Source organism: uncultured Clostridium sp., assembly GCF_963515715.1.
Lineage (GTDB): Bacteria > Bacillota > Clostridia > Clostridiales > Clostridiaceae > Clostridium_AW.
On the sequence record NZ_CAUPZS010000001.1, the window covers coordinates 288013 to 373558 of the forward strand.

The following is an 85546-nucleotide window of genomic DNA, read 5'->3' on the forward strand; positions in this document are numbered from 1 at the left end:
TTAATACTTCAAGAGTATTCTTCTTTTCTTCATCATTTCCAAATATACTAACGTATATTTTGGCATATCTTAAATCCTTGGTTACATTGACCTTTGTTATACTAACCATAGCATTCATCCTAGGGTCTTTTATATCATATTGAATTATATTAGACACTTCTTTTCTTACTTCTTCGTTAATTCTTCCAGATCTATGTTTAACCATAAAATATCCCTCCTACTATAGGGTCTGCTTTTTTACTTCTTCCATAGTATAAGCTTCTATGATGTCGCCTTCTTTAAGATCATTGAATTTTTCAACCATCATACCACATTCATATCCTGCGGCAACTTCTTTAGCGTCATCCTTGAATCTCTTCAATGAAGAAAGTCCTGCTTCGAAGATTACTATACTTTCTCTCAATACTCTTACACTTGCATTTCTTAGTATTTTACCATTTAATACATAACAACCTGCAACTGTTCCAACATTTGAGACCTTGTAAGTCTGCCTAACTTCAGCTCTTCCAAGGATTACTTCTTTATAATCAGGCTCTAACATGCCGATCATAGCGGCTTTAATATCTTCTATAGCAGTATAAATAACCCTATAAGTTTTAATTTCAACGTTCTCTTTATCCGCTATAGCAATTGCATTATTATCTGGTCTTACATTAAATCCAATAATTATAGCATTAGAAGCATTAGCCAATGTTACATCAGTTTCTGTAATTGCTCCTACACCACCGTGTATAACCCTAACTTTTACTTCATCAGTTGATAGTTTTTCAAAGGATTGCTTAACAGCTTCTATAGAACCTTGTACGTCTGCTTTAACAATTATATTTAATTCTTTTATTTTACCCTCTTTAATCTGGCTATATAAGTCTTCTAATGAAACTTTATGAGTAGATTGTAAATATTCACTTCTTATTTTTTCTTTTCTCTTTTCAGCCATTTCCCTTGCAGTTTTTTCATCTTTTACTTCATTAAATCTATCACCAGCAGAAGGAACTTCTGACAACCCTAATATTTCCACAGGTATTGATGGTCCGGCTGATTTTATTTTTTTGCCCTTATCGTCGAACATTGCTCTTATTCTACCATATGTTGTACCTACAATAATTGAGTCGCCAACACTTAAGGTTCCGTTTTGAACTAAAAGTGAGGCTACTGGTCCTCTACCTTTATCGAGTTTAGCTTCAATGACAGTTCCTTTAGCATTTCTATGGGAATTTGCTTTCAATTCTTCCATTTCAGAAGTTAAAAGCACCATTTCCAATAAATTATCTATACCTTCTCTAGTATGTGCTGAAACTGGTACTGTTATAGTATCTCCACCCCAATCTTCAGCTAATAGATTTTCGTCAGCTAATTGTTGTTTTACTCTATCTGGATTAGCTGATGGTTTATCCATCTTGTTTATTGCAATAATCATTGGAACATTTGCAGCTTTACAGTGGTTTATAGCTTCTTTTGTTTGAGGCATTAAACCATCATCAGCAGCGACAACTAATATAACTATATCAGTAATTTGAGCACCTCTTGCTCTCATTGCTGTAAAAGCTTCGTGTCCAGGTGTATCTAAGAAAGTTATTTTTTGATCTTCTATTTCCACTGTATATGCACCGATGTGTTGTGTTATGCCACCTGCTTCTGATGAAGCCACCTTTTCTTTTCTGATAGCATCTAACAATGAAGTTTTACCATGGTCAACATGGCCCATAACTGTAACTACAGGAGGTCTCTTTTCTTTATCATCCTCCTCATCTTCTTCTCCAACAACCTCTTCGATTGAATAATCTTCTTCCTTTTTAGTTATAAGAACGTCAAGCTTTTCTCCAAGTTTCTCTGCTGTTTCGAAATCTATTTCTTGGTTTAGTGCAGCCATTACTCCCATAAACATAAGTTCTTTTATTACTTCTGAATAAGGTTTAGCAAGTTTATCTGCAAATTCTTTTACAGTGATAGTATCTCCTAGTTCTAATACTATTTTATCATCATCATCGTCGTTATCACTATCATTATTTTGTGTATTATCTTGTAATTTATTTTTTATTTTCTTAACTTTTGTATTAACTTTTATTTCTGCTTCTTGAAGTTCACCGTACTTCTCTTCTATATTATCAGAATCATTTAAATCACCACTATCTTTGTCGGACTCAGCATATAATTCTTTTATAAGTTGAGCATCTTCATCTTCAATAACACTCATATGGTTTTTTACTTTTATGCTGAACTCATCTTGTAGTAATTGTATAAGATCTTTACTAGACACATCTAGTTCTTTTGCTAATTCGTATACTCTAATTTTTGACAAAGCATTCACCCCCGAAACTAATTTATGTTCATGTCATTCCATAAATCCATTAACCTTTTGGCAATAGATAAATCACTTATTCCAACGATATTTAATCCTTCTTTACCTAATATATTTGATAGATCATCTTTGCTATAGTAAATTATCATAGGTGTATTTTTAATATCACAAAGAGTTTTAAACTTATTTTTTGTATTTTCAGATGATTCCTTTGATACTATTAATAAATGACAGGTTCCTCTTTTAATGGAATCTTCACATTTATTATAACCCTCTAGACATTTACCAGCTTTTTTAGCTATTCCTAGAAAGGAAATAAACTTATCTTTCATTATTTATCTCTTCCCTTAATTTATTGTATATTTCTTCACTTATGGTGGTTTCGAGATTTCTGTCTAATTTTTTGCTTTTAAAAGATTTTTGAAGACACTCTACATTTTTACATATATAGGCGCCTCTACCAGGCTTTTTACCAGTTAAATCTACTGAAACTTCACCATCTTTATTTCGTACAATCCTTATGAGCTCTTTTTTAGGCTTCATTTCCATGCAACCGGTACACATTCGTTCAGGTATTTTCTTTACTCTCATATAAACACCACCTTCTTTTTAAAGTCCTAGTTATCCATTGACTTGTGAAGAGCTTTTAATATCTATCTTCCAACCTGTAAGTTTTGCAGCTAGCCTTACGTTTTGACCTTCTTTTCCTATGGCAAGGGATAATTGATTATCATCCACCACTACTTTAGCTGACTTATTTTCTTCATCAATTGTAACATCTAGTACTTTAGCTGGACTTAATGCATTTGCAATATACTCATCTGGAAGTTTACTCCATTTTATTATGTCAATTTTTTCATTTTTTAATTCATTTACGATATTTTGAACTCTTATACCCTTAGGCCCTACACAAGCACCCATTGGATCTACATCTTCATCGTTAGAATGAACAGCAATTTTTGTTCTTGAACCTGCTTCTCTAGCTATACTTTTTATTTCTACAACTCCATTATATATTTCAGGCACTTCTAATTCAAATAGCCTTTTAACTAAACCAGGATGAGTTCTAGAAACTATTACTTGTGCACCCTTAGTAGTATTTTTTACTTCAACTATATATAGCTTTAATCGCTCGTTGAAATTGTAAGCCTCACCTAACATCTGCTCATTAGGTCCAAGTACTGCTTCTATTTTCCCTAAGTCAACAAAAACGTTAGTTTTATCTTTTCTTATTACTGTTCCAGTTATAATGTCACATTCTTTTTCTATAAATTCATTATAAACTATTCTTCTTTCTTCTTCTTTAATTCTCTGAATTACTACCTGTTTTGCCGCCTGAGCAGCAACTCTTCCAAATTTCTTAGGAGTTACTTCTATATTTACCACTTCATCTAATTCGTATCTTGGATCTATTTCTCTAGCTTCTTCTAAGGAAATTTCATTAAATTCATCTTCCACATTTTCAACTACTGTTTTCTTGGAATGTACTTGAATTTCTCCAGTTCCTCTATTCATAATAACCGCTACATTTTGAGTTGTAGCACCTTGTTTGGCGTAATTCTTCTTATAGGCAGCGACTAAAGCATCTTCAATAGTATTAAAAATTAAATCTTCACTGATACCCTTTTCTTTAACTATCTCTTTAAGTGCTTCCACAAATTCTTCATTCATTATTAAATTAACCTCCCTTAAAACTCCACTTTTAAATTAATAGTTTTTATCTTTTCTCTAGGTATAGCTAATAAGTTATCCTCTAGTTGAATATTTAAAATATCTTTATCGAATCCCTTTAAAACACCGTCAATTTTTTTGCTGCCATTAAATAAAGATTTAAGCTTTACAGAAACTGCATAGTCAATATACTTATTTAAGTGGTTATCGTTATGTAACTCTCTTTCAATACCTGGAGATGAAATTTCTAAATAATAGCCCTCTGATATTGGATCCTCAACATCCATCATTTCACTAACTTCCCTGCTAACCTTTTCACAGTCTTCTAAGGCTATTCCTTCATCTTTATCTATATATACTCTTAAATAATTTTCTCTATTTTCTTTTACATATTCTAAATAATAAAGCTCATACCCTAATCTATCAACTATAGGATGGATTAAACTTGTTAATTCATCTACAAATAAATTTTTTTCCATATAACGATCCCTCCTTACATAATATTGTGTAGTAAAACAGCGATTTAAATACAATTTTCATATATTAATTTAAAAACGCAACTATGGTTGCGTTTCATACAAATAGAAAGAGCGGGTTAATACCCACTCTTACAAGTCAAAATATATCTGCAAACTTACTAATTTCCATTGTATCACAACAAATTCCTTATTTCAAGGGCTAGTTATTTCTATAAGTTAAATAGGCTCAACTGATTGGTGTCAGGCATACCTTTAAGACAACCATGATTTTCTAAAGCTTCTATGACAGTTCTTGTAGCTTTTCCCCTAATTTTCAAATCTTCTTTTGAGATGAATTCTCCAAGCCCTCTACCTTCAACTATATTTTTAGCAGCATTTACTCCCACTCCAGTAAGAGCACTTAATGGAATTCTGATTCCATCATTTTCGATTAAAAATCTCTCAGCATGGGATTTATATAAGTCAGCTTCTAGAAATTTGATTCCTCTAAGATACATTTCATGACAAATCTCTAAGGTGGTTAAAAGTCCTTTATCCTTAGGAGTAACGTTATTTCCCATGGCATTAATCTCTTCTATCTTTCGTAGCATAGAATCAATACCCTTCAATATTATATCTGCATCAAAATCATCAGCCCTAACAGAGAAGTAAGTAGCATAGTAGTCCCTTGGATAATATACTTTAAAATAAGCTATTCTAACAGCCATCATAACATAGGCAACGGCGTGACCCTTAGGGAACATGTACTTTATTTTTTTACAGGATTCTATATACCAATCTGGAACCTGATTTTCTCTCATAACTTGCTCATGTTCTTCGGACAACCCTTTCCCTTTTCTTACCTTTTCCATAATGTTAAAAGCTGTTTTAGGCGGCAATCCTTTATATATTAGATATACCATTATGTCATCTCTTGTAGCTATACAATCTTTTAGAGTAGTATATCCTTCTTTTATATAATATTGAGCATTATTAAGCCAAACATCAGTACCATGTGAAAGTCCAGATATTCTTACTAAATCTGAGAAGGTTTTTGGTTGAGTGTCAATCAACATCTGCCTAACAAATTTAGTACCAAACTCAGGAAGACCATACGTGCCCACTTCACATCCTAGTTCTTCTTTAGTAATTCCTAAAGCATCCGGAGATGTAAAAAGACTCATTACTTTAGTATCCGCTAAAGGTATTGTTTTAGGATCTAATCCAGTTAAATCTTGAAGCATTCTAAGCACAGTAGGATCATCGTGACCTAAAATATCTAATTTCAGTAGTCTACCGCTTATAGAGTGGTAATCAAAGTGGGTAGTTATTATTTCAGTATTGTTATCGTCTGCTGGACGTTGTATTGGAGAGAAATTAAATATTTCGTTATCTTGAGGAACAACCATAACTCCACCAGGATGCTGTCCAGTAGTTCTCTTTATGCCAGTACATCCTAAAGTTAACCTTTCAATTTCAGCTCCGTTAGAAGTGATGTTTTTCTCAGTTAGATATTTTCTAACAAAGCCATAGGCGGTTTTCTCTGCAATTGTACCTATTGTCCCAGCCCTAAAAACATGACCCTTACCAAATAATTCTTCTGTATATTTATGTACTACAGATTGATATTCACCTGAGAAATTTAAATCTATGTCCGGTTCTTTATCTCCTTCAAAACCTAGAAAAGTTTCAAAAGGTATATCATGACCGTCTTTTGTTAGTACGTTTCCACATTCAGGACAATCTTTGTCTAGCAAATCTGCACCAGAACTTATGGAACCATCTGTTATAAATTCACTGTATTTACAATTAGAACATACATAATGAGGTGGTAAGCCATTAACCTCAGTTATATCTGACATTGTAGCAACAAAGGAAGAACCTACAGATCCTCTTGACCCAACTAAATATCCATCTTGATAAGACTTATCAACTAATTTATGTGCTATTAAATACAATACTGCATAACCATTATTTATTATGGAATTTAGTTCTTTATCAAGTCTCTTTTGAACTACTTCTGGCAAATTATCTCCATAAATACTATGAGTTTTATGTAAAGTCATTTGTTTAATTTCTTCTTCGGCACCTTCTATTTTAGGAGGAAATGTTTCATCAGGAATTGGCTTTATTTCTTCAATTAATTCAGCAATCTTGTTAGTGTTTTTTACAACTACTTCAAAGCTCTTTGCATTTCCTAAATAATCAAATTCCTTTAGCATTTCTTCAGTTGTTCTAAAGTATAATGGAGGTTGGTTGTCTGCATCGCTATATCCCTGACCATTCATTATAATTCTTCTATAAATTTCATCTTCAGGATTTAAAAAGTGAACATCGCAGGTAGCAACCACTGGTTTATTATATCTTTCCCCTAATGTACATATCCTTCTATTTATATTTTTTAATTCATCAACATCTTTAACCGTGCCATTTCTTATCATAAAATAGTTGTTTTCTAGAGGCTGAATTTCAAGATAATCATAGAAATCAATTGTGTTTTTTAATTCGTCATCACTTTTACCTTTAAGAATCTCTTTATAAATTTCCCCTGCCTCACAAGCAGAGCCGATAATAAGGCCATCTTTATATTTTTGTATTAAGCTTTTTGGCATTCTAGGTCTCTTATAAAAATAATCTAGATGAGAATGGGATATCAATTTATAAAGGTTCTTTAATCCCTTCATGTTTTGAGCTAATACTATTAAATGATATGTAGGTAATGTTTTCACATCAATATTTTTAAAATATTCTTCATTTATGTTTTCTAAGGTAAAGATTTCTCTTTCCCTTAAAGCCTCAAAACTTTTAACTAATATTTCTCCTGTAGCCTTTGCATCATCCACAGCTCTATGATGATTTTCTGAATTTATCCCTAAATGTTTTGCAACTATATTTAATTTATACCTCTTTAGTTCTGGATATAAAAATTTAGCAAGAGGGATTGTATCCATTATAGGATTATTAAACGTTAAGCCTAAGTCTTTACAGTTCTTTTTTATAAAAGAAACATCAAAGCTTGCGTTATGTGCCACTACAACAGTATCCCCTACAAATTCTAAAAATTTAGGCAAAACTTCGTTAATATCTTCTGCATCTTTAACCATTTCATCAGTTATACTTGTAAGTTCTATGATTTTTAATGGAATAATTACTTTAGGATTGACAAAACTACTAAAGCTATCTATTATTTTTCCATTTTTTATTTTTACGGCACCAATTTCAATTATTTTATCATTTATGCTGGAAAATCCTGTGGTTTCTATATCGAAAACAACAAATTCATCATCTATAGATCTTCCTTCTCCATCTATAACAATAGGTACTCCATCATCTACTAGGTAAGCTTCTACGCCATATAAAATTTTAATCTTATGTTTTTTACCAGCATCCATAGCTTCAGGATATGCTTGAACTACGCCATGATCAGTTATAGCAATGGCACTATGACCCCATGTGGCTGCTCTTTTTACTAAGGCTTCTGCAGATGTCATAGCATCCATGGCACTCATTCTAGTATGAAGATGTAGTTCAACTCGTTTTTCTTCTGCAGTATCCATTTTCATAATCTTATTAAGCTTTATAATATCCCTTGCCATAATAACTACTTCTCTTGCATAGTTATCATAAATAGCTTCCCCTCGAATTTTGCAGTAAAGCCCTTCCTTTATTTCTTCTAACACTTTTTCCTCATCCTTTGGACGAGTAAATATTTTTACTGTAATGGAACTAGTATAATCCGTAACATAAATAGATACAATTTTTCTACCAGTTTTAGTTTCAATTACGGTCCTTTTAAATATATCTCCACAAATTGTTACCATACCCATTGGTTCATCAATACAATCAATAGTAATCCAATCTTCATTAATATTTTTTCCTAGGAGAATACTGCTATCTTTATCTCCTTTTGAATTCTTATCATCATTCTTTTGTCTATCTAAAGCTATAACTTTATTTTTTTCTATCTTAGGTTTACTATTTTTTATAATTTCTTTAATTAAGGACATCTCTTCTTCTACTAATTCATTGCATTCTTGGTCAGCACATGAAATCTCATAAATTAGCTTTACCTTACACTCTATCCCAAAAACATCTCTTATTACACCATAAGTCAGTTCTTCAAAATTTTTATTCTTTAACATATTATAAATAAATTCATTTCCATATTTTATTATCAGAGTATTATCCTCTACATATTTGTGACCATTTAGCATGCATTCTTTTGCTAGAGGTACATGAGTAATTAGTGCATTTGTAAGTTCGCACCAATAATTATTACATAAATCTTCAAGGGTTACATCAGAAATATCCTTATAAGAAACCAATTCTATATCATTAAAAAAGTTAAATTTTTTATAAAGTATTTCTTTAAAGCAATTCTCCATGTCTTTGTTAAATTCATTAAAAGATTTAAGTATTACTTTCAATTTATTACTTTTTTTCAAATACTGTATTTTTAGAATTTTAATATCTTTTAATAAATCTTGTGAAGATGGATTTTCATCATGAAGTATTTTAGCCAAATCTATATTCATCTTCTTCACCTTACATTTTTTCTATTTCTTTAATAAGTTCATAAATCAGTTGTTCTTCTTTTACTTTTTTAATTATCTGTCCTTTTTTAAATATTAATCCTTCACCATTGCCGCCAGCTATACCTATATCAGCATCTCTAGCTTCCCCAGGACCATTTACTACACATCCCATTACTGCAATTTTAATATTTTTATTTAAGTTTTCAACTTTTTTCTCTACTTCGTTTGCAATTTTTATGAGATCAATTTCTGTCCTACCGCAGGTTGGGCAGGATATGAATTCTATACCTCCCTTTAGCAAGCTTAAAGATTTTAATATTTCTTTTGCTACTTTTATTTCCTCCGTAGGATCTCCAGTTAGGGAAACTCTTATTGTATCACCTATTCCTTCAGCGAGAAGAGTACCTATACCAACACTAGATTTAATAGTCCCTCTCCAAAGAGTTCCGGCTTCTGTAACACCGAGGTGCAAAGGGTAATTAGTCTTTTGAGATATTAATCTATAACTTTCTATCATTTCCATAACATTTGAAGATTTAATAGATAATACTATATTATCAAAATCAAGTTCTTCTAAGATTTTTGCATGTTCTAGTGCACTTTCTACCAATGCTTCTGGGCAAACCTTGCCATATTTAGTTAACAGTCTTTTTTCTAGAGAACCTGAATTCACTCCTATTCTAATAGGTATATTCCTTTCTTTTGCCTTTTTCACTACCATTTCTACTCTTTGCTTATCACCAATGTTACCAGGGTTTATTCGAAGTTTACTTATTCCATTATCAATAGATTTTAAAGCTAATCTATAGTCAAAATGTATATCTGCTACTAGAGGTATATTTATACCTTTTATTATATCCTTTAGAGCTTCACAAGCTTCCATATCAGGTACAGCGCATCGGATTATTTCACATCCCGCTTCTTCTAATTCTTTTATTTGTCTTATAGTATTTTTTATGTCCCTAGTATCAGTATTTGTCATAGATTGAATAGATATAGGGGCATCGCCCCCAATATAAACATTTCCTATTTGAATTTTTTTAGTACTTTTTCGTTCCATTTTATCACTCCTAGAATGTTACAGGATATAAAATATCCTTTATTGTAACTAATATCATTAATGTCATAAGAATGGCAAAACCTATATAATTAATTACACCGACCTTATTATTATCGACTTTTTTTCCTGTAATTATTTCTATCAAAAATAATGTAATCCATCCACCGTCTAAGGCTGGAAATGGTATTATATTAAAAATACCTAATTGTACGCTTAAGTAAGCCGCAAAAAATAGTAGATTTAAAAAACCTGCCTTAGCGGCCTGACCTGATACTTTAATAATTGTAACAGGACCACCAAAATCATTTAAAGAAGCTTTTCCTTTAAATATAGTACCTAAAAATCCAAATGTTTGATTAATTAGTGAATTTGTTTCCACAAAACCATAAGAAATAGATTCTTTAATCGTTGGACTTTTAACTTCAGTAGGATATACACCCACAATGTAATTACCTTCTTTTTCATCTTTCACAGGAGTAACTTTAGTTGTTGTAATTTCGTTTCCCCTTTTAACAGTAATATCCATTGTTTCACCTTTATTCATATAAACTTGAGTATAAAAGTCTTCCCAAGTGAGTATTTTTTTATTGTTAATTTTAAGTATTTTATCGCCCTCTTGTATACCAGCTACTTGTGCGGGTAGATTAGGTACAACTTTACTAATTATAGGGGCAAAATATCCTTTGCTCCCAGCAATTATACTAAATATGACAATTGCTAAAATTAAATTCATTATAGGTCCTGCAGCAACTATACTCAGCTTTTGTAAAGAACTTTTATTTGAAAAGGCTCTTTCATCAAAAGTTTCTTCCCCATCTTCACCAAGCATCTTAACATATCCACCTATTGGTAAGAGTTTAATATTATAAGCGGTTTCACCACTCTTAAATCCAACTAGCTTAGGTCCCATTCCTATTGCAAATTCTTCAACTTTTACTCCATTAAGTTTAGCCATAATGAAATGCCCTAACTCATGGATCATAACCAACAATCCAAAGGCCAATAAAGCTCCTAATATATTAATAAAATTCACAGTCACTCCTCCTTAATTTAAAGCTTAAAACTATCAAATACATAATTTTTTACTCTCTTATCCATTTCAATTATGCTCTCAATAGACAAATCCTCACAATTATAAAATTTATCCATTGCTTCTTCTAATATATTCCCTATTTGAAGAAATTTTATTTTTCTATTTAGGAAAAGATCAACAGCAGCTTCATTTGCTGCATTTAAAATTGTAGGCATAATACCTCCTTTTTCCCCTGCTATATATGCTAATTTTAAAGGTTTGAATGTATCCAAATCTGGTTTTTCAAAGGTCAATTTTTCTAGATTGTAAAAATCAATTTTCCCTCCTACCGCTTCTTTTCTCTTTGGATAATTTAAGGCGTATTGTATAGGCAATCTCATATCAGTAGTGCCCATTTGAGCAATAACATTTCCATCTGTATATTGAACCATAGAATGTATTATGCTTTGAGGGTGGACTACTACTTGAATATCTTTATAGTCTATTCCAAAAAGATGATGTGCCTCTATTACTTCAAGGCCCTTATTCATAAGTGTAGCTGAATCTATAGAAATTTTTTTACCCATATTCCATCTTGGGTGTTTTAAAGCCTGTTCTAAAGTAACATCTTTAAGGTCCTCTATTTTTCTACCTCTAAAAGGGCCTCCGGAAGCTGTTAATATTATTTTATCTACTTCCTCCTTTGAATTTCCTTCTAAACATTGAAAGATTGCGCTATGCTCTGAATCTACTGGAAGGATTTTAACATTATTCTTTTTAACCTCATCTATTATTATATCCCCTCCCACAACCAGGGTTTCTTTGTTAGCTAAGGCTATATCCTTTCCTGCTTTTATTGCATTTAGTGTAGGCTGAAGGCCAATCATACCAACTACCGAGGTTAGAACAATATCTATTTCTGGGAGAGATGATATTATATTTAAACCCTCCATACCAAAAAGTATCTCTATTTTCTTATTATTTTCTTTGCAGTAACTCATTATTTTATCAAAAGCATTTTTTTCTGTTATGGCTACATATTTAGGATTAAATTCTTCGATTATTTTTATTGTACCTTCCCAATTGCTATGAGAAGAAATGCCAACTAGCGAAAGATTTCCTTTTGTTTTTCTTATAACATCCAATGCTTGAGTTCCAACAGAACCAGTAGCACCTAATATGGTTAACTTCTTCAAATCAACATCTCCTTTTGTATATAAATAACTCATTTATATTTCTAGTATACTTTTACAAATAATTAAATATAGGGGCATAACTATTATACCCAGAGCCCCAATAATTCTAAAACCTATGTAGAAGGCTAAAAAAGTATACAGAGGGTGAATCTTAAGCTTATTGCTCATAAGCTTTGCCTCTATTATTTGTCTATTTATCAATAGTAATATGTATAGAAATATTAAGCCAAAGGCCACAAAAAAATTTTTAATAGATATGTTATATAATATTAGTGGTATAAAAACTAATATTGTACCCACATAAGGCATTAAATCTAAAATACCACAAAGAAGCCCTAATAAAAAGTAATTGTCAATATCCAATATCATAAACCCTATTATTGTTTCCAAGGTTATGGCTATTATTATTAAAAACTCAATTCTAATAATATTTTTAACATCTTTAAAGGTGTTCTTTAAAAAAATTAATTTTGATTCACTTATAAATTTTTTTGTCCAATTAAATATAACATATTTATCTACCAAAATAAAGTAAACCACTATATTGGCAACAAAATAATTTATAATACTATCAGTAGTATAAGCTGCACTTTTTTTTATAAGATTAGAATTTAATATTTTTAAGTAATATTCTTCTAACTCTCCATTTAATAGATTAGAATTAATATTTAAATTTTCAAGAAGCTCCTTAATATTTAATAGCAATTTTAAAACACCATTAATAATAACGTCTTTAGTAGTAAATAACCAATTACCTAAATACAAAATAAAAGAGAAAATCATGATATTAACTAATACTATACTAAGCAAACCTCTTATTGTATCATTAATTATTTTATATCTTCCTAAATAAGAGTTAATTGGATTTGATAAAACTAATAAAAATATAATGATAAAAAAAGGTTTGAAGTAAATTTTTATAACTTTTATAAAAATAATAAAAGCTACAAATAATATGGCACAGTAAATTAATTTTTTAATATTTTCTTGTATTTCCTGCAATTATATATCCCCTTATAATTTCTATACTAATAGTATATTCTCTATAAACTCATATATTAGTAAAAAAATAACACTTAGAGCGTAGCTTCTAAGTGTTATTTTTTATATTAAAACTATTAGTGTAAAATAATAATACACAACTATTGCAGCAAATAATATACTATCAAACCTATCTAGTATACCTCCATGTCCTGGTATTAAATCACTATAATCCTTTACACCTAAAAATCTTTTTATCGAAGAGGCAACTAAATCTCCAAATTGAACTAATATACCAGAAATTCCTCCTAATAAAAAGAAGTGTATTATTGGTATAGTTACTCCCTTTCCTTGTAAGAACATACCAAATAGTCCACAGGCAATGCTACTCCCTAATAATCCACCGATTGAACCTTCTATGGTTTTTTTAGGGCTTATTTCTGGACATAATTTAGTTTTACCAAAATACTTACCAGTGTAATAAGCTGAAGTATCGCATATCCAAGAGGATATAAATATAGTCCATACTAAATAATTACCGTAGACTTTTCTGCTTACTAAAACTATAAAGCTAAAGAATACAGCTATGTATAAAAAACCTAATAAGGTTATTGACGCATCTATAAAATTATATTTTCTATTTAATATAGGAATAATTAATAATACCATTACTGATATAGTTATTACATTAAACAATTGATTAACATTTAAATTTAAAAATACATAATAGATTAAACACATAGCGTATCCAATATAGCTTAATGGATGAATATTTTTTTCTTTTAATACTTTATAGAATTCACTCATTCCTAATAAAGAAAGAATAAGGGCTAAATATTTTAAAGCAGTCCCTCCAATAAATAACACAATTAATAAAGGTGACAATATTAGCGCACCTAAATATCTACTATTCACTTTGTACTCCTCCAAATCTTCTATCTCTATTTTGGTAGTCGTATATAGCTTTATGAAGATGCTTTATTTTAAAATCAGGCCATTTTATATTTGAGTACCAAAATTCTGAATAAGCACATTGCCATATTAAAAAATTACTCAATCTTTGCTCACCGCTAGGTCTTATTATTAAATCCGGGTCAGGTATACCCTTTGTATATAAATATTTAGAAAATATATTTTCATCAATAGTTTCAATTTTAACCTTACCCCTTTGAACATCTTTGAATAATAATTGCATGCCTTTTAATATCTCATCTCTTCCACCATAATTAAGAGCTAAATTAAGAGTTAATCCATTATTGTTTTTAGTTTTGGTATATGCAGCATTTAATTGATTTATACATACTTGGGGTAATTTATTTATATCGCCTATAGAATTTACTATAACATTATTTCTATGTAATTCATCTACTTCTTTATTTAAATATTCCACTAGCAATCGCATAAGAGCATTTACTTCTTCGGTAGGTCTTTTCCAATTCTCTGTAGAAAAAGCATATAAGGTTAAATATTTAACACCGATTTTGTTACATTCTTTCACTATTTCTCTTATAGTTTCTACACCGGCTTTATGTCCCATGCTCCTTGGAAGTTTTTTTTCTTTAGCCCATCGTCCATTACCATCCATAATTATACCTATATGTTTTGGAATATTATTCATATCGATTAATAGATTATTGCTTTTTACATCATTTTTTTTAGTGAAAAAGTTCCACATATATTTCTCCACTCCAACTTTCTTTAGTAACAAAACCTGCGGAAAACGCAGGTTTTAAAAGTTATTATTAAATAGACATTATTTCTTTTTCTTTTACTTCTAGAATTTTATCTATTTCTTTAACAAAATTATCAGTTTTCTTTTGAATCTCTTCTTCTGCTTTTTTAATATCATCTTCGGAAATATCTGCTTCTTTTTTTAGAGCTTTTAATTTATCGTTACAATCTCTTCTTATAGCTCTTATAGCAATTTTAGCTTCTTCGCCAGTTTTTCTAACGGTTTTAACAATATTCTTTCTTGTCTCTTCTGTTAGTTCTGGTATTATTAATCTAATAACTATACCATCACTTGAAGGGTTTAATCCTAGATCTGACTTTAAAATAGATTTTTCAATAGCCTTTATAGCTGCTTTATCCCAAGGTTGAATTTGCAAAATTCTTGGTTCAGGAACTGATACACTACCCAATTGATTTAAAGGCGTCATAGTACCATAATATTCAGCTTCAAGTTTATCAAGCATAGCAGGGTTAGCTCTTCCGGCTTTCATTGATGCTAAATCTTTTTTTAGTACAGTTATGGTCTTTTCCATTTTTTCATCTGCATTCTTAATTATGTCTTTTAACATACTATTAACCTCCTTATTCTCTACACACTAGAGTCCCCATTTTTTCGCCAATTACGGCTTTTTTAATATTTTCAGGAGAATCAAGTCCAAATACTAAAATAGGAATATTATTATCCATGCATAAAGATGTAGCAGTGGAGTCCATTACCTGAAGACCCTTTTCTAATACATCAATATAAGTTAATTTTTCAAACTTTTTAGCATCGGTATGTTTATGAGGATCTTTATCATATACACCATCTACTTTTTTAGCTAATAGTATAACTTCTGCTTCTATTTCTGCTGCTCTTAATGCTGCAGTAGTATCTGTTGAAAAATATGGATTACCAGTTCCAGCTGCAAAAATAACCACTCGTCCTTTTTCTAAATGTCTCATAGCACGTCTTCTTATAAAAGGTTCTGCCACTTCTTTCATTTCTATGGCAGTTTGCACTCTTGTATTAACACCTAATTGCTCAAGTGAATCTTGAAGGGCCATTGCATTTATACAAGTAGCTAACATTCCCATATAGTCAGCAGTGGTTCTATCCATGCCATCGCCATTTCGTCCTCTCCAGATGTTTCCGCCACCTACTACTGCACCTATTTCCACTCCCATGTCTACTAATTCTTTAATTTGTGTAGCTATTTCTGTAACAATTTCAAAATCAATTCCGTATCCTTTTTCACCAGCTAAAGCCTCTCCTGAAAGCTTTAACATTATTCTTTTAAATTTAATATTTTCCATATATATTATACCTCCAAAATGTTAAAAATTACATAGTAACTTTTAAATTGAGTGGATTTGTATTTTAAAAAAAGAGAACACTTGGTGTCCTCTTTTAAATTATCAGTACTATTGTTGCATCTGTTTTCTTACTTCTTCAGCAAAGTCTTCTTCTATCTTTTCTATGCCTTCGCCTCTTTCGAATCTTACATAACCAGTTACTGTTATTTCTGCTCCAACTTCTTTGGATTTTTCCTTTAAGTATTTTGTTATTGTTAAGTCAGGATTTTTAACCCAAATTTGTTCTATTAAGCAGTTTTCTTTATAGTATTTTTCAATTCTTCCGTCAACCATTTTGTCAACGATTTTTTCTGGTTTTCCTTCATTTAATGCTTGAACTCTATATATTTCTCTTTCTTTATTTAAAACATCCTGGTCAACTGCATCTCTATTTAAGAATGATGGATTAGCAGCTGCTACTTGCATAGCAACATCTTTAGCTACTTCAGCTAATATTTCGCTATCTTTTTCACATTCTAATTTAACAAGAACGCCTATTCTTCCAGCACCATGAATGTAGCTTTCTACTATACCATTGTCAACAACGAAGTTACTAAATCTTCTTATTGACATATTTTCTCCTAATTTTGCTATTAAAGCTGTAAGAGCATCTTTAATAGTAATGTTTTCATCAGCTATGTATTTTTCTTCTACTAATTCTTCAACAGTAGTTGCTTTAGTTAAAAGAGCCTGTTTAGCAATGTTTGAAGCTAATAATTTAAAGTCATCATTAGCAGCAACAAAGTCTGTTTCACAGTTTACTTCAACTATAGCCCCACTTCTCTTATCTTCTGATATGTAAGTTTCAACTATACCTTCAGCAGCAATTCTTCCAGCTTTTTTAGCTGCTGCTGCTAGCCCTTTTTCTCTTAATATTTCTACAGCTTTTTCCATATCTCCATTACATTCGGATAAAGCCTTTTTACAGTCCATCATGCCTGCTCCGGTAGTTTCTCTTAATTCCTTAACCATCTGTGCAGTAATCATAATCAGTTCCTCCTGTTCTATTTATTTGTTAAAAGGTAAATGGATGTGCAATCCATCTACCTTTTTTATTACTCAGCTAATTGTTCACCTTGTCTTCCTTCTAAAACAGCATCAGCCATTTTTGCAGTTATTAATTTAACAGCTCTTATAGCATCGTCATTTCCTGGAATTACATAGTCAACTTCATCTGGATCACAGTTAGTATCTACAATAGCTACTACTGGTATACCTAAAATTTTAGCTTCAGAAATAGCATTTTTTTCTTTTCTTGGATCTACTACAAATAGAGCTCCAACATTTTTAGAATCCATGCTCTTGATTCCGCCTAAATTCTTTTCAAGTTTTTCTTCTTCTAATTTAAGCTTAGTAACTTCTTTCTTTGGAAGAACGTCAAATGTTCCATCTTGTTCCATTTCTTCTAGTTCTTCTAAAGTTTTTATTCTTCCTTTTATTGTTGAGAAGTTAGTTAACATACCACCTAACCATCTGTTATTAACAAAGTGCATGTTAGATCTTATAGCTTCTTCTTTGATTGCTTCTTGAGCTTGTTTTTTAGTTCCAACAAATAGAACATCTTTTCCTTCAGCAGAAACCTCTTTTATAAAGTTGTAAGCTTCTTCTACTTTCTTTACAGTTTTCTGTAAATCTATAATATAGATTCCGTTTCTTTCTGTAAAGATGTATGGAGCCATTTTAGGGTTCCATCTTCTTGTTTGGTGTCCAAAATGTACACCAGCTTCTAATAATTGTTTCATTGATATTACTGACATAAAATTTACCTCCTTGGTTTTAACCTCCATTACCATCATATCTATAAACTACCTTATGGCACCATTTATAGATTAGGCAATGTGTGTATTTTTCTTACCTAGTGTAGTATATCACATGAATTTATTCTATTCAATAAAAATATTTTAAAAAACGTAATAAATGGATTGTTTTTTAGAAATATATAAGCAGGATGTAAATATATTGCATCCTGCTTATAAAATCATTTGATCTTTTTCAATTCTTCTAAAAGTTTTTCATTAAGAATTTTAATATGTGTTCCTTTCATACCTAAGGATCTGGATTCTATAACACCAGCACTTTCAAATTTTCTTAATGCATTTACTATAACTGATCGAGTTATACCTACTTTATCAGCTATTTTAGAAGCAACAAGTAATCCTTCAGTTCCGTCTAATTCGTTGAATATATGTTCTACAGCTTCTAATTCAGAATATGATAATGTTCCTATAGCCAGTTGAACCACTGCTTTCTTTCTCGCTTCTTCTTCTATTTGATCTTGTTTTGCTCTCAAAATTTCCATTCCAATTATAGTTGCGCTATATTCAGCTAAAATTAAATCATCATCTGTAAATAGATCATCAAATCTAGCTAGTAGTAATGTACCTAATCTTTCTCTATTACCATTTATAGGTACTATAGTAGTATTTTTATTTTCTATAGCACATTCTCCATGTTCTTCAAACACACATTTACCGTTATTTGTTAAATTTGATAAGGTTTCATGAACGTTTAATAATTTATTGTTATAGAAGTCTGGGAATCTCATTTCCTCAACAACTCTATCTTTAACTACATTACATTCAAAACCTGTAGATAGATCATATCCTAATATTTTTCCTTTTTTACTTAATATATATATATTGCAGTTTAATACATCACTTAAAAGCTTACATATATCGTCAAATACTACTGGTTCAGTACCAGATTTCTGTAGTATTTTATTTAGTTTTCTTGTTTTATTTAGTAGCGATGACATGTTTAAAATTCCTCCTCTAAAATTTAAATATAAACTGATATCTATGATTGAACAAAATAAATCTTCATCCATATATTATCAATATTGTAAGATTTTTTTTAATATTTAGAATTGTTTGTCTTACATTAAATAATGATATCATAATGATTGTTAAATTTCAACCATATTAGTGTAAATTTTAATATAGTTTTAATATTATTCGACAAAATATCAGTTAATTCTTTTCTTCAATATAAACTTTGTTTTTACACTCCTCATTAGTACATTCGAGATAATTTCCCTTAGCTTTACTATATTTTTTTACCATGTTGCCGCTACATACAGAACACTTTTCATCAACGGGCTCAAACCAGCTTACAAATTTACATTCTGGATACTTACTACATCCATAAAATTTTCTGCCTTTTTTACTCTTTTTAACTACTATATTTCCGCCGCATTCAGGGCATTTAGCATCCACCTCTTCAACTATTGCCTTTGTATTTTTACATTCAGGATATCCAGGGCATGCTAAAAATTGTCCAAATCTTCCTTGCTTAATCACCATATATTTACCACATTTTTCGCATTGAATGTCAGTTACTTTATCTTCAATGGTTACCTTAGCAACTTCTTTTTCAGCTATGGCTATAAGCTCTCTTAAAGGATTAAAGAATTCACCAACTACTTCAGTCCAATCTTCTAATCCTTCTTCTACGCTATCCAACTTATTTTCCATTTCAGCTGTAAACTCCACATCTACTATAGGTTTAAAGTATTCAGCCATAATATCATTTACTATGAAACCTAATTCTGTAGATTTAAGGGTTTTCTTTTCCCTTTCAATATACCTTCTGTCTAATAAAGTTGAAATTATAGGAGCATAGGTACTTGGTCTTCCTATTCCGTTCTCTTCTAAAGTTTTAACTAGAGTAGCTTCTGAGAACCTGCCAGGAGGTTGAGTAAAATGCTGCTTTCCTTCAATGGATTTTTTTATAAGTTTTTCACCTATGGATAGTTCCGGCAATTTAATATTTTCTTTTTCCTCATCAGTAGAGTATTCATATACCTTCATAAATCCGTCAAAAACTACTGTGGAACCTGATGCTCTAAATGAATAAGGTCCATTTTCTATTTCAATAGTAATTGTATCTAATTTACATGAAGCCATTTGACAAGCTATAAATCTATTCCAAATCAAACTATATATTTTAAATTGTTCATCCGTTAAGCTATTCTTCGCTATAATAGGAGTAATTTCAGCATTTGTAGGTCTTATAGCTTCGTGGGCGTCCTGTATGTTTTTTTTGCTTTTATATTCTCTTGGCGCTTCAGGAATATATTCTTTTCCAAAGTTATTTGTTATATAATTTTGAGCTGCTTCCTGAGCTTCTTTTGATATTCTCAAAGAATCAGTTCTCATGTAAGTGATTAAACCTATAGTGCCATGCCCTTTTATATCAATTCCTTCATATAATTGTTGAGCAATAGACATGGTTCTTTTTGTTGTAAAGTTTAATTTTCTATAAGCTTCCTGTTGTAATGTACTAGTGGTAAAAGGAGGTAATGGATTCTTAGTTCTGGTAGATTTTTTAACATTCTTAACCTTAAAATCATTATCGTTTAAATCATTTATAATTTTATCATTTTCTTCTTTGGTGTTAATTTCTATTTTTTTATTATCTTTTGACCAAAGTTTAACTAAGAAAGTTCCCTTATCTTTTTCCTTTTTTAAATTACACTCTATACTCCAATATTCTTTAGGGATAAAGTTCTCTATTTCTCTTTCCCTATCACATAATAATTTCAATGCAACAGATTGAACTCTACCTGCACTTAAGCCCCACTTTACTTTCTTCCATAATATAGGGCTAATTTCATATCCAACTAACCTATCTAACACTCTTCTCCCTTGTTGAGCGTTGACTAAGTTTAAATTTATTTCTCTTGGCTCCTTTATGGCATTTTTTATAGCATTTTTAGTGATTTCATGAAATACTATTCTACATTTTTTCCCTTCATCCATCTTTAAAGCTTTTAATAAATGCCAAGATATGGCTTCTCCTTCTCTATCTGGGTCCGTAGCTAAATATATTTCATCACATTTTTTAGCTTCTTTTTTTAGTTTTTCTAATAACTCTCCTTTACCTCTTATAGTTATATATTTAGGAGAATAATTATTATCTATATCAACACCCAATTGACTTTTGGGTAAGTCTCTTACGTGACCCATAGAGGCTTCTACTATAAAATTTTTACCTAAATATTTTCCAATAGTTTTAGCTTTAGCTGGTGATTCTACTATAACAAGTTTTTGTCCCATCTTAACTTCTGATAAATAATATCAGAATACACCCCCTATTCAACTAATTTATGATAAGATTATTTATATCCTTAATTTAAATTTATATAACATACAATTTGAAAATTAATATATTAAATACTATTTGCAATTCTAACATAATAATTGCCAGAAAGGCAAGTTATTTGATTTTTAAGTTGCAATTCAAATAATACCTCATATAGTTCCTTTATGTCAATATTCGTTATTTTATACAAATCATCTATATGTATGGGGTCACTACATAATATATTGTATATTCTTTTCTCAACTATATTTAAAGCAGTACTTTCATTTTCCCTTTTAGTATTATAATCCATATTAATTAGGTGAAAAATATCTTCAATGGATGTTAATGGATAAGCCCCATCTTTTATTAGTTTGTTGGTTCCTTTACTGGTTTCGCAAAATATGGAACCTGGTACAGCTAATACGTCCTTTCCTTGGTCTAATGCACAATTAGCAGTAATTAAAGTTCCACTTTTTTCAGAAGCTTCTATAACGATTAAAACATCTCCTAATCCACTAATTATTCTATTTCTTAATGGGAAATTATAAGCATATGGTTCAGTTCCAGGTGGATATTCAGATATGATACATCCATTTTCTAATATTTTATAATATAGATCTCTATTGACTTTTGGATATATTACATCAATACCGGAACCTAGTATAGCACAAGTATAGGTATTGTTTTTCAATGCTCCCCAATGAGCGAAGGCGTCTATACCCATAGCCATTCCGCTTATAATATTAATTTCTTTTTTACTTAATTCTCTACATATTATATCAGTTGCTTTTCGTCCATAATAAGAAGCTTTTCTTGTGCCCACAATGCTCACTGAAGGAGTGTTTAGTTTAGAAATATTTCCTTTATAATAAAGAATTGAAGGTGCATCTTCTAAGTTTTTCAATTTACTAGGATACAATTGATGAAAATAATCGATCACTTCAATATGGTTATTTTCTGCAAAATCAACTAAGGTCTTTATTTTTAGTATATCCCAACTTTTTAATAATTTTATTTTTAAAATATTTTCATCTATTTCACCGTTAAATACTTTCCAATCTGAATTACAGTAAGTATATATTTCTTCAGTAGTTCTTAGTTTTTTTAATATATAAAGTTTTAGCTTATTAGACATTTTAATAGTGGAATACCAAATATCATAAATATTCACATAAAAACCTCCTTAAATGATCTCTTCTATGAATCTTCTATATTGTAGTGCTTCAATCAAGTCACTATCAATAATCTTATCCCTTTCATCTAAATCAGCTATAGTTCTTGATACCTTTAAAATTTTTGTATAAGCTCTAGTACTTAATGAATATTTATTATATATTTTCTTAAGCATTTTTTCAGCGCTATTTTCCAAGGCGCAATATTTTTTAACTAAAGTCATATTCATTTCACTATTGGTAGTTATATTATGTTTTTTTAGTCTTTCATATTGAATTTTTCTTGCCCTATCTATGCTTTCTTTTATATCTTTAGATTTTTTTTCTTTATTTATAGCTATAATATGGCTATGCTCTACATAATCTACGGACAAAAACACATCAATTCTATCTAACATAGGGCCAGATAATTTTTTTAGATATCTATTTTTCTCATATTCATAGCAGGTACAGTTAATTTTGGAGCAGGGGCAGGTATTAAAAGCTCCAACTAACATAAAGTTGCTTGGATATTTTATAGAACCTGAAAATCTTGATATGGTTACGCTTCTATTTTCTAAAGGTTGCCTTAATGCTTCTAATACATCTTTTTTAAATTCTAACATTTCATCTAAAAATAACACTCCATTATGAGCCAATGAAATCTCCCCAGGCATTAAATTAGCACCTCCGCCTATTAGTGCAATTTTAGTAGCTGTATGATGAGGAGTTCTAAAGGGTCTTTTATATATTAATCCTTCCTTTAAATCGCCATAAACACTATAAATTTTTGTGCACTCTAAAGATTCTTCATATGTTATATCTGGCAAAATAGTTGGTATCCTGTAAGCAATCATGGATTTACCAGTTCCTGGCGGACCATATAATGCTAAATTATGATTTCCTGCCGCTGCTACTTCTACCCCTCTTTTTGCACTATGCTGTCCTACTATTTCTGAAAAATCTATTTTATATTGTGAAGTATAATTTTTAATTTTATCCATTTTGTAGGGTTTAATATTTTCATCGGCAATTGTATTTATCACATCATTTAAACTATTACAAGGATAAATTTCTGCTTCCTTTACCAAAGAACATTCATCTTTATTATCTTTAGGAACTATATATTTCTTTATATCATTCTCCATGCCCTCCATAACAATTGGGAGAGCTCCCTTTACATCTCTTAACTCACCTAATAGTGATAACTCACCTATGAATAGATAATTATCTAAATTGTTCATATAAATTTGTTTACTTACACATAATATTCCTATAGCGATAGGCAAATCTAGCAATGTACCTTCTTTTTTTATATCCGCAGGTGCTAAATTTACCGTTATTCTACCTAAAGGAAATTCAAAGCCGGAATTTAAGATAGCTGCTCTTACTCTTTCTTTAGATTCCTTTACAGCTATTCCACCAATACCTACTATATTAAAAGAAGGTAGTCCTCTGCTTATATGAATTTCAACACTAACGGGGTATCCGTGTATTCCATTTAATGTAGCGCCATTAATTTTAATAACCATAGACATCACCTCATTTCAATTGTTGACAATTAAGTTAGTTTTTATAATGATGTTTATGAGATTAAAATTGTTTTAAACTTTTATAATTGATTTTATGGGTTATACTATAGTATATAAAAGCCTTCTTGTAAGAGGAAAGGAGAGTATTTATGAATTTCTATAAAAAGAACATAGGAAATTTTGGAGAGGACTTAGCTGAAAGTTATTTAATAGAAAGTGGGTACATTATATTAGAAAAAAATTTCAGATGTAAAACTGGTGAGATCGACCTTATCGGAAGGGATGGAAATTTTATCAGCTTTATTGAAGTGAAGACAAGATGCGGGAACTCTTATGGTAGCCCTGGAGAAGCAGTAAATTACGTTAAACAATGGAAAATATATAAAACCGCTCAAATGTATATATTAAAGAAAAAGCTCCATAGATTCAATTTTAGATTCGATGTAGTGGAAATAATATTGAATCATAAGAGCCATGATTTTTCTATAAGTGTAATAAAAGATGCTTTCCAAGTTTAAATAATATTTTTAATAAAAGAAAATCTATGTATAGAAGAAGGGCCATATTTCTTTAACCCTTGTGTATGCTCAGAAGTGCCATATCCTACATTGTTTTCAAATCCGTAATGTGGATATATCTTAGCATAGTCTTTCATTATTTTATCTCTATATACTTTAGCTATTATTGATGCACAAGCAATAGATATGCTTTTGTTATCTCCTTTTATTATGAATTCATTTCTTATATTTATATTCTTTATTGGATATCCATCTGAAAGTACAATATCAGGTTTAACATCTAAAGTAGTAGCAGATTTCCTTAATACCTCATTGTTGCACCAAGATATCCCTTTAGAATCTATTGTTTCATTATCTAAATCCACAATTTTATAATATAATGCCTTTTCCTTTATTATTTTAGAAAGTTCCTCTCTTTTACGAGAACTTAATTTTTTTGAATCTTTAATACCAAGGATTAAATTGTCGTCATTTATATTTTTTAAGTCTAATATTACTGCTGCAGCTACTATTGGACCAGCTAATGGCCCTCTACCAACTTCATCTACTCCAGCTATATATTGAAAATCGCCAAATGATAAATCGAAGTCATACATTTTCTTTATTCTAGCTAATTCTTTTTCATCTTCATCTATGGTCTTAATTATCTTTTTATATAATCCTTGCACATTTTTTCGTTCATCATTTTTAATAAAATCGCATATATAAAGTAAATCTTGTTTATCTTTTCTATGGTAATTGTCAATATAGTCAGCAGTAACTTCCTTAAGTTTTGAGTAACTATAGGAAGAGGAATTTTCTAAATCAAACACATACATATAATACACATCCTATTTTAAGGTTTTTCTAGAGAGATTTTACCAATTTTTCCTCCCCTAAATTCGTCTAATAACATAGTAGCTACCCTGTTATAGTCAATTTCGCCACCTGAAATCATAGCTCCTCTTTTTTTACCTATTTGATCCATATTTTCTATAGCTTCAGGGAATAAGTCTTTAAGCTTATATCGTTCTTTTAAGTTTTCAGGGTATTCCCTTTGTAATATTTCAATTAACTTTAAAGCTAAAGTTTCTATATCCATTATTTCATCCTTTATGGCCCCTGTAAAAGCTAAATTAAGCCCTACTATATCATCTTCAAATTTAGGCCATAGTATTCCTGGAGTATCCATTAGCTCCATGTTCTGATTTGTTTTTATCCATTGTTTGCTTTTAGTTACTCCCGGTTTATCACCAGTTCTAGCTATGTTGTTTTTAGCCATTTTGTTTATAAAAGAAGATTTTCCTACATTAGGTATGCCTACTACCATTACTCTATCAACAATTTTTACTAAACCTTTATTTTTAAGTCTCTCATGTTTTTCTTTCAAAAGCTCATTTAAGGCTCCTCTAATATTTTTTATACCTTCACCGGTAATGCAATTTACTTCTAAAACTTTTATATTATCTTTAGTTAATTCTTTTATCCAAGAATTAGTTACTTTTTTCTCACTTAAATCACTTTTATTTAAAAGTATTATCCTTGGTTTTCCTTCGCATATTTCATCTACATCAGGATTAGCACTGGATTTTACAATTCTAGCATCTCTTATTTCTATTACTGCATCAACAAGTTTTAAACTTTCCTTTATTTCTCTTCTTGTTTTGGCCATATGACCTGGAAACCAATTAATTGCCATAATTATCGTTCCTTTCTTAATTGGATACTTATTTAAGTGTTCCAAATTTATTAAATGGATACAATCTTAAAGCAGCTTTACCAACTACCATGTTATATTTCACAAAACCAACTTTCTGATTTCTGCTATCTAAACTATTATTTCGATTGTCACCCATAACAAAAATTGTGTTCTCGGGTATGGTAACCTCATAGAAATTCTCCATTGTTTCTTCATTAATATAATTCTCTTCTAAAGGCTTATCATTTACATAAACCTTATTATCTTCAATTCTTATCTTATCTCCACCTGTAGCTATTACTCTTTTAATGAATTTCTCTTTTGGATTAGCTGGATATTTTATTACCACAATATCACCTGGTTTAGGCTTTCTAAAATAGTATGTAACTTTCTCTACTATAAGCCTATCTTTATTATTAAGAGTTGGATACATAGATAATCCATCTACACTTACAGTTTCAAAAACAAAGGTAATTATAAGAAAAGCTGCAATAATTGCCATAAGTATAGATTTTCCTAATTCTACTAATTCTTTTACCATTTAACTGTCACCACCTAAATATACAAAAAAGGGACTATACTAGCCCCGTTTTTATTTTAGTAATTCTTTTACTTTTGCAGCCTTACCTACTCTATCTCTTAAATAGAATAATTTAGCTCTTCTTACCTTACCTCTTCTTACAACTTCTAATTTTTCAACTGTTGGAGCGTTTACTGGGAATGTTCTTTCAACACCTACTCCAGAAGCAACTCTTCTTACAGTAAATGTTTCTCTTAATCCACCATTTTGTCTCTTTAAAACTACACCTTCGAAAATCTGAACTCTTTCTCTTGTTCCTTCTTTAATTCTTACGTGTACTTTTACAGTATCTCCTACATTGAATTTTGGTAAGTCAGTTCTAATTTGTTCTGCTTCAATTGCTTTTATTACTTCTAACATTTGTGCATTCCCTCCTTATATGTAATTTGACGTTCATGATGCGTAAAACAGCAGAGGACCGCCCGTACTAGCACGAAGATAATTCTATCATATATAAATAAGTTTTTCAATATTATATATCTAAATTTTTTCAATATTTAACAGAAGTTTTTTATCTTCATCACTTAGAGTTATTTCTTTAAAAAGATCTGGCCTTTTTTCTTTTGTAATTACTAATGATTCAGCTCTTCTCCATTTTCTTATGTTATCATGGTGTCCTGAAAGAAGAACATCAGGAACTTTTGCCCCTCTAAAATTTTCTGGTCTAGTATAATGAGGATATTCTAGCAATCCATCATAAAAAGATTCATCCATAAAACTCTCATTTTTCCCAAGAACTCCTGGAATAAGTCTACATATACTATCAACTACAGGTATGCAAGCCATTTCTCCACCTGTAAGTATAAAATCTCCTAGAGATATTTCCATGTCTATGTATTTATAAGCTCTTTCATCTATACCTTCATAATGACCACATAAGAAAACTAATTCATCTTCTTTTGATAATTCATAGGCTAATTCATGATTAAGTTTTTTCCCTCTAGGTCCTAAAAAAATAACTTTGCCTTTATTTTGTTTTTTTACATGGTTTATACTGTCTATAATTGGCTGGGCAGACATCACCATACCCGCTCCGCCACCATAAGGGTAGTCATCTACCTTTCTGTGTTTATCTAGTGTATAATCTCTAATATTATGCAAATCAATATTTATTATTCCCTTTTCAATAGCTCTTCCTAAAATACTGTGGTTAAATATTGAAAACATCTCTGGAAAAAGTGTTAAAATATCTATTCTGATAGCCATTCGTCCACTGGTTTTATTATTATTATTTTTTCTTCAATATTTATATTAACCACAATAGTTTTTAGAGCAGGGATTAACAATTCCTTTTTACTCTTTACCCAATACACATCATTATTTTTTGTCTGTATTACATCATATACTTCTCCTAGATCATTATTATCCTCATCATAAACAGTACATCCTATTAAGTCAGCGATAAAGTAACTTCCTTCAGAAAGTTCCACTGCATTTTCTCTTTTTATATCTAAGTATTGATTTTTTAACTTAATTGCTTCTTCGATAGAATCTACTCCTTTAATTTTAAGGATTACTCTATCGACTTGAAGCTTACACCATTCTATTGAAATTTCCTCATTACCTATATATACATTTTGCAATAATTTAAATCTATTTATGTCATCAGTTAAAGGATATACTTTTACCTCTCCTTTTAAACCATGGGTATTAATTATTTGTCCTATACTTAAGAATTCCTTCATCTGTATTATTCCCCTTTTTCAAAAAAAGAGTTAGGTATTCCTAACTCTTTTTTTATATTATCTCTACAACTACCCTTTTGTTTTCTTTGATAGCTGCTGCTTTTACAACAGTTCTTATAGCTTTAGCTATTCTTCCCTGTTTACCAATTACTTTTCCCATATCTTCAGGTGCAACTTTTAATTCAAGTATAATTGACTGTTCACCAGCAATTTCATTTACTTGAACCATTGCAGGGTTATCAACTAATGATTTAGCAATAATCTCCACTAATTCTTTCATGAATTACACCCCCGTATTACTTAACAAGCTTTTCATTGATTCCAGTTCTAGTAAAAAGCTTCTTAACGATATCTGTAGGCTGAGCACCATTATTTACCCATTTAACAGCTTTTTCTTCATCTATTTTGATTGTAGCTGGCTCAGTTGTTGGGTTATAGTATCCAATTTCATCAATGAATCTTCCATCTCTTGGGGATCTTGAATCTGCTACGATTACTCTATAGAAAGGAGCTTTTTTAGCACCCATTCTCTTTAATCTTATCTTAACTGCCATGTATTTCACCTCCTTTAAAGTGTGTAAAATATATTAGAATGGTAATTTACCAAACAATCCTTTTTTCTTCATGAAGCTTTTTTCCATACCTTTCATTTGCTTCATAACTTTCTTCATACCTTCAAAGTCCTTTAACAACTTATTTACTTGTTGAATGTTAGTTCCAGAACCATTTGCTATTCTCTTCTTTCTTGAAGGAGAACTACTTATTAAAGAAGGAGTTTTTCTTTCTTTTGCCGTCATGGAATTTATTATAGATTCTATCCTTTTCAATTCCTTTTCTCCTTGGCTAAAGTCAACACCTTTAAGTTCTTTTGAATTTACACCTGGAACCATTTCCATAAGTTTATTTAAAGGTCCTAATTTTTTCATCTGTTGCATTGCCGCTAAAAAATCCTCAAGATTAAATTCTTGATTCATCATACGAGCACCAAGTTTTTCGGCTTCTTTCTCATCTATGGACTGTTGTGCTTTTTCTATTAAAGTAAGCACATCCCCCATACCCAATATTCTTGATGCCATTCTATTAGGGTGAAACACTTCAAAATCATTCATTTTTTCACCCACACCAACAAACTTAATTGGCTTACCAGTCATTGCTTTTATAGATAAGGCAGCTCCTCCTCTAGTATCGCCATCAAGTTTTGTTAAAACAACACCTGTTATATCTACTTGAGAATTAAAGCTTTCTGCTACATTTATAGCATCTTGACCTGTCATTGAATCTACAACTAATAGTATCTCATTAGGAACAACATTTTCCTTTATGCCCTTTAATTCGTCCATAAGCTGTTCATCAATGTGAAGTCTACCAGCCGTATCTATAATAACTACATTATTACCATTATCTTTGGCATGTTTTATAGCTGCTTTTGAAATGTCTATAGGATTAACTTTATCACCTAATGTAAATACAGGTATTTCTATTTGTTTACCAACTACCTGTAATTGCTTTATAGCCGCTGGTCTGTAAATATCGCAGGCTACAAGTAAAGGTTTCTTGTTTTTTTTCTTCAAGTCCAAAGCAAGTTTACCTGCCATGGTGGTCTTTCCAGCACCTTGAAGTCCTACTAACATAATCACAGTTAGGCCGCTTTGAGAAAAACTAATTCCACTTTCTGTACTTCCCATAAGAGCTACTAACTCATCATTTACTATTTTTATTACTTGTTGTCCTGGAGTAAGACTTTCCATGACTTCATTTCCAAGACATTTTTCACTTACATTTTTAACGAAATCTTTAACTATTTTGTAGTTAACATCTGCTTCTAAGAGAGCTAATTTAACTTCTCTCATAGCATCTTTAATATCTTTTTCAGAAAGCTTACCTTTTCCTTTTAATTTTTTTAAAGTTTCCTGAAGCTTAGAGGCTAAACCTTCAAATGCCATGGCCATCCTCCTATAAATTATTTATTTCATTTACAATTTCATTTATGTTTTGTGATACATTTATGTCACTACAAGATTTTTCTATTTCTCTTAATCTGTCTAAAATAATTTCTTTACTCAATTTAATTTTATTAAATTTTTCCATTAATTTGAGTTTGTTTTCGTATTGATTTAATATTTTATTGCATCTTTTTATTAAATCATATATAGCTTGCCTGCTGGTATTTGTATGCTCCGATATTTCAGCAAGAGAAAAATCTTCATTGTAATAAAGATTCATAATATCTCTTTGCTTTTCTGTGAGCATAGAACCATAAAAATCCAATAACATTGAAATTTCAATTCTTTCATCCATGGGAACTGCAGTTATATCTGCATGCTCACTCCTTTTCAATGTACTAACGAATTATATAATAACAAATAAAAAAAAGACTGTCAAGTACTTTTACTTAACAGCCATAAAATATTTTTTAAAATAATGCTTCTACAAAATCCTGTGGGTTGAATTCCTGTAAATCTTCAAGGCCTTCGCCCACTCCGATGAGTTTTACCGGAATATCTAAAGCATGTTTAATTGAAATTACTATTCCACCTTTGGCTGTTCCATCTAATTTAGTCAATATTATTCCATCTATCTTACACACTTCCATGAATTGCTTTGCTTGTTGTACGGCATTTTGCCCTGTAGTTGCATCTAAAACTAAATAAGTATGTTTAGTTGCATTAGAGTACTCTCTTTCAATTATTCTGTTTATCTTTCCTAATTCATCCATTAAGTTCTTTTTATTATGTAGTCTTCCTGCAGTATCACAAACCAAAACATCAGTTCCACGGGCTTTAGCTGCCTGAATTCCATCATATACTACGGCTGCTGGATCTGATCCTTCTTGATGTTTAACTATATCTACACCAGCCCTTCTACTCCATACTTCAAGCTGATCAATAGCTGCAGCTCTAAAAGTATCCCCTGCAACCATTAAAACCTTATATCCTTCATTTTTAAGCTTATTGGATATTTTGCCAATTGATGTAGTTTTTCCAACACCATTGACTCCAACAACAAGCATTATCTCAGGAGTTTTTTCAGGTATTATAGTACCATTTTCTTCGCCTAACATCTCCACTAGAACTTCTTTTAAACATGGTTTTACTTCGCTTACTTCTTTTATTTTGTTTTCTTTAATTTTTTCTTTTAATCTATCAATTATTTCTAAGGATGTCTCTACTCCTATATCTGAAGTAATTAATATTTCTTCTAATTCTTCAAATAGCTCTTCATCAATTGTCACATATAAATTTAGCATTTCGCTTATTTTATCTGTAAAATTATCTTTAGTCTTTGACAATCCTTCTTTTAGTTTATTAAAAAATCCTCCGAACATTATACAGCACTCTCCTTTAAATCTATTGAAATAACCTTTGAAACACCTTTTTCCTCCATAGTAACACCATATAATACATCACTAGCTTCCATAGTTCCTTTTCTATGAGTAATGACGATAAATTGAATATTATTAGAAAATTCCCTTAAAAAGTCTGCATATCTTTTAACGTTAGCATCATCTAATGCCGCCTCAATTTCATCTAATATACAAAAGGGTGTAGGTTTCATTTTAAGTATTGCAAATAATAGAGCAATAGCAGATAAAACTTTTTCACCACCAGACATTAAGTTTATATTTTGAAGTTTTTTACCCGGTGGCTGGACATTTATCTCAATATTTCCTTTTAATAAGTCCTGTGAAGATAGGATTAAATCTGCACTGCCTCCTTTAAATAATTCTTTAAAGGTTTCATCGAATAACTTTCTTAAAATATTGAAATTATCATTAAAAACTTTTTCCATATTGTTTGTCAATTCTTCAATTAGAACCAATAACTCTTCCTTTGCTTTAATCAAATCTTCCTTTTGGCCATCTAGAAAAGTAAACTTTTCCTTTATTTCTTTATATTCTTCTATGGCACCTACGTTCACCGTTCCTAAGGAAGATATTTTATTTTTTAGTTCAGTTATATTTTTTTTATAACTGGATATATCATGGATATTTTCTTTAAAATCTAATGCTTCATCTAAAGTTAAACCTATTTCTTCATTTAACTTTAACAATAGATTGTTGTTTTCGCTCTCTAACTTAGCTAAATTAACTTGTAACCTATTGTATTCAGATTCTTTTTTGTTTTTTAAGATATAATTTTCCTCTAATCTACTATGTATTTCATTTAGCTTTTCTTTAGCTTTTATTATTTCTATTTCTTTATCTTTATAAGTCTCTTCAAGCTCTTTTAACAGTTTATCAATAGTATTACACATTAATTTATTGTCGTCTATTTTAGCTATGTATTCATTAATATTATTAGTTCCTTTAGTTATATTCTCTTGTAATTGAAAATATTTATGGTTTAATTCTTCTATTTCTTTATCTAATCTCACTAATTCCTTTAGTTTCCCAGTTATTATTTCATCTAGTTGAGCTTTTCTTATTTTTTCCTCTGTAAGTTTATCTTTAAAATTATTTACTTTTTCTTCGCAAATTTTTAATTCACTTTCCATAGTCACTATACTATTTGAATTTTCTTCTTCTTTTGACTTTAGTTCTGTTAAGTAAGCATTTTTTTCACTTATAGATTTTTCATTTTTTTCTACATCTTCTTTTACTTTTTCTACCTCTGTATTCCACACATTAAGTCTATTTTTTAATTTTATATTTTCATTTTGTATATTAGATAATTTTTCTTTTAATTTCGCCTCTTCAATATTCTCGCCATATATTAAATCTTTTAAATTCATGCATTCTTCATCAAGTTTTTTTAGATTTTCCTTATGAATTGTAATTAAATCCTGGGTTTCCTTTATAGATGAAATTAAAGTATTTATATTCTCCTTCATTTCTTCTATTTCTCTTTTTCTTCCTATAACACTGGTGTTTTTAGATTTTGAAGCACTTCCACCTGTTAAAGATCCGCCTACATTTATTACTTCTCCAGATAAAGTTACAATTTTATAGCTATAATCAGTAACTTTTGCTATATTTAAAGCGCTATCCATGTCATTACATATGATAGTTCTTCCTAAAGCAAATTCTATAGCGTTTTTAAATTTACTATCATATTTTAATAACTGACTTCCTATACCTAAGTACCCTTCTATATTAGTGACGTTGTTTTTTAAATTAACACTTCTACCTTTAATAATATTTAAGGGTAAAAAAGTTGCTCTACCTAGATTGTTTTTCTTTAAATGTTCTATCAATATTCTACTTATTTTTTCATCTGGAGTTATTATATGAGAAATAGAAGCTCCTAGTGCTATTTCTATAGCAGTTTCGTATTTTTTTTCTACCTCAATTATCTCACCTAAGACAAAAGTATTTCCATAAGCTTCCTTAATTATTCCTTTACTAATATGGTTCATAATGCTTTTAACAGATCTATTATATCCTTCATAGGAATTTTGAAGATTAGATAGTAAAGTATAATTTGCTTCTAGACCATTATACTTATTATTATAAAGTCGTAGCTTATTTTCATCCTCCGATAATAAAGCTTTCAAATTATCCATTTCTCTTTTATATTTTTTAATTAAAGTCTCATACTCCGAGATTTTATTTCCGATTTTTACTAGTTCTTCATCGATAATTTTTGCAGTATTATTATTTATTTTTAATGAATTTATACTACTCTCATAAGAAGCTTTTAAATTATCCTTTTTAGTATTTAAAATCTCAATATTATTTTCAATTATTGAGATTTGATTATTAACATTAGAAATGGAACTTAATATCTCAATCTGCTCATTTTTATATTTTTTTATTTTGGTCAATCCATCTTCAATAGATGAATTTAGATTAATTATTTGAGTTTCATACTCTACAATAGTCCCGTTTAAATTTCTTTGCTCTTGCTGAAGAGCACTCGCTTTAGTTTCTTCTTCATTTTTATTTTTTTTAATGGTTTGTATTTTTGTTTCCATTGTACCTATTTCTTTTGTTGAACTTTCAATAAGTATTTTTGTATTACTTATCCTCTCTTGTAGAATATTTATTTCATTTGTCAAAGAATTTTCTTCTTCTTTTTTAAAATAGTATTGGTTTTTTTCTTTAGAAATTAAATTATCTAATTCTTCTAGTTTTTTATTCCAGTTATTTATATCATTTTTATAATTAAGTTCCTTTGATTCTAATAAATTTAGTTCTTCTTTAAATTTATTTGTATTAGACAATAGACTGTCAATTTCCTTAGTGACAGTATCTAAGCTGTGCATTATTATATTTATCTCTTTAGATTTTAATTCATTACTTAAAGTTAAAAAAGTTTTAGCTTTTTCACTTTCTATTTTCAATGGATCTAATCTTTCTTCATAGGTAGATAATATATCTTTTATTCTAGTTAAATTTACTTCTGTACTCTCTAGTTTTTTTTCTCCTTCTTCTTTCCTTTTTTTAAATTTTACTATGCCAGCTGCTTCTTCTAATAAAGATCTTCTTTCTTCTGGTTTTCCACTTAATATAGCATCTATTTTACCTTGTCCTATAATTGAATATCCTTCTTTACCTATACCTGTATCCATAAAAAGTTCTTGTATATCTTTTAATCTACATTGAGTATTATTTATATAGTATTCGCTGTCACCAGAACGATATATTCTTCTAGATACCGTTACATCATTATACTCTAAAGGCAATTCACCGCTAGAATTATCTAAAGTTAGGGAGACTTGCGCTAAACCTAAAGGTTTTCTAAATTGCGTTCCAGCAAAGATTACATCTTCCATTTTTCCTCCCCTTAAAGTTTTAACGCTTTGTTCTCCTAAAACCCACCTTATAGCATCAGATATATTACTTTTTCCACTGCCATTAGGTCCAACTATGGCAGTTATACCCTCTTTAAAGTTTAGTTCCGTTTTATTAATAAAGGATTTAAAGCCTCTAATTTCAATTGATTTTAATTGCATACTGTCACTCTCTCCCTATCTTATCAACATAGTAGGAACTAGGCTTAAAATAAATGAAGCTAAAAGTATATAAACCATTATCTTTTGAATTTTTTCTCTTTTATGTTTTTTCATTTAACTCACCTCAGATGTATTTCATTTAACATTATATAAGTTTATAATATACTCACAAAAATATCAATCCAAAAATAAAAACCATGCTGTAGCACGGTTTTTACTTTATATACATATATAAATTATCTTGGTTCTACTATAAATTTAATAGCTGTTCTCTCTTCCCCTTCGATACTAACTTCTGAAAATGCCGGTACAACTACTAAATCGATTCCATTTGGTGCTACAAATCCCCTTGTTATTGCAATTGCTTTTACTGCTTGGTTTACAGCACCTGCGCCTACAGCTTGAATTTCAGCAAAACTCTTTTCTTTAATAGCTGCAGCCAATGCACCTGCTACTGATTTTGGTTCTGATTGAGCTGATACCTTTAATATTTCCATAGATAACTCCTCCCCATAAATACATTAAAAATTAAGTACAATGTTATTTTATATAATTTATATATTCTATAGTATTTATTCTATAAATTTCTAAAATTTCCTTCTTTATATTTTTGCCAAATATATGTACTAATCGACAGGCTATGTTCTTCGCCGTTCAACCATATTTTTAGCATATCTTTGTTTAAGTTTTCATCTGCTATTACTTTTATTACAGGGAGGTTTAATTTATTTAGCATGTTTTTATAATATTGCTTTTTATTACTATATAATTTAGATAAAACTTTATTGTTTATAGCTATCTTTATTGAAAGGGCTTTTTTATTTAATAAAAATTCATATATCATATCGTTAAGTATACTGCTTTCTACTAATTCTCTAAAGGCAGGATGGAAAGGTCCTTCTACTATCTCTTTTCCAACATTTATTTCTTCTGTAGGCTGTAATCCAACTCTTATAACATTAATTCCATTAGCTACTAGCATTATATATATAATCTTAGATATTTCTACCCCTTCTCCTAGGGTATATGGTACGTAGGTTTTATTCCTGTACATAACTTCCATAGGAGTGTCTTTAACTACAAGTGAAGGATAAATTCTACATAAATCTGGTTTCAAATTTATTATTTTTTCCGTAGTTTCTATGTCTTTTTTAAAGTTATCCATTGGAAGCCCTAGCATAATTTGATGCCCTAATGTAAATCCATACTCTTTTATAAGTTGAGAGGCTCTTATTACATCTTTTTCTGTATGTCCTCGTCCTGAATGTTTTAACACTTCATCATCCATAGACTGAACACCTAATTCAATAATATCTACACCATAGCTTTTTAAGTTGTCCAATATAGTATTATCTATATAATCTGGTCTAGTTGATAGTCTTATGTATCGTATACGTCCAGCATCTTTATATCTTTTAGCTACACTTAACAACTTCCTCTGCTTATTAATATCTATAGCTGTAAAAGTACCTCCAAAGAAAGAAACCTCGATAATTGAATTGTTATTATCTATAGTATTTAGATATGTATTTATAGTATCTTCAGCATATTTTTCGTCTACCTTAATTACATTACCAGTTATAGCATCTTGGTTGCAAAACACACAATTATGTGGACAGCCTTCGTGAGGCACGAAAATAGGAATTATATAATGTTTTTTATTCATTTTTCTCCTCCATGTTCTTTACTGCTTCTTTAGCTGCGTTTTGTTCAGCTTCTTTTTTGCTATAACCAGTACCTGCTCCTAATATTTTATCTTCAATCATTACTTCTGTATAAAACTTTCGTCTATGTGGAGGTCCCTCATATTTTACTAAATTATAATTTATATTAATCTCACCATTTTCCTGTAATTTTTCTTGAAGCTTAGTTTTATAATCTAATACTATTTCATCACTCATCGCTCTATCAATTATGACTCTAAAATTAGATAGTATAAAAGGTTTTATAAAATCTATGCCTCTATCCAAATAAATAGCAGCTATTATAGCTTCAACACAATCAGCTAAAATTGATACTCTCTCTCTCCCACCTGTTAACTCTTCGCCTCTACTCATGTTTATGTATCTACCTAATTGCCATTTTTGAGCAATATCAAACAGTGAATTTTCACAAACTATCAAAGCTCTTTTTCTAGATAGTTCTCCCTCAGATTTATCTAGATAATTGATATATAGATATTCTGTAATTACCAACTGTAATACAGAGTCTCCAAGAAACTCTAATCGTTCATTAAACTCAATGTTTTTCTTTTGATTTGCATAGGAGCTATGAGTTATAGCGGTAAAAAGTAAATCTTCATTTTTAAATATAACTCCTAATTTATATTCTATTTCTTTAACTTGTCTTCTTTTGTCCATATTTAACTTAACTCCTTTTCCAGAGTTTATTATTCAATTTGACATATTATTAATAATTTATGGCTAATTCAATAATAAACTAATAACCAAATATAAATTTAAAGCCCCGTTTAATACGGGGACTTTAATTACTCTTCAACATTAGCCTTTATGTAATCTACCACATCGCCAACTGTGGAAATTTTTTCAGCCTCTTCATCTGGTATTTCTAAATCAAATTCAGTTTCTAATGCCATTATTAATTCAACAACATCTAGTGAATCTGCTCCTAAATCATCTATAAATGAAGATTCCATTGTAATTTCTTCTGAGTCTATTCCTAATTGTTCAGAAATTATATTTTTAACTTTTTTAAATATCATTAATTTCACCTCCCCGAAAAATCATATATTTAGATAATATTACATAATATCCATAGCGTCAATATTTTGGATATCATTTGACTTTATAATTTCTTCTTTAATATTACTTATGATGTTATTATTATGGAAAATTATACATTGTTTTATTGCGTTTTTAAAAGCTAAACTATCAGAAGAGCCATGAGCTTTAATACATATTCCATCTACGCCTAAAAAAGCTGCTCCTCCATATTCTTTGTAATTAAATTTTTTCTTTATGTTTTTAAAGGCTGGTTTTAATAATAGTCCGCCAACTTTACCCAAAGTTGAACTTGTTATTTCATTTTTTATAACATCGAATAAAGTAGCAGCAGTGCCCTCAAACATTTTTAGAACAGTATTGCCAGTAAATCCATCACAAACTAAAACATTTACATCTCCTTTAGGAATCTCTCTAGGTTCTATATTGCCCACAAAATTCAATCTTGATTCCTTAAGTAATGGATAAGTAGCTTTTGTGAGTTCATTTCCTTTTTCTTCTTCTGTTCCTATGTTTATTAAACCAACTGATGGATTTTCAACTTTTAAAATCTTTTCAAAGTATATTTTGCCCATTAATGCAAACTGAAGTAAGTTCTTAGGTTTACACTCTGCGTTAGCCCCTACATCTATAACCATGAAAGGAGCATTTTTACCAGGCATAACAGGCGCTAATGCAGGCCTATCGATTCCTTTTATTCTTCCTACTATAAAAAGTGATCCTGCCATAAAAGCTCCTGTGCTTCCAGCAGAAATAATGCCGTCTGCCTTCTTTTCTTTAACTAAATTTAATGCTTTAACTAAGCTTGAATCTTTTTTTCTCCTAATAGCCATAACGGGAGATTCATTTGGATCTATAACTTCTTTAGCATCTATGACTGATATTTTATTTGTGTCGTATTTATATTTATGTAACTCTTTAAGAATTAATTCTTCATTTCCTGTAATTATTATTTTTATGTCTTCAAATTCCGTTATAGCTTCAACGCAACCTGCAACAACTTCCTTCGGTGCAAAATCTCCTCCCATGCCATCCACTGCAATTATCATAAAGGTTCACATCCTTTCAAAAGAAATCATGCTTCTCTAGGTCAAAATTATATATCAAAAATTTAGTAATTACAATACAAAATAATTTAAAAAAATAAAAGAAAGTCCAAAGACTTTCTTTATTTTTCAGTTGAAACAACTTCTTTACCTTTATAATATCCACAGCTTTTACATATTCTATGTGCAAGCTTCATTTCGTGACACTGAGGACATTCTACTATTCCTGGTGCACTTAATTTGAAAGTTTGAGCTCTTCTTGAATCTCTTTTAGATTTTGAAGTTTTTCTCGCTGGATTTCCCACAGTAAACACCTCCTTAATTAGATGAAAAGAAATTTTTAAGCTTTGCTAATCGCGGGTCAATGTCATTTTCTCCGCAATTACATGCAGAATTATTAAGGTTTACTCCACAATTTGGGCATAAACCCTTGCATTCCTCATTACAAAGTCTTCTAATTGGTAATGATACAATAATATTATTCTCTATTATTTCAGTAATGTCAATGACATCACCTTCAATAAAGATGTAATCATCATCTTTATTTTCCTCTTTAGATAATTTTTCCTCAATAGGAATTTCCACTTCCTTAGCAAACTTAGCTAAGCATCTCGAACATGTAAGTTCAAGTGTGGTTGTGACAGTACCATTAAGGCTTATTGTATCTTCTATTAAATTAAATTCACCTTCAAATTTAATAGGCTTTAGAAATGCTATGTATTCAATACCATCATAGAATCCCTTTTCCTCCATGGTAATATCTATATCCTTTTTAGTAATTGTCTTTTTTAATAAATCGGATAAATCAACTATCATATATTACTCACCTCAATGTTATAGCCACAATTTATTATATAAAGATGATGATTAAAAGTCAAGATTTATTTATTTTTCCACAATTTCTTTAGTATCTCTAGCAATCATTAACTCTTCATCTGTTGGTATTACATAAACTTTTACCTTTGAATCTTCAGTGCTAATTACTTTAGAGAATCCTCTTCCTTCATTGTTCTTCTTTTCGTCTATTTTGAATCCTAAGAATTCTAGACCTTTACATATTTCGCTTCTGCTTGCAGCTGAATTTTCTCCTAAGCCTGCAGTAAATACAATGCAGTCAACTCCGCCCATTAAAGCTGCATATGATCCAATAAATCTCTTAACTCCGTTATGGAATATATCTAATGCTAATTGAGATCTATGTTCTCCTTTTTCAGCAGCTTCTTCTATATCTCTAAAGTCACTGCTTACTCCTGAAACTCCATAAACACCTGATTTTTTGTTAAGCATGTCATTAATTTCATCAATGGACATATTTAATTCTTTCATTAAGAAAGGTATAATTGCTGGGTCGATATTACCAGATCTTGTTCCCATAGCTATTCCTTCAAGAGGAGTGAATCCCATACTAGTATCTATAGATTTGCCGCCGTCAACAGCACAAATACTTGCACCATTTCCTAAGTGACAAGTTATTGTTTTTAAATCTTTTATATCCTTTTCCATAAGTTCTGCTGCCATCATTGATACAAATCTATGAGATGTACCGTGGAAACCATATCTTCTTACTCCATATTTCTTATATAGTTCATATGGTATAGGGTATATATAAGCATGCTCTGGAATAGTCTGATGGAAAGCTGTATCAAATACTGCAACCATAGGAGTATTTGGCATTAAGCCTTTGCATGCGTTTATTCCTATTATATTTGGTGGATTATGCAGTGGAGCTAATTTTACACAATCTTCTAATGATTTCATAACTTCATCATCAATTAAAACAGAGTTTGCATATTTTTCTCCACCATGAACAACTCTATGTCCTACTGCTGAAATTTCAGACATATCTTTTATAACTCCATGTTTTTCGTCAATTAAAGCACCTAAAACTAATTTTATAGCATCTTTATGATCTTTCATTGGTTGTTCTATTATATATTTTTCGTCATTTGCCTTTTGAGTAAGTATTGAGCCTTCTATACCTATTCTTTCTACTAATCCTTTAGCAAGTGCATTTTCACTTGTCATATCTATTAACTGATATTTTAATGATGAACTTCCACAATTTATTATTAATATTTTCAATTGATATTCTCCTTCCTGATTTCAAAAATGTTTATTTTAATTACTGAGCTTGAACAGCTGTAACAGCTACAACGTTTACTATATCTTCTGCGCTACATCCTCTAGATAAGTCATTTATAGGTTTAGCAAAACCTTGTGTTATTGGTCCTATAGCTTCTGCATTTGCAAATCTTTGCACTAATTTATATCCAATATTTCCTGCCTGTAGATCAGGGAATACAAGTACGTTAGCTTTTCCAGCTACTGGGCTATTTGGTGCCTTTAAGCTAGCTACTGATTGTACAATTGATGCATCTAACTGAAGTTCTCCATCAATATCTAAATCAGGTCTTTGTTCTTTTGCTAATGCTGTTGCAGTTCTCACCTTATCAACTAATTCGTGTTGCGCGCTTCCCATTGTAGAGAATGAGAGCATTGAAACTTTTGGTTCCATTCCACATAATTTTTTAGCAGTTTCTGCAGTTGATATCGCAATTGAAGCTAATTCTTCTGCGTTTGGGTTTGGATTAACAGCGCAGTCTGCAAAAAGAAGTAAACCTTCTTTTCCATAATTAGATCCAGGAACATACATTATAAATGTACTTGAAACAACGGATGTTCCTGGAGCTGTTTTAACTATTTGAAGTCCTGGTCTTAATAAGTCTCCGGTTGTATGTATTGCACCAGAAACCATTCCATCCGCATCTTCTAGTTTAACCATCATAGTTCCAAAATATAATGGATCTTGAATTATTTTTTCTGCTTTTTCTAAGGTAATCCCTTTATTTTTTCTAAGTTCATAAAGAACTTTTGCATATTCAGCTGTTTTTTCAGAAGTAGCAGGATCAATTATCTCAGCTCCTTCAACACTAACGCCTAATTCACTTGCCATTTTATTTATGTTAGATTCATTTCCTACTAACACTACATCAGCAAGGCCATTTTTTGTAATCATTTCACAAGCTTTAATATTTCTTTCTTCCTCACCTTCTGGAAGTACAATTCTTTTTCTGTTAGATTTGGCCTTCTGCCAAATTTCATCCATTAACTTCATTAAAAATTCTCCTCTCGGTTATAATATTACTACACACATATATAATATAAGACTTTTTATGTACTCTTTTCAAGTATATTATTAAATTTTTTTATACACAAATGCTTTTTATGTACGTATTATTTACACAATATTCTTTCAAAAGTATAGTTTATATCCATAAAAGTGTTAATAATATATCAAACCTTTGAATGCCTGTTACAAATCACTTATAATATTATTAGCAGAAATTAGTTTAAATATTATGAATGGAGGAATAAATTTGAATATAACTGGAATTATAGTGGAATATAATCCATTACATAATGGACATTTATATCATATAGAAAAATCTAAAGAGACAACTTCTTCTGATGGCATAATTGCTGTTATGAGTGGTAACTTTGTTCAGCGAGGTACTCCTTCGCTCGTAGACAAGTGGACCAGAGCAAAGATGGCATTATTAAATGGTGTAGATTTGGTAATTGAATTACCTGTGCTATATAGTCTTTCCTCAGCAGAATTTTTTGCTTTTGGAGGGGTAACCTTACTTGATTCAATAGGCGTTGTTAACAATCTATGCTTTGGAAGTGAAAGCGGAGATATATCGTCAATTTTTAATATAGCAAAAGTTTTGTTAGAAGAACCTAGAGTTTTCAAAGAGAATTTAAAAGAAAATTTAGATAATGGGGTCACATTTCCTGTAGCGAGAGCTAATGCTTTGCATTCATATTTCGCAAAAGAAGAGAAACATTGTCTTCAATTTAACAATTTATTAGATACTGCTAATAACATTTTGGCAGTAGAATACTGCAAAAGTTTATTAAAAATAAATAGCAATATTACTCCTTATACTATTAAAAGAGAAGGCGGAACTTATAATTCTATGGATTTGCAGGATAAATTTTCCAGTGCATCTGCCATAAGAAATCATATCAAAAATTCTGGGAACTTAAAAGAACTTGAAAATCATATGCCGAAAAGCGTTTTAAACATATTAATGGAGCTTAAAGATTTAAACCACTCCTTTCCTTTTGAAGAAGAGATGTTACCTTTTATCAAGCATAAATATTTTAGCGTAGGAGATGGATTAGAGAATCTACCTGATGTATCTGAGGGGCTACATAATAGGATTTATCGGTCGTTAAATGAAAGTGCTTCACTGGATGATACTATGCTTAATATTAAAACAAAAAGATATACCTACACTAGAATAAGTAGAATATTATGTCAATACTTTATAGGCTTTGATACTATAGATACTTACTCTCTAAGGAAAGAGCCTTGCCCTTACGCTCGAATACTGGGATTTAATAAAAAAGGTAGTGAGATTTTAAAAACAATGAAAAAGAAATCATCCATACCTCTATATACTAAAATGCCTAAAGAAATAAGTCCTACTCTTCACTTAGACATAAAAGCCACTAAATGCTATAGTCTTATTAATAAATATTGCAATCCATTAAGTGACTTTAAAAACATGCCTATAATTTTAGATTAATATTAGTACAATATAATGTAATAAATAAAGCTCCTTTAAATATATATAATATAAATCATTTATTAAAGGAGTTTTATTTTGATATTATTAATATACCTTGGCTTAATACTAGGTTTTGCCCTACTATACTTCTTGCTTAAAGATAAGTCTATATTAATTATTTTATTATGTTCATTTATAATTATAAATTTTATAACTAATCCTGATTTATGTATAAAAGGCTCCTTATTAGGAAGCCAACTATTTTTTTATAAGGTTTTTCCTTCTATATTTCCATTTTTGATAATAACTAATATTATTATGAGTTTTAATGGCATCGATTTGTATTCAAAGATTTTTGGTAAAGTATTATGCTATCCATTAAGGCTCCCAAAAGAGAGTAGTTTTGTATTATTAGTAAGTTTGTTATGTGGGTATCCTCTAGGTGCAAAATATTCTTGTGAGCTATATGAACGAAAAATAATTGATTATAAAACATGCAGTAGGTTGATTAATATTGCTTCTAATGCTAGTCCGCTATTTATAGTTGGATCAGTAGGTGTAGCTATGTTAAATGATAAAAACTTAGGATATATACTATTATTAGGAAATTATCTTTCATGTTTTCTTATCTCTTTTATTATTAGAGGAGAACCTCTTAATTACATAAATAAGAAAAAACATGTCTCTACTACTCATAAGATAAAAAATTTTGGGGACATACTTAAAAATTCCATAGAGAACTCAATAAATACTTCTCTTTCTATCGGTGGTTTCATAATTATCTTTACCATAATATCGAACATATTAAAAAATAGTATTGCAATCAATACTATTTTAAAAAATTTAAGTTCTCTATTTAAAATTGACCCTGCAATATTAGAGGGTTTAACTTTTGGAATGGTTGAAATGACAAATGGATGTAATATTATAGCTTCTACTAGCTTAGATAACGGAGTAAAAGTACTCTTTATTGGTTTTCTATTAGGTTTTAGTGGAATTTGTATTATTTGGCAATGTGGTTCTTTTATGAGCAAGCACGGCTTTTCTCTATGGAACTATAGTAAATATAAAATATTTCAAGGAATTTTTAGCTCAATATGCTCTTATGTACTATATAAACTAATATTAGCTCCTAAAAGCCTTCCAACGTTTAGCTCTGCTTCTCCAAATAATATAAATTCAATGATATTTTTAGCAATAATATTTATATTAATATTACCTAATATTATTTATAGATTTAAGAAACAATTTTAATACTTACTACTTGTTCATATTTTTCAATTCTTTAATATTTTCTCTAATTACTTCAGTAGTAGTATTAATATCAGAAGTTATAGCTTTATAATAGTTTCCCATTTCCATTTGGAGATTATTTAACATTTTATCACTATTTTCAGTAAGCTCTTTTTCTAATTGGCATAGAATTTCATGAGCATAATCCCTTGCTCCTAGTCTCATTACCTTTGCATCTCTTTGGGCTGAAGATATTATCTCTTCAGCTCTCATTTTAGCTTCTCTAGTAATATCATGATTTTCTATTTGTCTTTTTAATAACTCTATATTTTCTTTTTTTAAAGTTTCAGCCTCTCTAACAGCCTCGCTTAAAATTTTTTCTTTTTCCTCATACACCCATTTAGCTTTTTTAAATTCTTCGGGTAAGTGAGTCATTATTTTATCTATAACATCCAAAACCTCTTTTTTGTCTATCATAACCTTCCCCGTCATAGGAACCTTTGAGGAAGTTTCAACAATATCTGCAAGATAATCTAATAATTTAATTACATCCATTTATAATACCTCCTACTTGCCACGAAATTTTAGCATAATGTCTTCAATTATTTCATCAGGTACTAAATCTTTAATGCATCCTCTAAAGGCAGCAACTTGCTTTACTGAGGATGAACTCAAATATGAATATTCAGAGGAAGTCATCATAAATAATGTTTCTATGTGTGGATTTAACTTTTTATTAATTAAACTCATTTGAAATTCATATTCAAAATCTGATATTGCTCTTAGACCTTTAATTATTACTTTTATATTACTTTTATTCATATAATCTACTAACAAACCACTAAAGCTTTCGACTTTAACGTTAGGGATATGCTTGGTAACTCGTTTTATTAGTTCAACTCTTTCATCTATGGAGAACAATCCTTTTTTATCTGGATTAACTAGAACAATAACGATAACTTCATCAAATATTGTGGCAGCTCTTTCTATTATATTTAAATGTCCATTAGTTATTGGGTCAAAGCTACCTGGGTAAACTGCAATATTCATTTTTAATCCTCCTTGTATCTATAAAAACAAATTGTTGTATTACCATATTTTCTATGATTAGTTAGTTTTATGTTATCTGTTCCTAAAAATATTTCCTCGCTTGAATCTATTTTTGTAACTATTAAGCCATCTTTATTTAATAGGTTATTTTGATCAATATCTTCAATTGCAGGTGGTATCATATCTTTTAAATAAGGAGGATCTATAAATATTAAATCAAATACAATTCCTTTTTTATAAAACAATTTTAATGCATCATAGGCACTCATATTTAAACATTCACATTTATCTTCAAAGTTTAAATTCTTAACGTTTTCTTTCAAATATTTAAAAGTCACGTCACCTTTATCAATTAAATAGCATTTTTTAGCTCCTCTACTTACTGCTTCTAATCCTAAGCTTCCTGTTCCTGAAAATAAATCTACGGCTATAGTATTATCGTGTACATCGTTTTGAATTATATTAAATATATTTTCCTTTACTCTATCTAATGTTGGCCTTGTTCCCATTCCTTCTGGTGATAATATTTTTCTTCCTTTAGCAAGACCTGAAATTATTCTCATATTTTTTTCCTCCTTGTGTAAAATCCTGAAGTCTTTAATTTATTGTTTATAATATTTTAGCATATTTGAATAGTTAATACAAAGATATTTTATATAAGACAAATTTAGATATTTAATACAAAGATATTTAATACAAGACAAAAGGGAGGAATAAATCCTCCCCTTTATCTTTATTACTTTACCATGTGATTAAATACAGAACTAATATTGGTAAACTAATCTGTTTATACCTTAATTAATTTAGATGCTTCTCACAAAACATAGTGAGAAGCGAACCTACGCTCCTGGTATATCCTCTTCAATTTCCCATTTCGCTCCGTCTCCCATGGTGAACACCTCCGATTTTTTTGTTTGTGTTAAACCTTTGGTGTAATATTATATTAACCAAAATCATAAAACAATAAACATGTAATTATTAAGAGTAAAAACAATATTAATTAAAGCATATATATCTTGCATTACTTTCCAATCTTTTCATTATATATTTGATGATATTTTTATCTAAGGAATTGTCACTTCTCCATATTAATTTTGCATCTTCATGAGCCAGCTTAAAAGCTTCAATATCATCTATTATGTTGCATAATAGAAATTCTTCAGTACCGTGCTGTTTGAAACCAAAAATTTCTCCACTGCCTCTTAATTTAAAATCCTGGTCTGCAATAAAAAAGCCATCATTGCTCTTTATCATAGTTTCCATTCTTTTCTTAGTTATATCGCTTTTAATTTCTCCTACCAATATGCAATAGGATTTTTTACTTCCTCTACCAACCCTACCTCTTAGCTGATGAAGCTGGGCTAATCCAAATCTTTCTGCGTTTTCTATTATCATTAAAGTAGCATTAGGGACATTAACTCCAACTTCTATTACTGTTGTAGCTATTAAAGCCTTTATTTTCCCTTCTTTAAACTCATTCATTATATTATTTTTTTCTTTAGAAGGCATTTTACCATGCAATATAGCCATAGGTATATCTTTAAAATATTTATTATTTAATTCCTCATATAAATATTCTACAGAAGTTAGTTCTAAATTTTCATTTTCTTCTACTAAAGGACATACAATATAAACTTGCCTACCCTCTTTTATTTCTTTTAAAGCAAAAGAATAAGCTCTATTTTTTTCATTAGCCTTTATAAAATATGTATCAATTTTTTGTCTTCCTGGTGGTAATTGATCTATAATTGAGACTTCTAAGTCACCATATAAATATAAAGCCAATGTTCTAGGAATTGGTGTAGCTGTCATAACTAAAGTATCTGGATTTTCACCTTTATTAATAAGTTTGCTTCTCTGCGTCACACCAAATCTATGTTGCTCATCAGTAATTATAAATCCCAAATTATTAAACTCAACATCATCTTCTAAAAGAGCATGAGTACCTATTACCATATGTACTCTCCCATCTTTTAAGTCCTTTTTTATCTCCGCTTTTTCTTTTGCACTTATATTACCACATAATAACTTTATATTAAGATTAAAATCTTTTAAAATTTTATTCGTTTCCTCAAAATGTTGCTGAGCTAATATTTCTGTAGGTGCCATAAAAGCTACTTGATATCCATTCATTATTATATTGAATGCGGAAATTATTCCCACGATGGTTTTTCCACTTCCTACATCTCCTTGTACTAATCTGTTCATAACTACAGCTTTCTTTTGATCAATTAAAATCTCTCTTATAGCTTTGTTTTGTGCTTCTGTTAATTGAAAAGGTAAATTCTCTTTTAAGTTTTTTAAGCTATCCGATATGTTAAAAGATATACCTTTAGAATTATTTCTCATATTTTTCAACATAGCTATTTTTAAAGAGTAAGTAAAAAGCTCTTGATATTTTAAGCGTCTTTTACTTTCAAATAATTCTGTTTTATTTTTAGGATAATGTATATTACTGATTGCTTCGTTTAAATTTATAAAGTCATGCTTATCTATTATCCATTTAGGTAGATTTTCTTCTATTTCTACTTTCTTTAATACTTCATTAATTAATTTCATGAATGTAGAATTAGTTATTCCGTTTTTTAAAGAGTAAACAGGTTCTATGCTTTCTTCATTTTCTAAAAGTTGTTCTTTTAAAACTTTAGGATTAGTTAGTATTTTTTCATTTTTGTATACATTTATTTTTCCTTTTAAAGTATATTCATTATTCAATATAAAGCTGTTTTTAATATAAGGCTGATTAAACCATTTGCATTTTATATTATTATTTCCATCTGTAAATATAATAGTGGTGATTGTTTTTCCTCCAGGTATTCGTATGTCTTTTTTTATATCTATGACTTTACATATAACTATAACTTCTTCTTTATCCTTTCCATCATTAAAATTATTACATTTATTGTATTCTTTATAATCTCTTGGAAAATAGAGAAGTAGATCCATTACAGTATAAATACCACAATCTTCTAAGACTTTTTTTGTCTTAGGTCCTACACCTTTTACATAACTAACATTGCTATATACATCCATAATATCACTCCACTTACACTTCTCTTAAATAAAAAAAGCCTTGTGGCTTTTTTTATAATAGATGATAATTTATTATATATAAGTTCATTATTTATTCTACAGAAAAAATGAAATAATATAAAGGTTGTTTTCCGTTATAACATTGAATGTCTAAATCTTCGTATTCATTTTCTAACTCATCAACAAATTTAAGAACTTCTTCTTCATTACAATCTTCACCGTAGAAAATTGTAATAAGCTCAGCATCTTCATTAACCATTGATTTAATTAAATCTCTGCAAACCTCAAAGATATCATTACCAGTTTCTTTTATTTTACCCTCAACTAATCCTATTATATCCCCTTCTTTAATAACCTTTCCATCCATTTCTGTATCTCTAACGGCATAAGTGATGGATCCAGTTCCTACATTTGAAATGGCCTCTTCCATGCTTTTAACATTTTCTTCTGCTTCAACCTCTCCATTAAAAGCAGTAATCGCAGTAATTCCTTGTGGTATTGTTTTTGTAGGTATTACAAATACTTTCTTATCAGATAATTCTGCTGCTTGAGTTGCTGCCATTATTATATTTTTATTGTTTGGTAAAACAAATATATTTTCAGCATTTATCTTATTTACAGCATTTAAAATATCCTCTGTACTAGGATTCATAGTCTGACCACCTTCTATAACGAAGTCAACACCTAAATCCGTGAAGATATTCTTAATTCCCTCTCCTAATGCCACAGAAATAAAGGCAAATTCTTTCTTTTCCTCATTTGTTTCTTCTATAATATTTTCGGATTCCTCCATAATATGTTTATGCTGTTCTCTCATATTATCTATTTTAATTTTTGATAGAGAACCTAGTTTTATTGCTTTAGATAAAACTAATCCTGGATCATTGGTATGAATATGTACTTTAACTAATCCTTCTCCTCCTACAACTAGCATTGAGTCACCATGCTGTGCTATATCATTTTTAAATTCATCTATATCAATATTATGTGATACTACAAAGAATTCTGTACAGTATCCAAACTCTATATTTTGTTCTCCAAAATCCTTAATTTTAGATTCACTAGTTGACTCATTAGTGGACTCAATTATAGATAAAGATTTTAAATCCTTATCTAATACTTCGTACATTCCTTTTAAAATAATAAGTAATCCTGCCCCGCCAGCATCTACAACTTTAGCTTGTTTGAGGACAGGTAGCATTTCAGGTGTCTTATCTAAAGTTATCTTACTATAAGAGCACACCTCTTCCATAAGGCTTTTAATATCCTTATGTTTACTTTTAATAGCTGCTTCTCCAGCTGCCTTTACAATAGTTAAAATGGTTCCTTCTGTTGGCCTCATAACAGCCTTATAAGCAGACTTTGAACCTTCTAAAAATGCATTAGCTAATTCTTCTGAATTAACTTCAGTCTTATCTTCTAATCCTTTTGCTATTCCTCTAAGTATTTGAGATAATATTACTCCTGAGTTTCCTCTTGCTCCCATTAAAGCACCTTTAGCAAGGCTCTTCGCAATAACTCCTATTGGTTCATTGTCCATACCTTTTATTTCAGAAACTGCTGATTTAAATGTCATTGACATATTAGTTCCAGTGTCACCATCTGGCACTGGAAAAACATTTAAAGAATTAACATAGTCTTTACTTTCTTCAAGCTTATTACTTCCGTTTATCATCATATTGTAAAAATGATGTCCATTAATCATTAAGTATTCCATTCTTAGCTACCTCCTTAGACCCTAACACCTTGCACATTTACTGTTATATTTGAAACCTTTAATCCTGTGTAGTTTTCTACAGTATATTTTACCTTTTGAATTATGTTGCTTGCTATAACAGATATTTTTGTGCCATATTCAACTATTATATATAATTCAATAAATAATTTATTATCTTTTGAATTTATTTTAACACCTTTACTTAGACTTTCACCTTTTAGCAATTCCCATAATCCGTCAGTAGCATTTTTAGATGCCATACCAACTACACCATAGCACTCCATTGTAGACACTCCAATTATATTTCCTAATACCTCTTCAGAGAAATTAATATATCCATAATTATTAGAAATGTTTCCTATCATAGTTAACCCTCCTTATGCTTAAAGCCTTAAACCTATTTTATATTAAATATGGAATTTATTCAAGGAAATATATGATAATTGTATTATATTCTTGAATTAAATGATAGATTGCTATTGCAAAAATTATGTTAGTTATGATAGAATAATATACGTCCGAATTGAGAAGATTTTACTCTTGTCAATTTGTAAAGGAGGTGTTTTTAATGTCAAGGAAATGTGAAGTTTGTGGAAAAGGCGTAGTAGCTGGAGTTCAATACAGCCACTCACACCGTCAGTCAAAAAGAACTTGGGCTCCAAACCTAAAAAGAATAAAGGCAATAGTTAAGGGAACACCTAAAACTATACATGTTTGTACAAGATGCCTACGTTCTGGCAAGGTTCAACGTGCTATATAAGTAAAAAATGCAATTGATTTCAATTGCATTTTTTTTAAGTATTATTTTATTTTCTTAGTATAAATTTTATTATTGAAGATAAGAATTTAGGAAGTTTTATAGCCACAATCTTCATAAGACACACCTCGCCACTATTTGTATTGCTGAATTAAACACCAGCCAAGATATATTAGTCCTACACCTACAGCGATTATCCATCCCCAAATAGGGATAATAAATGTTACTACTATTCCCATCCCTATGGAACCAATAATTAGTCCCAACTTTGATTTAACTTTCTTTTTCATTCTTTACATTATTATCCCTTCCAAAATTACTTATGCTATTATTATATGCCTACTATTAAAAAAGTTGCTAAACTTATTCCTTGCTTTGTATTAAAAGTAATAGTCCTTCCTCTAACTGTACTTCAACTTGTGGCTCATTAAATTCATTAGATATTCCTAAAGACTCTCCTAGCTTTAAAGTGTACTTATTTAAAGGATATTTAGCTCCTGTAAGGGTTATTCCAGTGACAGAGGCTCCATAACTAATTAATGAAAAATAATTATATCCATTAGGTTTAATTATGCAAGATTTATTTATTAACTTAATTAGGTTGTGACTATCTTTAATATAAGAATCTACTTTATTATCTAAACAACGATATAGCAGTCCTAGGTTGCCTAACATATGGTCTAATCTGCTTCCTGTACAGCCTAAAAATGCGATTTTACTACTGCCTATAGCTAAGGCTTTTTCTAAGGCAGCATAAGAGTCAGTAAAATCCTTTTCTGCTGGAAAGGAATCTACTATAATGTGTTTTTCTTTATAATAATTTAAAGTATTTTTATCTATAGAATCAAAATCTCCTACTATAATATCAGGTTCTATTCCATATTTATATAATACTTCTCCACCTTTATCTGCACAAATTATATAATCCGTGTCTAATAACTCTTCATTTAATAACTGAAGTGATGGAGGTTGTCCTCCAGAAACAATTAATGTTTTCATTTTATTGCCTCTTTTAATTTACTTATATTTTCTTCTATATTGCCGCCTTTAAATACTGCTGAGCCTGCAACAAGCCATTGAGCTCCACTCTCTACTACTTCTTTAATGTTTGAGGCATCAATACCACCATCTACTTCTATAACTAAATCTTTATTAAATTCATTTCTTAATTTATTTAGCTCTTTTACTTTTTCTAATGCATAAGGTATAAATTTTTGTCCTCCAAACCCTGGATTAACAGACATGATTAAAACCATATCTAAAGAAGGAATTAAGTCTTTGATTACACTGACTGGTGTACCAGGATTTAATGCTACTGCTGCCTTTATTCCAAAACTTTTAATATAATTTATTGTTCTATCAATATGTTTATCTGCTTCATAATGTACAGTAATAATATCAGCACCTGCTTTAACGAAATCTTCAATATATCTGCTAGGCTCTTCTATCATTAAGTGAACATCAAAAGGGAGGCTTGTTAAACCTCTAATACTTTTTATAACAGGCATACCGAAAGTAATGTTTGGTACAAATCTTCCGTCCATAACATCGATATGAATTACATCTGCTTTATAAGTTTCTAGTTTTTTAACTTCCTCTCCCAGTCTAGAAAAATCTGATGAAAGTATTGAAGGCGCTATTTTAATCATTTGTATATCCTCTCCTTTAATTTTTCTTCTAACATTTTTATATAAAAATCATATCTCATTTTATTTATATTTCCGCTCTCCACTGCCTTTTTTACATTACAACCAGGTTCTTTATGATGAACACAACTTGAAAATTTACATTCACCTAAATAATCATTAAACTCGTGAAAACAGTATTGAAGCTCTTCTTTTGATATAAAGTCACTACTTAAAGATGAAAATCCAGGTGTGTCTACAATATACCCATCATATAATTCTATTAATTCACTATGTCTAGTTGTATGTTTTCCTCTTTTTAGTTTCTCACTTATGTTTCCTGTTTCCATAAGCTCTCTTCCCGCTAAATTATTTAAAATTGTTGATTTTCCAACCCCTGAGGGGCCACAGAGCACAGTTACATTGTCCTTTAATCTTTCTTTTATTTGGTCAATACCTGTGCCAGTTTTAGCCTGGAGAAATAACACCTCATATCCTGCATCCTTCACCATATTTATTATGGCTTGCTCTTCTTCCTCATCTTTACTTAAATCTATTTTATTAAAACATACTATGGATTTAAGTTTGCTATAATCGCATAACAATAAAAATTTATTTAGCAAGTCTTCATTTATATCAGGATTTCTTAATGAGAACACGACTAACGCTTGAGTAACGTTGGCAACAGCTGGCCTGATCAACATATTATATCGATCATATATCTTTTCAATTGTTCCTTTACCTTCCTTAGCTAATATCTCTACTTTATCTCCTACCATAGGAATAAGATCATCGTGTCTAAACTTACCTCTCGCCTTACACTCAACTATTCCATTTTCAACTTTAACATAGTAAAATCCTCCGATACCTTTTACGATTAATCCCTGCATGTTACCTCCTAAATTATATTAAGATTCTTTTAATTAACTATTATCCCGATTCTTATTTTTGTTTATACTAGTATTTTCATTATTAATAATCCCATTATATTATTTTTTATGTTTTCATTAAGATTAATATTCACGCCATTATTAGCTATTTCCCCAGGATTTTCACCAGGAGCTCCAGAACCAAACTGATAGTAGCTTATATCTATAACGCTACCTTCTTTCACCCGAGCGCCCACGTCTGGACTCTGTCTAAATATCTTACCATCTAAAGTCTCATCATTAGTCCTAACGGGATTTTCTGTTCCTAACTTTAAATTCAATCCAGCTAATATACCTCTAGCTTCTTCTAGTGTTTTTCCATTTAAACTTGGAACAGACACATAATTTACTTCAGGTCCACTACTAACTACAACTTCTATAACTGTTCCAGGTTTAACCATAGTATCTTTGCCTGGATTTTGACTTATTATACAGTTTTTAGGTACAGTATCATCGTATTTATAACTTGGCTCACCTAATTTTAAATTTGATTTATTCAACATTTCCCTTGCTACTTCTACATCTATTTCTCTTAAATCCGGTACCTTTGCACCGTCTTTTCCTGCACTAATATAAACTCTAACTTCAGAATCTTTCTTTACTAGAGTGCCTTCAATAGGGAAAATCCTAATTATTGTTCCTTCTTCTTCATCACTTGCCTCTGTTCCAGCAACCTGAAAAACTAATCCTTCTTTTTCCACGCTTTTCTTTGCTTCATCTTCTTTAAGTCCAATAATTTTAGGAACAGCTATGCTTTTTTTCGAACCATTAGGTGACTTATTAAGAACTTTGTTGAACCAAAAATATCCTGATGTAAAACCTACAACTAAAACTAAAATTGCAGAAGTTATAGCGATTATCATTTTTTTATTCTTACCGATTGAAAGTAGGTCCTCATCCTCGTCTTCTAATTCATCATAGTCTAAGTATTCTTCCTCTTCATCATCTTCATCTACATTTACAGCATCCATAACTATAGTTCTATCATTATCAAAATCACCGAATTTGATATTTAATTCTTCATTATTTTTTACTTTATTTAAATCTACTAATAAGTTACCGATATTTTGATATCTCTCTATAGCTTCTTTTTCTATAGATTTTAAAATTACATTATTAAATCCTTCTGAAAGAGAGGGGTTTATTCTAGATGGAGGAATAACCTCTTCTTGAATATGTTTTAAAGCTATAGATACTGGGCTTTCAGCATCATAAGGTACTTTTCCTGTAACCATTTCGTACATAACTATACCAAGAGAATATATATCTGTTCTAAAATCAACAAAACTTCCCTTCGCCTGTTCGGGGGAAAAATAGTGGGCTGATCCTATAATTTTTGAAGTATTTGTTATTGTTGCAGAATTTGTTGCTTTTGCAATACCAAAATCAGCTACCTTAACTAGTCCTTCATCAGTTACAAGTATATTATGTGGTTTAATGTCCCTATGTATTATATTATTTCTATGGGCACATTCTAAAGCCTTCCCTATTTGAATAGCTATATCCACTGCGTCTTCGTTGTTTAAGATTCCTCTTTCTAATATTACTTCTTTTAATGTTTTTCCTTTCACATATTCCATAACTATATAGTTTACACCGTTCTGTGACCCTACATCATATATATTTACAATGTTATTATTTGAAAGGCTAGCTGCTGCTGTTGCTTCCCTTTTAAATTTTTCTACGAACTGACTATCTCTTGAAAATTCATCTTTAAGAATTTTTACAGCTACATATCTATTAAGAAGTTGGCATTGAGCTTTATATACTTTAGCCATGCCTCCTTCACCGATTTTTTCTAATAGTTTATACCTATTTCCCAGTAAAGTATCTATCATCTTTACACTCTCCTTCGAATACAATAACTGATATATTATCTCTTCCACCTTTTTCTTTACTCAATTCTATAAGCAATCTACTTGCATCACAACAATTATTTTTAATAATTATATCATATATTTCATTAAGAGTAACATCATTAGTTAATCCATCTGTACACAATAGCACTTTTTTAACATCTTCTAAATTTATTGCAAATATATCAACTAAAATAGAAGGATTTGTACCTAAAGCCCTTGTTATTATATTTTTATTAGGATGAATCACAGCCTCTTCCTCTGTTATAGTTCCATCGTCTAATAGTTGTTGTACTAGTGAATGATCTTTTGTTATCTTTATTATATTATTGTCCTTGTTTATTATATAGCATCTACTATCTCCTACATTTCCAATTAACATCTTATTCTCATAAACAAGGCAAGTAGTAACTGTAGTTCCCATTCCACTCAAACTGGATTTTTCCTTTGAGCGTTTATAAATTAAATTATTCGCATGCTTTATAGAACTTTCTAATAACTTTTCTCCATCCTCAATAGAATTTAATTTCTTCACCGAATCTATTATAGAATCTACCGCTAACTTACTTGCTATTTCTCCAGCATTATGACCGCCCATACCATCTGCAACTATATATATTGCAAAATTATCACTTTTAAAATAACCAACAGAATCTTCATTTACACTCCTGTAATTGCCGATATCAGACAATACGCCCACCATGCACTACACCCCTTTATAAATATTGTTATCTTCTATATAACTTCTCCTTAGTTGACCGCAGGCAGCATTTATATCTGCTCCCATCTCTCTTCTAACTGTAGTTTCAATCCCTTTTTTTAATAGAATATTGCTAAAGTGTTTAATATTCTCTGCAGAAGATTTCTTTAAGCCATTTTCTTTTATTTCATTCACTGGTATTAAATTAACATGACAAAGCATTCCTTTGAGAAGTTCCCCAAGTTCTTCTGCATGTTTATCACTATCGTTTACATCTTTTACTAAAGCATATTCAAAGGTTATTCTTCTATTGGTTTTTTTAATATAATATTTACAACATTCGATTATATCACATATTTTATATTTATTTGAGATGGGCATCATAGTTTTTCTCAATTCATCATTAGAAGCATGAAGAGATATAGCTAAAGTTATTTGCATGTTTTTATCAGCTAATTCTATTATTTTTGGCACTATTCCACAAGTTGATAAAGTAATATGTCTTTGCCCTATATTCAGTCCTTGTGATGAATTTACTAATTCTATAAACTTAACTACATTTTCAAAATTATCTAATGGTTCACCACTTCCCATCATTACTATATTGCTAATTCTCTCATTTATTTCTAAAGATGCCCTTAATATTTCCCCTAGAATTTCTCCTGGAGTAAGATTTCTAACCATTCCACCAATAGTTGATGCACAAAAGTTGCAACCCATTCTACATCCAATTTGTGTAGATACACATATGGAATTACCATGCTTATATTTCATTACTACGGATTCAATTATGTTTCCGTCACTATATTTAAATAAAAATTTTATAGTTTGCCCATCTTTAGACTCTATTTTTTTAATCACTTCAGGTATACTAAGGTAAAAATTATTCTTTAATAATTCTTTAGCATTTGAGGATAAATTTTTCATATTATCAAAATCATAAACACCTTTATAAATCCAATTGAATATTTGACTACTTCTAAAACCTTTTTCGCCATTATCAACTAGCCAATTTTTTAATTCTTCTATTGAATAATCTAATATATTTTCCATATATTCACCTACCATTGTTTTCTTAATCTAGCAATAAAGAAACCATCCATATTTTCATTTGGCAGTATAGTAACAACACCGTCATTATATATTAAATTTGACATATTGCCAAAGTAAATAGGTTCTATTTTAAATTCTTTATATTTGTCTAAAAACCATTTTATATTTTCTTCATTCTCCTCTTTATTTAGTGTACAGGTGGAATACAATAAAATACCATCTTTTTTTACATATGCTGAAGCATTTTCTAAGATTTTTCTTTGTATTTTTATTAAGGATTTTAAAGATTGAGTTTGTTTAGTGTACTTTATTTCAGGTTTTTTTCTAATTATACCCAAACCTGAACAAGGTACGTCAATCAAAACTCTTTGAGCCATATCCTTTAAATTATCATTATATATAGTAGCGTCCATAACATTTAAAGAAATGTTTGTTATTCCTAATCTATTCATGTTGTTCTTTATTAATGATAATTTATTTTCATGCAAATCAAAAGCCATAACTTTACCGGTATTATTCATTATCTCAGAAATATGAGTGGTTTTGCCACCAGGAGCACTACAAAGGTCTAGAACAATCATATCTTCTTGTAGTTCCATAGAAGGTGCTACAAGCATTGCACTCTCATCCTGAACAGTAATATACCCATCTTTAAATAAAGGATTGTTTTCTATACTTTTGCCCTTAATTATATCAATTGCCTCAGGACATATTGCTCCCTCTTTTACATTATAATTATTTTCTATTAATCTGTCCCATATTTCTTCATAATTACTTTTTAAGTTATTCACTCTTACATTAACATTGGGTTTTGAATTTAAACCTTCTAGTATTTTTTCAGTATACTCAATTCCGTATTGCTTTAAAAATAAATCCACCATCCATTTTGGGAAAGAATATTCAAAGCATAGTCTTTCTACTTCATTCCCTTTAAAAAAATCTTCATCTTTTCGTCTTATATAATTTCTTAACACGCCATTTACCAAACCTGACGCTTTTTTTGATTTTTCTTTTGCTAATTCCACACACTCATTAACCGCTGCAAAATTAGGTACTTTATCTAAATATCTAATTTGATATATTCCAATTCTTAAAATATTTAAAATTTCCTTATCCGTTTTATTTATATCATTTTTTAAAAAGTTGCTTAGAATTTTATCTATGGAATATTTATATTTAATTGTTCCGTAGACAATTTCGGTAACTAATCCTCTATCTACATCTTTTAAATCATACTTATTCAAAGTATTATTTAATACTATATTAGAATAGGAGTTTTTATAAAAAACATCATAGAGTATATCTAACGCTATTTTTCTGCTATCTGTCATCACTATACCTCAATTTCTTCAATATAATAAAGAAAATTGTATGGATAGAATCCATACATTTTCTAAAATTAATCTCTTCTTCTATTACTTAATGCGATCAACCTTAATAACTGTGAAATCGCAGTTATAGCAGCAGCTACATAAGTCATAGCAGCAGCTTTTAATACTTTTCTTGCTCCCTCTGCTTCTTCACCATAAAGTATTCCCGTTCCTTCTAGAACATCCATTGCCCTACTTGACGCATTAAATTCCACTGGCAATGTAATCAGTTGAAATATTACCACTGCAAGGAATAGATAAATTCCTGTATTTAATAGGCTTGGTATTGAAAAAAGAAGACCTACGAAAAATATTGTCCAGGATAACCTTGAACCTATATTTGCAACAGGTACAATACTGTTTCTTATCACTAAAGGTGAGTAATTTTCTTCATGTTGAAATGCGTGACCTGTTTCATGAGCAGCTATTCCAATGGCTGCTACTGATGTGCCGTGATACACCTCGGATGAGAGTCTCATAACTCTATTTCTTGGATCATAATGATCCGTAAGTTTTCCACGAACAAGTTCTATTGGGACATCATGAAGTCCATGACTATCTAACAATCTTCTAGCTACTTGAGCGCCGGTATAACCATTAGAACTTTTTAATCTAGAATATTTTTCATAAGTAGAATTTATTCTCATCTGAGCCCAAAGTGATATCAACATTGCTGGCAATAAAATTATCATTGTACTATCAAAATAAAACATATAATTTCCTCCTTTATTTTAAAACAGCCCCCTTTTGTATTTTGTTTCCCCTTATGTAGTCTTCTACAAACATTGGTTTTTTGGAAGGGAACTGTATTTTCTGTATTAATAAAGCTCCTTTACCTGTAGCTACTTTTATACCCTGATTAGAAACCTCTATTATATAACCTGCTTCATGCTTGCATTCTTCATCTATTAATTTGCATTGATATATTTTCATAATTTCATCATTGTATGTTGTAAAAGCTAAAGGCCAAGGATTTAATCCTCTAATTAGATTATTTATACTCTTATTATCTAAATTCCAATTTATGCGTCCTGTTTCCCTTGATAGCATAGGAGCATAACAAGAGTCCTCATCTTTTTGCTTTTCTCTTATTATTGTTCCCTCTAATATTCCTTTTATAGTCTTTATTAAAAGGTCTCCTCCATCCGCCATGATCATATCATGAAGTTCCCCGAAGGTCATTTCTTCTTTAATTTCGTATACGCTTTTTAAAAGCATATCTCCTGTGTCCAATCCTTCATCCATAAACATAGTGGTGTTTCCACTTTCTTTTTCACCCTTTATAATTGCCCAATTTATTGGTGCAGCTCCCCTATATCGAGGAAGAATGGATGCATGTAAGTTAATACAACCATATTTAGGTATATCCAAAATTTCTTTAGATAATATTTGTCCATAAGCTACTACAATTATAAAATCTGGGTTTATATTTCTTAACTCTTCTATATATTCTCTATCTTTCTTTAAATTTTCTGGTTGAAAAACTTTAATATTATGCTCTATTGCTATTTCTTTTACTGGAGACATTCCAAGTTTCTTGCCTCTTCCCTTAGGTCTATCAGGTTGTGTAAATACAGCCTCTACTTCAAATTCATTGATTAAAGCTTTTAAAGAAGGTACTGCAAAATCTGGAGTACCCATAAAAACTATCTTCATAATTGATATTACTCCTCGCTTTTAATAATTTTGTCTACAAATAGTATTCCATTTAAATGATCTATTTCATGGCATAAAGCTCTTGCCATAAAGTCCTCTCCTTCAACTAGTATTTCTTCTCCTGCTCTATTTAAAGCTTTAACTTTTACTCTATAAGGTCTTTTTACAGTCCCTGCTTCCCCTGGAATGCTTAAGCATCCTTCTTCATCGATACAAGTACCTTCTTCTTCAATTATTTCAGGGTTAATTAAAAATACTGGTCCTTCTCCTATATCTATTACCACAGCTCTTTTTAAAATCCCAACCTGTGGAGCTGCTAAGCCTACTCCATTATTGTGGTACATTGTTTCTAACATATCATCTAATAATAACTGTAATCTATCATCTATCTTTTCTACTGGTCTACTTTTTTTTCTTAAAACTTCTTCTCCATATTTTCTTACACTTCTTAATGCCATAACTATACCTCCAAATAATATTATATTAAACTTAATGGGTTCGCATCTATGCTAACTCTAATACTATTATACACATCTTTTAAAGAGGAATAAATTCTTTCTTTAACATATTTTTTTTCCTCCTTAGTTAAATTGCCTTTTATAATTATTTGCCATCTAAAATTATTGTTTATTTTAGATATTTCACAAGGACATGGTCCTAGTAGCTCTATTCTATCATTATTTTCAAAGAAATTTTTTAAAATTATGCCAACATTTTGTATACTTTTTATTAATATATCTTCATTTTCGCTAGATAAGTTTATTAGCATGAGATCTATATATGGGGGATAATTCATAAGGTTTCTGATTTTAATTTCTTCATTATAAAAAGAATTATAATTATTTTCAGTTGAATATTTTATAGCATAACTATCAGGGTTATAAGTTTGAACTACTACATTCCCAGGTTTTTCTCCTCTTCCAGCTCTACCTGACACCTGTGTTATTAGCTGAAATGTTCTTTCGGAGGCTCTAAAATCTGGTAGATTTAATGATAAATCAGCAGCTATAACACCTACTAATGTTACATTTTTAAAATCCAGACCCTTGGCTATCATTTGAGTACCGATTAATATATCAGCTCTTCCATTTTTAAAGGTATTATATATATCTTCATATGAATTTTTCCTTCTAGTAGTATCAAAGTCCATCCTTAATGTTCTGCTGCTGGGAAAAAGTCTTTTTACTTCTTGTTCAATTTTTTCTGTTCCAACTCCAAAATACTTCACATATTTACTACCACATTTAGGACAGTCTTTGCTAACTCTTTGTTTACTACCACAATAATGACAAAGTAAATATTCCTTTGAAAAGTGATAAGTTAATGCTATATCGCACTGGTTACATTTAAAAACATAACCGCATTTTCTACAAGAAACAAAAGTTGAAAATCCTCTTCTGTTTAAAAATAATATAATTTGCTCCTTCTTGCTTAGGGCTTCTTCTATACCATTTAGTAATTCTCTACTGAACATTGATTTGTTGTTGTTTAACAATTCTTCTCTCATGTCAACAACAGCTATCTTTGGTAGTTTAGCACCATCTGCCCTCTCGTTTAATGTTATGAGCTGAATTTCCCCTTTTTCACACCTATAATAGGTCTCTATAGAAGGAGTTGCTGTCCCTAAAACAATTTTACAATTGTAAAATTCACCCTTCATCTCGGCAATTTCCCTAGCGTTATATTTAGGATCGCTGTCAGATTTATAACTAGACTCATGTTCTTCATCGATTACTATTAGCCCTAAGTTGCTAAAAGGTAAAAATATAGCTGATCTGGCACCAATAGCTACCTTAACGTTTCCTTCTTTAACTCTAAGCCATTCATCATATTTTTCACCATCAGAAAGCTTACTGTGAAATACAGTAATATCCTTTCCAAATCTGCCTTTAAACCTCTCTACCATTTGAGGAGTTAACGCAATCTCAGGGACCAAAATAATACTTTCCTTATTTTTATTAATCATTTCTTCTACTAAACTCATATATATTTCAGTTTTACCACTTCCGGTGACTCCGTGGATTAAATAGTTTATCTTATTAGAATTTAATATGAAATTAATAGTTTCTTTTTGCTTTAAACTTAATTGTTTCTTTTTGTAAGCTTTGTATTCTCTATCATTATATCTATTTATAACTATTTCTTTACTAACTAAGAATCCATGTTTTATCATTGTGTTTATTGATGAAAGAGAAAGTTTAAATTTATTACTTAACAAACTTTTTGTTAACTTACCATTATTCTTTGACACTAAGTCATATATAGCTACATATGGCTCCTTAGAGAATTTATTATTTAAGGCCTCTCCAATAAATAAATAATTTTCTTTTTTGTTTTTAATTCCTTTAAATAGAGCTGAGGGAAAAATTGTTTTTATACATTCCATGTATGTACATAAATATTTTTCTCTCATTATATTCATAAGCTTTATATCTTCAGTTCTTAGTATCGGAAAGTTATAATCAATATTTGATATAGCTTTTAATGATATAGAGCTATCAATTTCCTCATACAATTCTATAACAAAGCCATCTATTTTTCTATTTCCTAAGCCAAAAGGAACGTATACCCTCATACCTACTTCAATTTTGCCTAAGAGTTTTTCTGGAACAGAATAAGTAAATATCCTGTCCAATTGAATTGAGTTGCTGTTAATCACTATTCCGGCGTATTTTAACACACAATCACCCTTTTAAATTTAAATATACTAAATAAAAGAGGCCTTTTTCGCATTTTGCGAATATTTGCCCCTTTAAAAATTACTATTTATTAATATTTTTCAATATAACATCGAATAATTCCTTAGCTATTTCTCTTTTAGAAACCTTTGAAGTTTCAATTATATTGCCATCTCGACATATTATTGAAACCTTGTTATCCTCTGAAGCAAATCCAATACCATCACCAGTTATATCATTGGCAACTATATAATCTAAATTTTTTCTTTCTAATTTAGACTGAGCATTTTCCATTAAATCATGACTTTCAGCTGCAAAACCAACTAAGATCTGTTCCTTTTTAATTTCACCAAGGTTTTTTAATATATCCATATCTTTAACAAACTCTAAATTGAACTCATCTCTTGATTTTTTTATTTTCTTTTCAGAGTAGCTTTTAGGTTTATAGTCTGCTACTGCAGCAGATTTAATTACAATATCTTGGCTATCATAATATTTTATTACCTCATCATACATTTCCTTATTGGTATTTACTTGAATTGTTTTCACACCAAAAGGTTTTTTCAAATTTGTCGGTCCTGAAATTAAAATTACTTCTGCCCCTCTATCTCTTGCTTCTTCAGCTATTGAATAACCCATCTTTCCTGTAGATTTATTTGTTATATATCTTACTGGATCAATGGGAGCTAGTGTTGGTCCGGCAGTAACCAATACTTTTTTTCCTTGTAAATCCTTTGTGGGATATAGCATACTAATTATTTGTTCTGCGATAAGTTCTGTATCGGCTAATTTACCTTTACCAGTATCTCCGCAGGCTAATCTTCCTGCTTCAGGTTCAATAAACTTGTAACCAAGATCACTTAATTTTTTTATATTACTTTGAACAATTGAATTTGTATACATGTTCGTATTCATGGCTGGCGCAAATACCACAGTAGATCTTGTTGCCATGATGGTAGTTGAAAGCATGTCATCAGCTATACCATTAGCAACCTTACCTATAATATTGGCAGTAGCTGGTATAACTGCAAACAAATCTGCTTTTTTAGCCAAAGAAATATGTTGTATCTCCCAATGTTTTGGTTCATCAAACATGTTTGTAACAACCATATTTTGACTTAAACTTTGAAAGCTAAGTGGATTAACAAACTCGCAGGCAGATTTAGTCATAATTACATGAACTTCAATGTCTTTTTTTCTTAATCTGCTTATAACATCTAAAGCCTTGTAAACAGCTACACCACCAGTGACTCCAATAACTACAGTCTTTTGATTTTCCATATCTATTTTATGCCTTCTTTAAGCGTTTCATAAGTTATTGCACCAGAATGTATTTCATTTATTGCAACGGTTACAGGTTTTTTAAATTCAGTCTCTATTAAAGGTTCTTCATTATTTATAAGTTGTCTTGCTCTTTTAGATGTCATTACTACTAAAGAGTATCTGTTATCTACCATTTCTAATAAGTCTACAATTGATGGATTAATCATAGAGTTGTTCATGTATAAGTCCCTCCTTGGAATCTAATATTGTACTTTTTATTCTATCAACTCTGCATTTTTCAGCTAATACTATACTTTCTATTTTATTAACTGCATTTTCCACTGTATCATTAATTACAGCGTAATTATATTTTGACACATAATTTATTTCTTTGTAAGCACATTTAAATCTTGTCATCAAAGATTCCTCTGTTTCTGTGCCTCTATTGGTTATTCTATTTTTTAATTCTTCCATTGAAGGTGGAAGTATGAATATGAATACTCCATTAGGATAATTTTCTTTTACTTTTAAAGCTCCTTGAATATCTATTTCTAATATTACATCTTCTCCCTTTTCAATCATTTCTATAACTTTTGATTTAGGAGTTCCATAATAATTTCCATAAACCTCTGCATACTCTAGAAAATCATCTTCACTTATTTTATCAAGAAATTCTTCCTTTGACAAAAAATAATAGCTTTTCCCATTAACTTCACCTAGCCTAGGCCTTCTAGTAGTAGCAGATACAGAAATCCAAAAATCATTTCTATCTAATAATGCTTTGCATACTGTACCTTTTCCAGTACCAGAGGGTCCAGAAATAACGATAAGTAAACCTGGGTTATTCATTATTCTTCAACCTCATCTTCATCATCATCTTTAACTGATAGTCTATGTGCAACTGTTTCAGGCTGTACAGCTGATAATATTACATGATCACTATCTGTTATTATAACAGCTCTAGTTCTTCTACCATATGTAGCATCGATTAACATCCCTCTATCCCTTGCTTCTTGAATTATTCTTTTTATTGGCGCGGACTCAGGACTTACAATAGCTATAAGTCTATTTGCTGAAACAATATTTCCAAATCCTATGTTTATCAGTTTAATACTCATTAAAATCCTCCCACTTACATAAATATTATATTATTCAATATTTTGAATTTGTTCTCTAATTTTTTCAATATCGTTTTTTATTTCTAATGCCAATTTAGATATGTCTAAATTATTGGCTTTTGATGCGATTGTGTTAGCTTCCCTGTTCATTTCTTGAACTATGAAATCAAGTTTTCTACCTACAGGCTCTTTTAGATTTAGAGTATCATTAACTTGTTTTAAATGGCTACTTAATCTAACTATTTCTTCATCAATGCAAGCTTTATCAGCAAAAATGGCTACTTCCATAGCTATTCTACTTTCATCAATCTTACCATCCTCTAATAATTCATTAATTCGGGACGTCAACTTTTCTTTATACATTATTGGAACCATAGGGGATTTTTCTTTTATTATATCCAAAGTAGCAGTAATCCTATCACATTTCTCTTTAATATCATCTCTAAGTTTTTCTCCTTCTTTCTCTCTCATCTGAATTAGGAGATCTAATGCTTCTTTTAATGGAGTTGATAGACAAGACCATAATTCTTCTATATCATCTTCTTCATATTGAAGAGTAATTACTTCAGGAAATCTAGCTATTAGGGATATTGAAATATCATTATAAACTTCATAACTATTTTTAATTTCTTTTAAACATTCATAATAATTATTTGCTAATGCCTTGTTTAACTTTGGCTTTAAGTCCCTTTTATCATATGTATTTAAAGTAATAAATATATCTATCTTTCCCCTATGAATCTTTTCCTGTATTACATTTCTGATTCTTTCTTCTAAGGATATAAGACTCTTAGGCATTTTTACATTTAAATCACAATACCTATGATTTATACTTTTAATTTCCACTATGATGTTTCTTACGGTGTCATCATGAGTTGCCCTTCCAAATCCAGTCATACTTTTAGTCATAATATTCATCCTTCCATTGTCTCTAGCTTAACATATACTCATTATACATATATATTCATAATAAATTCAAGCATATTTTACATTATTTTTAAATTTGCTCTCATTTCCTCATTAAATTGAGTTATAGCGCAACATTTTGAAATATTCTCAATCCTTTATTAATTATATCCGTTCATACATTTTCTAACTGAGATAAGTAAGTATTTTTTTTATTATATTTTTCAAAAGTATAAATATTGCTGGAGTTTACATTTTATTTAGTTTACATAATTGAAATTATGTAAACCTACTAACTGAGAGAATCATTAATATGACTCTCCTTTGTGTTCTTACCTATCTTCATTTTTTATCTTTAATACATCCCTATGATTTAGGTTTGTTTCTTGCAGTACATCTGATATATTCTTACTATTATCCAACATCTTTTTAGCTCTTTTGAAAGCTTTCGCATGAGGAAGTTTTTGTTTCTCTTTAACCATACTATATCCTCCTTTTCTATTTTTTATTATTTCTATTCTTGATATTCTTTTTATCTTCTTTATGCTCTATTTCACCATTATCTACTCTATCTATTCCCATTGCTTTAATCTGTTTATTTTTTAATTTACCTTTTATCGGCATAATAAAACACCCCTTTCTATAGGATTATTTTATCCATCGAAAGGGGCATTATTCTAAAAATCAATCTTCAATATATTTTAAACTAATTATTTGAGGTTTTATCATATGCCGATTATAACCAGACTTCCAATAAGTAAATATATTAGGGCTATTTGGATTTTCAAGCCATTCCTTAAATTTTTTACTCTGATAACTATTTAGAGTATGACGTTCAGGTCCAAATTGAGTATTAATTTCTAATTTCATTTATAAACACCTCCATTGATATATATTCATAGAGGTATGTCTTTTATTCAAACTATTTTAGATTTACTTAGTAAAGTCATCTATATCTATAATTACATCATCATATATGTAGCATTTATTCCAATCTAATTCTTTCTCTTTTTCCTCTTTTATATAATTCCCGTTAACAAAAGAAATTTCATCTCCTTCTTTAACATCTTTAAGTTTTTTTAAAGGGATATTAAATACTTCTCCAGTTACTTCATTTTTACATATTGCATAATCTCCAATAATGCACACAATTGTAATTTTCACTTTAATTCTCCTTTATTTACGTTATTATATAATAATAACATATTTTTATCGTAAATTATACAAATTTTCTTATCATTTTCTTTTGATTTTAGTTCTCATGATTATAGTAATTATATTAAATAACTTTGAAGATTGTATATAAAGTAAAAGCTGCCCAAGATCAGCTTTACTGATTTTGAGCAGCTCTTTTGTTTAATTATAAGTTTCTCTGGTAAGCTTCTACCATTCTTTTAACCATTTCTCCACCTACTGAACCATTTTGTCTTGATGTCAAGTTACCCTTATCCATGGATTCATAGTTAGCTAATCCCAATTCGGTAGCTACCTCCATTTTAAATTGATTTAATCCATGTTTAGCTTCTGGAACTAATACTCTATTAGAACTTCTGTTTGCCATAAGTGTTACCTCCTTAATTTTTTTTTATTTTGTTTTGCACTATAATTTTCTGCAAAAACCCATTATTTTATTATATTAAATTGGAGGTAATAGAGGAAATTTATTTAAAAGTATTCATTTTTTTCTTATTATTTTCTTCATTTTTATTCTCTTTTTTCTTTTTTCTTTTCTCTTCTATATTTTCATCCTTGTCAAATGTAATCTTCCAATCCCTATAGGGCATAAAATCACCTCTTTAGTTTTTAAAATACCCATCACTATGTAATACTATGCATATTATCTAAAAACTCCCTTTCGCTCATAGTAGTGTATCTTTTATATATAATAGTTTTTTTAAATTCATTTAATGACATTTTTTTATCTTCTAATAAGCAAAACCAGTAGAATAATGGATATAATCTTCTTATTACTGTAGAATTATTCTTTGAATTAGTAAATGTATATAATCCATCATATTCTTCTCTATAGTCCGTTAGATCTACAAAGTTGCTCCTATTACTATCATCAATTTTAAATTTGCTACACAGTATATTTGTATAATTTTCATGAAAATATGCTACTCCATGAGTTCTACATATTGAAGGTCTAACTTTATATATACTACACTGATCTTTAGAGTTTAATAAAGCACATCCTTTTTTAAGCTTACCTGGAGAATCCGTAGCATAATAAATATAATCCTCTGGTTTAATCCCCGTAATATTTATATTTAATTTGTTCATATAATCAGGATGATCTTTATATAAAATTTCTCTAATTTCTAAACTTTCTTTTATAATATCTTCTAATTGCAATTTATTAAAATGTTTAGTTATATAATCTACGATTATACAAAATTCAACCTCTGATATTGAAAAAATCTGAAAACAACATTCACTACATCCTTTTTTGCATACAATGTTAAGTAAATTTTCATTTATTTTTTTATTCATTATGCTATCAATTTTTCTATAGAACTTATAAGTCTTAGCAAACTTACTATTTGTTTTGATTTCTTTATGACATTTATCATGTTCTTTTCCACTTCCACAAAAACATTTCGTTACTGTACTCATATTATCACCTCATTAATTATTATTCATATGAATAAGTTTATATGAGAAATAATCAATGAATATTATAATTTAATTTTTATAATTAAACATATATCATTTATATTTAACATTTAGCTATTGTAAATATCATAAAAACATACTATAATATGCATTGTACGAAATGAATATTTTAAATTATGAGGGAGTAATTGGCACAGTAAATTGTGTTGTATAGTCAACATATTGGCTTTTTAAAGCCTGGCTTACATTAAATAATGAGACTCATGTATAACATCTTTTTTTGTTATACATGAGTCTTTTTTTATTATATAAAATCTATAAGGAGTGTGTTTGTATTGGATTTATTCACTATTCTACTTATTGCCTTTGGATTATCCATGGATGCCTTTGCAGTATCTATAACTAACGGCGTTACATTACAGGAAGTCCATATAAAAGATGCTTTAAAAATAGCCGGTTATTTCGGTATTTTCCAAGCGTTAATGCCATTATTAGGATGGTTAGTAGGCATAAATTTTCAAAATTACATAACAAAGTTTGATCATTGGATTGCTTTTTTATTGCTTGCTTTTATTGGAGGCAAAATGATTTATGAAACATTAAAATCTGATGATGATTGCCAAACTGAAAAAGCGGAGCTATGTAATAAAACCTTATTTATACTTGCAATTGCAACAAGTATTGATGCATTGGCAGTAGGAGTTAGTTTTGCTTTTTTTGAAGTATCAATTATTCAATCAATATTAATAATTGGAATTGTAACTTTTATCATATGTTTTATGGGAGTTTATCTTGGTAAAAAATTTGGATGCTTACTAAAAAAGAATGCAGAGCTAATTGGTGGTATTGTACTCATGATGATAGGCTTTAAAATTTTTGCAGAACATACAAATTTGATTTCTGCTTTTAATATTTTTAATTAGTGATTTTTAAAATAAGGAGCGTTATGGAAACGCCCCTTATTTTTTTTATTACCTACATTTCATTTAATGCCCATATAGAAAAATTTAATATACCTGCAAAGGAACCCCAAAGAATATATGGAATCATTAAAAATGCAGAGACCTTATCATATTTATAGAATTCAAATGTAGTTAGTAATATAAAAGCTAATAATATCAAAAGTTCGATGAAGGCCAATCCATAAAGATTAAATCTAAAGAAAATAATAGTCCAAAGAAAATTTAACGCCAACTGAATAATATAATATGTTACAGCTTTTTTTATATTTTTACCTTCCTTTCCCCTAAGTAATATTCTATAAAAAGCTAACGCCATAAGGAAATATAGTATTGCCCAAATTATTGGGAATACACATCCTGGTGGAGAAAATGACGGTTTTATTAATTTATCATAGGTTTCTTTATTGTACATACCTAAAAAGCCAGATAAAAATCCTACCCCTTCAGTTAAAATTATAGCTGAAATTAGCAGCACTATATTTTTTTTACCTTCTACCTTAAAAATATTTGCCATAGTACACCTTCTTTTTATTTATTCACCATAGTATATTAGTAGAAGATATTTTTTATTACAATGACAAAATTTACTTATAAATCCTCTGATGTTTCTATTTTGAATCCTATACCTCTTTGCTGAAAAGCATTTATCATATAATTATCCTCTTCTAGATAACTTTTAAGATTTTCTGGATCTCCCAATGCTTTTATAATAAAGGGATGATTAATCCTTTTATTATTCACAACAAAAGACATGCCTTCAACACTAATTTTGCTTATTTCACTTACCTTCTCATCATTAAGATAAATTGCTGTTGCACCTCCATTATTAAGATTAGTCATGGTATGTGTGATATCTACAATGTTAACAATGCCTTTAATATCTTCAGGATCTATTAACTCCTCATATTCCTTTTCCTCCATTTCTTTATCTGAAAGAGTAACTATAATTCCTGTATTGTTTTTATCTTCTATTATCATAAAACTGTCTTTTTTATTTAACTCCCCATTAGTTAAACCTATAATTCCAATAATAGTAAACATTACTATTGCTACAACTCTCCAAATAAAAGGTGATTTTCTATATTTCGAAATCATTTCAATTCTCCTTTTTACTAAAGTTTTGCCTGTGGTCATTCCTGCTGTTCCCATCATCCATTTAGGAGTAGAATACATCTCTAATAGATTGATAATAGCATATCCATATTCTTTATGCTCTTCTTTTTTTATATAAGAAAGCGCTTTTTCATCGCAAGCTATTTCACAATCATCACTCATCTTGCTTAATCCATACCGCACCATAGGATTAAACCAATGTGATATTTTTAAGGTTACATTTATCCATCTTACAAATATATCCTTTCTTTTATAGTGTGATAATTCATGAAACAGTATATATCTCAATTGATCATAGCCAATATTATCTAATATATCCTTTGGTAACAACAATTTAGGTTTAATTAATCCTAAAAGAGCAGGTGTAGATATATTATTAGATATTATTATAGGAATGCTCTTTGTTATATTCATTTTATGTTTGCACTCATCAAGCAATATATGTATCCATTCCTCTACTTCATACTCTTCTCTTTTAACTCTTATATATAACTTTACATTTATAGCAATAGTATATATTCCAATAGTTAAAACCCCCGTAATCCATAGGAGCACACAATAAAACTTTATGTCCTTGACCTTAATTTCCTTTTCATATTTTAATATATTTTCTTTTGTAGGTACTCCTATATCTTCTTCTACATTTTCTTCTAAAATGCGTACTTTTTCATATGCAGTGTTATTGTTTTCTTTTTCGAATGCTAAATTTTCTATAGTCAAATTAAATGCATTATAAATGCTAAAAGAACTTTTAGGTGCATAAGGTATAATTAATCTCAACAATAACAAAAACCATATACAATAATGCCAATTAGCACTAAATTTATTTTTAAAGATTAGTTTCATAAACAAAATAATTATAACTAATACAGTTGACATTGCTGATGAAAGTAATATTCCTTTAAAAATACTCATAAGCACTTCCATAAAATTCTCTCCTTTATTCTTTCCTATCTTCAAGAATATCTTTTAACTCTTCTATTTCTTCATTAGATAATTTTTCATTTTTAACAAAATTGACTAACATTAAATTTAATGATCCATCAAAAACTTTTTTTAAAAAAGACTTGCTTTCTTCAGTTCTTAATTCCTCCTGTGAAACTAAAGGATAGCATATATAAGGTGATGTACCCTCTTTAATCCCCACTGCATTTTTCTTTACTAATCTGTTAATTAAAGTATAAATGGTAGTGCTACTCCAATTTGTAGTAGATTTTAATGTCTCAACTATTTCCTTAGAAGTTATATTACCTTTATCCCATAATAGCTTCATAACTTCCCATTCTGCATCAGATATTTTAGGTAAATTACTCATATTTCCACCTCCTCTACACTTGTAGAATATATTTACATTCTACAAGTGTAGAATGTAGTTGTCAAGAACAATTTAATAGATATTACCAATATCATATTAATTTTCAAAATGAATTCCTTATAACAACAATAAATTAAAATGCTGACTTTGAATTATTATCAAAATCAGCATTTTAATTTAGAACCCATGAAAATTATTATACATTCTACTTAGATTATTAAAGCCTATATATTATTACTTGAATAATTTCTTGAACATCTTAAATACATTTTTATTAGTTTTTCTATTTATTCCTTTTAGAATATTTTTACTAGACTTTTTTCCCCATTTTCTTGAAAGTTTAAATATTTCTTTAAATTTAATTCCCTTTACTAAACCTTTTTTAGGGGCTATTCTCTTCTTTAAATCAAAGCTTCTAATGGCAAACTTCATACCTAATCACCTTTTTTACATTTATTAGTATATTATTCAACTAGGTAGTAATTTGCTATAGTATATTTAATTAATTACAATATTTCCACCTTTATTTTTTGCTTCATATAGATTTTTGTCCGCAAAATTTAACATTTCTTCAACAGTAAACTTATCTTTATACATAGTAAAAATACCGAAAGATGCAGATAATTTAATATTTTCATTTTTATTTTTTATTATCTTTCTTTCTATATTTTTTCTAATTTCTTCAGCAATAATAAAAGCTTCATGATTTTTTGTATCATTTAAGCATATTAAGAATTCATCTCCAGCGTATCTTGCTACCCATCCTAAGTTAGCTGGAAAAGAATTTATCAAAGTATCTGATATTTCTTTTAAAACTAAATCACCTATCTGGTGTCCAAATGTATCATTAATTAATTTAAAATCGTCAATATCTGATATTATTATTGACAAAGGTTTTTGCTCAATAATAGATTTTACAATGTCTGCTGGTAATCTTTCATTTATATATCTTCGATTAAAAATTTCAGTCAAAGAATCCTTTACTACCATATCATTCAATTCTACTAAAGTATCCTTTAAGTTACGACCTTTTTCATATTCTCCATTACCTATTATCATTGATTCCGTAGTATCCTTAAATAGTTCTAAAACAATTGTATTGTCTTTTGTTTCAATGGGGATAGCTGTAATCATAAATAATTTATCAGGAGTATGTTCTAATTTTACAAAGGTTTCATTTTCTATATATGCTCTTATTGAAATACAATTATTGCAAATATTTTCCTTACCCCAATAAGAAAAACAAGCATCTCCTGTTTTTTCAATTTTGTTTCCATAATAATTTATAACCTGTTTCTTCAGTGGATCAACAATCCTCATTATGTCGTACATTTTATTAAAAAAATTCAAGTTTTCGTCCAACGCTTTGATATCTATAGAATTTCCCATTAAATCACAAACTCCCTCTCTGTATTGCTAAAGAAATTATTTTTATCCTTGTTTAAAAAGCCTATGAATGATTTAGTTTCTCACTTATAGCTTTTACTTGTTCATATCTAAAACAATCTTTAATATGATCATTTACCAGACCCGTAGCTTGTAAATGAGAATATATTATTACTGGTCCTAAAAACTTAAACCCTCTATCTTTTAAATCCTTGCTTATCTCTTCAGATAATTTAGTTTTACTAGGCACTTCTGTCTCATTTCCATATAAATTAGTTATTGGCTTATATTTAACAAATCCCCATATATAGTTACAAAAGCTGCCAAATTCCTTTTGAATCTCCAAAAATTTTTTAGCATTATTTATTGAGGCTCTTATTTTTCTTTCATTCCTAATTATTCCTTGATCTTTCATTAAGTTTTGAACTTTTTCTTCATCAAAATCTGCTACCACATTAGGGTCAAAATCACAATAGGCTTTTCTATAGTTTTCTCTTTTCCTTAGTATTGTTATCCAGCTAAGTCCTGCTTGGGCTGATTCTAATACTAAAAATTCAAACTGCTTTCTATCATCAAAAACTGGTACACCCCATTCTTCATCATGATATTTTATGTAAAGTAAGTCATCCTTACACCAAGAACATCTCATAGTTCTACCCCCTACTTAAAGCTAAAGCTCTATTTCTCAGTTAAATTTTACAACATATATTAATTCATCACAATATATATTAATCCATTACAATGAAAGATTTGTGATATCTTAAAAAAAGAAGAGGTTGTACCTCTTCTTTAATTTATTTATGTATTAAATTTTTGAACCAAACTTCATTTATTTTTTTAATATATCTTTATTAAGTTCAACTGGTGAGGATATGTCTATAGGTCCAAACAAATCTATTTTTTTCCCATCTATAGATATTTCAAGCTTTTCTATGTTAAAGTCCTTATATGTTATTAATGTGTTTGATAAAGAGTACAACATTAGTTGTGATGCTGTTATACTACTATAATTTCCATTTAGCTCTTGTAGTAGACTTTGGGTAAAGTTTACTTTAGCGATCTTATCTTTAACCGTTATGTCAATTACCTTAGTATTCTCAGGGAATACTCCAAATATTTTTGTCCCTTTAGGGCCTGCAATTAATTCTTCTACCACAGTTTTAGGTGTTGGATTATTAATTTTTCTAGTTTCTCCAACTAAATACTCTGCATTTTCATCTCCAAAATATAGAACTACTTCCTTTTCTTCATTTGTTTCCTTATTTGTTTCTTTATTTGCTACTTCTTCGTTCTCTTCTTTCTTTTCTTCAGGTTTTGGCTCCTCTTTGTTACCTGTGGAAACTTCTACATTTTCTTTGCTATTGTTTTTTTCATTGTTTTTATTATTTTTACCACAAGCAACCAAATTGAAGCATAATAGTAGAGACAATAGTATTAATAATACTTTAATTTTATTTTTCATATTTTATCCACTTCCCTGCTTAGATTTATTTTAAAAATAATATACGGGTTAATTATAACATAGCTAACTAAAATATTCATATAACATTTTTCATTTTACAGCTTACCTGCTGAAACATATGTAATAAATTTAGCTGTCGCAAACATAATTATAAAAAGTGTTTAACATGAATAAAAGGCCTGCCGGCATGGTATTTGCTGGCGGCCTTTCCTAGTATTCTGCATAAAAACATTTTACTTACTCCTAATTAACTTTAGTAGTAACTTCTTCGTTTACTTTAATTTTTCTAGTTTCTTTAAAATCGTTTAGTATTAAATGAAGTATTATTCCAATTACTAACCCCCAAGCAGCACCTCTTGTAGCTAATACTGCTCCCATTACTCCTGCAATACCTTTATCTAAGTCGGTAACACATATATCCATAGCAAGCCTTGTACATACGTATCCTTGAACTAATAATGTTAAAGATAGTGCTACAGGTAGTACTGGTTGAACTAGAGAAACTATTGGAACCAATGTTACACATATAAAAGTTACTATTCTAAAAGTTCCAACACCACCAAATAAGGAGTCCATTGCTTCTTTACCTTCTTTATACCTTTGAGAAACTGCTGCTGTAACAGCTGCCCATAATGGCCCACAAAGAGGTACGTATGGTGTTATAAAGGACATTATTATATTTCTAAAGCCACTTATTAAGTTTGATCTATTTGAGTTAAAGTCAATTTTTTCATCTTTTCTTATTTCGTCAGCTTCATTAAGTAAAGCTTCACTGGTAATAAAATCTCCAAAGGCTATTATATATGCCATTATCCCCATAGGTATGGCGGATATGAATACTTTAGCACTTGGGAATCCAATACCAAATGGACTTACAGTTTTCATTATAGCTGACATATTTGGAATATGGATTATTGAACCAATCTCTATTTTAGGAACTGGCAACTCTTTAGCAAGTGGTCCAACTATAATACTTATTATAATTGCTGGTAGCATGCCATACTTTCCTAAAACATTTAATAACTTATTTCTTTTTCTCAACTCTCTAAATCCTTCAGAAAACAATAAATAATACGCTAAAATAGTACCTATTGTTATAGCTATAGGAAAAGTTCCATATCTTCCTCCAACTTTAAATTCACCCATTATAGCTGCAAAACCTGCTCCAAGTAAAATGCCTGATTTTATTGAATTTGGAACTATGTTCATAAGTTTACCTGCTGCACCAGTTATACCCATAATAACAAATATTAGACCTACTATAATTTGTAATGCTATTAAAGCTTGTATTCTTTCAGGTCCAATGGCAAAACTACTTAAGTACCCAATAGTAAGTGGTACAGATGGTGTTATCCATCCTGGTACTACAGGGTCTCCTAACAATGCATGCATGCAGTATAATAATCCATTTATTATAACCATACCCCATGCAATTTCAAAAGATACACCCAAAGTTTCAGTTAAAATTGGTATTGCTCCTAAACAAGTAGCACACATTAATATAGCTTGTAAAGCTTCAGACCATTCCCATTTATAATGAATAAATGGAAGTCTAATTTTAAAAATACCAGCCGGTGTATAAGGTTGCTCATTTCCATAATCTCTTTTTAAGGCCATAAATTTTCCTCCTCATATCATTAAAATTCATTATGAAATCTCTTTTCATACTCTTTTATTAATTCCTCTCTAAATTTTGGATGAGCTATATTAATTAAAGCTTTAGCTCTTTGCCTTAAAGTCCTTCCTTTAAGTTTTGCAATACCATACTCTGTAACTATATAGTCTACATCATTCCTTGATGTGCTTATGGCAGCTCCTTCATCTAAAAATGGAACTATTTTTGACACCTTGCCTTTTGCCGCAGTGGATGGCATAGCCATAATTGATTTCCCATCTTTACTCATGTTTGTCCCTCTTACAAAATCTACTTGTCCCCCAACACCGCTTATCTGCTTTAAACCTACACTTTCGGAGGCAACTTGACCCATTAAATCTACTTGAACACAGGAGTTAATAGACACCATTTTATAGTTTTTCATTATTACTGTAGGGTCATTTACATAGTCAACTGGATACATTTCTAACATGGGATTATTATTAGCAAAATCATAAAGTCTCTTTGTTCCCATCAAAAAAGTTACTATTATTTTACCTGGATGAAGAGTTTTAGCTTTGTTAGTTATTACCCCTGCTTCAACTAATTCTACCACTCCATCTGATATCATTTCTGAGTGAATTCCTAGATCCTTTTTATCTTTTAAAAATAATAACACTGCATCTGGAATTGCTCCTATACCCAACTGAAGTGTGGAACCATCTTCAATTAATGAAGCGCAGTTTTCTCCAATAGCTTTCTCTACATCGGTAATCTTAGCTGGTTTAAGTTCAATTATTGGATGCGAACTTTCCACCACGTAATTTATTTCTGAAATATGAATAAAAGAGTCACCCATAGTCCTTGGCATTTGGTCATTTACTTCTGCAATTATAATCTTTGCGCATTCTGCCGCTGGCTTTGTATAATCGTTTGAAACTCCAAAGCTACAATAACCATGCTCATCTGGAGATGAAACTTGTATTAAAGCAACATTTACAGGCAGAGTTTCTTTAAATAAACTTGGTACCTCTGAGAAAAAGCATGGTGTGAAATCTCCCCTACCTTCGCTTACTGCATCCCTTGTAGTTCCTCCTACAAATATAGAATTATGCCTAAAATGTTTTTCCATACCTGGTTGTGCATATTCAGCTCTTCCCATAGCTACCATATGCACAATTTCAACATCAGTATAATTCTCCGTATTTATCACCATTTCTTCAATAACTGCTGTAGGCTCACCTACGGCATGACCTATAACAACTCTATCTCCTGATTTTATTTTTTTAACAGCTTCTTCTGCTGATACAATCTTACTTTTATAAATTTCATGCCAATTCAATTTCTTCACCCCTCAAATATTATTTATTTATATTTTCTATAACTTTTACTATATTAGAATAATCGTTTTCATTTTTTACAATAATTTTTTCATATTTATATTTTAAGTTTTTATGATCGGCACAACAGCTAGTACATCCACATAATACTATCACTAAATCATAAACTTCATCTTCCTCAGCCAATTTGATATTTAAATTTCTATAGTTATCTTTTATCACAGAAAGAATTTTCTGTCTATTATATTTAGGATTACATCCTCCACAATATTTGATACCTATTAACATTTAACCACCTATCTACTGCCACATAATATTTTTCTTGCCATATGAAGTAGCTCTTCACTAACTTCGTTTATAAGAGTTACCTTTTCTACTTCTTTAAATTCTTCTTTTAATTTGCTCTCTATTACATCTTCCACTGTATATTTAGCAGATGGACAACCATTACACTGACCAATTAATTTAACTTCTACAATTCCATCATGAAAACCTAATAATTCTATATCTCCATAATGTTCTTTTAGATAAGGTCTTATTTCGCTATCTATTATTTTTTCTATGTTTTCAATCATGATCCACACCTCGTACTTTTAAAGCTACAGAACAATTTTATTTTTAAAATTCCTTTAGGGATTTTTTACAATTCATGTGTTTAAAAACCCCTAAAGGAATTTCTAACTTCTGTCTATTCTTTTATATTTGCAATGACTTTAGCTAATTCTTTCTTATGAGCTAAATTTCCTTGTCTTGCAATCATGATTCTTTGAGCCTGTGGAGAGCCAGCTCCATGCATAGATTCTGTTCTATATCCTACTGCTGCAGTTCCTAAGCTTAAGTTTTCTATAAGTCTTAATATTCTTAATCTATTTTCAGTAGATACAGAATCCACTCCTTTTAAGTACTTTTCAATATATGGCCCTATCTTTTCATCTCTTAAATCCTTCTCAGATGGTGCAGTAACCATTATTCCACCTGCTATATCTTCAGCTAACCTTGCTATTTCATATGGGAATCTCGTAACATTTTGCTTACATACATTAGCAAGCAATAGATCTATTATATAATTACCAGATTCAGTTTTACATCCTTCTGCTGAACAAGCAATTCCACAAGCGTAAAGGGTTTCATTTAAATGAGTCATCTCTATTAATTTGTCTTTAATATGGGAAGCTTTAGCTGCACCATTATAATCAGCAGCAACAGCAGTTGCACCTATAAGCACATCGCCAACTCCTACTTTACACCCTCCATAACTTTGTCTATGATAACCTGCAAATCTTTCAACAAGCATACCTGCAAATTCAGTTTCTCCATTTAAAAATATTCTTTCATTTGGAACGAATACATCATCAAATATAGTTAATGCTTCTACTCCTCCAAAATTTTTATTTCCAACATCAATGTCTGCAAACTCTTCAAGCTTTCTAGTATCACAGGATTGACGTCCTATAATCATAAACACTCCTTCTGTATCTGTTGGAATGGAGAAAGAAATTGCATAGTCTTTTTCCTCTGGCCTCATTGCTATGGTTGGCATAACTAAAACCTCATGGGAGTTACACATTCCAGTTTGATGGGCTTTAGCTCCTCTTACTACAACACCGTCAGGTCTTCTTTCTACAACCCTTAGGTATAAATCCGGATCTTTTTGCTTACTTGGTGATAATCCTCTATCTCCCTTTGGGTCTGTCATAGCACCGTCAATAGTTAAATCATTCTCCTGTACATACTCTAAGAATTTTTTAAATCTTTCATGATAGTTTGTTCCATATGCCTTATCTATTTCGTATGTAGTACTATATTCAGCATTAAAAGCGTCCATACCTACACATCTTTGGAAACAAGCTGCAGTTTTTTGTCCACATAATCTTTGCATTTTTACTTTTTTAATTAAATCTTCTGTACTCTGGTGAATATGGCAAAAACGATTAATCTTTTCACCATTTAATGAAGATTTAGTTGTCATTAAATCCTCATATTCTGGTAATTGAGCTAAATCATAAGTCATTTTTACAGAGTTCATTGATGGTCGAAGTATTGGATTATCTACTGGGTTATTTATTAACTCTCCAAACATATAAATCTTTAAATTAAGTTTACGAAGGCTTTCTACATATTGTTCACCTGTCATAAGTGCCATTTAAATCATCCCTTTCATATATATTTATATTTTTTATTTTCTTGCTCTTATATAAAGCAACTTTTATGCCATGAAGCTCTCTTTTATGAAAAATTAAATAAAGGACCATTAATGTGTTGAAAATACTGAGTTTCTTAAAACTTAATTTGATAAACTATTTTAAATTTGATAAAAAAATAACAAAGTTTGATGCAGTTTCGCATCAAACTTTGTTATTTTGACTATGTATTCCATTGAAAGCTTAGCTATTTTAGCAAAACTAACCATTCTTTTCATAATTGCAAAATTGCATCAAATTTCACTTCTGCAACACATATTTTTCTATGTATCTTTTTCTTTTCCTTACAAAAGTAGATGCATCCATTCCTAAATATTTTGCTGCATCTCTAACATTATTATATTTCTCATAGGCTGTGTTTATAAATTTAAGTTCAAAGGTTTCCACCAGTTCTTTCAAATTTATCTCTTCATCTATATAACCAATTTGTGGTTCCATGAAGTCAAAACCACATTTAATAGGCAAATCACTTCTAAGTATTTTATCATTACCGCTCATTATTACAACTCTTTCAATAATATTTTTAAGTTCTCTTACATTACCAGGCCATTTATAATCTAAAAGTGATTGAATAGCTGCTTCGGTAAAACTTTTATTCAAATTATATTTTTTATTTAATTCCCTTAAAAAATGTTCTGTTAAAGGTACTATATCTTCCTTTCTCTCCCTCAATGGAGGTATGGTAATAGGCACTACATTTAATCTATAATATAAATCTTCTCTGAATAACTTTTTAGAAACCATTTCCTCTAAATTTCTATTTGTAGCTGCAACTATTCTCACATCAACTTTTATAGGAGTAATTCCTCCCACCCTTTCAATTTCTTTTTCTTGTAAAACCCTTAGAAGCTTTACTTGCATATCTAATGGCAATTCTCCCACTTCATCTAAAAAAATAGTTCCTTCATTAGCTACCTCAAAAAGACCAATCTTCCCTTCTTTATTAGCTCCTGTAAAAGCTCCTTTTTCATATCCAAATAATTCACTTTCAATTAAATTTTCTGGTATTGCTCCACAATTTATTTTTATAAAATGTTTATTGCATCTTTTACTATTTTTATGTATATATTTTGCAATCTCTTCCTTTCCTGCTCCAGTCTCTCCTAAAAGAAGTACTGTAGTATCTACAATAGCAACTTTTTTTGATATTCTTAAGGTATGTAACATGTTTTTATCCTGAGCGATTATATCTGAAGAATTTAATAATTGGTTTTTCATAGCTTCTATTTCAGAATAATACTTTTTAGTCAACTCTTCATTTTTAGCTAGCTGTTCTTTTAATTCATAAAGTTCAGTAACATCTCTAACATTAGTCACTACCATACTTATATTACCTTCTTTATCGAATATGGGACTACTAGAAACTAACACTTTCTTTCCTGTTTTAAATGTTTGTTCTATGGTAGTAGGTTTTTTATTTTTAATTACACACAAGGTACCAGATTTAGATATAACTCCACTTTTCACTAAATCTCTCATATTTCTACCGATTATATCTTTTCTTTTAAGTCCTGTAATTATTTCATATGATTTATTTAGCTTTAATGTATTTGCTTCTCCATCGGTAATATATATTCCATCGTAAGAACATTCAATTACTGCATCTAGTTCAATACACAATGATCTGGTTTTTTCTAATTCATTAATAATCTTGTTAAAATTATAATTATTAATGTCTCCCATATCATTTTCAAGTATTTTAATGTCCATAAAAGCATCCTTATTGACCATTAATAATACCTCCATTATTATTTTAATGTAATTCACTTCAAAAACTAGTCATATATCCTATTATCCTATTATCCTATTATCCTATATATTATTATTATTAATTCTATTCCTTTTATCGAATTCCTTTATTCTCACTTTTTAAACCTTCATTTCATCCAGGAAATTTACCCAATAATATAGGCTAAAGCAATTTAATAGCTTTAGCCCTATTCTATCATTCCATTAATATTTATTGAACACCATCTAACTAATTCACTAATAGTCAACAAACCGTCCCAAGGGGTATCAAATAAACTCATGTATCCTACCTTAACCACTCTATCTACTCCTCTATTAGTTATTTCATCTGCAAAAACTAAAGCTTTTTCTTCATTTTTAAATGCAATTCCAACAGTCTGGATTTTAGGAGTAATAAGATTTTTTACCTCAGATATATTTTGAACTTCTTTTAAAAATATTGTTCTTCCACCTACGGGTTCCTCCAATTTAAATTCATCACTTATTAAAATAGTATACTCCAACCCTTTACTACAATGAATCATTTTTTCTAAACTAAGAGCATACTCACCTCTCTTATTTATTATGGAAGCTGCTATTCCTTCATCAACATGATTTATGGAATATCTTTTGCTCATTTTTTCAAAAGCTTTTATAAGCCTATGGCTTACTTCTTCAATGGATATTAAACTTTTTTCTAAGAATAATACATGAGGAGATGAACAAGCTTCTTGATTAAAAGTTATTATATCAAGAGTTAGATTTTCTAAATATTTTTCCAAATCATTACTTTCTATTACTTCTTTATCAAATGCTGCAAAAGAATATTTAGGACCAAAAATTATATCTTTGCAAGTAGTTTTTTGAGGCAATTTCCTTATTTGCCTTAAGGCCTCTTCCCCTCCCCAGAAAACCCTGCAATCAGCTATTTTAGACATTTTAAGATTTAAATCCATATCCTTGCTGGAAAAATTAATTATACAAATATTGATCAAAATATCTAATCCATAATATTGAGTACCCTCGAAATTTATCTTTATATCTTTTAAAGGTTTTAGTAACTCTATTATTATATCTTCATTTTTTAAAGGTATTTTGACAATATTGGAATTTCTGCAAATAATAGATTGAAATATAGAGTATATTCCTAGAGTAGGTATATTACCTGCAATCCAATGACATACAATGCCTCTTTTTTGAGCTTTAATAAATTTTTTTTCATCCACCTCAATAAACTTATCTAAAAAATATTTATTACTTATATTCAAATTTATAACTTTATCTAAATTATTCTTTTTTAAATAGAAAGATAAAAATGGTACACCTTCTTTTATTAATAAATCTCTTCTTTTAGATATTGTCGCACTGTATTCATTGATTAATTGAAGAATGGCGTCTACTGGAATGTTTTTAAGTCTATTTTCATTTTCCTTTAATATTTCATATATATTATCAAAATTATTAAATTCTAAACCTTCTCTAAAAAACTCTCCATTTAAAGTATAGCATTTAATCATTTCCATTCTCCCTCTCAGCAAAAGTATCTCCACAACCTCTTATTTCAGTTTTTTCTACCCTAGATATAAACTTAAAATATTTTCCTTTTCTACCACATTTGCAATCATCTATTCCAACAAGCTCTCCTATATCTTCCGTCAAAATAGCTTGAGCAGGGTAGCTTGATGATAAAGTACTCATAGCCTGTATTAATCCCCTTCCTCCAATAGAAACTTCCTCTAAAGTTACAATATCTCTTATTATAACTTCTGCAAAATTCGGTACATGTTTATATCCACATTCACAATCAATAAATACTACTCCCAATTGCTCTACCATACCATAAAAATCTAATACATTATTTATATTAGTATTAAAGGTTTCGCTTACACTTTTTGAAAACTCATGCTTACTAACCTTTTTAGAATTTAGTTTCTTCCAACCGCCACTGTGTATTATTTTAGCTCCAGGTAAACTGAATTTTTCATTAGTCTTTTCAATAGCTTTTATAAATTTTGACCATATTATATAAGTAAACCCATAAACCAATACTTCCTCATGTCCATGTTCTTCTTGAAATTTGTGAAGCCTATCAAAATTAATTTTTAAATCTTCTCCTTCTTTATCCATAGCGTATACTATCTTATTTGAAAAATTGCTTACTCCTCTAACTGCCGCTCCTCTTGCGGTTAAATTAAAGGATTCTTTATTTATGTCTTCGCTATCCATAATAAGCAACGGCCTTCTTTTACTACCTAAGAAATCATTTAAAGTAATTATTAGCGCTTGTGATTGCCGTATTGAAGTTTTTTTATCTATATATATTTTACTTGGAGTTCCTGTAGTAGTAGCACTAGAATTTAATATTCTTACTATCTCATCCTCTTTACATGTAAATAAATCAAAAGTTTTAAACATATTAACTGGTATATACGGTATATCTTCTAATCTATTTAAATATTTAATATCAAATCCTAATTTATTATACATAGCTTTAATATTTTCATTATTTCTATTGTTATATAATTGCTCTTTAAAAATTTCTATTAATATTTTCTCCTTCTCTTCTTGTTCCATTTCAAAAGGTTTATTAAATATTAAGTCTTCAATAGAATTAATATTATTCATTTTCATATACACCTACTTTCCTTTAAGAGAAGTAATCATTACTTTTCCTGAGGAATTTTTCGGAATGCTACTTACTATTTCTATAAACTTAGGTATCTTATAATTAGGCAATTTACTTTTGCAATATTCAATAATATCTTTTGATTTTAAGCTAGAATCTTTTAACACTATAAAAGCTTTAATGGCTTCTCCTAAAATTTCGTCCTCTACAGCTATCACAACGCACTCCATTATTTTATCCATTTCTAGTATTGTATCTTCAACATCCTTTGGACTTATTCTATTACCACCGCTTTTTATTATATTTTTCTCCCTGCCAACAATATATATATATCCATCTTCATCAATAGTTCCCAAATCTCCTGTATAGAGACACCCATCTCTTAAAACTTTTTTAGTTTCCTCTTCATCATTAAAATATCCCTTCATTATGTTTCCGCCCATAGCTACTATTTCTCCAACTCTTCCAGGTTTTACTGATGTTCCATGTTCATT

The 85546-nt window shown here is 29.7% G+C and carries 93 protein-coding genes and 1 pseudogene (1 of these 94 cut by a window edge); 5 read left to right on the forward strand and 89 right to left on the reverse strand.

The window, feature by feature from the left end; genetic code table 11:
- The 21 genes from rbfA to RYO54_RS01695 form a co-directional block, all read right to left on the reverse strand.
- A protein-coding gene (gene rbfA / locus RYO54_RS01595; protein WP_315114858.1) for a 30S ribosome-binding factor RbfA crosses the window boundary here: on the reverse strand, positions 1–205 show its 5' portion. The gene continues 161 nt to the left of window position 1, outside the view; only the first 205 of its 366 coding nucleotides appear in the window; the start codon lies at positions 203–205; its stop codon lies off the left edge, out of view.
- 15 nt (positions 206–220) lie between these two features.
- On the reverse strand, positions 221–2299 hold the full coding sequence (infB, locus tag RYO54_RS01600; RefSeq protein WP_315114861.1) for a translation initiation factor IF-2: 2079 nt from the start codon (positions 2297–2299) through the stop codon (positions 221–223).
- A gap of 17 nt (positions 2300–2316) precedes the next feature.
- Positions 2317–2631 carry a ribosomal L7Ae/L30e/S12e/Gadd45 family protein gene (locus RYO54_RS01605; RefSeq protein WP_315114863.1) on the reverse strand — a complete coding sequence of 105 codons (315 nt, stop codon included), beginning with the start codon at positions 2629–2631 and terminating at the stop codon, positions 2317–2319.
- Positions 2621–2890, reverse strand: coding sequence for an RNase P modulator RnpM (rnpM, locus tag RYO54_RS01610; protein ID WP_315114865.1), 270 nt, complete (start codon positions 2888–2890; stop codon positions 2621–2623). Before rnpM ends, RYO54_RS01605 begins: the two co-directional genes overlap by 11 nt.
- A 30-nt stretch (positions 2891–2920) precedes the next feature.
- The gene (gene nusA, locus RYO54_RS01615) at positions 2921–3970 is read right to left on the reverse strand and encodes a transcription termination factor NusA (RefSeq protein ID WP_315114867.1); all 1050 of its coding nucleotides are present in this window, start codon (positions 3968–3970) and stop codon (positions 2921–2923) included.
- A gap of 17 nt (positions 3971–3987) precedes the next feature.
- Positions 3988–4449 carry a ribosome maturation factor RimP gene (gene rimP, locus RYO54_RS01620; protein WP_315114869.1) on the reverse strand — a complete coding sequence of 154 codons (462 nt, stop codon included), beginning with the start codon at positions 4447–4449 and terminating at the stop codon, positions 3988–3990.
- A gap of 209 nt (positions 4450–4658) precedes the next feature.
- On the reverse strand, positions 4659–8963 hold the full coding sequence (locus RYO54_RS01625; RefSeq protein ID WP_315114871.1) for a PolC-type DNA polymerase III: 4305 nt from the start codon (positions 8961–8963) through the stop codon (positions 4659–4661).
- Positions 8964–8973: 10 nt separating this feature from the next.
- Positions 8974–10023 (reverse strand): flavodoxin-dependent (E)-4-hydroxy-3-methylbut-2-enyl-diphosphate synthase, encoded by a 1050-nt coding sequence (ispG, locus tag RYO54_RS01630; RefSeq protein ID WP_315114873.1) that lies wholly within the window; start codon positions 10021–10023, stop codon positions 8974–8976.
- A gap of 10 nt (positions 10024–10033) precedes the next feature.
- Positions 10034–11005 (reverse strand): RIP metalloprotease RseP, encoded by a 972-nt coding sequence (gene rseP, locus RYO54_RS01635; RefSeq protein ID WP_399548907.1) that lies wholly within the window; start codon positions 11003–11005, stop codon positions 10034–10036.
- A 68-nt stretch (positions 11006–11073) separates the two neighbouring features.
- The gene (locus RYO54_RS01640; RefSeq protein ID WP_315114875.1) at positions 11074–12231 is read right to left on the reverse strand and encodes a 1-deoxy-D-xylulose-5-phosphate reductoisomerase; all 1158 of its coding nucleotides are present in this window, start codon (positions 12229–12231) and stop codon (positions 11074–11076) included.
- 33 nt (positions 12232–12264) lie between these two features.
- On the reverse strand, positions 12265–13233 hold the full coding sequence (locus RYO54_RS01645; RefSeq protein WP_315114877.1) for an AI-2E family transporter: 969 nt from the start codon (positions 13231–13233) through the stop codon (positions 12265–12267).
- A 102-nt stretch (positions 13234–13335) separates the two neighbouring features.
- Positions 13336–14127, reverse strand: coding sequence for a phosphatidate cytidylyltransferase (locus RYO54_RS01650; RefSeq protein ID WP_315114879.1), 792 nt, complete (start codon positions 14125–14127; stop codon positions 13336–13338).
- Positions 14120–14887 (reverse strand): isoprenyl transferase, encoded by a 768-nt coding sequence (locus tag RYO54_RS01655; RefSeq protein ID WP_315114881.1) that lies wholly within the window; start codon positions 14885–14887, stop codon positions 14120–14122. Before RYO54_RS01655 ends, RYO54_RS01650 begins: the two co-directional genes overlap by 8 nt.
- 67 nt (positions 14888–14954) lie before the next feature.
- Positions 14955–15512 (reverse strand): ribosome recycling factor, encoded by a 558-nt coding sequence (gene frr / locus RYO54_RS01660; RefSeq protein ID WP_315114882.1) that lies wholly within the window; start codon positions 15510–15512, stop codon positions 14955–14957.
- A gap of 13 nt (positions 15513–15525) precedes the next feature.
- Entirely contained in the window at positions 15526–16239 is a 714-nt protein-coding gene (gene pyrH / locus RYO54_RS01665) for a UMP kinase (protein ID WP_315114884.1), read from the reverse strand.
- A gap of 108 nt (positions 16240–16347) precedes the next feature.
- Positions 16348–17265, reverse strand: a complete 918-nt coding sequence (gene tsf, locus RYO54_RS01670; protein WP_315114886.1) for a translation elongation factor Ts — start codon at positions 17263–17265, stop codon at positions 16348–16350.
- Positions 17266–17333: 68 nt separating this feature from the next.
- On the reverse strand, positions 17334–18035 hold the full coding sequence (rpsB, locus tag RYO54_RS01675) for a 30S ribosomal protein S2 (RefSeq protein WP_315114887.1): 702 nt from the start codon (positions 18033–18035) through the stop codon (positions 17334–17336).
- Positions 18036–18256: 221 nt separating this feature from the next.
- Positions 18257–19033, reverse strand: coding sequence for a GTP-sensing pleiotropic transcriptional regulator CodY (gene codY / locus RYO54_RS01680; protein ID WP_315114889.1), 777 nt, complete (start codon positions 19031–19033; stop codon positions 18257–18259).
- Between the two features lie 214 nt (positions 19034–19247).
- Complete coding sequence (topA, locus tag RYO54_RS01685) at positions 19248–21335, reverse strand: type I DNA topoisomerase (protein ID WP_315114891.1); 2088 nt, start codon at positions 21333–21335, stop codon at positions 19248–19250.
- A 113-nt stretch (positions 21336–21448) separates the two neighbouring features.
- Positions 21449–22534, reverse strand: coding sequence for a DNA-processing protein DprA (gene dprA / locus RYO54_RS01690; RefSeq protein ID WP_315114893.1), 1086 nt, complete (start codon positions 22532–22534; stop codon positions 21449–21451).
- 12 nt (positions 22535–22546) lie between these two features.
- A complete protein-coding gene (locus tag RYO54_RS01695) occupies positions 22547–24046 on the reverse strand; it encodes a YifB family Mg chelatase-like AAA ATPase (RefSeq protein ID WP_315114894.1) in 1500 nt (499 codons plus the stop codon).
- Positions 24047–24195: 149 nt separating this feature from the next.
- On the opposite strand from RYO54_RS01695, the gene RYO54_RS01700 reads away from it, so the two are divergent.
- Positions 24196–24564 (forward strand): YraN family protein, encoded by a 369-nt coding sequence (locus RYO54_RS01700; protein ID WP_315114896.1) that lies wholly within the window; start codon positions 24196–24198, stop codon positions 24562–24564.
- Here the strand turns inward: RYO54_RS01700 and RYO54_RS01705 are convergent.
- The 21 genes from RYO54_RS01705 to pta all read right to left on the reverse strand — a co-directional run bounded on the left by RYO54_RS01705 (position 24561) and on the right by pta (position 42303).
- Positions 24561–25382 carry a ribonuclease HII gene (locus RYO54_RS01705; RefSeq protein WP_315114897.1) on the reverse strand — a complete coding sequence of 274 codons (822 nt, stop codon included), beginning with the start codon at positions 25380–25382 and terminating at the stop codon, positions 24561–24563. The genes RYO54_RS01700 and RYO54_RS01705 overlap by 4 nt on opposite strands.
- A gap of 17 nt (positions 25383–25399) precedes the next feature.
- On the reverse strand, positions 25400–26242 hold the full coding sequence (gene ylqF, locus RYO54_RS01710) for a ribosome biogenesis GTPase YlqF (protein WP_315114899.1): 843 nt from the start codon (positions 26240–26242) through the stop codon (positions 25400–25402).
- Positions 26243–26270: 28 nt separating this feature from the next.
- Positions 26271–26783 carry a signal peptidase I gene (gene lepB, locus RYO54_RS01715; RefSeq protein WP_315114900.1) on the reverse strand — a complete coding sequence of 171 codons (513 nt, stop codon included), beginning with the start codon at positions 26781–26783 and terminating at the stop codon, positions 26271–26273.
- 51 nt (positions 26784–26834) lie between these two features.
- Positions 26835–27182, reverse strand: coding sequence for a 50S ribosomal protein L19 (gene rplS, locus RYO54_RS01720; protein WP_315114902.1), 348 nt, complete (start codon positions 27180–27182; stop codon positions 26835–26837).
- 120 nt (positions 27183–27302) lie between these two features.
- A complete protein-coding gene (trmD, locus tag RYO54_RS01725) occupies positions 27303–28022 on the reverse strand; it encodes a tRNA (guanosine(37)-N1)-methyltransferase TrmD (RefSeq protein WP_315115068.1) in 720 nt (239 codons plus the stop codon).
- Positions 28013–28507, reverse strand: coding sequence for a ribosome maturation factor RimM (gene rimM / locus RYO54_RS01730; RefSeq protein ID WP_315114903.1), 495 nt, complete (start codon positions 28505–28507; stop codon positions 28013–28015). Before rimM ends, trmD begins: the two co-directional genes overlap by 10 nt.
- A gap of 52 nt (positions 28508–28559) precedes the next feature.
- Complete coding sequence (locus tag RYO54_RS01735; protein WP_315114904.1) at positions 28560–28787, reverse strand: KH domain-containing protein; 228 nt, start codon at positions 28785–28787, stop codon at positions 28560–28562.
- A gap of 16 nt (positions 28788–28803) precedes the next feature.
- Positions 28804–29061, reverse strand: coding sequence for a 30S ribosomal protein S16 (rpsP, locus tag RYO54_RS01740; RefSeq protein WP_315114905.1), 258 nt, complete (start codon positions 29059–29061; stop codon positions 28804–28806).
- A 33-nt stretch (positions 29062–29094) separates the two neighbouring features.
- Positions 29095–30450, reverse strand: a complete 1356-nt coding sequence (gene ffh / locus RYO54_RS01745; protein ID WP_315114907.1) for a signal recognition particle protein — start codon at positions 30448–30450, stop codon at positions 29095–29097.
- 10 nt (positions 30451–30460) lie between these two features.
- Positions 30461–30805, reverse strand: a complete 345-nt coding sequence (locus tag RYO54_RS01750) for a putative DNA-binding protein (RefSeq protein WP_315115070.1) — start codon at positions 30803–30805, stop codon at positions 30461–30463.
- Positions 30806–30920: 115 nt separating this feature from the next.
- The gene (gene ftsY / locus RYO54_RS01755; protein WP_315114908.1) at positions 30921–31832 is read right to left on the reverse strand and encodes a signal recognition particle-docking protein FtsY; all 912 of its coding nucleotides are present in this window, start codon (positions 31830–31832) and stop codon (positions 30921–30923) included.
- Entirely contained in the window at positions 31832–35401 is a 3570-nt protein-coding gene (gene smc / locus RYO54_RS01760) for a chromosome segregation protein SMC (protein WP_315114909.1), read from the reverse strand. The genes ftsY and smc overlap by 1 nt, the downstream gene beginning before the upstream one ends.
- A gap of 236 nt (positions 35402–35637) precedes the next feature.
- Positions 35638–35898: a stage V sporulation protein S gene (locus RYO54_RS01765; RefSeq protein ID WP_315114911.1), complete on the reverse strand. Its 261-nt coding sequence runs from the start codon at positions 35896–35898 to the stop codon at positions 35638–35640.
- An 80-nt stretch (positions 35899–35978) separates the two neighbouring features.
- A complete protein-coding gene (locus tag RYO54_RS01770; protein ID WP_315114913.1) occupies positions 35979–37067 on the reverse strand; it encodes a radical SAM protein in 1089 nt (362 codons plus the stop codon).
- Positions 37060–37761, reverse strand: coding sequence for a ribonuclease III (rnc, locus tag RYO54_RS01775; RefSeq protein WP_315114914.1), 702 nt, complete (start codon positions 37759–37761; stop codon positions 37060–37062). The genes RYO54_RS01770 and rnc overlap by 8 nt, the downstream gene beginning before the upstream one ends.
- Positions 37762–37889: 128 nt before the next feature.
- The gene (gene acpP, locus RYO54_RS01780; RefSeq protein WP_315115073.1) at positions 37890–38123 is read right to left on the reverse strand and encodes an acyl carrier protein; all 234 of its coding nucleotides are present in this window, start codon (positions 38121–38123) and stop codon (positions 37890–37892) included.
- 39 nt (positions 38124–38162) lie between these two features.
- The gene (gene plsX / locus RYO54_RS01785) at positions 38163–39191 is read right to left on the reverse strand and encodes a phosphate acyltransferase PlsX (protein WP_315114915.1); all 1029 of its coding nucleotides are present in this window, start codon (positions 39189–39191) and stop codon (positions 38163–38165) included.
- Positions 39192–39310: 119 nt separating this feature from the next.
- On the reverse strand, positions 39311–39493 hold the full coding sequence (gene rpmF, locus RYO54_RS01790; protein WP_216437171.1) for a 50S ribosomal protein L32: 183 nt from the start codon (positions 39491–39493) through the stop codon (positions 39311–39313).
- 13 nt (positions 39494–39506) lie between these two features.
- Positions 39507–40004: a DUF177 domain-containing protein gene (locus RYO54_RS01795; RefSeq protein WP_315114920.1), complete on the reverse strand. Its 498-nt coding sequence runs from the start codon at positions 40002–40004 to the stop codon at positions 39507–39509.
- A gap of 69 nt (positions 40005–40073) precedes the next feature.
- Entirely contained in the window at positions 40074–41270 is a 1197-nt protein-coding gene (locus RYO54_RS01800; RefSeq protein ID WP_315114922.1) for an acetate kinase, read from the reverse strand.
- A 40-nt stretch (positions 41271–41310) separates the two neighbouring features.
- A complete protein-coding gene (pta, locus tag RYO54_RS01805; protein WP_315114924.1) occupies positions 41311–42303 on the reverse strand; it encodes a phosphate acetyltransferase in 993 nt (330 codons plus the stop codon).
- A 262-nt stretch (positions 42304–42565) separates the two neighbouring features.
- Here pta and RYO54_RS01810 point away from each other — a divergent pair, with 262 nt between their 5' ends.
- On the forward strand, positions 42566–43783 hold the full coding sequence (locus RYO54_RS01810; RefSeq protein ID WP_315114926.1) for a nucleotidyltransferase: 1218 nt from the start codon (positions 42566–42568) through the stop codon (positions 43781–43783).
- Between the two features lie 78 nt (positions 43784–43861).
- Positions 43862–45019 carry a sporulation integral membrane protein YlbJ gene (gene ylbJ, locus RYO54_RS01815; RefSeq protein WP_315114928.1) on the forward strand — a complete coding sequence of 386 codons (1158 nt, stop codon included), beginning with the start codon at positions 43862–43864 and terminating at the stop codon, positions 45017–45019.
- Between the two features lie 6 nt (positions 45020–45025).
- Here the strand turns inward: ylbJ and RYO54_RS01820 are convergent, their stop codons facing one another.
- The 6 genes from RYO54_RS01820 to RYO54_RS01845 form a co-directional block, all read right to left on the reverse strand.
- Positions 45026–45553, reverse strand: coding sequence for an ATPase (locus RYO54_RS01820; RefSeq protein ID WP_315114930.1), 528 nt, complete (start codon positions 45551–45553; stop codon positions 45026–45028).
- 12 nt (positions 45554–45565) lie between these two features.
- Positions 45566–46048, reverse strand: coding sequence for a pantetheine-phosphate adenylyltransferase (coaD, locus tag RYO54_RS01825; RefSeq protein WP_315114932.1), 483 nt, complete (start codon positions 46046–46048; stop codon positions 45566–45568).
- Positions 46049–46050: 2 nt separating this feature from the next.
- Entirely contained in the window at positions 46051–46611 is a 561-nt protein-coding gene (rsmD, locus tag RYO54_RS01830; protein ID WP_315114934.1) for a 16S rRNA (guanine(966)-N(2))-methyltransferase RsmD, read from the reverse strand.
- 433 nt (positions 46612–47044) lie between these two features.
- On the reverse strand, positions 47045–49081 hold the full coding sequence (recG, locus tag RYO54_RS01835) for an ATP-dependent DNA helicase RecG (RefSeq protein WP_315114936.1): 2037 nt from the start codon (positions 49079–49081) through the stop codon (positions 47045–47047).
- Between the two features lie 91 nt (positions 49082–49172).
- Positions 49173–50798 (reverse strand): DAK2 domain-containing protein, encoded by a 1626-nt coding sequence (locus RYO54_RS01840; protein WP_315114938.1) that lies wholly within the window; start codon positions 50796–50798, stop codon positions 49173–49175.
- A gap of 14 nt (positions 50799–50812) precedes the next feature.
- Positions 50813–51163 (reverse strand): Asp23/Gls24 family envelope stress response protein, encoded by a 351-nt coding sequence (locus RYO54_RS01845; protein WP_315114940.1) that lies wholly within the window; start codon positions 51161–51163, stop codon positions 50813–50815.
- A gap of 203 nt (positions 51164–51366) precedes the next feature.
- Here RYO54_RS01845 and rpmB point away from each other — a divergent pair, with 203 nt between their 5' ends.
- Positions 51367–51558 (forward strand): 50S ribosomal protein L28, encoded by a 192-nt coding sequence (rpmB, locus tag RYO54_RS01850; protein WP_315114942.1) that lies wholly within the window; start codon positions 51367–51369, stop codon positions 51556–51558.
- 46 nt (positions 51559–51604) lie between these two features.
- On the opposite strand, the gene spoVM is transcribed toward rpmB, so the two are convergent.
- The 25 genes from spoVM to RYO54_RS01970 all read right to left on the reverse strand — a co-directional run bounded on the left by spoVM (position 51605) and on the right by RYO54_RS01970 (position 69325).
- Positions 51605–51673, reverse strand: coding sequence for a stage V sporulation protein SpoVM (spoVM, locus tag RYO54_RS20175; RefSeq protein WP_216438250.1), 69 nt, complete (start codon positions 51671–51673; stop codon positions 51605–51607).
- A 16-nt stretch (positions 51674–51689) separates the two neighbouring features.
- Positions 51690–51845, reverse strand: a complete 156-nt coding sequence (locus RYO54_RS01855) for a hypothetical protein (RefSeq protein WP_315114944.1) — start codon at positions 51843–51845, stop codon at positions 51690–51692.
- A 73-nt stretch (positions 51846–51918) separates the two neighbouring features.
- A complete protein-coding gene (locus RYO54_RS01860) occupies positions 51919–52554 on the reverse strand; it encodes a thiamine diphosphokinase (protein WP_315114946.1) in 636 nt (211 codons plus the stop codon).
- Entirely contained in the window at positions 52551–53204 is a 654-nt protein-coding gene (gene rpe, locus RYO54_RS01865) for a ribulose-phosphate 3-epimerase (protein ID WP_315114948.1), read from the reverse strand. The genes RYO54_RS01860 and rpe overlap by 4 nt, the downstream gene beginning before the upstream one ends.
- Entirely contained in the window at positions 53201–54070 is an 870-nt protein-coding gene (gene rsgA / locus RYO54_RS01870; protein ID WP_315114950.1) for a ribosome small subunit-dependent GTPase A, read from the reverse strand. The genes rpe and rsgA overlap by 4 nt, the downstream gene beginning before the upstream one ends.
- 62 nt (positions 54071–54132) lie before the next feature.
- Positions 54133–55947, reverse strand: a complete 1815-nt coding sequence (pknB, locus tag RYO54_RS01875) for a Stk1 family PASTA domain-containing Ser/Thr kinase (RefSeq protein ID WP_315114952.1) — start codon at positions 55945–55947, stop codon at positions 54133–54135.
- On the reverse strand, positions 55922–56668 hold the full coding sequence (locus RYO54_RS01880) for a Stp1/IreP family PP2C-type Ser/Thr phosphatase (RefSeq protein WP_315114955.1): 747 nt from the start codon (positions 56666–56668) through the stop codon (positions 55922–55924). The genes pknB and RYO54_RS01880 overlap by 26 nt, the downstream gene beginning before the upstream one ends.
- A gap of 3 nt (positions 56669–56671) precedes the next feature.
- A complete protein-coding gene (rlmN, locus tag RYO54_RS01885) occupies positions 56672–57718 on the reverse strand; it encodes a 23S rRNA (adenine(2503)-C(2))-methyltransferase RlmN (RefSeq protein ID WP_315114957.1) in 1047 nt (348 codons plus the stop codon).
- Positions 57719–57726: 8 nt separating this feature from the next.
- Complete coding sequence (rsmB, locus tag RYO54_RS01890; protein WP_315114960.1) at positions 57727–59049, reverse strand: 16S rRNA (cytosine(967)-C(5))-methyltransferase RsmB; 1323 nt, start codon at positions 59047–59049, stop codon at positions 57727–57729.
- A 68-nt stretch (positions 59050–59117) separates the two neighbouring features.
- Complete coding sequence (locus tag RYO54_RS01895; protein WP_315114962.1) at positions 59118–59801, reverse strand: zinc metallopeptidase; 684 nt, start codon at positions 59799–59801, stop codon at positions 59118–59120.
- A 13-nt stretch (positions 59802–59814) separates the two neighbouring features.
- Positions 59815–60744, reverse strand: a complete 930-nt coding sequence (gene fmt / locus RYO54_RS01900) for a methionyl-tRNA formyltransferase (protein ID WP_315114965.1) — start codon at positions 60742–60744, stop codon at positions 59815–59817.
- Between the two features lie 8 nt (positions 60745–60752).
- On the reverse strand, positions 60753–61202 hold the full coding sequence (gene def, locus RYO54_RS01905) for a peptide deformylase (RefSeq protein ID WP_315114968.1): 450 nt from the start codon (positions 61200–61202) through the stop codon (positions 60753–60755).
- A gap of 20 nt (positions 61203–61222) precedes the next feature.
- On the reverse strand, positions 61223–63424 hold the full coding sequence (gene priA, locus RYO54_RS01910; RefSeq protein WP_315114969.1) for a primosomal protein N': 2202 nt from the start codon (positions 63422–63424) through the stop codon (positions 61223–61225).
- An 82-nt stretch (positions 63425–63506) separates the two neighbouring features.
- A complete protein-coding gene (gene coaBC, locus RYO54_RS01915) occupies positions 63507–64703 on the reverse strand; it encodes a bifunctional phosphopantothenoylcysteine decarboxylase/phosphopantothenate--cysteine ligase CoaBC (RefSeq protein ID WP_315114970.1) in 1197 nt (398 codons plus the stop codon).
- Positions 64704–64705: 2 nt separating this feature from the next.
- Positions 64706–64924 carry a DNA-directed RNA polymerase subunit omega gene (gene rpoZ, locus RYO54_RS01920; protein ID WP_315114971.1) on the reverse strand — a complete coding sequence of 73 codons (219 nt, stop codon included), beginning with the start codon at positions 64922–64924 and terminating at the stop codon, positions 64706–64708.
- Positions 64905–65534 (reverse strand): guanylate kinase, encoded by a 630-nt coding sequence (gmk, locus tag RYO54_RS01925; protein ID WP_315114973.1) that lies wholly within the window; start codon positions 65532–65534, stop codon positions 64905–64907. The genes rpoZ and gmk overlap by 20 nt, the downstream gene beginning before the upstream one ends.
- On the reverse strand, positions 65534–65803 hold the full coding sequence (gene remA / locus RYO54_RS01930; protein WP_315114976.1) for an extracellular matrix/biofilm regulator RemA: 270 nt from the start codon (positions 65801–65803) through the stop codon (positions 65534–65536). The genes gmk and remA overlap by 1 nt, the downstream gene beginning before the upstream one ends.
- A 30-nt stretch (positions 65804–65833) precedes the next feature.
- The gene (locus RYO54_RS01935; RefSeq protein WP_315114981.1) at positions 65834–66712 is read right to left on the reverse strand and encodes a YicC/YloC family endoribonuclease; all 879 of its coding nucleotides are present in this window, start codon (positions 66710–66712) and stop codon (positions 65834–65836) included.
- A 329-nt stretch (positions 66713–67041) separates the two neighbouring features.
- Positions 67042–67191, reverse strand: a complete 150-nt coding sequence (locus tag RYO54_RS01940; protein ID WP_315114983.1) for a hypothetical protein — start codon at positions 67189–67191, stop codon at positions 67042–67044.
- A gap of 16 nt (positions 67192–67207) precedes the next feature.
- Positions 67208–67333, reverse strand: coding sequence for a hypothetical protein (locus tag RYO54_RS01945; RefSeq protein WP_315114986.1), 126 nt, complete (start codon positions 67331–67333; stop codon positions 67208–67210).
- A 60-nt stretch (positions 67334–67393) separates the two neighbouring features.
- Positions 67394–67579 carry a hypothetical protein gene (locus RYO54_RS01950; protein WP_315114989.1) on the reverse strand — a complete coding sequence of 62 codons (186 nt, stop codon included), beginning with the start codon at positions 67577–67579 and terminating at the stop codon, positions 67394–67396.
- A 63-nt stretch (positions 67580–67642) separates the two neighbouring features.
- A complete protein-coding gene (locus tag RYO54_RS01955; RefSeq protein ID WP_315114991.1) occupies positions 67643–67873 on the reverse strand; it encodes a hypothetical protein in 231 nt (76 codons plus the stop codon).
- Positions 67874–68069: 196 nt separating this feature from the next.
- A complete protein-coding gene (locus RYO54_RS01960) occupies positions 68070–68270 on the reverse strand; it encodes an alpha/beta-type small acid-soluble spore protein (RefSeq protein ID WP_315114994.1) in 201 nt (66 codons plus the stop codon).
- Positions 68271–68370: 100 nt separating this feature from the next.
- A complete protein-coding gene (locus RYO54_RS01965; protein ID WP_315114996.1) occupies positions 68371–68493 on the reverse strand; it encodes a hypothetical protein in 123 nt (40 codons plus the stop codon).
- Between the two features lie 34 nt (positions 68494–68527).
- The gene (locus RYO54_RS01970; protein ID WP_315114999.1) at positions 68528–69325 is read right to left on the reverse strand and encodes a YkgJ family cysteine cluster protein; all 798 of its coding nucleotides are present in this window, start codon (positions 69323–69325) and stop codon (positions 68528–68530) included.
- Positions 69326–69660: 335 nt separating this feature from the next.
- Between RYO54_RS01970 and RYO54_RS01975 the strand changes: the two genes are divergently transcribed.
- A complete protein-coding gene (locus RYO54_RS01975; RefSeq protein WP_315115002.1) occupies positions 69661–70248 on the forward strand; it encodes a manganese efflux pump MntP family protein in 588 nt (195 codons plus the stop codon).
- A gap of 52 nt (positions 70249–70300) precedes the next feature.
- Here RYO54_RS01975 and RYO54_RS01980 read toward each other — a convergent pair whose 3' ends face one another.
- The 16 genes and pseudogenes from RYO54_RS01980 to RYO54_RS02055 form a co-directional block, all read right to left on the reverse strand.
- Complete coding sequence (locus tag RYO54_RS01980) at positions 70301–70801, reverse strand: TspO/MBR family protein (RefSeq protein WP_315115005.1); 501 nt, start codon at positions 70799–70801, stop codon at positions 70301–70303.
- A gap of 74 nt (positions 70802–70875) precedes the next feature.
- Complete coding sequence (locus tag RYO54_RS01985; RefSeq protein WP_315115008.1) at positions 70876–72327, reverse strand: M56 family metallopeptidase; 1452 nt, start codon at positions 72325–72327, stop codon at positions 70876–70878.
- 13 nt (positions 72328–72340) lie between these two features.
- Positions 72341–72715: a BlaI/MecI/CopY family transcriptional regulator gene (locus RYO54_RS01990; RefSeq protein ID WP_315115010.1), complete on the reverse strand. Its 375-nt coding sequence runs from the start codon at positions 72713–72715 to the stop codon at positions 72341–72343.
- A 234-nt stretch (positions 72716–72949) separates the two neighbouring features.
- Positions 72950–73147, reverse strand: a complete 198-nt coding sequence (locus tag RYO54_RS01995; RefSeq protein WP_315115011.1) for a hypothetical protein — start codon at positions 73145–73147, stop codon at positions 72950–72952.
- Between the two features lie 66 nt (positions 73148–73213).
- Entirely contained in the window at positions 73214–74104 is an 891-nt protein-coding gene (locus RYO54_RS02000; RefSeq protein WP_315115014.1) for a GGDEF domain-containing protein, read from the reverse strand.
- A gap of 61 nt (positions 74105–74165) precedes the next feature.
- On the reverse strand, positions 74166–74750 hold the full coding sequence (locus RYO54_RS02005) for a DNA-3-methyladenine glycosylase I (protein ID WP_315115017.1): 585 nt from the start codon (positions 74748–74750) through the stop codon (positions 74166–74168).
- Positions 74751–74930: 180 nt separating this feature from the next.
- Positions 74931–75563: a GerMN domain-containing protein gene (locus RYO54_RS02010; RefSeq protein ID WP_315115021.1), complete on the reverse strand. Its 633-nt coding sequence runs from the start codon at positions 75561–75563 to the stop codon at positions 74931–74933.
- Between the two features lie 243 nt (positions 75564–75806).
- Complete coding sequence (locus RYO54_RS02015) at positions 75807–77180, reverse strand: hypothetical protein (RefSeq protein WP_315115022.1); 1374 nt, start codon at positions 77178–77180, stop codon at positions 75807–75809.
- Positions 77181–77200: 20 nt separating this feature from the next.
- Positions 77201–78499, reverse strand: coding sequence for an acetyl-CoA hydrolase/transferase C-terminal domain-containing protein (locus RYO54_RS02020; RefSeq protein ID WP_315115024.1), 1299 nt, complete (start codon positions 78497–78499; stop codon positions 77201–77203).
- A 19-nt stretch (positions 78500–78518) separates the two neighbouring features.
- Positions 78519–78785: a hypothetical protein gene (locus RYO54_RS02025; protein WP_315115027.1), complete on the reverse strand. Its 267-nt coding sequence runs from the start codon at positions 78783–78785 to the stop codon at positions 78519–78521.
- A gap of 8 nt (positions 78786–78793) precedes the next feature.
- Positions 78794–79072 carry a NifU family protein gene (locus RYO54_RS02030; protein ID WP_315115030.1) on the reverse strand — a complete coding sequence of 93 codons (279 nt, stop codon included), beginning with the start codon at positions 79070–79072 and terminating at the stop codon, positions 78794–78796.
- 113 nt (positions 79073–79185) lie between these two features.
- Positions 79186–80640, reverse strand: a complete 1455-nt coding sequence (locus RYO54_RS02035) for a 4-hydroxyphenylacetate 3-hydroxylase family protein (protein ID WP_315115033.1) — start codon at positions 80638–80640, stop codon at positions 79186–79188.
- Between the two features lie 298 nt (positions 80641–80938).
- Complete coding sequence (locus RYO54_RS02040; RefSeq protein WP_315115036.1) at positions 80939–82429, reverse strand: sigma 54-interacting transcriptional regulator; 1491 nt, start codon at positions 82427–82429, stop codon at positions 80939–80941.
- Positions 82430–82635: 206 nt separating this feature from the next.
- Complete coding sequence (locus RYO54_RS02045; RefSeq protein ID WP_315115039.1) at positions 82636–83943, reverse strand: acyl-CoA reductase; 1308 nt, start codon at positions 83941–83943, stop codon at positions 82636–82638.
- Complete coding sequence (locus RYO54_RS02050; RefSeq protein ID WP_315115041.1) at positions 83936–85051, reverse strand: acyl-protein synthetase; 1116 nt, start codon at positions 85049–85051, stop codon at positions 83936–83938. Before RYO54_RS02050 ends, RYO54_RS02045 begins: the two co-directional genes overlap by 8 nt.
- Before the next feature lie 12 nt (positions 85052–85063).
- A pseudogene (locus tag RYO54_RS02055) lies at positions 85064–85546 on the reverse strand (AMP-binding protein); the annotation flags it as partial.

Coding starts and splice junctions, on each gene's coding strand:
- RYO54_RS01605 (WP_315114863.1), bottom strand. CDS start 2,631: ATGAAAGATAAGTTTATTTCCTTTCTAGGAATAGCTAAAAAAGCTGGT.
- rnpM (WP_315114865.1), bottom strand. CDS start 2,890: ATGAGAGTAAAGAAAATACCTGAACGAATGTGTACCGGTTGCATGGAA.
- nusA (WP_315114867.1), bottom strand. CDS start 3,970: ATGAATGAAGAATTTGTGGAAGCACTTAAAGAGATAGTTAAAGAAAAG.
- rimP (WP_315114869.1), bottom strand. CDS start 4,449: ATGGAAAAAAATTTATTTGTAGATGAATTAACAAGTTTAATCCATCCT.
- RYO54_RS01625 (WP_315114871.1), bottom strand. CDS start 8,963: ATGAATATAGATTTGGCTAAAATACTTCATGATGAAAATCCATCTTCA.
- ispG (WP_315114873.1), bottom strand. CDS start 10,023: ATGGAACGAAAAAGTACTAAAAAAATTCAAATAGGAAATGTTTATATT.
- rseP (WP_399548907.1), bottom strand. CDS start 11,005: ATGATCCATGAGTTAGGGCATTTCATTATGGCTAAACTTAATGGAGTA.
- RYO54_RS01655 (WP_315114881.1), bottom strand. CDS start 14,887: ATGTGGAACTTTTTCACTAAAAAAAATGATGTAAAAAGCAATAATCTA.
- frr (WP_315114882.1), bottom strand. CDS start 15,512: ATGTTAAAAGACATAATTAAGAATGCAGATGAAAAAATGGAAAAGACC.
- pyrH (WP_315114884.1), bottom strand. CDS start 16,239: ATGGAAAATATTAAATTTAAAAGAATAATGTTAAAGCTTTCAGGAGAG.
- tsf (WP_315114886.1), bottom strand. CDS start 17,265: ATGATTACTGCACAGATGGTTAAGGAATTAAGAGAAACTACCGGAGCA.
- rpsB (WP_315114887.1), bottom strand. CDS start 18,035: ATGTCAGTAATATCAATGAAACAATTATTAGAAGCTGGTGTACATTTT.
- codY (WP_315114889.1), bottom strand. CDS start 19,033: ATGTCATCGCTACTAAATAAAACAAGAAAACTAAATAAAATACTACAG.
- topA (WP_315114891.1), bottom strand. CDS start 21,335: ATGGGACAAAAACTTGTTATAGTAGAATCACCAGCTAAAGCTAAAACT.
- RYO54_RS01695 (WP_315114894.1), bottom strand. CDS start 24,046: ATGGTTATTAAAATTAATGGCGCTACATTAAATGGAATACACGGATAC.
- RYO54_RS01700 (WP_315114896.1), top strand. CDS start 24,196: ATGAATTTCTATAAAAAGAACATAGGAAATTTTGGAGAGGACTTAGCT.
- RYO54_RS01705 (WP_315114897.1), bottom strand. CDS start 25,382: ATGTATGTGTTTGATTTAGAAAATTCCTCTTCCTATAGTTACTCAAAA.
- ylqF (WP_315114899.1), bottom strand. CDS start 26,242: ATGGCAATTAATTGGTTTCCAGGTCATATGGCCAAAACAAGAAGAGAA.
- lepB (WP_315114900.1), bottom strand. CDS start 26,783: ATGGTAAAAGAATTAGTAGAATTAGGAAAATCTATACTTATGGCAATT.
- rplS (WP_315114902.1), bottom strand. CDS start 27,182: ATGTTAGAAGTAATAAAAGCAATTGAAGCAGAACAAATTAGAACTGAC.
- rimM (WP_315114903.1), bottom strand. CDS start 28,507: ATGAAGGAATTCTTAAGTATAGGACAAATAATTAATACCCATGGTTTA.
- RYO54_RS01735 (WP_315114904.1), bottom strand. CDS start 28,787: ATGAAAGAATTAGTGGAGATTATTGCTAAATCATTAGTTGATAACCCT.
- rpsP (WP_315114905.1), bottom strand. CDS start 29,061: ATGGCAGTTAAGATAAGATTAAAGAGAATGGGTGCTAAAAAAGCTCCT.
- ffh (WP_315114907.1), bottom strand. CDS start 30,450: ATGGCATTTGAAGGTTTAGCCTCTAAGCTTCAGGAAACTTTAAAAAAA.
- RYO54_RS01750 (WP_315115070.1), bottom strand. CDS start 30,805: ATGGATGAAAGAATTGAAATTTCAATGTTATTGGATTTTTATGGTTCT.
- ftsY (WP_315114908.1), bottom strand. CDS start 31,832: ATGTTCGGAGGATTTTTTAATAAACTAAAAGAAGGATTGTCAAAGACT.
- smc (WP_315114909.1), bottom strand. CDS start 35,401: ATGCAATTAAAATCAATTGAAATTAGAGGCTTTAAATCCTTTATTAAT.
- RYO54_RS01765 (WP_315114911.1), bottom strand. CDS start 35,898: ATGGAAATATTAAAGGTATCAGCTCAATCAGAACCAAAATCAGTAGCA.
- RYO54_RS01770 (WP_315114913.1), bottom strand. CDS start 37,067: ATGAATAAAAAACATTATATAATTCCTATTTTCGTGCCTCACGAAGGC.
- rnc (WP_315114914.1), bottom strand. CDS start 37,761: ATGGACAAAAGAAGACAAGTTAAAGAAATAGAATATAAATTAGGAGTT.
- acpP (WP_315115073.1), bottom strand. CDS start 38,123: ATGATATTTAAAAAAGTTAAAAATATAATTTCTGAACAATTAGGAATA.
- plsX (WP_315114915.1), bottom strand. CDS start 39,191: ATGATAATTGCAGTGGATGGCATGGGAGGAGATTTTGCACCGAAGGAA.
- RYO54_RS01795 (WP_315114920.1), bottom strand. CDS start 40,004: ATGATAGTTGATTTATCCGATTTATTAAAAAAGACAATTACTAAAAAG.
- pta (WP_315114924.1), bottom strand. CDS start 42,303: ATGAAGTTAATGGATGAAATTTGGCAGAAGGCCAAATCTAACAGAAAA.
- RYO54_RS01820 (WP_315114930.1), bottom strand. CDS start 45,553: ATGGATGTAATTAAATTATTAGATTATCTTGCAGATATTGTTGAAACT.
- coaD (WP_315114932.1), bottom strand. CDS start 46,048: ATGAATATTGCAGTTTACCCAGGTAGCTTTGACCCAATAACTAATGGA.
- rsmD (WP_315114934.1), bottom strand. CDS start 46,611: ATGAGAATAATTTCAGGTCTTGCTAAAGGAAGAAAAATATTATCACCA.
- recG (WP_315114936.1), bottom strand. CDS start 49,081: ATGGATGTATATAGCAATGTTAGTTATGTAAAAGGTGTAGGACCTAAG.
- RYO54_RS01840 (WP_315114938.1), bottom strand. CDS start 50,798: ATGGAATACTTAATGATTAATGGACATCATTTTTACAATATGATGATA.
- RYO54_RS01845 (WP_315114940.1), bottom strand. CDS start 51,163: ATGATAGGAAACATTTCTAATAATTATGGATATATTAATTTCTCTGAA.
- rpmB (WP_315114942.1), top strand. CDS start 51,367: ATGTCAAGGAAATGTGAAGTTTGTGGAAAAGGCGTAGTAGCTGGAGTT.
- RYO54_RS01855 (WP_315114944.1), bottom strand. CDS start 51,845: ATGAAAAAGAAAGTTAAATCAAAGTTGGGACTAATTATTGGTTCCATA.
- RYO54_RS01860 (WP_315114946.1), bottom strand. CDS start 52,554: ATGAAAACATTAATTGTTTCTGGAGGACAACCTCCATCACTTCAGTTA.
- rpe (WP_315114948.1), bottom strand. CDS start 53,204: ATGATTAAAATAGCGCCTTCAATACTTTCATCAGATTTTTCTAGACTG.
- rsgA (WP_315114950.1), bottom strand. CDS start 54,070: ATGCAGGGATTAATCGTAAAAGGTATCGGAGGATTTTACTATGTTAAA.
- pknB (WP_315114952.1), bottom strand. CDS start 55,947: ATGATAGATACTTTACTGGGAAATAGGTATAAACTATTAGAAAAAATC.
- RYO54_RS01880 (WP_315114955.1), bottom strand. CDS start 56,668: ATGGTGGGCGTATTGTCTGATATCGGCAATTACAGGAGTGTAAATGAA.
- rlmN (WP_315114957.1), bottom strand. CDS start 57,718: ATGGAAAATATATTAGATTATTCAATAGAAGAATTAAAAAATTGGCTA.
- rsmB (WP_315114960.1), bottom strand. CDS start 59,049: ATGACAGATAGCAGAAAAATAGCGTTAGATATACTCTATGATGTTTTT.
- RYO54_RS01895 (WP_315114962.1), bottom strand. CDS start 59,801: ATGTTTTATTTTGATAGTACAATGATAATTTTATTGCCAGCAATGTTG.
- fmt (WP_315114965.1), bottom strand. CDS start 60,744: ATGAAGATAGTTTTTATGGGTACTCCAGATTTTGCAGTACCTTCTTTA.
- def (WP_315114968.1), bottom strand. CDS start 61,202: ATGGCATTAAGAAGTGTAAGAAAATATGGAGAAGAAGTTTTAAGAAAA.
- coaBC (WP_315114970.1), bottom strand. CDS start 64,703: ATGGAAAATCAAAAGACTGTAGTTATTGGAGTCACTGGTGGTGTAGCT.
- rpoZ (WP_315114971.1), bottom strand. CDS start 64,924: ATGAACAACTCTATGATTAATCCATCAATTGTAGACTTATTAGAAATG.
- gmk (WP_315114973.1), bottom strand. CDS start 65,534: ATGAATAACCCAGGTTTACTTATCGTTATTTCTGGACCCTCTGGTACT.
- remA (WP_315114976.1), bottom strand. CDS start 65,803: ATGAGTATTAAACTGATAAACATAGGATTTGGAAATATTGTTTCAGCA.
- RYO54_RS01935 (WP_315114981.1), bottom strand. CDS start 66,712: ATGACTAAAAGTATGACTGGATTTGGAAGGGCAACTCATGATGACACC.
- RYO54_RS01940 (WP_315114983.1), bottom strand. CDS start 67,191: ATGGTTAAAGAGAAACAAAAACTTCCTCATGCGAAAGCTTTCAAAAGA.
- RYO54_RS01945 (WP_315114986.1), bottom strand. CDS start 67,333: ATGCCGATAAAAGGTAAATTAAAAAATAAACAGATTAAAGCAATGGGA.
- RYO54_RS01950 (WP_315114989.1), bottom strand. CDS start 67,579: ATGAAATTAGAAATTAATACTCAATTTGGACCTGAACGTCATACTCTA.
- RYO54_RS01960 (WP_315114994.1), bottom strand. CDS start 68,270: ATGGCAAACAGAAGTTCTAATAGAGTATTAGTTCCAGAAGCTAAACAT.
- RYO54_RS01965 (WP_315114996.1), bottom strand. CDS start 68,493: ATGCCCTATAGGGATTGGAAGATTACATTTGACAAGGATGAAAATATA.
- RYO54_RS01970 (WP_315114999.1), bottom strand. CDS start 69,325: ATGAGTACAGTAACGAAATGTTTTTGTGGAAGTGGAAAAGAACATGAT.
- RYO54_RS01980 (WP_315115005.1), bottom strand. CDS start 70,801: ATGGCAAATATTTTTAAGGTAGAAGGTAAAAAAAATATAGTGCTGCTA.
- RYO54_RS01985 (WP_315115008.1), bottom strand. CDS start 72,327: ATGGAAGTGCTTATGAGTATTTTTAAAGGAATATTACTTTCATCAGCA.
- RYO54_RS01990 (WP_315115010.1), bottom strand. CDS start 72,715: ATGAGTAATTTACCTAAAATATCTGATGCAGAATGGGAAGTTATGAAG.
- RYO54_RS01995 (WP_315115011.1), bottom strand. CDS start 73,147: ATGAAGTTTGCCATTAGAAGCTTTGATTTAAAGAAGAGAATAGCCCCT.
- RYO54_RS02000 (WP_315115014.1), bottom strand. CDS start 74,104: ATGGGAAATTCTATAGATATCAAAGCGTTGGACGAAAACTTGAATTTT.
- RYO54_RS02005 (WP_315115017.1), bottom strand. CDS start 74,750: ATGAGATGTTCTTGGTGTAAGGATGACTTACTTTACATAAAATATCAT.
- RYO54_RS02010 (WP_315115021.1), bottom strand. CDS start 75,563: ATGAAAAATAAAATTAAAGTATTATTAATACTATTGTCTCTACTATTA.
- RYO54_RS02015 (WP_315115022.1), bottom strand. CDS start 77,180: ATGGCCTTAAAAAGAGATTATGGAAATGAGCAACCTTATACACCGGCT.
- RYO54_RS02025 (WP_315115027.1), bottom strand. CDS start 78,785: ATGTTAATAGGTATCAAATATTGTGGAGGATGTAATCCTAAATATAAT.
- RYO54_RS02030 (WP_315115030.1), bottom strand. CDS start 79,072: ATGATTGAAAACATAGAAAAAATAATAGATAGCGAAATAAGACCTTAT.
- RYO54_RS02035 (WP_315115033.1), bottom strand. CDS start 80,640: ATGGCACTTATGACAGGTGAACAATATGTAGAAAGCCTTCGTAAACTT.
- RYO54_RS02040 (WP_315115036.1), bottom strand. CDS start 82,429: ATGGTCAATAAGGATGCTTTTATGGACATTAAAATACTTGAAAATGAT.
- RYO54_RS02045 (WP_315115039.1), bottom strand. CDS start 83,943: ATGATTAAATGCTATACTTTAAATGGAGAGTTTTTTAGAGAAGGTTTA.
- RYO54_RS02050 (WP_315115041.1), bottom strand. CDS start 85,051: ATGAATAATATTAATTCTATTGAAGACTTAATATTTAATAAACCTTTT.